At 41.5% G+C, this 90,380-nt stretch carries 70 protein-coding genes and 1 pseudogene (1 of these 71 cut by a window edge); 46 read left to right on the plus strand and 25 right to left on the minus strand.

The features are described from left to right. On the minus strand, nucleotides 1–195 hold the 5' portion of the coding sequence (locus RMY27_RS06935; protein ID WP_322661657.1) for a hypothetical protein. The gene continues 27 nt to the left of window position 1, outside the view; the window shows 195 of its 222 coding nt (coding positions 1–195); it begins with the start codon at nucleotides 193–195; the stop codon falls past the left edge of the window. Between RMY27_RS06935 and RMY27_RS06940 the strand changes: the two genes are divergently transcribed. The 21 genes from RMY27_RS06940 (at nucleotide 186) to RMY27_RS07040 (ending at nucleotide 14,404) form a co-directional block, all read left to right on the plus strand. After that, nucleotides 186–983: a hypothetical protein gene (locus RMY27_RS06940; RefSeq protein ID WP_322661659.1), complete on the plus strand. Its 798-nt coding sequence runs from the start codon at nucleotides 186–188 to the stop codon at nucleotides 981–983. The genes RMY27_RS06935 and RMY27_RS06940 overlap by 10 nt on opposite strands. 78 nt (nucleotides 984–1,061) lie before the next feature. Continuing rightward, complete coding sequence (locus tag RMY27_RS06945) at nucleotides 1,062–1,970, plus strand: hypothetical protein (protein ID WP_322661661.1); 909 nt, start codon at nucleotides 1,062–1,064, stop codon at nucleotides 1,968–1,970. A gap of 135 nt (nucleotides 1,971–2,105) precedes the next feature. After that, on the plus strand, nucleotides 2,106–2,660 hold the full coding sequence (locus RMY27_RS06950; protein WP_322661664.1) for a hypothetical protein: 555 nt from the start codon (nucleotides 2,106–2,108) through the stop codon (nucleotides 2,658–2,660). Between the two features lie 97 nt (nucleotides 2,661–2,757). Continuing rightward, entirely contained in the window at nucleotides 2,758–3,039 is a 282-nt protein-coding gene (locus RMY27_RS06955) for a hypothetical protein (protein WP_322661666.1), read from the plus strand. Nucleotides 3,040–3,108: 69 nt separating this feature from the next. Continuing rightward, the gene (locus RMY27_RS06960; RefSeq protein ID WP_322661668.1) at nucleotides 3,109–3,378 is read left to right on the plus strand and encodes a hypothetical protein; all 270 of its coding nucleotides are present in this window, start codon (nucleotides 3,109–3,111) and stop codon (nucleotides 3,376–3,378) included. A 168-nt stretch (nucleotides 3,379–3,546) separates the two neighbouring features. Beyond that, nucleotides 3,547–4,620 carry a hypothetical protein gene (locus RMY27_RS06965; RefSeq protein ID WP_322661670.1) on the plus strand — a complete coding sequence of 358 codons (1,074 nt, stop codon included), beginning with the start codon at nucleotides 3,547–3,549 and terminating at the stop codon, nucleotides 4,618–4,620. A 143-nt stretch (nucleotides 4,621–4,763) separates the two neighbouring features. Next, nucleotides 4,764–5,213, plus strand: coding sequence for a DUF1257 domain-containing protein (locus RMY27_RS06970; RefSeq protein ID WP_322661672.1), 450 nt, complete (start codon nucleotides 4,764–4,766; stop codon nucleotides 5,211–5,213). A gap of 2 nt (nucleotides 5,214–5,215) precedes the next feature. After that, the gene (locus RMY27_RS06975; RefSeq protein WP_322661674.1) at nucleotides 5,216–5,425 is read left to right on the plus strand and encodes a DUF2997 domain-containing protein; all 210 of its coding nucleotides are present in this window, start codon (nucleotides 5,216–5,218) and stop codon (nucleotides 5,423–5,425) included. 33 nt (nucleotides 5,426–5,458) lie between these two features. Further along, nucleotides 5,459–5,710: a hypothetical protein gene (locus RMY27_RS06980; RefSeq protein ID WP_322661676.1), complete on the plus strand. Its 252-nt coding sequence runs from the start codon at nucleotides 5,459–5,461 to the stop codon at nucleotides 5,708–5,710. Beyond that, a complete protein-coding gene (locus RMY27_RS06985) occupies nucleotides 5,707–7,329 on the plus strand; it encodes an AAA family ATPase (RefSeq protein WP_322661678.1) in 1,623 nt (540 codons plus the stop codon). Before RMY27_RS06980 ends, RMY27_RS06985 begins: the two co-directional genes overlap by 4 nt. Nucleotides 7,330–7,456: 127 nt before the next feature. Continuing rightward, nucleotides 7,457–8,017: a WGR domain-containing protein gene (locus RMY27_RS06990; RefSeq protein ID WP_322661680.1), complete on the plus strand. Its 561-nt coding sequence runs from the start codon at nucleotides 7,457–7,459 to the stop codon at nucleotides 8,015–8,017. A gap of 197 nt (nucleotides 8,018–8,214) precedes the next feature. Next, the gene (locus RMY27_RS06995; RefSeq protein WP_322661682.1) at nucleotides 8,215–8,412 is read left to right on the plus strand and encodes a hypothetical protein; all 198 of its coding nucleotides are present in this window, start codon (nucleotides 8,215–8,217) and stop codon (nucleotides 8,410–8,412) included. Beyond that, a complete protein-coding gene (locus tag RMY27_RS07000; RefSeq protein WP_322661684.1) occupies nucleotides 8,409–8,753 on the plus strand; it encodes a hypothetical protein in 345 nt (114 codons plus the stop codon). Before RMY27_RS06995 ends, RMY27_RS07000 begins: the two co-directional genes overlap by 4 nt. A gap of 14 nt (nucleotides 8,754–8,767) precedes the next feature. After that, the gene (locus RMY27_RS07005) at nucleotides 8,768–8,995 is read left to right on the plus strand and encodes a hypothetical protein (RefSeq protein WP_322661686.1); all 228 of its coding nucleotides are present in this window, start codon (nucleotides 8,768–8,770) and stop codon (nucleotides 8,993–8,995) included. A gap of 86 nt (nucleotides 8,996–9,081) precedes the next feature. After that, nucleotides 9,082–9,294, plus strand: a complete 213-nt coding sequence (locus RMY27_RS07010; RefSeq protein WP_190733799.1) for a hypothetical protein — start codon at nucleotides 9,082–9,084, stop codon at nucleotides 9,292–9,294. 177 nt (nucleotides 9,295–9,471) lie between these two features. Next, a complete protein-coding gene (locus RMY27_RS07015; RefSeq protein WP_322661691.1) occupies nucleotides 9,472–9,774 on the plus strand; it encodes a hypothetical protein in 303 nt (100 codons plus the stop codon). Between the two features lie 3 nt (nucleotides 9,775–9,777). After that, complete coding sequence (locus tag RMY27_RS07020) at nucleotides 9,778–10,353, plus strand: hypothetical protein (protein WP_322661693.1); 576 nt, start codon at nucleotides 9,778–9,780, stop codon at nucleotides 10,351–10,353. 14 nt (nucleotides 10,354–10,367) lie between these two features. Next, nucleotides 10,368–10,640, plus strand: a complete 273-nt coding sequence (locus tag RMY27_RS07025; protein WP_322661695.1) for a hypothetical protein — start codon at nucleotides 10,368–10,370, stop codon at nucleotides 10,638–10,640. 652 nt (nucleotides 10,641–11,292) lie between these two features. After that, entirely contained in the window at nucleotides 11,293–11,703 is a 411-nt protein-coding gene (locus RMY27_RS07030; RefSeq protein WP_322661697.1) for a hypothetical protein, read from the plus strand. Then, nucleotides 11,703–12,419, plus strand: coding sequence for a hypothetical protein (locus tag RMY27_RS07035; protein WP_322661699.1), 717 nt, complete (start codon nucleotides 11,703–11,705; stop codon nucleotides 12,417–12,419). The genes RMY27_RS07030 and RMY27_RS07035 overlap by 1 nt, the downstream gene beginning before the upstream one ends. Then, nucleotides 12,398–14,404: a hypothetical protein gene (locus RMY27_RS07040; protein WP_322661701.1), complete on the plus strand. Its 2,007-nt coding sequence runs from the start codon at nucleotides 12,398–12,400 to the stop codon at nucleotides 14,402–14,404. The genes RMY27_RS07035 and RMY27_RS07040 overlap by 22 nt, the downstream gene beginning before the upstream one ends. Before the next feature lie 267 nt (nucleotides 14,405–14,671). On the opposite strand, the gene RMY27_RS07045 is transcribed toward RMY27_RS07040, so the two are convergent. From RMY27_RS07045 to RMY27_RS07060, 4 genes are all read right to left on the minus strand, one after another. Then, nucleotides 14,672–15,994 carry an MFS transporter gene (locus tag RMY27_RS07045; RefSeq protein WP_322661703.1) on the minus strand — a complete coding sequence of 441 codons (1,323 nt, stop codon included), beginning with the start codon at nucleotides 15,992–15,994 and terminating at the stop codon, nucleotides 14,672–14,674. Between the two features lie 85 nt (nucleotides 15,995–16,079). Beyond that, entirely contained in the window at nucleotides 16,080–20,738 is a 4,659-nt protein-coding gene (locus tag RMY27_RS07050; RefSeq protein WP_322661705.1) for a non-ribosomal peptide synthetase, read from the minus strand. Further along, nucleotides 20,738–25,414, minus strand: coding sequence for a type I polyketide synthase (locus RMY27_RS07055; RefSeq protein WP_322661707.1), 4,677 nt, complete (start codon nucleotides 25,412–25,414; stop codon nucleotides 20,738–20,740). Before RMY27_RS07055 ends, RMY27_RS07050 begins: the two co-directional genes overlap by 1 nt. Before the next feature lie 164 nt (nucleotides 25,415–25,578). Next, nucleotides 25,579–32,109, minus strand: a complete 6,531-nt coding sequence (locus RMY27_RS07060; RefSeq protein WP_322661708.1) for a non-ribosomal peptide synthetase — start codon at nucleotides 32,107–32,109, stop codon at nucleotides 25,579–25,581. Nucleotides 32,110–33,527: 1,418 nt separating this feature from the next. Here RMY27_RS07060 and RMY27_RS07065 point away from each other — a divergent pair. The 7 genes from RMY27_RS07065 to RMY27_RS07095 all read left to right on the plus strand — a co-directional run bounded on the left by RMY27_RS07065 (nucleotide 33,528) and on the right by RMY27_RS07095 (nucleotide 42,479). Beyond that, complete coding sequence (locus RMY27_RS07065) at nucleotides 33,528–33,968, plus strand: class I SAM-dependent methyltransferase (protein WP_322661710.1); 441 nt, start codon at nucleotides 33,528–33,530, stop codon at nucleotides 33,966–33,968. Nucleotides 33,969–34,648: 680 nt separating this feature from the next. Continuing rightward, on the plus strand, nucleotides 34,649–37,312 hold the full coding sequence (locus RMY27_RS07070) for a TonB-dependent siderophore receptor (RefSeq protein ID WP_322661711.1): 2,664 nt from the start codon (nucleotides 34,649–34,651) through the stop codon (nucleotides 37,310–37,312). A gap of 234 nt (nucleotides 37,313–37,546) precedes the next feature. Further along, a complete protein-coding gene (locus RMY27_RS07075) occupies nucleotides 37,547–39,049 on the plus strand; it encodes an ABC transporter substrate-binding protein (protein WP_322661713.1) in 1,503 nt (500 codons plus the stop codon). A 34-nt stretch (nucleotides 39,050–39,083) separates the two neighbouring features. Then, entirely contained in the window at nucleotides 39,084–40,073 is a 990-nt protein-coding gene (locus RMY27_RS07080; protein WP_322661715.1) for an ABC transporter permease, read from the plus strand. Beyond that, a complete protein-coding gene (locus RMY27_RS07085; RefSeq protein WP_322661717.1) occupies nucleotides 40,070–40,948 on the plus strand; it encodes an ABC transporter permease in 879 nt (292 codons plus the stop codon). The genes RMY27_RS07080 and RMY27_RS07085 overlap by 4 nt, the downstream gene beginning before the upstream one ends. A 9-nt stretch (nucleotides 40,949–40,957) precedes the next feature. Further along, the gene (locus RMY27_RS07090; RefSeq protein WP_322661719.1) at nucleotides 40,958–41,887 is read left to right on the plus strand and encodes an ABC transporter ATP-binding protein; all 930 of its coding nucleotides are present in this window, start codon (nucleotides 40,958–40,960) and stop codon (nucleotides 41,885–41,887) included. Then, the gene (locus RMY27_RS07095; protein WP_322661721.1) at nucleotides 41,874–42,479 is read left to right on the plus strand and encodes an ABC transporter ATP-binding protein; all 606 of its coding nucleotides are present in this window, start codon (nucleotides 41,874–41,876) and stop codon (nucleotides 42,477–42,479) included. The genes RMY27_RS07090 and RMY27_RS07095 overlap by 14 nt, the downstream gene beginning before the upstream one ends. A gap of 221 nt (nucleotides 42,480–42,700) precedes the next feature. Here the strand turns inward: RMY27_RS07095 and RMY27_RS07100 are convergent, their stop codons facing one another. The 3 genes from RMY27_RS07100 to RMY27_RS07110 all read right to left on the minus strand — a co-directional run bounded on the left by RMY27_RS07100 (nucleotide 42,701) and on the right by RMY27_RS07110 (nucleotide 49,993). After that, entirely contained in the window at nucleotides 42,701–43,936 is a 1,236-nt protein-coding gene (locus RMY27_RS07100; protein WP_322661723.1) for an AIPR family protein, read from the minus strand. A 77-nt stretch (nucleotides 43,937–44,013) separates the two neighbouring features. Further along, entirely contained in the window at nucleotides 44,014–48,225 is a 4,212-nt protein-coding gene (locus tag RMY27_RS07105) for a DEAD/DEAH box helicase (protein WP_322661725.1), read from the minus strand. 1 nt (nucleotide 48,226) lies between these two features. Continuing rightward, entirely contained in the window at nucleotides 48,227–49,993 is a 1,767-nt protein-coding gene (locus tag RMY27_RS07110; protein WP_322661727.1) for an SWIM zinc finger family protein, read from the minus strand. Between the two features lie 158 nt (nucleotides 49,994–50,151). On the opposite strand from RMY27_RS07110, the gene RMY27_RS07115 reads away from it, so the two are divergent. Then, entirely contained in the window at nucleotides 50,152–50,400 is a 249-nt protein-coding gene (locus RMY27_RS07115; RefSeq protein WP_322661785.1) for a GFA family protein, read from the plus strand. Between the two features lie 85 nt (nucleotides 50,401–50,485). Here RMY27_RS07115 and RMY27_RS07120 read toward each other — a convergent pair whose 3' ends face one another. From RMY27_RS07120 to RMY27_RS07130, 3 genes are all read right to left on the minus strand, one after another. Then, nucleotides 50,486–50,737 (minus strand): hypothetical protein, encoded by a 252-nt coding sequence (locus RMY27_RS07120; protein ID WP_181927312.1) that lies wholly within the window; start codon nucleotides 50,735–50,737, stop codon nucleotides 50,486–50,488. A 106-nt stretch (nucleotides 50,738–50,843) separates the two neighbouring features. Beyond that, nucleotides 50,844–50,969: a hypothetical protein gene (locus tag RMY27_RS07125; RefSeq protein WP_322661729.1), complete on the minus strand. Its 126-nt coding sequence runs from the start codon at nucleotides 50,967–50,969 to the stop codon at nucleotides 50,844–50,846. A 13-nt stretch (nucleotides 50,970–50,982) separates the two neighbouring features. After that, on the minus strand, nucleotides 50,983–51,933 hold the full coding sequence (locus RMY27_RS07130; RefSeq protein ID WP_322661731.1) for an RpoD/SigA family RNA polymerase sigma factor: 951 nt from the start codon (nucleotides 51,931–51,933) through the stop codon (nucleotides 50,983–50,985). Nucleotides 51,934–52,297: 364 nt separating this feature from the next. Between RMY27_RS07130 and RMY27_RS07135 the strand changes: the two genes are divergently transcribed. Both RMY27_RS07135 and RMY27_RS07140 read left to right on the plus strand, forming a co-directional pair. Next, nucleotides 52,298–52,738, plus strand: a complete 441-nt coding sequence (locus RMY27_RS07135) for a hypothetical protein (protein WP_322661732.1) — start codon at nucleotides 52,298–52,300, stop codon at nucleotides 52,736–52,738. Nucleotides 52,739–53,099: 361 nt separating this feature from the next. Further along, nucleotides 53,100–57,395 carry a strawberry notch-like NTP hydrolase domain-containing protein gene (locus tag RMY27_RS07140; protein WP_322661733.1) on the plus strand — a complete coding sequence of 1,432 codons (4,296 nt, stop codon included), beginning with the start codon at nucleotides 53,100–53,102 and terminating at the stop codon, nucleotides 57,393–57,395. A 275-nt stretch (nucleotides 57,396–57,670) separates the two neighbouring features. Here RMY27_RS07140 and RMY27_RS07145 read toward each other — a convergent pair whose 3' ends face one another. Together RMY27_RS07145 and RMY27_RS07150 are read right to left on the minus strand one after the other, a co-directional pair. Next, on the minus strand, nucleotides 57,671–58,111 hold the full coding sequence (locus RMY27_RS07145) for an HNH endonuclease signature motif containing protein (protein ID WP_322661735.1): 441 nt from the start codon (nucleotides 58,109–58,111) through the stop codon (nucleotides 57,671–57,673). Further along, entirely contained in the window at nucleotides 58,111–58,512 is a 402-nt protein-coding gene (locus RMY27_RS07150) for a hypothetical protein (protein ID WP_322661787.1), read from the minus strand. The genes RMY27_RS07145 and RMY27_RS07150 overlap by 1 nt, the downstream gene beginning before the upstream one ends. Before the next feature lie 176 nt (nucleotides 58,513–58,688). On the opposite strand from RMY27_RS07150, the gene RMY27_RS07155 reads away from it, so the two are divergent. Next, a complete protein-coding gene (locus tag RMY27_RS07155) occupies nucleotides 58,689–59,210 on the plus strand; it encodes a GNAT family N-acetyltransferase (RefSeq protein WP_322661737.1) in 522 nt (173 codons plus the stop codon). A 44-nt stretch (nucleotides 59,211–59,254) separates the two neighbouring features. Here the strand turns inward: RMY27_RS07155 and RMY27_RS07160 are convergent, their stop codons facing one another. Further along, nucleotides 59,255–60,157, minus strand: a complete 903-nt coding sequence (locus tag RMY27_RS07160) for a hypothetical protein (protein ID WP_322661739.1) — start codon at nucleotides 60,155–60,157, stop codon at nucleotides 59,255–59,257. A gap of 767 nt (nucleotides 60,158–60,924) precedes the next feature. Between RMY27_RS07160 and RMY27_RS07165 the strand changes: the two genes are divergently transcribed. Continuing rightward, nucleotides 60,925–61,812, plus strand: coding sequence for a ParA family protein (locus RMY27_RS07165; RefSeq protein ID WP_322661740.1), 888 nt, complete (start codon nucleotides 60,925–60,927; stop codon nucleotides 61,810–61,812). Between the two features lie 6 nt (nucleotides 61,813–61,818). Then, on the plus strand, nucleotides 61,819–62,319 hold the full coding sequence (locus RMY27_RS07170; RefSeq protein ID WP_322661741.1) for a hypothetical protein: 501 nt from the start codon (nucleotides 61,819–61,821) through the stop codon (nucleotides 62,317–62,319). Nucleotides 62,320–62,336: 17 nt separating this feature from the next. On the opposite strand, the gene RMY27_RS07175 is transcribed toward RMY27_RS07170, so the two are convergent. Then, a complete protein-coding gene (locus RMY27_RS07175; protein ID WP_322661742.1) occupies nucleotides 62,337–62,534 on the minus strand; it encodes a hypothetical protein in 198 nt (65 codons plus the stop codon). 552 nt (nucleotides 62,535–63,086) lie between these two features. Between RMY27_RS07175 and RMY27_RS07180 the strand changes: the two genes are divergently transcribed. The 5 genes from RMY27_RS07180 to RMY27_RS07200 all read left to right on the plus strand — a co-directional run bounded on the left by RMY27_RS07180 (nucleotide 63,087) and on the right by RMY27_RS07200 (nucleotide 66,482). Further along, a complete protein-coding gene (locus RMY27_RS07180; protein ID WP_322661744.1) occupies nucleotides 63,087–63,767 on the plus strand; it encodes a hypothetical protein in 681 nt (226 codons plus the stop codon). Nucleotides 63,768–64,236: 469 nt separating this feature from the next. Continuing rightward, nucleotides 64,237–65,196 (plus strand): hypothetical protein, encoded by a 960-nt coding sequence (locus tag RMY27_RS07185; protein WP_322661745.1) that lies wholly within the window; start codon nucleotides 64,237–64,239, stop codon nucleotides 65,194–65,196. Between the two features lie 10 nt (nucleotides 65,197–65,206). Then, nucleotides 65,207–65,497 (plus strand): hypothetical protein, encoded by a 291-nt coding sequence (locus tag RMY27_RS07190; protein WP_322661747.1) that lies wholly within the window; start codon nucleotides 65,207–65,209, stop codon nucleotides 65,495–65,497. Between the two features lie 198 nt (nucleotides 65,498–65,695). Beyond that, nucleotides 65,696–65,941 (plus strand): hypothetical protein, encoded by a 246-nt coding sequence (locus tag RMY27_RS07195; protein WP_322661749.1) that lies wholly within the window; start codon nucleotides 65,696–65,698, stop codon nucleotides 65,939–65,941. Nucleotides 65,942–66,140: 199 nt separating this feature from the next. Next, nucleotides 66,141–66,482 carry a hypothetical protein gene (locus RMY27_RS07200; RefSeq protein WP_100903345.1) on the plus strand — a complete coding sequence of 114 codons (342 nt, stop codon included), beginning with the start codon at nucleotides 66,141–66,143 and terminating at the stop codon, nucleotides 66,480–66,482. A 266-nt stretch (nucleotides 66,483–66,748) separates the two neighbouring features. Here RMY27_RS07200 and RMY27_RS07205 read toward each other — a convergent pair whose 3' ends face one another. Next, on the minus strand, nucleotides 66,749–71,554 hold the full coding sequence (locus tag RMY27_RS07205; RefSeq protein ID WP_322661750.1) for a hypothetical protein: 4,806 nt from the start codon (nucleotides 71,552–71,554) through the stop codon (nucleotides 66,749–66,751). A gap of 37 nt (nucleotides 71,555–71,591) precedes the next feature. Between RMY27_RS07205 and RMY27_RS07210 the strand changes: the two genes are divergently transcribed. Further along, entirely contained in the window at nucleotides 71,592–72,122 is a 531-nt protein-coding gene (locus RMY27_RS07210) for a hypothetical protein (protein WP_322661751.1), read from the plus strand. A gap of 80 nt (nucleotides 72,123–72,202) precedes the next feature. Here the strand turns inward: RMY27_RS07210 and RMY27_RS07215 are convergent, their stop codons facing one another. The 4 genes from RMY27_RS07215 to RMY27_RS07230 form a co-directional block, all read right to left on the minus strand. Next, a complete protein-coding gene (locus tag RMY27_RS07215) occupies nucleotides 72,203–72,568 on the minus strand; it encodes a hypothetical protein (protein ID WP_322661754.1) in 366 nt (121 codons plus the stop codon). A 322-nt stretch (nucleotides 72,569–72,890) separates the two neighbouring features. Next, nucleotides 72,891–75,065: an ATP-binding cassette domain-containing protein gene (locus RMY27_RS07220; protein ID WP_322661756.1), complete on the minus strand. Its 2,175-nt coding sequence runs from the start codon at nucleotides 75,063–75,065 to the stop codon at nucleotides 72,891–72,893. Between the two features lie 537 nt (nucleotides 75,066–75,602). Then, nucleotides 75,603–76,823 carry a ParM/StbA family protein gene (locus tag RMY27_RS07225; RefSeq protein ID WP_069070610.1) on the minus strand — a complete coding sequence of 407 codons (1,221 nt, stop codon included), beginning with the start codon at nucleotides 76,821–76,823 and terminating at the stop codon, nucleotides 75,603–75,605. Nucleotides 76,824–76,839: 16 nt separating this feature from the next. Continuing rightward, nucleotides 76,840–77,286 (minus strand): hypothetical protein, encoded by a 447-nt coding sequence (locus RMY27_RS07230; protein WP_322661760.1) that lies wholly within the window; start codon nucleotides 77,284–77,286, stop codon nucleotides 76,840–76,842. Between the two features lie 515 nt (nucleotides 77,287–77,801). Here RMY27_RS07230 and mobV point away from each other — a divergent pair. From mobV to RMY27_RS07255, 5 genes are all read left to right on the plus strand, one after another. Next, nucleotides 77,802–79,595 (plus strand): MobV family relaxase, encoded by a 1,794-nt coding sequence (mobV, locus tag RMY27_RS07235; protein ID WP_322661761.1) that lies wholly within the window; start codon nucleotides 77,802–77,804, stop codon nucleotides 79,593–79,595. 237 nt (nucleotides 79,596–79,832) lie between these two features. Then, complete coding sequence (locus RMY27_RS07240) at nucleotides 79,833–80,657, plus strand: hypothetical protein (RefSeq protein ID WP_322661763.1); 825 nt, start codon at nucleotides 79,833–79,835, stop codon at nucleotides 80,655–80,657. 137 nt (nucleotides 80,658–80,794) lie between these two features. Beyond that, the gene (locus tag RMY27_RS07245) at nucleotides 80,795–81,649 is read left to right on the plus strand and encodes a hypothetical protein (protein ID WP_322661765.1); all 855 of its coding nucleotides are present in this window, start codon (nucleotides 80,795–80,797) and stop codon (nucleotides 81,647–81,649) included. Continuing rightward, a complete protein-coding gene (locus RMY27_RS07250; protein WP_322661767.1) occupies nucleotides 81,633–82,409 on the plus strand; it encodes a hypothetical protein in 777 nt (258 codons plus the stop codon). The genes RMY27_RS07245 and RMY27_RS07250 overlap by 17 nt, the downstream gene beginning before the upstream one ends. Next, on the plus strand, nucleotides 82,339–82,950 hold the full coding sequence (locus RMY27_RS07255) for a DUF6753 family protein (RefSeq protein ID WP_190901240.1): 612 nt from the start codon (nucleotides 82,339–82,341) through the stop codon (nucleotides 82,948–82,950). Before RMY27_RS07250 ends, RMY27_RS07255 begins: the two co-directional genes overlap by 71 nt. A gap of 1 nt (nucleotide 82,951) precedes the next feature. Here the strand turns inward: RMY27_RS07255 and RMY27_RS07260 are convergent, their stop codons facing one another. Further along, nucleotides 82,952–83,614 carry a response regulator gene (locus RMY27_RS07260; RefSeq protein ID WP_190901242.1) on the minus strand — a complete coding sequence of 221 codons (663 nt, stop codon included), beginning with the start codon at nucleotides 83,612–83,614 and terminating at the stop codon, nucleotides 82,952–82,954. Between the two features lie 181 nt (nucleotides 83,615–83,795). On the opposite strand from RMY27_RS07260, the gene RMY27_RS07265 reads away from it, so the two are divergent. Further along, nucleotides 83,796–84,035, plus strand: a complete 240-nt coding sequence (locus tag RMY27_RS07265) for a hypothetical protein (protein ID WP_322661770.1) — start codon at nucleotides 83,796–83,798, stop codon at nucleotides 84,033–84,035. Nucleotides 84,036–84,234: 199 nt separating this feature from the next. On the opposite strand, the gene RMY27_RS07270 is transcribed toward RMY27_RS07265, so the two are convergent. The 4 genes and pseudogenes from RMY27_RS07270 to RMY27_RS07285 form a co-directional block, all read right to left on the minus strand. After that, nucleotides 84,235–85,077: a hypothetical protein gene (locus tag RMY27_RS07270; RefSeq protein ID WP_322661772.1), complete on the minus strand. Its 843-nt coding sequence runs from the start codon at nucleotides 85,075–85,077 to the stop codon at nucleotides 84,235–84,237. Between the two features lie 12 nt (nucleotides 85,078–85,089). Continuing rightward, nucleotides 85,090–88,374, minus strand: coding sequence for a DUF3854 domain-containing protein (locus RMY27_RS07275; protein ID WP_322661773.1), 3,285 nt, complete (start codon nucleotides 88,372–88,374; stop codon nucleotides 85,090–85,092). 36 nt (nucleotides 88,375–88,410) lie between these two features. Further along, nucleotides 88,411–88,914: a relaxase/mobilization nuclease domain-containing protein gene (locus RMY27_RS07280; RefSeq protein ID WP_322661774.1), complete on the minus strand. Its 504-nt coding sequence runs from the start codon at nucleotides 88,912–88,914 to the stop codon at nucleotides 88,411–88,413. A gap of 108 nt (nucleotides 88,915–89,022) precedes the next feature. Then, nucleotides 89,023–90,324, minus strand: a pseudogene (locus tag RMY27_RS07285) (type IV secretory system conjugative DNA transfer family protein); the annotation flags it as partial. Nucleotides 90,325–90,380: the final 56 nt, after the last annotated feature.

Here is a 90,380-nt window from a genome sequence, read left to right on the forward strand (position 1 = left end):
CGCTGTGTATCCTGCTTGGTAGCTCCAGTCACTGGCTAGGAGCAAAAGAATATTAGGCTTCGCCAATTTTAGGTTGAGAGTGTTGTGGCAAGCCACAACATCAATTACTACACAAATACAAAAGGCGATCGCCGCTCTGGAAAAGTATGCGATCGCCTTTTTACCCCAAACAAGAGGTATTTCTAATGATGACACAAGTTTCAGCCCCTACGCCAACAAAAGATCCGTTAACCACACGCGATCGCCAAATCATCGCAACCATCGTCAATCAGTCGGACTACTCAAAAGAGTGCAAGCCCGAAGATGTAGTAACTATCTGGATCAACAGCGATGATATCGTCTGGGTAAAAATGACTCACGGCTATGCTCGATACCACAAAGAGCCATTCAAACATGCTGTTGCAGAGGTGAAAAAGAGTCTTTCTGCTCCAGTAGAGTGCAATCACGAGCAAGATGAGGAATTGAAACGAGCTTCTGAGAAAATTGGCTTATTGGGTGATTGTGACTGGCTATCGTTAAGCGTCCAATACTATTCTGATAAAGTAATCGGTCATGCTGGTTGTTATATCTCTCACAAGGCTCGAATATTAACACCACCGGCTGAATGGGACTTCACCCTGCCGAAGTGGAATATGCCTGCTGCCATCTGTCCCGATTGTGGTGGTCATGGGTGCGGTAACTGCTCGTATCGCGGGACTCGTGCAGAAGACTTGTGTACGCCAGTGGACGGCTATCGACTAACTTATGTAGGACGCACTGACCTTCAGACGGCTCACAACGTATATCTAGATGGGGAGTTTTTGGGCATACTCTTCAAGGTCAGGAATGCTGATGAGTTATGGGAAAACGATCCCAAGACTTATTACTGGCGCTGTAATGATGGAGTCCAGTATTGGAACGTAAAAGAGGCTGTAGAGGGACTGTCCAGAGCAACTGCTCCGATTGAACTGCCGCAAGTTTGTCGGGAGTTGGTAGCAGCGTAAGTGAAATGGTGGGTTTTAATGCCCACCATGCAACCATAACTAATCCTTGTAAAATAAAACACAGTTCGCTCTTACAAAATGACCCAACAACCTCACCAACCTCACGACAAATTTGCCAAAGAATTTCTAGAGGAATTATTAGCTCCTTTGGGTGAAGTAAAAATTAACAGGGAAGTAACGGATGTAACCAGATTTGTAGATGTATTATTTTTACCTTCCCCGCAAGCCCAAGCCGAAAGTCTAGGATTATTGGGAAGAATTGCCTTGTTAAATACAACGCTACTAGAACCGTTTCGTAATCAACCCAGTCGGACGGAAGTACGTAACTGTTTCATGAAGCTGTTTACTGTGATTGCGGATTCTCAACGCAAAGCCAAAAGAGAAGAAACTACCATTAGCGAAGATGATTTAGCTCGTTTGTGGATTTTGGCACCTAGTGTTTCAGCCTCTCTGTTAGCAGATTTAGAGGTTAAGCTAGACTTAGAAAAGTGGATGACTGGAGTTTACTTTTTTCAAGAATGTTTCAGAGGCGCGATAATAGCGATCAACGAGTTACCCGTCACAGAAGAAACTCTATGGTTCAGGCTTTTGGGAAGAGGTACAGTACAACAGCTTGCAGTAAGTGAACTGGTTGCCCTTCCACCAGAGAATCTTGTTCGCCGTAATGTTCTTGAAATGGTTTACAGGTGGCGTATCAGTGTAATGACACAAACAGATTTAACTGAAGATGATCAGGAGTTAATTATGAATTTAACAGAAGCTTATCAAGAAGCAAGAGCGCAAGCGGTACAGGAGGGAGTGGAGCAAGAACGCCGTCAGGTTGTAGAAAACTTGTTGAGATTCAGATTTGGTTCTGTGGATGAAGAACTCTCAAGAGTAGTTAATACTTTGTTGCAGTTATCACCAGATGACTTTGCAAGATTTTTACTGGAATTGTCTAGTTTATCCCGTGAAGAGTTGTTAGCAAGATTTAATTCACACGAATAACCTGTAACTACAAATAATTAGTAATAAAAAGCGCTTTTGTGAAATCAAGAGCGCTGTTTAATTGGCTCTACGCTTCATATATCACAATTAAGCGGCTTCGCCAATGCGAAAGTGAAATGCTTTTGGTAAAAACAAATGACCCCTCAAGAAAATGCTGAATTACTATCTGCACTGATGCGTCAGGAAGAGTTATTAAAGCAGTTAGTCGCAGCAATCAATAAACCAAAACTGGGATTGCACTCTGAAGCTGGCAATTGCAAAATCTACTGCAATCGTCAGCACGGAGGACTATGGTACACACTAAATGGTGAACCGAGTGATGTCCCTCAAACTGCGCTGACTGGATATCTTAAAGAACTGCGGTTTGAGAATACAGAACGCCGCAAAAAAGAAACCTGCAAGTTACTGATAACTATGCAAGCAGACCGCACATATATTTTAGAATCAGGCTACGACACGCATTTCTCAAAGTGCATACTTGCGGCGATCGCAACTTTGACCCCAGAACAACTATATTCTCCTATCACACTACAGCCTACTCCGGGTACGACAGATGAAAACGTGTTGTTCTGTCGGGTATGGGTTGGGTCGGAATTAGTTATGGCATCTTACAACGAGGAGACGAACTGGCGTGAGATCAGCAAGCAGGCAATTGCTGTAACAAAAGCTGCTCTTGAGATGGTGTTTTAACTCGTTGTAAACAGGGCTTGAGAGGCTGTAGTTATAAGTTACTCAAGCTTTGTCTACAGCTAATACGTGCTGTTCAACTATTCACAAATAATCACAGATGAATATTACAATCGTTCACCCCAGTATTGAAAACTTGCAACAGTTTTCTGACTCGTTCGACATTGAGAAACTATTGCAATCTGAAGGAGTTCTGCCGTGGCTTCTAGCAAATGATTGGAATTACGACGATGAATCTTGTTTGATTGCAAATATTATCGATGAGTCAACAAGTCTTGATGAAGTTTGGGACTCGAAAGAGTTTGATTTTAATGCTCTACCTGATGAATCAAAAGAAAAATTGAATCAGATTATGCGTGAAAAACTCTCCAGTCAGATTTAATCAGTTTGACTGGAGAGAAAAATCGATTCCACAAAAGATTATCACACACTCTACTTCAATACTAATCAGATGGAAACAAATTTGATCAAAGTGTATGACGCGACACTGTTAAGCTCATCAAAAGTTTACCAAATTAATGGTACACATTGTCGATACTTAGGCGATGCAGGTACTATCCAACATCCGCAGTATTTGTTTCTACCTCTGCCAAATCAAAGAAAAAAAGCCAGCTTTCGGCTAAACCGAAACAAACTCATGACTCGGTGTTATGAAGTCGAAGGCATGGTCTATGAGAAGCCTGCGGTACAGGATAATTCACAGCAACTTCAGCTATTTTAAGCCATGTCCATACATAAACCACCAGTCATTAAAAGACATATTCGGCTACAAAATGGCTCTACAAAAGTAATCTATAGAGCTACTACAGACATTCGCTCTCTTGAGAAATCACCACAAAGAAAGCTTCGCTTAATCGAAAGTGAAAAATAATGATTGAGGTCAATAATCATGGTACAAGCAATCGACAACCCTATCGCTACAAATTTCCTAACTGATGCAGTAGTCGAGCGCCACAATTTCTCACAGTTAAATAAAACTCGCATTCGCTTCCGTATTCAACTAAAGAAAAGTACAAAGTCTGCCGCTCCTAAATGGGCGGATGTGCTAAAAGCTGAGGTTTCTGAAATCGAATCAGACCTTGTGAAAGTTACTAATTCCGAAGTTGGATTACGCGGAATCAAAGTATTCAAAAAGCTAGATGAAGCTGCTGCCCAATTGCGTCAAGAGATTGCTTCAGTTCAAGAATGGATGTCTGCTGATACTGGTGATTGGGTTTGTCCTATTGATTTAGCTCCACTCGTTTGGAATCAGTTAATCAATATCAGGGATAATATCGCCCCTGGATTGCGTAATCAATTAAAAGCTGATTACGAAGCAGGACTTGTAGATTACCAGGAACGGATTGACCAGTTCCTCTCACTTAACACTTGGGAATTACCTCACGATAAGCAAGAATCAGTCAAAGCCAACTTAATAATGGCTTTTCCGACTCTGACTGACCTTGAAGACTATTTGCAAGTTGTTATTGGTCGTCCGGTGATTATCCCGGCATTGTCCGAGCAACTCAATCAGCAACAAGCTGAATGTCTTGACCAGATTACCAAGTTCATCCAACAGTATGACCAAAATCTGGAGCAACGACTAAGGGAATCAGCCCTGGCAGGTGGTGAACAACTCGCCGCGCAGTTGCTTGAAGAGTTGGCTGATTGGGAACCAGGGAGGAAACCCATACAGTTTAAAAGAAAAATGGAGCGTCATCTAATGAAGGTTCAAGTGCTACTGGCAAACGCTTCACCGGAGGCTGGCAGTAGCTTGGAAGCGATGATGGCGCACTTGGATTCTATCGTTAACGATCCAGCGATTGAGTCTAAGAATCTTGGTAATGAGGGGCGCAGTCAATTGCAGCAAAAGATACAAGAGATTCGCACCAAGTTGTTAGATGAACAACGCAATTTACAATCACTTGCGACTGACGACGTGGGCTTGTCGAAAGCTACGGTCATGTCTTTCAAGTTTAGGTAAAAAACAGTCTTGGGCGAAGGTGCATCGCTCAAGACTAACTAATGAATTGGAAATGTGGTGTTCACCTCTGGGGTGTTCACCTCAAAAAGGATATCTCACTTCTACTATTTCTCAAACCAGTTTTATAACTAAGGAGATAACTTGTGTCGCATTTCTCAACAGTCAAAACCAAATTAAGCAATCAAGAGTGTTTGGTGCAAGCTCTCACGGATTTAAACCTATCACCGCAAGTACACGAAACACTACAGCCACTAAAAGGATATTATGGCGGTTCACAAGGACAAAGTGCTGAAATCATCGTATCTGGTCGCACCATAAAAGCCCGTGCAGATATCGGTTTCAAATGGAATCAGTCAAGCGGCGTGTACGACGTAATACACGATAGTTATGAAACAGTTCCGAAGCTGGGCAAAGACTTTTTCAGCAATAAACTAATGCTGGCTTATGGACAACGAATGGTAAGAGCTAAAGCTGCCGAGTTACAAGAAAAATTTGGTGAATGTGCGATTAGTGAAGAAACCAAAGGAACTGTGCAAACTCTACGGCTGACTTTTGCTGGACATCAAGAAGTTCAACAATATGTAAGGAGATAAATATGGAACGCTCAATACTGATTCATTTTGACAATGCTACAGGTGAAGTTCGAGTGGAGGCTGAGGGATTTGAGGGTTTGAATTGTTTATCGGCTACGCAACCATTTGAATCCGCTTTGGGAGTTGTGAGCGAGAGCGATCGCATCTACAAAGAAGAGTCAGCACCACAACTTCGGACTACAAACAGCAGTCAAACACGTTTACGTCAGTAAAAGATGGGGGGCGTTAAGTCCCCCTAAAATATCATGAACGAATTAGCTAAAGAATACCCATTTGTTCACATTTACGCACAACAGAAAATACGCCAGCCCGTGATCATCAAAGCAAATACTGAAGGGCTGTGTGTGCTGTTGAATGCTTTAATTTCTGCCATTGCTCAATCAGAGCGCAATGGTATAGCTGAGGTTTTTGACGGCGATGCCGAAGTTTATGAAGTAATCGTGAGATTTGTTAATACTCACGATGAACTAGCTCCACTACCTTATCAAAAATCATGAACCTCTCAAATCTGCTCTCCACACTCGATTCACAAATCCCCATCGCTGCGGTTGATGTTCTGTCTCCTGATGAAGCGACGATTATTCAGTGGCTGACTGCTGAAGCTAACAATAAGCTTTCATGTCCAGTGTTCTTCTGGAACCTGGGAGTATCAACCTTAGAGCAATGTTTAATTGCAGCAGATGGGGGATTGGTGTTTAAGCCAGTTGCAGAGTACAAAAGACCACAACATGCTGATCCACTACTATTCGTATTCGACTACATTGTTAACTTTAGTGGTAATGGTGTATTTATCCTCGGAGATATTCACCCCTTTATTGCTAAGAACTCACCTCAATTATCATGGGAGATTTTAAGCAAGGTAAAAAACCTTTACCACAGGTTAAAACCCACAGATAAACGCATTGTCTTGTTGGGTCAGAACATACAATTACACGAATCCCTAGTCAGATTGATTCCTTATTGTGAAGTTCCTTTACCTAGTATTGACCAAATACTTGAACATATCAATTCTTATTTGCATGACTTACAACAGTCTGCTAGAGAGCAAGAATTAACCTTTACTATTACGCTTGAAAATGCTGAATTTGAAACTCTTTCTCGTGCAGCGTTGGGTTTAACCTTAGAAGAAATTAGTGATTTCCTTCGGTTAACAGTTAAAGAAAACTTAACTAATGATGGTGTCGTAGTTGACGCTGACTTTATCCCCAAAGCCGTCGAGTACAAAACTCGGCTACTCTCTCAAATGGGTATCGAGTTGGGTAAACCTGCAATAATCCCGTTCGGCGGTTTGGATCTTCTGCGCGAGTGGTTGATGAGGCGGCGGCGGCTGTTCACGCAAGAGGCGCGAAGTCTCTCGTTACCCCAACCAAAAGGTGTATTGCTGGCTGGCCCACCCGGAACAGGAAAATCTCACTGTGCTAAAAACATCGCTAGCATACTCAATCTACCACTTCTGCAACTCGACATTGCGTCCCTTCTAGGTTCACTCGTTGGCGAATCCGAAGGTAATGTTAAACGCGCACTGAAAACAGCATCCGCGATCGCACCCTGCGTCCTGTGGATTGACGAAATAGAAAAAGCACTTTCGGGGACTGGTGACACTAGTGGAGTCTCACAGAGGATTTTGGGCAATATCCTTACATTCATGTCCGAATCACAGTGTGGTGTGTTTGTCGTAGCAACTTGTAATGACCCATCTGCACTGCCAAGTGAACTAAAACGGAAAGGCCGCTTCGATGAAAATTTCTTTGTTGATCTTCCCACAGAGCCGGAGCGTGTACAGATTCTAAGCATTCATCTACAACGCTTTGGCATTCACCTGGAATCAGAGTATTTGGAGGCGATCGCTGCCAACACTGCAAAGTTTTTAGGCGCGGAACTGGAAACCCTTGCTTCGGAAGCTGCTCTGCTGGCATTCGATGAGGATAGACCGCAACAGGTAACACTTGCTGACCTTGAAACCTGCCGTCAAACCATTACCCCGCTTGCGATTCAGGACGCAGCGGCAGTTGAGCGAATGCAGGCTTGGGCATCCACCGCACGACGGGCTAGTAGTCCTGTACAAGCGGCGAAAACTCAATCTTTGCGTGCTGCTAAGTTTCGGAATATGAACTGATGAAAAAGCGATTGTCTCCTGATTCTACAGGGGCGATCGCTCTTTTAGGTTCGTAGCGATCGCGTTCAGTATATCTATCTCAGATGGGGCAATGCCCTGAAGTTAGGAAATTGACAGGGTAAGAAAGATGGAAATATATTTAGTCTTTGTTGACGCAATTCAAAACAGCAATAAATTCTGGGCGGCCATTGTCGAAGATAGTAATTTAACAGTGCAGTGGGGCAGAGTCGGTTATCAGGCGCAGACTAAAGTCCACACATTAGCCAATCATCAAAGAGCCGTTAGCAAATTCAACAATCTGGTAGCAGAAAAGAAATCCAAAGGTTACAGCGAAAGTCAGCCAGAGATTGATGCTAGCCGCAGTGTTGCAGACATTAGACGAGCTATTCAATTATTGAATATTATCCGTCCTTGTATTGCTAATAGAATTTTTCACGATGGCTATATTAACGCCCTAAATGAATATCTGAAAATAGTACCAACACCTTTAGGGATGCAAATTGACTACCACAGAGTTTATCGCACAGTAGAAGATATTGACTATCAGCGAGAGTTACTCAATTCTTTGTTAACGACACCCGCACCACAAGTCGCTGCGGTGGCTGTTGGTCATGCCCCTGAAGCAACAACAGAAACGGCAGTTGTCAGTCTTAAGACTATCAGTAAGAACTTCTGGCGACATTTGTAATTTGAGAAGCGTCACTTTGTAAGAAAAGCCAAAGCATACAAGCACTCTGCAACAAATCAATTTGACGAACTGGATATTTTCTAATAACTGAAATTCACCTTTTAAATTCAAAAACATTTTAGTCAAGCATTAATACTGCTTGGCTATTTTTTTCACCCAGCGCTTTGCTTCCTACAAACCACAACAGGAAAGACATTATGCCTAAAAAAGCTAACCCAGTCCCAAAAGACCATTCCCAGTTATGCCTTCAGTACCTCCGCCGTTGCGGTGGCAGCGCTCGATTATGCACTATAAATTTTAGTCTGGGGGTGATTCAAACGTTAGTTAATCGAAAGCTGGTGAAAGTGACAAATACTGGTGCAGGATTTTTTGTGGAGTTAGACGAAGTGAAATGAAAACCCATAAAGTAACTCATCAATCATCTTTGCCTTCAAACACTCGTAATAAATTAGTTCTTCGTCGGACTCGAAAAAGATTTAACCCCAGGATTTTTATCGACCGCACGATTGAAACAACTGCAATCGCCTCTCTGCTTTTAACTGGGTTTTTAGGAGTAGGAGCAATGGGGTGTTGGGGGCTGGAGATTATTGAGACAAATGCTAACCCCAACATAATTATCTCTGGCTGGCAGTACCAGAAAAACAGAAGTCTTGGAGCTATGCTGGTCAGTTTTTCCGCCTTCTTAGGAAGTTCTCTAGTCGGAGCAAGTTTCAGTATTCAACGAGATAAATTTTAGGGAGAGAAACAACAATGGAAATTAAGCTAACCACATCAGAGATCCGGACTATCTTACAGGGCTGCCAATATACGTTGCAAATGGTTGGGAGCAGTAAGGATTATCGCAGGCTTCAATCGTCCGAGTGCTTTTCTACATCAAATGGTGTGGTGTTAAATGATGCGTTCAATGTTTTGGGAGAAATAGTGAATGCAATTGATGACGTGGAGCAGATGATCGAACAGCAAACAGGAAAAGTCTAAAAAGTCTAAAAATCAAGCAGAGATTTTCCAACACCGGAGGGCTATTCCCCACCACAGATTAACCCGACACTAGGAGCGATCGCAGTATGGTACAAAACATTGGTATTAAACCAATGCATCCAAGAGAATTCAAAATAATTCACAATGCATCTATATACCTGATGCATAGGCTTAGTGATTATCCTGAACAAACAATAAGTCATTGGTTAGCTGACGAAAGTAGTACAAGGTATCAACAGCCAAAACCACAGGTACTTAATCATTTTGGAGCTATCCATAAATTATTATCAGGTACTTAGCGTCAGGCTGACGCTAAGTCATCAGAAAAACCCTACTCACCAGTCGGTAGGGTTTTTATTATTAGTATTAGCAGTACCGGAATTCAATCGGAACTCAACCGGAATTCAATCGGAATTCAATCGGAATTCAATCGGAATTCAATCGGAACTCAGTCGGAACTCTAGGAGCCGAAACCGTTGCTAATTCAAGGAAGCTGTGTAGTTGAACAATTGTTAACACGAGAGGAGGCAGCCAGACAATTGGAGCGATCAGTTGGAATTAGACAGTTCCAAAAGTATTTAGACTTAGCTTCTTTATACTTGCCAGAATTTGGGGATTTTCGAGACGAAGATAATGGGGGGCTAAACGGACGAGCGAAGTTGACAAACTGGCATTTACCTGTGCTTCAAAGAATTAGAAGTTACGTTTTAGCCAAAGGTTCTTTGAAGAAGGTGGCAATTGAATTAAAAAATCACCCCGAAAAGTTTTTAGGAGCATAAATCATGATTGTTAAAGAATTTGCACAAGCTCTCAATAAAGTACCAGGGAAGGTAGTTGATGAATTACGCCGTCAATATCCAGAGCAAAAATGGACGGTCGATTCACAAGTTCCAGAGGAGATTTTAGCTAGATTCCAAGATATTACCAATAGTGAGAGATTACAGCCTGAACAATCACCTATAGCAGATATACCCGAAGCTACAATCACCAAAGCTGATGAGGCAATTCAACAAGCCTCATACAAGTTGACTGCGGCTGATAAAGAGACTATTTCTGGTGCTATAGCTGTTCAAAATGAGCAATCTAAGATTTTGGGTGCATCAACTGGTGTCACAGGAGCTTTATTGTTCATGGAATCCTTGATTGGAGCCAAGGGGACGGTGTTGGATGCCTTTGCTGAACAATCCATGTTGGAAGTTGATAACCAGATTACCGAGATAGATCAGAGTTTGATTAATTTGGCAGAAGAAGCCTCAACTAGACTGGGGGAGTCGATCCGAAAAAAGGAACAACTCAAAGTACGACTCAATTCGTTACGGGAGAGAGTCAGTTCAATGGGGACACAGATCCGATTTTAGAAGCTTATAAAACAGTGGCGGCATTGTTACAAATCCAAAATGAAACTGTTGCCACTGTTGCCGAAATCCGACTGCTTCAAGAACTATTAACTCATCAAAGGAAAAATCAGGACGTGGATATTCTCAGTACCGGATTGTTTGCTACTTCAGTTGTTGGCGCTTTAGGTGGCAGTGCATATCTCGTTGGTAGCGTTGTCGCTACTGGATTAATTGGTAGCGGGATATTCATTCCCTTGGCATTACTTGTTGGTGCAGGATTGACATTTCTGGGACGGGCATCAAGATGATAAGGAAAAGGGTGTGGGGTGTAGGGTGTAGGGTGTAGAAAAGAAATAAAAATCTGTCAATTCTTGGTTGTTGCCCAGTTTCAAAAAACATTAGGTTTGAAATGTAGCTTCCTACACCCTATACCCTATCCTCTACACCCTCTGAAAGTGATGGGTGGGAGTGTTTCATAAAACTGTTTCACAGAACTGTTTCATGAAACTGTTTCAACGGTTTCATCAGTGTTTCAGGGTCGTGAAACACCGTGAAACAGCATTCCCCCGCGTGAAACGTGAAACGTGAAACATGAAACAACAGTCTATTCCTTGCTCGAAAGCCATTATGAGCAGGATTGTTTCATAAAACTGTTTCACAGCACTGTTTCATGAAACGTTTCAACGGTTTCATCAGTGTTTCAGGGTCGTGAAACGTGAAACATGAAAAACGAAACAACAGTCCATTCCTTGCTCGAAAGGCGTTATGAAGGGTAGTGTTTCATCCAACTGTTTCACAGCACTGTTTCACGAAACTGTTTCAACAGTTTCATCAATGTTTCAGACTCGTGAAACAGCATAAAACAGTATTTCCGGCATGAAACATGAAACGCCTCATTAAAGATATGTGTGAAATATGTGAAAAATTTGTACTAAGAACGCGCCATAGCACAGCAGTCTCATGTATAAGAAACAACTGTACTTAGCTTTGGCTGGTGTTGGCATCTGTATGTTGCCTGTAATCATCCCCTTAGTACCCAAGTTAGGGGCTTATGCAGAGCTTCAACGGCTAAAAGCCTCAGAAGAATTAGAACGTTCCCGCATAGAAGAACGGGCTAAAACCAGTGATGCCTTGTATGAGGCGGGAGTGATGCCCACAACTCGGAAACTGAGAATTACCAATTACTTTGATAGCGCTAAACGCAATCCCAGACCAGACACAACCTTTTATCAAGATGATGAGATTGTTGATGTCTTTGACGCAACGGGTAGGTGTATTGGGCGGATTGAAGAAGGAATTTGGAAGTGGAAGCACAAAGCCAAAGGAATCTGTAAAAGCGTTCAAAATATCAAACAAAGTAGGAAAAAGTAATGGCTAATGGTTCATCAAGTGCAGAAAGTAATAGTACTAGTAACAGCGATGGTAAGCCCAAGAATAACAAGCGATCGCTTGGTGAAATCATCGATTTTTGTGCCAAGGCTGTTGTGATGATTGTCGGCTTACCCATTAGGGCAGCCGCCGCGATTGTCAATCAGTTTGTTGCTAATGGAGGTGCGGGTCGTGCGTTAGTTGGCGGGATTTTATTTATCGGCGGTTCCATGATTAGTGCTGATTCAACTTGGCAATTAATCTTTCAAGGCCCGCCTGTATGCCCGTGGTTTGAGCCGGCTTGGAATTGGCTAAATGTGCCGTTTGCACTGTTCAACCCGTTTTTTTACCTTGCATTTATAATTTCTATCGGTGTTCAGGTAATTGAAGCCCACGCCCTACGCGGTAAGAACCCAGACTCAGCGAGGCGGGAACTTCAAGACCACATGGTTTATGAGCTTGAAACCAAGCCTAGTGGCAAGATTGACTTGGTAGGCCAGCTGTGGCAAGACTACAAAACCGCAGGTACACGCGATCGCTCTAGTGCAGGGCTGGTTGTGATTGCGGTTTGGGTGTTCGATATTGTCACCACTTTTGCAGCTCGTAACCCATTTGAATTTACAGCCCCCTTCATAATTCTGGGCTGCATATTGTTTAACATCGGCACAATGATGGCGGGTGAAATTGGGTTCGCTATTTGGCGGTTGACAAAGGATTAGAACGGAAACCGCCCAAGAAACCAATCGCTGGAAAAGAGGGCGGCAACGTTTCACCAAGGGAGGCATTTATGCAAAGTAACAATATCCCAAAAATTACAACTAAAGAAACTGAACATTTGCGATCGCAATATCCTAATTTGTCTCATTTGGAAGCCGGAAATATTGCCCAGTGGCTGCGAGAGAGAAAAGATGGATTATTTGAAATGGCACGGGCATCTGAGAACGAAGCAGACATGACCCGTGTACTTGGTTTGTTGGCTTCTGGGATCGGAGCGGTTTGTTATGCGGTCAATCCACTGGCGCTAGTTGGTGGTTTAATTGGCGGCGCTGCATGGCTATGGTTTGTTGTCGAACACTCCAACTGCACTAAAGAAATTGCCCCCTTGCCTTTTGTACGTGGTAATTTTGTAGACGCTCTAGCTCGTGCCGGGGATTATGATGCTAGAAGCAATTATCAAGCGGATCATCTTGCTAATACCGTTAAATTCCTAGAACGACAATCAGCACAAGAGTACGCCTTTCTTCATGCTGAGTTTGAAAATATTGTCCAGTATTTAACCCAAGTTGAACCAGGAAAACGTTTTTATGCTTATCGCTGGATGTTTGGCTGGTTTGGCAAGCTTTTGGGTCGTCAGCTACCGACTTATGAAAGCATGGCTCTCCATTTACAGGATGTGACAATTGACAGCCGAGTGAATCGGTCGGAGATAAGTGCCATTGCACAGGCAAACGTCCAGTTACCACCGACCGTAGATATCAAGCAATTTCAATCACCGACTGTAGATATTGGCAAGATGAACCAAGCTGCGGAGCTTTCTAGACCGACAGAGTTACAGTCATCTTCCTCTGATGAGCTTGTACCAGACACTATAATTAATCTCCCTCTAGTTAATAGGGCAAACGCACTCATCGCTGCTTTAACGAAAAGTGGTTTTCAAGTAGAAGATATGATGAGTTCCCAAGTCATTGCGATCGCTGGTACTCAGCGAGGTGGCAAGGGAACCTTAGCAGCAATTTTGGCAACATTATCTTTATCATTAGATGCAGGATTAAACACCCAATACTTTACAGCAGGCGTGGACGTTTACCCCTTTAGTTGCAATCTGATTTCTGCTCTTAAATACCCTGAAAAAGATGCAGACGATGCAGATAAACTAGTCGCCCGTGACTTGCTTAGATTTCTTAAAGGCTTAGATGCAAGTGAACCTTACTCACACAAAAACTTACTGTTAGTGATTGATGAGGCGATGCGCTTGCTGTCCCTACTTGATGAGAGCGATCGCACTTGGGCTATTCAATATTTACTTTCTCGCTTCGCTAAATCTGGTGGTACATTAATTATCGTGCTGCATGGCTCCAACCTGACAAGCGTGGTCGGTAAAGCTACGGCTGGGCTGGCAGATACCTTTAAGCAATCAGTTAACTTTATTGGTTGTGTAGCTCAAGCAGTTAGCGCTGGTGGTCTACGCAAAATGAATGTTGCTAGTGGAGAATATTTTAAAGCCAACCCTAACAACTTTGGAGAACCTGTTAGCGGTGGCAATCTGGGCATGATTCCCGAATGGCTAAAGACTTACAAACACCCAGGTAATGGGCAACCAGATCCAGCCAGAACATTACTTCAATTCTTCCCAGAATTAGTTCAACAGCATGAAAAGGCAGTCATACCTAGAGGGGAGAAAATTGCGCCATCAGACGCAGTTAATCATTTGGAGTCCATTTTTTCAAAGCCTTATCAAGAACTGGAATTTCTGGAAGTAGAAGAGAGTAGTATTTCTGAGGCTGATTTAGACCAAATTGTGGCGATCGTTGCAGCTACTGTTAGCCCTCCAACTTCTTTTGCTGCTATCAGAAACAGCCGTAAGTGGGGCGACGAGAAAAAGAGTGTTCTTTACTTGAGGAATGCCTTGTCACAATTAATTGACAGTAACCGATTGTGCGGAAATGAGAAAGATGGTTTCAGCGTAACTAATATTAACCAGTAACATTCGTCACAGTTCCCGTTGAGTTCCTGTCGAGTTTCTGTCGAGTTCCGGTATTCTTACATATCAAAATTCCCTCTTACCTCAAAGCAGACGCGGCTCTTTTCTACCGTCGAGACAACTATAGATTCGGGTTAAATTTCAAAAATCTCTTTAGCACAAGGTATTACGACGTTGATAATGGCTTTGCCTTAATTCCTGGAGCACCTTTTACAGTTTTAGGAACGCTGTCAATCAATTTCTAAATAAGCTGGGGGGCAGTATTGAATGTCACATAATGTTGTGATCGGGCAATATGTCCTCTGCATTTTTGATGATTTTGAAGAGATAACCACTTAGTCCAATTAATATACCTAATAAACCAAGAATAAAAAGGACTAAACCCATTCCAGCACCAGGGCCAATACCTATGATTCCGCCGAATATAAGTACAATGCTACCTCCTGGCTGCATTGCTGGCTCAAAAATGTAGTCAGTTAGTGGCCCTGCAATAATTATGGCTAAAGGCATAGTAATTTCTCCTATCTGCCGTTGCACGCCAAAAACACGCCCTTGCAAATCGGGTGATACCTTGGCTTGCCAGATAGCTTGATTACAGCCATATATAATCGGGGGAAAGAACTTAGTAAAAAAAGCGGCTGTAGCCCAAACAGGAAGGTTTTGTCCCAGTCCCATCAGCATTGTACCCAGTAAACTAGTAAATGCTATCCCAAGCAAAACCCCGTGTATTTTACGCCTCGGGCCACCCCAATAGCCCATCAACAAACCGCCAGCTATTCCCCCAATACCAAAAGCTGAACATACACTTCCAAAAATGAGTTGATTGTTGTTTGTACGAGCCAAAATCATGGGTGCAAACAGAGCCATATAAAAGCCGAAAGTAACATTGATAGTGAAGAAAATAAGTACAAGTCCGCTAAAGCTGGGACGCTTAAAAATGTAGCGAAATCCGTAAATAGAATCTTGCCATAAACTAACGCTGCTCACTTTTTCAACACCTGTTTTTTCTGGCTGCGGAATATGGATGAAAAGCAATGCACTTATTGCTATTAGAAAAGTAAATATATCAATGGTCATAATACCTTTAATGCCAATTACTGCAAACAAAAAGCCTGCCAACAAAGGAGCAAAAACACCCGAAATAGACTCCCAAAGTGAGAGCATACCGCTAGCTCGACTGTATTGCGCTTTTGATAGCATTAAGCTGACAGCAGCATAATAGGCAGGAAATTGAAAAGATTCAAATATTGAAGTAATAGCTGTGGTTAGATATAAATGTTTAACTTCTAAAGTGTTAGTAGCATAAAGTATCAATAAACAAATTGTTCCCAAACCTGCGCCTAAGTCGCTGATAAATAAAATTAGTTTTCGATGGCAGCGATCCACGAGCGCGCCAGCAATAGGGCTGAGTAGTATAGATGGCATAAATGAACAGAACAACACTAAAGCTGTAGCTGTGACTTGTTGGGTGATTGTGTATGTCCAGATGGTAAGAGTAAAGCGGGTCATAGCAGTACCCAACTGTGAAATCACCTGACCAAACCAGATAAGTGTAAATCCCTTCATACCAGTTAGTAGCTTCGCTTTACTCATCAAATTTCTCTCTTGCGATGTGTGGCAACTATCCGTAAAGATGGCTCTAAGACTGCTAATACTTTGAAATGGGCGTCACCAAATGCTACAACCGAACGATTGATGAAATGAGCAATCGCACTGTCTCCATGAAGTATTCGGCTAGGCTCTCAATAGTGGACTGTCGATGAATATTCTCGCTATAGATGAAATTCATTTCCAGTCTGTCCTCAGATATTACCCCGATGACATCTAGTAAATGCGGCCGATTTCCTTGTTTCTGCTTAATTGTTCCGGGAGATTCTGGGGCAAATTGAAATAAAGAAGCTTGAGAAAAATCTACTTGACCAAAGTAGTTGAAAGCAACTTCGGGTTGAGGTAAAGACCTTAATTTTTGGGCAACTTGAATATCTGAAGTAAGATAACGAACAATACCATAGCCAATACCTCGGTTGGGAATGCATTGAATTTGGTGTTTGACCATTCGCAATATATCTTCTAAAGTATCTTCATTGCCCATATCTAAAAACACAGGATAGATGCTGGTAAACCATCCCACAGTGCGAGATACATCTACATATTCTAAAATTTCCTCGCGCCCGTGACCTAAGAAGTTGAGCAACAGAGAACTTTCGCCTGTCCACCTGGACATGGCACATAATAAGCTAGCCAACAACACCTCTTGAGCTTGAGTGTCATAAATAGGAAACTCCCGCAGCAACACATGAGTTTCTTTTTCATTGAGAAACCTGGAAACAGTGTGCCTAGAATACTCAGTGTTAATGCCTTGAGGATAGTCCACTGGCAAAGGGTTTGCTTGTTCGGGAAGAGTTTCTAGCCAGTAGGACAACTCTTGCTGAATCTTATCTGACTGGGCATATTCGGTCAGTTGTTTAGACCATTGCTGGAAAGAAGTACTTTTAGGGGGAAGCTGAATAGGTTTACCGCAACTAAGCTGTTGATAGACCGTTTGGAGATCCTCTACCAAAAATCGCATCGAAACCGCGTCAATTACTAGGTGATGGGCAACTATTAATAAAAGGTCTGACTTTTGGGAATCGAGTTCAAAGAGAACAACCCCTATCAGTGGTTCTTGGGACAAGTCGAAGCTAGCCAGTAACTCTGCTGCCGTTGCATCGATTGCTTGTTGGCGATTGATCGTTGATATGTGCGATAAATTAATTCGCTCAAAAGCGATCGCTCTCCCAGGACTGGCGTTATACTGCTCCCAGCCAGAAATATTTCGTTCAAAGCGCAAGCGGAGAGCATCGTGGTACAGCAGTAAATGTTGGAAAGCAGCTTCCAGCAGAGAGACATCTACTTTTTGCCGCACCTCCAGCAGCCATGTCAAGTTCCAAGGATAAGAGTTTGGTAAATCCAGCTCCAATAAAAAGTGCTGGATGGGAGTGAGGGGAACCAAACCCGTTACAGGTTCCTGTTCGGTGCAGATTGCCGTCGCCGTGCTAGCTACTGCTGCTACCTCAACAATGGTTGGATGCCCAAACATCTGTCTGGGTGTTAGTTGAATACCTGCTTGCTTGGCAAGAGCGATCGCCTGCATAATTAAAATTGAATTTCCACCCAAAGCAAAGAAGTTGTCGTAAATGCCTATAGGTTTGACAGCAAGCACCTCAGCCCAAATTTCCGTTAGTATCTTCTCTATGGGAGTGCGAGGTGCCGCATATTCAGTGCGGCTACGCCCTAATGTGATAGGAATTTCTAACTCAAATTCGCCCTTAACTTGCTCAGGTGCTGGTAATGCCCGCCGATCCACCTTGCCGTTAGATGTTAGTGGCAGGGCATCCAATACCATGAATGTAAAAGGAATCATGTACTCAGGCAACTTCTCGCTCAAGAAGTCGCGCAGTTCGTCAACGTTAGGGGCTGGCTTTTCCACGGGGACTACATACGCCACCAAACCCTTATTGCTTTGCTGTTGAAATACCGTAACGACAGCTTGATGCACAGCCGGATGCTGCACCAAAGCCGCCTCAATTTCTCCTAACTCAATACGGTAGCCGCCGACTTTAACCTGGTAATCTTCCCGTCCTAAAAACTCAATCTGACCATTTGGTAAATAGCAACCTAAATCCCCTGTACGGTACAAGCGACTACCAGTAACGGGATGAGTGATAAAGCTACTAGCAGTCTTTTGTTCATCCCGCCAGTAACCTTTTGCTAAACCAATTCCCCCGATATATAGCTGTCCGGGAACCCATACAGGACAAGGTTCTAGTGCTTCATTAAGGATGTAAAATTGCTGGTTAGTCATCGGACAACCGTAGGGGATGCTTTTCCAGGTTGAGTCAATAGTTTCAATCGGGTAAAGAATTGACCAAACCGAGGCTTCGGTAGCACCTCCTAGACTAATAACTTGAGCGTTTTTAGCCATAGCTTTAATTCGAGAAGGTAAAGTAAGTGGCAGCCAGTCTCCACTCAGAAGTACCAGACGTAAAGAGGCCAACGAAAATTCTGAGCGCCCATAGGCATATTCTACTAACATCTGCATTTGGGCTGGTACTGAGTTCCAAACAGTAATTTGCTGATGTGCGATCGCATCCAACCAATAAGATGGATCTTTAGCGGCATTTGCTTGGGGAATGACAATTGTTGCCCCAGCAGCTAAAGTGCCGAAAATGTCGTAAACTGACAAGTCAAAACTGAGAGAAGAAAGCGCGAATACTCGGTCAGATGAGTTAACATCAAAACGTTTATTGATATCGAGGATGGTGTTAACTGCTCCGCGATGGTCTATCATTACTCCTTTAGGCATCCCGGTAGAACCAGAAGTGTAGATAACATAGGCTAAATCTTCGCTTTGCTGCACTGGATGCAAAGCTAGATCGTTCTTTTGCAATACCAATTCTTCTGTATCCACACAAATGCAGCAGACTCCCGCAGGCCACTCTAAGGTTTGATTGAGTTTTGATTGGGTAAGAATTAGTTGTACTTCTGCCTGTTCTAGCAGATGCGATCGCCGTTGAATCGGCAGTCCGGGATCGATTGGTATGTAAGCCGCACCAGCAACTAAGATGCCCAAAACAGCTACCACCTGCTCCCATCCTTTCTCCATAACTACAGCCACCAAAGTGTTTGGCTTTGCACCCAAATGCCGCAGTCGATGTCCTAATGCTTGTGAAAGGCTATGCAACTCTTGGTAAGTTAAGGTGCGGTTTAGTGCAATAATGGCGGCATGATGGGGATGCTGTTTTACCTGAGACTCAAATAAAGTGTGCAGCAGCGAATTTGGTGCTGGTGCTGTTGTAGCGTTGATGGCAGCGAAAAGCTCTAGTTGACTATTTGGCAACAGTTGCCGTCTAGTTTCCAACCAAGCTGATTCATCATTAGCCAAACGAAACAGAAAACCATAGTAAGCTTCAAACATATCATCTAGAAGCCCACCAGGAAAAAGTTCCTCGACAGCATCCCAGTTACAAACTAAAGTCTCTTCTTCCTCATAAACTTGATGATCTAGCCAAACTTGAGGTGTTTGGGTGATGCTGTAAACTACCGAGCCAAATGGGGCAAATGGGTCAGTATTCTGTCCAGCTTCTGTTAAGGTAAGGGTGCTGGTAAATACGACTGGCATCAAAGCTTTTGATTCCTTATCTTGAATGCAAGCCAATTCTCGCAACACCTGCACTCCGTCAAAATAGCGATGATCTAAATCTGACCAAAGTTGCTCTTGTATGTTTCGAGCATGGGTTACAAAGGAGTCTAAAGTTGAGTTGTCTACAGCAAGTAAGCTTAATGTCGTGAAATCACCAACAATTTTGTTGACTTCAGGATGCAGGGGTAGGCGATTAAATAGCGTTAGGTTGATGGTAAACTGAGGAAATTTGCTCCAGACATTCAGAACTTCGGCAAAGGCAGCTAATAGAACTCCTGATGGCGTTAAACCGACCTGATTGGCTCGTGTTTTCAGTTGTTGCCAGATTTCTGGTTGTAGGGTTGCACTCCGACGCACGAACCGAGGGGAATGTACCAAGCTGGGATGTTTAGCCAAAGGTAATTCGGGTGCGGGTGGAAGGGTAGGAATTCGCCTCAGCCAATAATTCCGCGATCGCTCATACTCACAAGAACCTTGCAGTGCGACACAAGCGACAACATAATCTCGGAACGATACCGCGATCGCACCTAGAGGAGCATCGGCATCTTGGTAGAATTCCCAAAGTTCTTGTAATAAAACTTGCAGACTCCAGTCATCGCCAATTAACAAGTCGAAGCTGATATGTTGACGAATACACCGCTCATTTAATATAGAAACACGAATGTCAAATAAAGGCCAGCAATCAGTTGGCAGTATTTGATGAGACATTTCCTGACGAGCCGCTGACAATCGCGAAGCTGCTACCTCTGGACTTTCTTTGCACAGATCCAACACTTGAATTTGATAAGGTGGTACAAAGTCCAGAATTTGCTGTTCTCCAGAAGATAAGACAATCGTTCGCAGCATTTCGTGACGTTCGATTAACCGCTGCCAAGCTTTTTCATATCTTTCTAAATCTAAATCAGCGCTTTCAACTTCCCAGTAAGCATGAGCTGCTACATTGCCCAATTCCAGCGTTTCGCTGCGACCGATCCAATAAGCTTGTTGAATGTTAGTAAGTGGGAAAGGTTGATGCCGTTTTTCTGGAGCAGATATTATGGGAGTAAGTGATTGGGTTTGCGAAAGTTCTATTCCTTCTTCTGCAAGTAAATATGCGAGAAGCTCACGCTCTTCAGTAGAAAGTTCATTTCCGTCTGCAAAGCTTTTGATATTCATTAAACTCTAGCTCCCCTTTTCTTTTCCTGAAGCGTCTGTTTGATGTCTTGAGCAGACATATTCTTGAGCCTTTTTAAAGCTTTAGCAACCTTTTCGGTTTGTCCTGGCTTTGGTTCGTTAGTAATAATGACCTGTGACAAATCTGCAATATTAGTTGCTTTAAAAAGAGTACGAAGAGGTAGTTCTACCTGGAAGGTATCACGCAACCTAGAAACTAACGGCAAGGCAAGCAAAGAGTCTCCCCCTAGTTCAAAAAAGTTGTCGTATATGCCTATTTTTCTTATACCGAGCAATTTTTCCCAAATCTCAGTAACAGTTTCTTCAACCTCATTTCTCGGAGCAATGTAGGAATTTGATAAACTCGGTCTGGGGTGACTCGACGATGAATTTAATTCTTGGGAATCTTTGACTTCTTGTAAAGGTTTAAAGTTAATCCATTGGTCAATTCTAGCTTTTAAATCTCCTGTAGAAATGACAATTTGAGCCGGTGCATTTATGGCTAAAATACGTTGTAAAACTTCCACCCCTTCTGCAAGTGTCATGGTTAATTCAACCATACCTGCCCCTAAACCTATAGTTGTTGGTTTTTCTTCTTTAAATCGCCAGTTGTCCCAATTTACATTCAACCAAGGGAAAGAGTGGGTTTGATTACACTTATAAGCAAAAGCATCAACGAATATGTTGGCGGCAGAGTAGGCTATACAACCTAATCCTCCTAAAACAGATGATACGGAAGATACCAACAGACAAAAATCAAGTTCTCTTCCTTGCAATTCTTGTTCTAATACTATTAATCCGCGTCCCTTCGCTTGAAACTGTTGTTCACACTCGGTTTTATCTGTTTCTTGGATAGAGCGAAATGACTTTTCTCTGACAATGCCTGCGGCATGGATGACTCCATGAAGCAAACCAAATTGTTCGTATGTCTGGGTAATGACTGCTTGCATTTGGCTGCGATCGCCCACATCTGCGTTCTTCACCAAAACTTCGGCACCTAATTTTTCAAGTGCTTGCAATTTCTGAATCTTGCGGCTGATTTCATCCTGAGAATGGTGAGTTTCCAGCCATTTTTTCCACTCGTCTTTTTTGGGAAAAGGCGATCGCCCAACTAATATTAGTTTGGCTTGCACGGTTTTTGCTAGATGTTCAGCAAGTACCAAACCAAGACCTCCTAGCCCACCTGTGATGAGATATACTCCATCTTGGCGCAGCCTTGTTTTGCTCCCAGTATCATCCAGTCGGATTGGTTCAAAAATTTGCACCCATCGATGATTTCCCCGGTAAGCAACAACTAAGTCAGACTGCGCTGCTGTAAATTCGGCTATAAGTTGCTTGACTAGCTTATTTTCCTGGGAAGTTTTGATTTCAGGAAGCACAATATCAATGCTGCGGCAAGTTATATTGGTATATTCTTGAGGAATAACTTTACACGGGCCTAATAAAGTCGCCTTTTCTGGAGAAAGTACTTCTTCTTCTGTCACTCCTTGCATATTCGCCGATACGACTTGGATTTGCAAAGAATCGGTAAGATTTCTATCTTTAAATGCTTGTACAAAATAAAGTAGGCTGTAAAAACCAAGTTCCTGAGAGCTTTCAAAAAATTCAATTTTAGATTGTTTCTGCTGATGTGGTTGAATACTCCATAGGTGGGTAACTATTTGGGGAATTTTTTTTAAGGTACAAAGTTCTTTTAGTAAGCTATCGTAGTCTTGGCGCGATCGCGGATTGATAATATACACACCATCGTCAACTTTGCGAAACTCCTCCCCAATCATCACTTTAATGACAGTCTGCTTTTCTTGCGCCAAAAGTTGGGCGATTTGCTCTCCCAAACCGCATTCATCCACAAACATTAACCAACAACGTTTTACGCTTTCTAATTCTCCCGGTTGAAATAGAGGTGCAATGGAACGTTTCCACGATGGAATGTAAAACCAGTCGGCGATGTCAGGCTTTTTGCTTAATGATACTGAGCGATTAGTTTCAGCTTCAGATAATTTTTTCGGTTCAATCCAATAACGCTGACGTTCAAATGGGTAAGTTGGTAAGGGTAGGCGATGACGTTTTTCGTTAGCATAAAATTTCGACCAATCTATTAGCTTACCCTCAAGCCAGAGTCTGCCTAATGTATTTAATATAAATTCTATATCTGACTGTTCTTCTTGAGGATGTCGCAACGAAGAAAGCACAATTTGGCTGGGTTCTTGTTTGAAATGCTGTTTTGTTAAACTGCTTAATGTTCGCCCAGGGCCAAGTTCTAATAAAATTTGTTTCGGGTCTTTTAACAACTCTTGTATTCCAGAAGAAAACTGGACTGTGCAGCGCAAATGTTTCGCCCAATAGCTGGGGCTTGCTGCTTCTGTTGCTAATATCCAAGTGCCTGTAAGATTGGATAAAAAGGGAATTTGAGGAGGGTTCAGCTTAACTTTTTTTACCAGTTCGGTGAATGGATCTAAAATAAAATCCATCATAGAAGAATGAAAAGCATGGGAAGTATGCAAGCGGCTGAATTCCAAACTTCTCGTTGCCAACTCATCTTCTAATTGGGCGATCGCTTCTACTGCACCAGAAACAACACATCGAGATGGTGCGTTTATTGCTGCTAAGGAAATTCCTTCTTTTAAGAAAGGTTGCACTTCTGCTGCTGACAAGGAAACAGAAAGCATCAAACCAGGAGGCAATTGCTGCATCATTTTTCCTCTAGCTGCTACCAATGCCAAGGCATCTTCTAAACAAAAGACACCAGCGAGACAAGCAGCTACATATTCTCCAATGCTGTGACCGATCGCAGCTTGAGGTTGCACTCCCCACGACATCCACAATTTAGCTAAAGCGTATTCAATGACAAATAATGCTGGTTGTGCAATTGCCGTCTGTTTTAGTTGCTGCGTTGCCTTATCCATATTTGATTCATTTGGATACAGCACTTGTCGCAAATCTAAATTCAGATGAGGTTGTAGCAGTTGACAGCAGCGATCGATTTCCTCTCGAAAAATTGGCTCAGTTTCGTAGAGTTCCCGCGCCATATTTACATATTGTGTTCCTTGACCAGGAAGCATAAATACAATTGGTCTTTCGCTTGGCTTTTGCAAGTGATGGGATTGCTGCAAATTTAAATTTTCCAATGCATTTACGGCATATTCAACGTTTTGGCACACCAACATCCGGCGATAATTGAAAACGCTGCGCCCCACTTGTAATGTGTAAGCTACATCGGCAAGATTGATATCAGGATGCTGTCTAAGATGTTGAGCCAAATTCTTAGTAGCAGTTTCTAAAGCCGAATCAGTTTTAGCTGAAAGTAGCAACAACTGAGATTTTCTCCCCTGCTCTCCTGCTCCCCTGCTCCCCTGCTCTCTTAAAGAGGGCGCTTCCTCTAAAACTATATGCGTGTTAGTTCCCCCAAAGCCAAAAGAACTAATACCTGCACGACGGGGAGTACCGTTTGCCTTCCATTCAGATAGAGAAGTGTTGACGTAAAATGGGCTATTTGCGAAATCTATTTGAGGATTTGGCTTCTGGAAATGCAGGCTAGGTGGTAGTAATTTGTGTTTGAGAGATAAAACAGTTTTAATTAAACCAGCGATACCAGCAGCTGCATCTAAATGTCCGATATTAGTTTTGACAGAACCGATAGCACAGTATGGTTTCTGATTAGCATTAGTAGGAAAAACTTTAGAAAGAGCAGCAATTTCAATTGGATCTCCTAAAGGAGTTCCGGTTCCATGAGCTTCAACATAGCTAATAGTTTCGGGTTCTATTCCTGCTACAGACAAAGCTTCTGCGATCGCTTTTGCCTGTCCGTCAACGCTGGGTGCTGTGTATCCAACTTTAGAAGAACCGTCATTATTGATAGCAGAACCTTTGATTACTGCATGAATGCAATCACCATCTGCAAGAGCATCTTCCAATCGCTTCAAAACGACAATTCCCAATCCATTACCGCCAACAGTTCCTTGTGCTTTAGCATCAAATGCGCGGCAATGTCCGTCTGGGGAAACAGCTCCTCCTTCTTGATAAAGATAACCGAGTTTTTGCGGAACTTTAATCGAAACTCCACCAGCCAAAGCCATATCGCATTGATAATCTAATAAGCTTTGACAAGCCAAGTTTACAGCAACTAATGAAGTAGAACAGGCAGTTTGAACGCAAATACTAGGCCCGTTAAGGTTTAATTTGTAAGAAACACGGGTAGCTAGATAATCTTTATCGTTACCAATCAAAACTTCAACAAATTCTGAAGGTTTTCCTAGTTTCCATTGCGATCCCAAGTTTAATAGTGAATAAGTGTTAATTCCTGAACCAGCATAAACACCGATTGCTCTTTGATAATTTTCAGGAGTATAGCCAGCATTTTCCAAAGCCTCCCAAGCACACTCCAAAAATATTCGCTGTTGGGGATCTATAATTTCAGCTTCTTTAGGAGTCATCCTAAAGAATTGAGCATCGAATAAATCTACATCTTCTAAGACATATCCTGCTTTAACAAATTGAGGATTTTTTACAATGGCGGGGTCTATATTTTCCTCCATTTCCTCAGAAGAAAAAACCGAAATTGATTCAATGCCATTTTTTAGATTATGCCAAAATGTTTCAATATCTTTAGCTTTAGGAAAACGGCCTGCCATCCCAATAATAGCTATTCCGGTCAAATCCATTTCTTCTTGATTCATCATGGCTTTCCTCCAATAAACACAAAGCTTTCCTTAAACCTCCGCGTTCCTCTGCGTGAACCTCTACGATCCTTTGCGTTTAAAACTCTTTGTGAAGCTGCACTTGTTTAACGTACAGGTATGCAAAGATTAGCGCACAGGTACGCAGAGTTTTTCTAAAGGTTACGCTAAATACTATTCAACTTCTTATTGCCACTTCGTTGTTTTTGTAAAGCGGCTTCTTTTCGCTTTTGCCCTCGGTCATAACCTTCATTAAAAACAATATTTTTTGTTTCTTTTTGGCTTAAAGCTTGTGCTAAAGCACTGATTGTCGGATGTTCAAACATTGTGACTACTGGAAATTGCGTTCCCAGTTTTTCTTGCAATTTGGTATAAACTTGAATTGCCTTTAAAGAATTTCCGCCCAACTCGAAAAAGTTAAAGTGAATATCTACAGCACCTTCTAAGTTAAGTATTTGAGTCCAAATACTAGCAATTATTTGCTCTAGTGTATTTTTGGGGGCTACCAAAGGTTTGTTTGGATTTAATTTGATTGGACTGAGTTTATTAAGAGCTTGCCTATCTATCTTTCCGTTAGAGTTTAGGGGTAAAGTTTCAAGAGATATATAGGCAGAAGGAACCATATACTCAGGTAGCTTTTTCTTAAGAAAATTCCGCAATTCATCTTGCTTAAATTGCTTTTTAGTAAAAGGTTGTTTAGCAATTATTAAATGTTGTCCAAACAAATCATAAGGGGAACCGGATTGTGGGAAAGCAACAAAGTCTTCAAAGGCGTTCAATTGTAAAATACTTTGCCATTGCTTTACTGATAAAGTAGGTAAGTTTTCTTGGGTTCTTTCATCTTCATAACTGTTAAAGCCTTTGACAAAACCCATAGTAGTCATGGCTGAACAACTATACTCTGTTAACTCAATCAATAAAAGGAAACCTTGAGGAGCTAAAAGAGAGCGAACATAGGATAAAGTTGTTTTTAAGTTGCGAGCAACGTGCAAAACATTGGCAGCTACAATTACATCAAAACTTTGCAATTGATAGCCTTGTTCTTGGGGATTTTGATCAATATCTAATCGCTTGTATTCAACAAAGGAATATTCTCTGAATTTTTCCTTAGCTAAATTACTGAAAAATGCAGAAATATCAGTATAAGTGTAAACGGTGCGATCGCCTGGTAAAACTGACAACAACGATGCGGTTGTGCCACCTATACCTGCTCCAATTTCCAAAATTCTTAATGGCTTTTTTAAAGGCCATGTTTTTACCAAAGATTTCATTACTTCCCTGGCAAGGCTATTGAAATAAGCAGCAGTAGGAAAGGATTGATACAAACTTTCTACTGTATCTAAACCACCTTCAGGAAATAATAAATCTAGCGGGTCTATTTGTCCTTTTAGTAGCCCCAAATTATTATCAAGATAGCGCTTGAGATAATTCACAAAATTTTGCCCTTGAGGGATCGAATCAGCATATTGTTTGACCTGATTCCAAATAATATTTAAAGAATCTGTTTCTAAAGAAATATGGTTGACGAAAGTATCTCGTTCTTCTCTCTGCAATAGCCCTTCTTTTTCCAGGACGCATAACCACTGCCCTAATAGTTTTCGGTAGTGAGGTTGAATCTGGAATTGATTTATTAAACTATCTAGGGAATGCTTTTCTTGGGGATGGATATAAACGCCCAAACTGGTTAAGGTAAAACGCATATAGGCAGTACTCAAACGCTCTATAGCTTGCAAAAGAACTGATAATTTTTGGATATTTACTCCTTCTGGCTCTTTTTCCGCTTGTTGATAACCTGAATTTACCAGAGATTTCCAGACTTGTTGTATCTGTGAAAAATTTGTATCTTCCATTTCAAAAAGTGTGGATTCTTGTTCTCGATCTGGAAGCACATAAGCCACTAGTTGCTTATTTTGTTGTTCGCCAACTGCCGCGACAACAACTTGATGTATCGCCGGATGTTGCATCAAAGCAGCTTCAATTTCTTTTAATTCAATGCGATATCCACCAATTTTTACCTGATAATCTTCTCGCCCAATGAATGAAATATCGCCATTTGGTAAGTAGTAACCGAGGTCTCCAGTACGGTAAAGCTTTCTTTTAGTTACTGGATGAGTGATGAAGCTAGTAGCAGTCTTTTCTTCATCCCGCCAATAGCCTTTAGCTAAACCAATTCCTCCGATGTATAATTGTCCTGGTATCCACACAGGGCAAAGTTCTAAAGATTCGTTAAGTACGTAGAATTGTTGGTTAAGCATTGGCCGCCCGTAAGGGATATTTTTCCAAGACGGATCTACATTTTCTATGGGGTAGAGAATTGACCAAATTGATGCTTCGGTAGCACCTCCTAAACTAATAACTTGAACGTTTTTAGCTATAGCTTTAATTTGAGCGGGTAAAGTTAATGGCACCCAATCCCCACTGAGTAAAACTAAGCGCAAACAATCTAAAACTGAGACACGTCTTGAAGCATATTCCACCAACATCTGCATTAAGGCGGGTACTGAATTCCAAATTGTCACTCGTTCTTTTTCAATCAAATTCCACCAGATTGAGGGATCTTTAGAAGCATCTGTTTTAGGAATGACAATTGTTGCCCCAGCAGCTAAAGTGCCGAAAATGTCGTAAACTGACAAGTCAAAACTGAGAGAAGAAAGCGCCAAGATGCGATCGCATGGATTAACACCAAAGCGTTGATTAATATCCAGGATAGTATTAACTGCACCGCGATGGTCTATCATTACCCCTTTGGGCAAACCCGTAGAGCCAGAAGTGTAAATAACATAGGCTAAGTCTTCGCTTTGCTGTACCGGATGCAAAGGCTGGTGATTTTCAGATAGTGGTTCTTCAATGTCTACACAAATTCTTTGTACAAAGGCAGGCCATTCTAAAGTTTGATTCAGTTTAAATTGGGTTAAAACTAAGCTTACTTCTGCTTGTTCTAATAAATGCGTCAACCGCTCATTCGGTAATGCTGGCTCGATGGGTACGTAGGCAGCACCAGAAGCTAAAATGCTTAAAACAGCTACTACTTGCTCCCATCCTTTTTCCATGACAATGGCTACCAAAGTATTAGGTTGTACGCCTAATTGTCGTAAACGATGACCTAGTGCATTCGAGTATGCAAATAACTCTTGATAGGTGAAAGTGAGATTGGGTGCAACAATAGCTAAATGATGGGGACGCTGTTTAACCTGAGTTTCAAATAAGCTGTGTAGCAGTTGATTTGATATGGATGTTGTTGTAGCGTTGATAGATTCAAAAAGCTCAATTTGGGCATTTGGTAACAGTTGCTTTCTGGTTTCTACCCACGCTAACTCATCAGTTGCCAAACGCTGCAAAAGATTGCAGTAAGCTGCAAACATATCATCGAGAAGGCCATCTGGGAAGATTTTTTCAACAGCATCCCAATTAAACATTAAAGTTCCAGCTTCCTCATAAACTTGATGATCTAGCCAAACTTGGGGTGTCTGGGTGATGCTGTGAACTACCTTTCCAAATATTGCTAATGGATCAACATCTGTACTGGTTGTTGGTAGAGACAGTGTACTGGTAAATACAACTGGCATTAACGCTTTTGATTCCCATCTTTGGGTGCGTGTTAATTCCCGCAATACTTGAACTCCATCAAAGTAGCGATGGTCTAAATCTGACCAAAGTTGCTGTTGTATTCGCTGGGCGCGAATTTCAAACGAATTAGGGTTAGAGTTGTCTACAGTCAGTAAGCTTAATGTAGTGAAGTCGCCAACAATTTCGTTGATTTGCAGATGCAGTGGTAGACGATTAAATAAAGTAAGATTAATTGTAAACCGAGGATTTTTACTCCAAATAGTTAAAATTTCAGCAAAGGCTGCTAAAAGCACTCCTGAAGGAGTTAAGCCCATTTGAGAAGCGCGGGTTTTAAGTTGTTGCCAAATTTTTGGTTCTAACTTTGCACTCTGGCGTACAAACCGAGGATGAGTGATCGCACTGGAATGTTTCTGTAGAGGTAATTCGGGTGCGGGTGGTAAAGATGGTAATCTGTTGAGCCAATACTCTTTGGAACGTTGATACTGCAAGGAATTTTGCAGCGCCAGACAAGTATAAACGTAATCTCGAAATGATACAGATAGTGGAGGCAAGGAAGTATCGAGATTTTGATAAAGTTCAGAAAGTTCTTTGCCAAGAATTTGAAAACTCCAGTAATCGCCAATCAACAAATCAAAGCTGATGTGCAGTCGAATGCGCCGATTGTCTAAAACAGAAGCGCGAATTTCAAACAAGGGCCAAGTGTCAGTTGCAAATAGTTGATGCGACATCTTTTGGCGAATAGTTTCTAAATTAGAAGCAACTACCTCTGGAAGTTCCCTACGCAGATCCAACACTTGAATTTGATAAGATGGCACAGAAGCCAATATCTTCTGTTCTCCAGAAGCTAGGACGATCGCTCGCAGCATTTCATGACGTTCGATTAATTGCTGCCAAGCTTTGTTGTAGCGTTCCAAGTCTAAATCAATGCATTCTGTCTCTAAATAAAAGTGAGCTGCTACGTTGCCCAATTCAAACATCTGACTGCGACCTAGCCAGTAAGCTTGTTGAACATCAGTGAGTGGGAAAGGTTGATATCGTTGGTTTTCATGAGAAGCGATCGCAAATACTGTACTGACAATTTTCTGCTGAACTGCATTTTGCTCAATCCAAGCTGCCAAACTACTAACGGTGGATAATTCCAATAGGCGTTGCAAAGTTAGTTCCACACTGAAGGCATCATATACCCGGATTAGCAATTCTGTCGCTAGTAGCGAGTGTCCTCCTAACTCAAAGAAATTATCGTGAATACCAACCCGTTCAATACCGAGAACTTTTGCCCAAATTTCAGCTAATACTTTCTCTGGCTCAGAACGAGGTGCTATGAAAGCTTTCGCCAAATGCGATCGCGTAAAATCGGGAACAGGCAATGCAAGGCGATCAACCTTACCGTTGGGAGTTAAAGGCAGTGTCTCAAGGAATACAAAAGCTGAAGGCATCATGTGTTCAGGTAATTTTTGGCTCAAAAAGTGACGCAATTCACTGATACTAAGCTCAGATGATACTAAATAAGCCACCAAACGTTGTTCGCCAAAGACATCCTTTTGAGCTAAAACTACCACTTCTTGCACGTAGGGATGTTGTGCGAGTATAGCTTCAATCTCCCCTACTTCAATCCGAAAACCGCGTATCTTTACTTGCTGGTCGATGCGGCCTAAAAACTCAATATTGCCATCTGGAAGATATTGCGCTAAATCTCCAGTTTTATAGAGGCAATTAAATTTAGAATTCTCAAAGGGGTCAGATATGAACTTCTGGGCGGTTAAGTCTGGTCTTTTCAGGTAGCCTCTAGCTACACCTGCTCCACCTATGTATAGTTCACCCGGTACTCCAACAGGCACAGGATTTAACTGCTCATCTAGTAGATAAATTTGAGTATTGGCGATCGCACGACCGATAGGAATTGAATTCCTCAACTCATCGCTTTGACAATGATATACACTACTCCAAACAGTTGCCTCTGTCGGCCCATATTCGTTAAATAAAGTTGTCCGTGGAAGTATTTGATAATGGCGATCGGCTAACTCTCTCGAACAAGACTCTCCGGCAACAATGACAGTACGCAGCGAAACAAGCTGCTGTGACGACCCATGAGTTAGTAAGGCTTTGTAGAGAGAAGGAACGCTTAACCAATGGGTTATTTGGTATTGAGATATTAGCTTTTTTAACTGTAAGATGTCTTTGTGTAAACCCTCTTGAGGAAGTATAAGAGTTCCTCCACAGCAGAGCGTCCAGAAGATAACTGCAACTGAACTATCAAAAGCAAAAGATGAAACCAACAAAAAGTTTTTAACGGGTTCTTGGTAATAGGAAGTACGAGCAACAGTTGAATAAACTAAGTTGTTATGCGTTACCATTACTCCCTTGGGTTTACCTGTGGAGCCTGAAGTATAGATCGTATAAGCTAAGTTTTCTGAACTAACTGCACTGACAGGGTTTTCGTGGCTCTCATGTGCCATAACGCCGCGATTTAAGTCCAGACACACTACCTGAGCTTTATGTGTAGGGATTTTTGCCACTAGCTGCGCTTGAGTCAGCAATATTGGTACACAGGCATCTTCCAACATCAAAGTCAAACGTTCCTTTGGATATGTTGGATCTAGAGGTATGTAAACTCCACCCGCTTTGAGAATACCCAACAGTCCGACAATCATCTCTAGAGATCGCTCTACGCAGATGCCAACAAGTGTTTCTGGCCCTACTCCCTGCCCTTGCAAATAGTGTGCTAGTTGATTAGCGTATTGATTCAACTCTCGATAGGACAAGAACGCGATATCTTTTGTCTCTACGTTTTCAAAGATGACCGCAACAGCTTCCGGTGTCCGCTCTACCTGAGCCTCAAATAGGTGATGAATACACAATTTTGGGTAATTAACTTCAATGTTATTCTGCTGTTTAAGTAGGTGCATTGCTAGCTGGGCGAGGTTAGAATCTGGTGAAAAGTCAGCGAGACAGACAATGATTGCAAGGTCAGCCTCAATGCAACTTTTTAGCTCAATGATGCTCAAGGAGCCTAGTTCTAAACACTTTAAAGGTCGCTGAAGATCCACTTGAGATGGAGAAATTTTTAGCATTTTAGCCACCTGCGTTTGCAGATAAGACTCCAGCAAAATTTGCCGCTCTTCTAGTTCCATTATGAGAAAAGTTTCAAGTTAAATTGATTTTTGTCTGAACAGAGTATATAAGCGCTGTATTATGTAAATTTGGATTATTATAAAAAAGTAATCCAGTCAGGCATTACTCTTATTTAGCCACTAGGTATTGATTACTCAAAAGTCGAACTTTTTAGATTTATGGTATTGAAAACGTCTTTATAGCAGTAATGTAAACATTACCTGAAAACTTAATATTGAGATATTACTTGACGTTTTTTAACTAAAAAAACTTAAAAAATCCAAAAACTTATTTGGGCGATCCCTCGCGTCGATTTTTTGCAGCAAGTTGGAAATTGCTTCATTCTTAATTGGAATCGGCATATTTATTTCCTGATTATGAGGTTTGGCTTGCTGTTAGCTAAAGTCATAATAACACCATATCACTTGTCTTGGAATTTACAAGTCCTAAACTAAATAATATTAATGTATTTTTTTACTTCCCAGCCAAAGCATTCCTTCCCAACATCTTTCTCTATGGCTTTTTCACTAAATATTTTCGGGTTAAAATTAATTTTTTAATTAATTTTTACTATGAATTATTAAACTATTAATAACATTTTTTAATTATATTTAGGCGAGATTTGATTAAATCTAAATTACTGTAAATGTTTTTGTATTACTTTATATAATTGATTGCATTTCTCAAATGTGAAATGGTATTATTTATGGTTTTACTACTCTAAACTACCAAATTTATAGCGATTTATAGTAGATTTATATGCCCTATAGGGGGATATAAATTTTAAAAAATGTTGGTATTATAATCCAAATTATTTTAAAGAGGTCAAGCTTATATCACTTAAAAGTTCGTAGAAAAAGCCAAACTTTTAACTATAGATAAGTTAAGTAGACATAATTCAATGTAAAATGCTTATGCCCAGAAACTATATAGGATAAACCTTCTGCCTTCAGCATAGCTGCCTTCTACTTAAATTTTTTATAGGAATAAGCGAAAATTTAAGTTTTTTCTACATATCAAACAAAGTGAAATAATTTACTACTTCAGGTAGATGGAAACGTTCCAAACTGTGCATATAAAAGCTTATAAAGAATAATAAATAAATTATAAAGAATTTTGCTTTGTCTTTAATAGCAAGGTATTTGTATAATGGGTTAAAATTTTATGATGAAAAGAGAAAGTTTACTTTCAGTAGGCATAAGTTATAGGCTTCAAGTTATATATTATGCCTGAATACTTATTCATTTTAAGAAAAAGTCACCTATGGAAACACTAAATGGAGTTTCACAAACGCTTTTAATACCACTTTACGCTAGCTTTTTGGAAACTCAAAGAGATGACGCGATTATTAGAGACGAAAAATCTAAATAAATTATCGATCAGTTAAATCCCGATTTTTCCCAATTTTCAAAAACTATTTGATCAACTCAAGTTGGAATTGCTAACTATTAGAACAGAAATTTTAGACCGAGAGACTAGCAATTTTTTAAAACAAAATCCTACTGGAGTAGTTGTAAATCTTGGTGCAGGTTTATGTACAAGATTCTTCCGCGTAGATAATGGTTTTGTAAAGTGGTTTGAGTTAGATTTAGAACCAGTTAAGCAACTTTGGGGAAAAGTCTTTACTGAAACAGAATGCCATCGATATTTGGTTTATTCTCTTCTGGACTTTTCCTGGATAGATGAAATTAAGCCGTTCGCGGCTTCACCGATTTTATTTATTGCCGAAGGGTTGCTGTTTTATTTTGAAGAGTCTGAAGTAAAAGAAATTATTACAACAATTAAAAATAACTTTCCTGGTTCGGAGATGCTGATAGAAGCTATCGGCCCATCACAAGCTAAAAATACTCAAAAACACCCAGTTGTTTCTAAGACATAGGTGCGATGGCAGAGGATTGTACTAGCGATGTTGGGTGTGGTTGTTTATACGTTCCTCTGGCTTTTTTCGCTAAGTCGTGAAACAACGAAATAGCAAGGGTTTCACACTATATATTCTTTTCAAAAAATTAGCTTTAATGACAATAAATTACAAGATGAAATAGGACTTTTGAATAGAGGTATAGTAAGCGACACCGAGTAGCCCATCGTAAACATCTACGTAGGCATCACTTCGCCAAGGAGATAACGGATGGGGAGAGGGAAAAACTACACTGTGCCCCGATATTTTATTTATCTCGATAGATACATTCTACGTATTTATTTGCCTTCACACAGGTTGTTTTTTCTTGGCTACTTACTCAAAAAAGTACTTTTATTCACTATCATCAAGTTTGACAACTTGTCATTTGACATCTTTGCTACAAAAGGCAAACATTTTAATAAGGAGATATTTAAGAAAAAATTAAGAGCCACGCTTTGAATTTAGTCCTATTTCTACTTGTCTACAGCCAATTTTCTATTTATCCATTTTTTATTAAAAAGTATTACTGTTAGCACAAAGTATGATATTTAATTAATAGCAAAAAAAGTATTACAGCTACTAAGATTTGCCAACTATCTTTGGTAGTTGGAAGTTCGTCGCTGTTCAAACTACTTTAGTGTGAGGACGTTGAGAAATTCATGAACCAACTGTATCTACTAAGGAATTTAGGGCTAGCTACAGTCATAGTAGCGATTTTGAATCAGCAAGTATTAGCAGAAGCTAACACTACAAAAACAAGTCATACAGCAGAACTAGTCACTATTAAAGATATTCCCCAAGCTAAAAACATCCAACATCCTTACACCAATATTAAGGAGTGGGTAGCGCAGCAAGAGCAATCGAGTCCGATTATTCAAGTAACAGGAGTCAAGCTAAATCAAACACAAAGTGGTTTAGAAATCATTTTAGAAACATCTGTTACATCTGACAAGCTGCAAACTTCATTTAAAAGTGAAGGTAATACCCTGATTGCTCTGATCAGCAATGCTCAATTAAAACTGAGTAGTGGTAATTTTTTGCGCTCTGAAAAACCTATTGCGGGAATTAAGCTCTTACAAGTCACAAATCAGAATCCTGGTACTGTCCAAGTAACACTGACAGGTGAAGACGGATTACCAAAAGTCGAGCTGTTTGACAGCGATGAAGGTTTGGTTTTCGCGGTGACACCAGCTGTAACCTCAGCAGAGAAGCCCACCCCTAGCCCTTCCCCTCCTACGGCACCCCTACCCACAGACGAGGAAAGCTTACCATTACCTGGTAGTGAAACACAGCCTGCAAAACCATCATCTGCTAGTGAAGAACCGATTGAGCTAGTAGTGACGGGAGAGCAAGAGGAAGGGTATCGGGTTCAAGAGTCAACTACCGGAACTAAGCTACCTGTGCCGCAACGCGACCTACCCTTATCTGTACAAGTAGTACCACAAGCCGTGATTCGCGATCGCGGGCTGACACGTGTGGAAGAGTTCACTGAAAATATCAGCGGTGTGACTCGCTTTCCTGGCTTTCCGTTTGCGCCCGGATACCGGGTGCGGGGCTTCGGGGAAAGCTACCAGCAACTCCGCAATGGTTTTCCAGACTCGGCTTTTATCAATCCACACGGATTTGCGAATGTCGAACGGGTAGAAGTTCTTAAAGGGCCAGCTTCGGCAATCTATGGGGGGAATTTTGCCTTCGGTGGTGTTGTAAACACAGTCACAAAGAAGCCTTTAGATCAACCATTTTACCAACTGAATTTCACGGCCGGGAACTATAATTTTTTTCGTCCAGCATTCGATATAGGAGGTCCTCTCACCGCAAATGGTTCTCTCACCTACCGTTTGAATGCTTCCTACGAATCCGCAAACAGCTTTCGAGATTTTGTCTTTAACGAGGACTACTTCATTGCGCCAGCTTTTACCTGGCGCGTTAGTCCGCGAACAACGTTAACAGTAGAGTACGAGTATTTCAAAATTTCTAATAACATTTTTGGTGCTAACTTTCCACCAGAGCGAGAGTTTTTGCAAGTGCCTATTAGCAGGTACCTTAGCGAACCAGACTTAGGACCCACTACGGGAACAACACACTGGGGATATTACGACTTTGAACATCGCTTTAGTGATAATTGGAGATTTCGGCAGGGGTTTAGCGTACTCGTTGCCGCTCTCAATATTGGCTCGGAACGATTGGCTAGCACTGCGCTAGAACCGGATCGGCGAAGGCTCAAGCGTGAATCCGTTAAGGGACCGCAGAATAATCAACTCTACACGCTGCAAAACGAAGTCATTGGCAAGTTCAATACAGGCTCCGTGCGACACAATCTTTTGTTTGGTGTGGAATTAAGTCGATTTGCCTATCCCTATACTCGGAGCAGTGCGCCTTTGGCTTCCATCGATATCTTTAATCCTGTTTATGGTGCTAGACCTGGAACTTACACTCTGTTGGACTCTGCGGAATTTGGCAATGATAGTCTCGGAATTTACATACAAGACTTGGTTGAGCTTGCCTCAAATCTCAAGGTGCTAGGTGGCATTCGCTTTGACTCCGTTTATTCCTTCAATGAAAATAGACTAACAAATGAGTTGACAGACCGATCAGATACAAAAATCTCTCCCCGCGTGGGCATTGTCTACCAACCAACGAATTCTACTTCTGTTTATTTCAACTATGCACAAGCCTTCGCTCCCAACACTGGTTACATCACCCGGACGGAAGAATTATTACAACCGCAGACCGGAGACCAGTTTGAGTTTGGACTTAAACAAGATTTCTTCGAGAACCGAGTTTCAGCAACCTTGGCGTTTTACCAGATTACCAGACAGAATGTGCCAACAGCTGACCCTGACCCGGAATTTCGAGACTTTTTCAGTGTTGCAACGGGCGAACAACGCAGTCGTGGGATTGAATTGGATATTGCCGGAGAAATTTTGCCAGGATGGAATATCATCGCTAGCTATGCTTACACGGACACAGAAGTAACAAAGGATACTAATCCAGAGATAGTTAGCGATCGCTTGCCTGGTGTTCCATATCATAGCGCCAGTTTATGGACGACTTATGAGTTGCAAAGTGGAAATTTGCAAGGATTGGGATTTGGCTTGGGGCTAACGTATGCAGAAGATGCTGAGGTGATACTACCCAATACTTTCAAAATTCCCTCTTACCTCAAAGCAGACGCGGCTCTTTTCTACCGTCGAGACAACTATAGATTCGGGCTAAATTTCAAAAATCTCTTTAGCACAAGATATTACGACGTTGATAACGGCTTTGCGTTGATTCCTGGAGCACCTTTGACAGTGTTGGGAACGGTGTCTATCAATTTCTAAATTGAGTGTGTCCTATGAATCGCAAGACAGTATCGAATTTAGTAACACTCTTAGTGGGCAATGTACAAAAATTATTCCAGTAGTAGGCAATGTCTATCCGGAAAAACTTATCAGCGCACGTCCCATCTCCTTCGCTTACTAGTGGTGCTGCTGTTAGTAGGAGCGGCTGCTTGTAGTCGGGTTTCCCAAAACCGCTCACTGCTTAACGCCACCTCTGGGTCCAAGGAGCAGATTATGGTGGACTTGGGGTGGGACGAATATCATATATATGAGAAAGGGTTCGACCCAACAATGGGTTGGCATTACGCCGGTCCTCCTCTGTTTCAAAGTACACTCCTTAGCCGCGACGAAAATTTTGAACTGGTCAATGACCTAGCCCAGAGCTACACCATCAGCAGCGATCGCTTGGTCTGGACAGTGAAAATCCGCCAAGATGTTCGGTTCACAGATGGTCAGCCCCTCTTGGCAGAAGATGTCGCTTACACGTTCAATACAACGAAAGACAGTTTTGGGCGACTGGATATGGAGATTTTGGATCGCGCTGTTGCTACAGGTAAGTATCAAGTAGAACTACACCTCAAACGACCCGATATTACCTTTGTCAATCAACTTGCTAGTTTGGGTATTGTACCCAAGTATGCCCATAACAAAGACTACGCCCGCAACCCAATCGGTTCCGGTCCTTACAAACTAGTGCAATGGAACCAGGGCGAGCAGGTGATCATCGAAGCTAATCCTGACTACTACGGGCACAAACCAGTTATTAAGCGTATTATCCTCCTCTTCACTCAGGGGGATGCTGCTTTTGCCGCCGCTAGAGCAGGTCAAGTTCAGGTGGCTGCAATTCCCAATCATCTAGCCTCACAGCCAGTGGAGGGCATGAAGACCTATGTCATTAAAAGCCTTGGTCACGCTGGGCTGATGTTTCCCTATCCTCCCCGTACAGGGAGGAAGACACCTGATGGCTACCCAATTGGCAACGATGTCACCTCAAACCGAGCGATTCGTCAGGCAGTCAATTATGCGATTGACCGCCAAACTTTGGTTCAAACCTTGTTTAATGGTTACGGTTCCCCAGCGATGAGTCCTGCTAGTGGTCTTCCCTGGGACGAGCCAACAGCAGACATTCAAGACGGGGATATCAACAAAGCCAAGCAAATCCTGAGTGAGGATGGTTGGCGGGATACGAATGGTGACGGCATTTTAGAAAAACAGGGGATCAAGGCAGAATTCACTCTCCTTTACAATGCCCAAGACGCTTTCCGGCAGGGACTGGCTTTAGCAGTTGCCCAAATGCTCAAACCTGTTGGGATTAAGGTAAATGTTGAGGGTAGGAGCTGGACTGAGATTGAACGTCGGATGCAAAGCAATGTTGTCCTTTACGCGCTGGAAACCCACGACTCGCAGCAGTTATCCTTTCTCTTCAAAAGCTCTTTGGCTCAAGGAAAATACCAAAATCCCGGTTACTATAGCAACTCAGTGGTTGATAGAGCGCTTGACCGAGCAGCAGCATCCGCTACAGAGACAGAAGCAATCCAATTTTGGAAGCAGGTGCAATGGGATGGTCAAACCGGAGTAACCACAAAAGGCGATGCAGCCTCTGCCTGGCTAGTTAATATTGATAAAACTTACCTTGTCAGCACCTGTCTCGACGTTAGTAAAACTACCGAACAATCCCGCCACTACACGCTAACGCTTCTACATAACTTGCCTAACTGGAAATGGATTTGTCAATAACAGCCCATCCTTTACTCTTCTGGGTAACTTTATCATGCACTTTTTGATTCGATTTATTCTGCAAAAATTCTTGTATTTGTTGTTGCTCTTACTAACTGTCGCTGTCCTTACTTTCGTGCTAGTTAGCTTATCTCCGGTTGACACTATCAATGCTTATGTTGGTTCTGACGTAATTCGCCTCGGTTCAGAACAAAGAGAATTAATTATCCAGCGTTGGGGGCTTGACAAACCTTTGATTATGCGATTTTTTCTCTGGCTAGGGCAACTGCTTCAAGGCAACCTTGGAACTTCCATGACTTACAATCAGCCAGTTTCTGATGTCATTGCCGAGCGCTTTCAAGCCTCACTCTGGTTAATGGCACTGGCGTGGTTGGGTTCAGGTATTTTAGGAGCCACTTTAGGTGCCTTAGCAGGAGCGAAAGAAACTTCACTGCTGGATCAAGCAATTCGGCTGTATGCTTACACTTTGTCCTCTGCTCCCACCTTTTGGATTGCATTGCTGCTGCTTATTACCTTCTCCGCCACTTTAAAAGTCACTCCTATGTGTTGTGCGACTCCACCAGGAGTGTTGCTTAAAGATGTCACTTTTTGGCAACGTCTATACCATTTGTTACTACCTGCTCTGGCTCTGAGCGTTATTGGGGTTGCAAATATTGCTTTGCAAACCCGCGAAAAACTGATCCAAGTCCTCAATAGTAACTATGCCTTGTTTGCTTACGCTCAGGGAGAAACAACGACTGGAGTCATTTTGCACCACGGTTTACGCAACATTGCTTTACCAGCCCTGACTTTGCAATTTGCATCTCTTAGCGAATTGTTCGGTGGTACTGTCTTAATTGAGAAGGTCTTTGGCTATCCTGGGTTAGGTAGTGCGACCTTACAGGCAGGTTTGCGTAATGATGTCCCGCTACTGGTGGGTATTGTTTTGTTCAGCGTCATCTTTGTGTTTATCGGCAATACCTTGGCAGACCTCAGCTACCAAGTGATTGATCCCCGCATCCGCATAGGAGGTACCAGAGCATGAAACTTCCCACTGCGATTTCAACACATCAAACTTTAGGGCGCAAACTACCACTCATCTTCAGTAATCGTCGTAGTCGAACATTTATGCTTATTGCTCTGTGCGTGATCGTTCTGAGCGTCCTGCTGCTTGGCACCCAACTGATTGGTAAAGCTGGTTTGGAAATTTCCTTACAAGAACGCAACCAACCTCCAACACTTGCTCACCCGTTTGGCACTGACTGGTTGGGACGAGATATGTTCACCCGTACGCTCCACGGTTTGAGCTTGAGCCTATGGGTGGGGCTGCTAACCGCTAGCTTTAGCGCCGTGATCGCCTTGGTACTGGGAACGCTCTCAGCTACACTGGGTGGTAAAGTTGATGCCTTTATCATCTGGATAATTGATGTATTCTTCAGCCTGCCTCACTTAGTATTAGTTATCCTAATTGCCTTTGCTGTTGGGGGCGGAGTCAAGGGGTTAATCATCGCCATCACTATCACCCATTGGATGAACTTGGCTCGTCTGCTACGGGCTGAAGTGCTTCAGATTAAAAGTTCTGATTACGTGCAACTCTCTTCTAAACTAGGACACTCGCCCCTGTGGATTGCCCGCAATCACATATTGCCCCACCTAGTGCCCCAGTTCCTCGTTGGGTTGATTTTGTTGTTTCCCCACGCAATTTTGCACGAGGCTGGGCTTACCTTTTTGGGTTTGGGTCTACCGCCAGAGATTCCGGCAATCGGGATTATCCTGTCGGAGTCAATGCGATACCTATCCACTGGCTACTGGTGGCTGGCGGTAATGCCAGGAATAGCGTTGCTGCTCGCGGTGAAAAGCTTCGACATCTTGGGTCAGAGCCTGCTTGCTTTGTTCGACCCAAAAACAAGTCAGGGGTAACATTATACTATGCTATCAGTTCAAAACCTCAGTGTCACTTTCACCATGTACGATGTGGGTCTGACCCAAAAACGGCTGACCGTCATTATGGATTTGGATTTAGAGGTTGGTGCGGGTGAAGTGGTGGCAGTGGTTGGTTCTAGTGGCTCTGGTAAAAGTCTGCTAGCTCACGCCATTTTGGGTATTTTGCCTTATAATTCCTTGGTTACAGGCAAGATAATTTTTAAAGGAGAACTCCTGACCCCAGAGCGTCAGACCAAGTTGCGGGGCAAGGAAATTGCCTTGATTCCCCAGTCAGTCAGTTATCTTGACCCCCTAATGAGAGTGGGTTCGCAAGTACATCGGGCAGCCCGTTTGAGTGGATTGCCTGCTACCGAAGCAAGAGGAGTTGTTAATCAAACCTTTGAACGCTATGCTCTTCCCCTGCCAGTTAAACAGCTTTACCCCTTTCAACTTTCAGGTGGCATGGCTCGGCGAGTACTAGTTGCTACAGCAGCCGTCGGACGCGCTGAACTGTTGATTGCTGATGAACCGACTCCTGGTTTACATATAGATGTAGTTGTTGAGACACTTAACCATCTACGCGAACTGGCAAATGAGGGCAAAGCGATAATTCTTATCACCCATGACCTGGAAGCGGCTGTGCGAGTTGCAGACAAAGTAGCTGTGTTTTACGCAGGCACGACATTGGAAGTGGCGGCGGCAGAGGATTTTACTGATGGTAATCTGCGTCATCCCTACACACAAGCGCTGTGGCGATCGCTGCCCCAAAATGGTTTCATACCGGTTAAAGGCACCCAACCCAGTCCAGAGGCGCTTCCTGATGGTTGTCTGTTTGCTGACCGCTGTCCCTTGGTGACTGACGCTTGCCAAAAAGCCCGGCCCCAGTTTCATATCGTGCGAGGCGCTCCTGTGAGGTGTATTCATGCTGAAGGGTGAACAGTTGTCTTTTCGCTATCGAGTCAATCAACCTTGGATTTTGCGTGATTTCAGTATTGAAATCAACAAAAGTGAAATTGTAGGCTTGCAAGGTCCAAGCGGTCAGGGCAAAACGACTATAGGTAAGCTACTAGCCGGGTATCTTCAACCAACGGAGGGTAGAGTCACAATCGACGGTAAGCCTCTGCCAAAACAAGGCTATTGCCCGGTACAGCTCATCTTTCAGCACCCAGAACTAGCAATGAACCCCCGCTGGCTGATTAGCCAAATCCTAGCAGAGGGAAAAGGAACATCTAAAGAACTCCTGCAAGGTTTGGGAATTCATTCTAGTTGGCTAAGTCGCTTTCCCCATGAACTCAGCGGAGGAGAGTTGCAACGCATCGCAGTCGCACGCTCGCTCAATAGAGCGACCCGCTACTTAATTGCTGACGAGATGACTGCTATGTTGGATACCAACACTCAAGCACTCATCTGGCGTGCAGTCATTGACTATGCCTGCCAGGTTGAAATAGGTATTTTGGTTATAAGTCATGACATTGCGCTACTCAAGTACCTGTGCCATCGTAGGATTGATTTAAAAGCAGCGCATTGAATTATATCTTCAGATTCAGCCATTTCCTAACGACTGACTGCTCTTAAATTTTTGAATTTGGAATTGCTGATCAACTCACCCTCGTAAATTGGCGAAGGTATTGCACTTAAAACAGTTATCAGTTTAAACCCAAGGACTTTACGAGTTATTGATAACTGTTTACTGTTAAAAGCCATCGCCCGCCCAGCCAAAACGAATCTTTCAATAGAAACCTTGTACTATTATTTCTTACCTGCTTGCACACGCCCTTTTGTACCTTGTGTCACCTTCGATTCTTCTTGCTTACTAGAGTTGACCATTTGCATCAAGTGCTGATTTAGATAACTTTGCGCTGATATGTAGAGACTTTCCCAAATCTCTTGATTACGGCTGATTTTTGTGCCCACTGTATTTCCTGCTGTTTTCTCTGACACCAAATATTTGCGGAAGTAGTTATTCCACAAGTGTTGCAGAAAATCTTCAGCGAATTCGTTAAACGGCAGAATCCATTTATAGTCCTTGTCCAAAAATACCCGATATGATGCGATTATCGGTAGTGCCAGGTCAGTTGGCGCACCAAACCCGAATGAATACTTGCTGTCAGGCAACAATGTAGTTTTACGTATATCAATTGATGCTAAATCGTTGGAACCTTTTCTTCTGGGGCTGCTGATATGGTCTTGAATAATTTCATAGAGTCTTTGCTCTATCCACAGAGCATGAGTCAAGAGAGGCAGTAAGGCGGTTAATCTTTCCCTTTCTGCATCTGTGATGTTACTTGGAAGACTCATCCCTGCTGGGTGTTTGGTTCGTTTATTGCCGTCGGGGTTGTATTTATTTCTGTCGAGGCAGTAAAGGAGCTTCAGCAAATGGGTGACATTACACTGGGCATTTCTGGGAGCGCCGCTTTGGTTTTGGTAATAAGCGATGCGGAATTTTCTATCTTCTTTCTGTTCTAAGGAAGCTAAGTACTGCTTGATGAATTTGTAATCACCCCTGGCGTTGACTTTGGAACGAGAATCTACTGGCGTTGTAGTATTTGAAGCTAGAGCTATATCTTTGGCTAATTCTTCAGTCAGTCCGATGTGAATCGTAACTTTTACCCTCGCTTGGGTTAAGTCGTATTTGTAATTTTTCGCTTGCTCAAATGCTAAAACTGTATGGCCACCGTTGATAATCCCATCGCTACCGCCCTCGTTAGCTTCTAAAATCTCTAGTTCTAGCTCGGTTTTATTTCTGTTGGGCTTAACTTTATTGGCTGACAGAACAATTCCACTGTGGCGAGAGAAGAATTTTACGGGTTCGGTCGTCAGCGAGTCGAAGATTTGTCTGTAGGTCGCGCTTTTGCGGTTTGGTTCGCGGATGTTCGGTTCTAGCGGCAGGTCTATAGGGAACGAGTCTACATGGGCGGTGGCGATAATGCAATTGGGGTTGGCTTGAAAATAGCTATCTACCTTTAAGTTCCAAGTTTTGGGCATAGTTGATTAGAGTTGAGTTAATCTTGAACTTGTGCAATCAGGAAATCAAAAATCTAAAATTATATAAGCAGGACAGCTTATCCTTCACTAATCAACTGTAACAAGGCTTCCGTCGAAATCTTGCCACTGATATCAGCACCTTCCAAGAGGCTGTCTGCCAAATCTCGCTTGTGTTGATGCAATTGCACAATCTTTTCTTCAATAGTATCCTTTGCGACTAAACGATAAATAGTAACAGGGCGTTGTTGCCCAATGCGATGGGCGCGGTCTGAGGCTTGATCTTCCACTGCGGGATTCCACCAAGGGTCTGTATGAATCACATAATCAGCCGCAGTTAGATTCAGTCCTGTCCCCCCTGCTTTGAGACTAATCAGAAAGATATCTCCTGAACCTGCTTGGAACGCATCCACCCGTTTTTTCCGCTCTGCCACTGAAGTACTGCCATCTAAATATTGATAATTAATACCTTGCTGTTCGAGGTAATCGCGGATGATGTGCAAATGGTCAACAAACTGACTAAACACTAACGCTTTATGACGATTTTCCAGAAGTTCACCCAGCACCTCACCAAAAAGCTGTAACTTGGAACTGGGTAATTCAGTATCAGGCATAACCAAACTAGGATTACAGCAAGCACGACGCAGTTTCATAATCTCAGCCAAAACCTGCAAATGTTTCTTTCCTGCTTCTGCATCACTTTCGGTAAGTTTAGATATGGCCTGGCGGCGCAACGCTTCATAGAACGCCTTTTCCTCTCGACTTAACTCTACATGAAGGAGAATTTCGGTACGAGATGGCAACTCTTCTAATACCTGATTTTTTGTCCGCCGCAACAGAAATGGTTGAATCAGTTTTTTGAGTTTATTACGTGCAAGTTTATCTTGATATTTTTCAATGGGGGTAGCAAATCGTTGATTGAAACTTTCAAAAGAACCTAATAACCCAGGATTAATAAAGCGGAATAAATTCCACAACTCACCCAGGTGATTCTCAATCGGAGTCCCAGTAGTCAGCAACTTAAAATTAGATTTTAGGTTCATGGCTGCCTGTGAACGTTTAGTGGTCATATTTTTAATCGCCTGGGCTTCATCCAAGACAATCGTTTGCCACTGTACACCAGAAAGCATTTGCGCTACTTCTTCCTGCTGTAATAAGCCATAGCTGCATACCAACATATCCAATGGTTGTAAACCATCTAATAATTTTTGGCGGTTAGCACCAGAAAATTGAATAATATTCAGAGTTGGGGCAAACTTCTGCGCTTCACTCACCCAATTCATACACACAGAGGTGGGGGCAATAATTAAAGTTGGCCCTTCATGGGCGTTTCTGAGAATGACCGCCAATGCCTGCAAGGTCTTACCGAGTCCCATTTGGTCTGCCAAACAAGCTCCTACACCCCAATGTGCCAGACGCGCCAGCCAACAAAAACCCTCCATCTGGTAGTCACGTAGTTCTGCAATAAGCGTAGATGGCAGTTCTGGTTGGAGGTTCTGTACTTCCTTGAGACGCTCTCTATGTGCCTTCCAGTGTTTATCTGCTTTTACCTTACCTACCTCATCAACAAAATCCTCTAACCCTAATGTCGCTAAGGGGTGAAAACGAATACCTTTATTATGCTTTTCCGAAAACATCCGCAATTCGTCGAGGCGTTTGCGAAAAGCTTGAGTTAAAGCCAGAAATTGACCATCACCAAGGGGGATAAAACGGCTGGGGGTTTTCTCCAGTAGTTCTAGTAGTTGCTGCATATCCAGCACTAGGTCGTTATTCAATTTCAACTCCCCTATGGCTGCAAACCAGTCTTGCTGACGTTGAATTGATAAATTAAAGTCTTTCAAGTCGGCATTGTGACTAACACGCAGTTTTTCTCCTTGTGGCCATTCTATGACTACGTTATTTCCCAGCGTTTGCAGTTCTAGCAGCAGTTCTAAACAGTCTTCTGGATCGTCTATAATCCATTCACCATCTTGTTCTTCAATTTGAGTCAAAGTGGCGCAGGCGGCTATAGCATAGGCGGCAAGTTGCTTTTCTTCAGACAGATTTCGTCGGGTTTGGAGACGTTTACCATCAATCTCGGCAATTACAGTTTCACCACCTGTACCAGGACGGTAGTAGGGGCCACCTTGGGCAAAGGGACGCGACAAAAGGCTAATTTTCAAGCCGGAATTGGCAGGTAAAAGGTGAATATGGGGTAGAGTCTGGGCGGGTACTTCTTCTGCACCTTCTGAACCGCCACCAATGTCAGAATGTACGGTAACGATGCCAGAGACGGCATTTATGGCTGCTAAAACTTGCTTTTCTGCGATCGCAGGCACATTTAATTTATTATTTATACCAATAATCTCTGCAATGCGTCTGTGTTCGGCAGTAATTTCAATGACTTTGATGCGGGTTGGGGTTTCTTTGATATGCAGAATATTCTGTGATTCTGGTAATTTGGGAGAAAATTCCAAGGTGAGACGGCCAAGTTTTTCTTTTTTAACTAGTAGTTCCGGTTCTCCCTTGACAATTTCTACACGGATATTAGGTGTATCTTCCCAAAAAACCAACGGGTGTCCAATTAAAGCAGAGATGGCTTTTTCACCGAAGGTATAATCAACTTTGCCGTAATAGCCTTCACTATATACCTCAATACAACTACATACCCGCATATCTTGGGGTGTGATGTAATCAAACTCAGATAATGCACTATTCAGACGCTTGAGGGCAATGGGGCGACCTTTACTCCATTCTCCTTTGGCATTAACTTTTTGTTCTCGTGGTTGTAAGACACATCTGCTGGGATAGAAGGTAATGAACCATGCTAAACGCAGTTCGGATTCTGGTTTTCCTGGTGTTTGTGGTTCTTTTTGGAGATTTGCCAGGGCATTGAGGCACATTTCCCAAGCTTCTTGGGGTCGAATTAAGTCTACGATGGTTTGGATATTGCTATCTTCTCGCAGTGCCTCTGCAAGTTGTTTATAGTTACTGCTGGGTTTGAGTCGGGATAGGAGTTCTGCGGTTTCCATTGCCAACCAGTGATAACTAGAGGCAAGCGATCGCCTATATAATGGCTCTAATAAATTAGGTAAGCGTTTTTTGGCACTATCAGCATCCATCCAGTAAAGGCATAGCGAACAAAACAAGGTTTGTAAGCTATTTTCTTCTTCTACGGAAGAAATATGACCACTGACTACAAATTGTTTTTGAGTAATATCACCTTGGTGGACTTGCAGTACCATTTTTAGTCTGCCATAAGTGAACCTGAGCCAATGATCCCCTTGACGGGACATCAAACTGCTATACTCTTCTGCTTCTTTGAGGTGTTGCGCTGAACCATCTTTTAAAAGTGCGAGGATAAAAAATAAACCCCCAATTGTATTGAAATATATTTGGCGTTTGCCTGTAGCCTTTTTGATCGCTTTCAGGGCATCTGTATAATATTTTATGGCTTGTTCATTATCACCCCGCAGAAAACTTAACCAACCCCAAAAGATAGCAGCATTATTTTGATATTCATTCGATATACGTTCTAGACTTTCTTGTGCTTCTTGGGTACAACCCTGTAACAACAGTTGTTCTGTCAAAATCAGATGCAGATAATCTGAGCAATGTTTTCCAGGTGTAGAGCATTCTTCTTCCAGCAGCATCAACGCATCTTCAGAAGCAGATAATTTTAAGGCTGAATTGAAGAGGATACTGGATATACCACTTTCATATAATCCTTGTGGTAAGGAGTTAAACCAATCTGCATCAAATGGATTATTGTATATTTGCTCAAAGATATTCTCTATTACTATTTTTTCTTCGCTATCACTGTACTTCTGATAAGCTTCAATTTGCTGATTAATAAAACTAAGGTCTTGGCGATAAATACCAATGCGGATTTCTCTGATACACTGGCGTAAGTTGTAGAATATCCGAGAATCTCTGTTCCAGTGAGTACGTATTGGTAGCTTCTCCTCTACTGCTGTAACCAGTATTTCAAACTGTCCGGTTTGTACAGCATGACGAGTAGCAATTTCTGTAAGTAACGGATGACATTCAGCACCTTGCCTGTTTTCCTGTATTAATAAGCCTGCTTTTAACAATTTATCAATTTGGGAACTGAGGGTTTTAGTAACCCAAGGTTTATTGTTTTCATCTAAAGCGTTAATTTTACTAAGACAACTTACAAATGAATTTTTGTCTATCGGTGCATAAACTACCGAAAACAACTGGATAATCTTTTGTAAGGAAGGGTGTAACTCGAAATATTTCTTCGCGAGTAGTGCTTGTTGTATTGTGGAATTAGGCTCAAAAATAGTCATATTATTTATTCAGTTCTTTAAATAATTCCATTAATTTGCGTTTACGTCCATGAGCCGCTTCTAATTTGGAGCGATAAGCGGACCATTCAGATTTTTGCCCTAGTTGGAGATACGCAGCTTTGACTTTTTTTAGCCAATTAACCGCAGCGTCATAACGGTCAGCTTTTCCTTGTTCCATTATTGGTTCTGCGCGTCTCTTAGCGTTATCAATTACCCAATCTGGACGATGGGAAACTGCTGCATCCATGACTCGATGTACCAATTCTGAAGCATAGTAACTATCTCTTTCTACTGTTTTAATTGCATCATCAATTAATCCTTCATGGAGGAAAATATCAACTTGAGCTTCTTTTATTCCCCAGTCTGGCTGATCTCGTAGTGTTTGCAGTAAATCTTGTTTGAGCGTCAACCAAGTTTCTCCTGCATAGTCTTGAATTTTACCATAGTCTCGAAACGATGGTCTGATTTTAAAAGCAATGATGCTGGCAGTTAAGGCAATGGCATTATCTTCTAATCCTTGGGCTAAATCACTTGTCCAAGTAGCAAATTCATATAAACAGTTACCTGTTAAATTGATACCAGCAAGGCATATTTCCAATGCTTCAACCAAATACCCATCTTCTCGCAATATTTTTGCCAAGGCAAAACCTTCTTCTGCTCTTTCCATCAGGATTTTAGCCGCAGACATGGCCGATTCTACTCTTCCCAAAGCTGCTAATTGGGTTAGGTATTGCAGAGTCATTTCTTCTGATAAAGCTAGATTTAAATACTCTGTGTAACGATTTTGACGTTCAAGAATTTGCAAGCGAATCAATGCTAAATCATCAGCAAAGCTTGGTCGTTCATTTTCCCAAAGTTCTGCGGTATCATCTCCTTGCATAATTTGTTGCAGTGGTTCGTAATCCCAACCTTGACGTAATGCTTCTAAACTCATACTAAAGTCTGCACTGATTTCGTCTTGCCATGATTCCAACATCAACTGCAAATCTACTATTTCTCCTGTAGACATTTCTGCACACAAAATTGCTTCTGTCCACGCGCTATCAAGAGGTTCTGCGATGGAATAACTGTCTCCACCGTAATCTAATAACTCGTCCCATTCTTGGGCATAAGTTTCGGTAATAGTTTCGAGAATTGCGATCGCATTATTACCATCTCCATTTTCTGCCAACTCCCGCGCTTTCTCAATTACAGCCAGTAAATCATCTGTAAATGGGTCTTCTTCTGAACCATACTCTAATTCTTTCAATCCATCCCGCAAAATCCGTTTGACATGAGAGCGAAAAGGTGATGTGTCAATTTTGCTTTGACGGGTAGAAGACTGTTTGGTTTTTGGTTTTGGCAAGTCTATCAAACTTACAAACTCATCAATATCATCAATTATTTCTGGTCTATTTTCCACCAGTTCTTGCAGTAATCGCTGAGTTTGAAGAAGATCGAGGCGATTTAATAATTGTTCTAGCGTTGGACGTTCTTCAATAATCTTTGATTGGCGCGAACAGCTTAATAAAGTGGCAACGATATGTTTACACCAACCATCATAATCATAAGGACAAGTACAACTTGCTGAGGTAATTCCACCTGCATCAAAACGAATACTGACTTGATATGGTGTAATTTCGCCACCTTCTACCTCTGCCTGAATCATATTACCGCGTTTTTTGAGATCAGCGATCGCACCCCTGCGGTAATATTCTTCACCACGACTGTAGGATGAAGCGTTGGAGTTATGACGGATTATTGCTTCAGAAATTTCTGGAATCGACATAGCACCCAAGTCTTTTATTTTTAGCTTACGCTTAAACTGCCTTTATTTCTCCTTGAGCCGATATCCCACTTAAATCCAATATCCATGAATGAAATTGATTCAAGTCGGAAAACTGGACAAGGGATAAAAGTGATGTTAGCTTCTCTGGTGAAGAAAATATTGGGCTTTATCAATCGTCACAGTGGGCAGAACGTGGATTCTGTAAGCAGTGTGGTAGCCATCTCTTTTATAGATTAAAACAAAATAACCAGTATTTCATGCCTGTTGGACTATTCGATAGTTCTGAAGGTCTTGTTTTCGATCATCAGGTATTCATTGATGAAAAGCCCCAATATTACTGTTTTGCCAATGAAACTAAAAACCTGACAGGGGCCGAGGTCTTTGCACAGTTTGCATCTCCTGAATGACCCTAAACATTAGAGTTACTTTTTACCAGTTTGAATTAGGTTGGGCGAATGAGCGCACTGCTTCACTCACCCAACAGACAACAAATCACCCAGCGATATCCTTCCCGCTTTTATAGTTCATAGCTCTGGGTTTCCTCTTGCCTATAGGAACTAATTTCGATTGCTTAGGTGCTTGTGGCGGACGGCATTGCTCACAGTAGAGTGGTCGCACACCAAAGGTTTCTCGTTGTGTGGGTTGCTCACACTGCTTACATACGAAGTTAAAAACGCGAGTATGAATTTCCCGCTTGTGCGCTCTAACGGTGTACTCTCGGACTTCAATAGTTTTGCTGGGCATCGGTTCTTTCTTTGGTGTTTTATTTATAAGGATAGTTTCTAGATAGCAATATATTCATACACCATTTGATTCAAACAGGGGCAATCTGATGGTTTTTGGCCGGGGATTAAGCAGAGGCGATGCCGCCGGAAAGTGCGAATATGCGATCGCACTCGTAAGTGCCGCAATTGGAGGCATCTAAAAAGGCAGTGGCGACTTGTTTGCAGTCTTTGGAGTAGCGGATTTTGCTCATATAAATGAAACACTTAATTAAGAAGATAGTCTTTAATCTTGTTTTGATGAGAGCGCAAAATTTTTAAAGCAAGATGTTCAGTTTTACGAATTGTTTCTCGACTAAGATTTAGGCGTTTTGCAACTTGACTCAAAGTTAATTCTTGATTATCTTCTAATCCAAAACGTAGAGTCAATACTTCTCGTTGCCTTGGCTTAAGCAATGCCAGCAACTCGCTCAAGTCCTGGTGTAAAAACTCTTGAGTTATTTGCTCATCTAAAGAAATGCTATCCATCGGTAAAATATCGACTAGTTCACTTTCACCCTCATCTCCCACTCTCATTTCTAATGAAACTGGAGACTTGGAAACCTGAAGGTAATCTCTTATTTGGCTTGGCAATAGATTCAACGATTCGGCAATTTCTGCTACAACCGGAGGACGACCCAAAGATTGAGACAGTTGCTGCTGTACTCTCCTGATTTTGTTTAACTTTTCGTTGATATGAATTGGTAAACGAATAGTGCGAGACTTATCTGCTATAGCACGTGTTATTGACTGGGTAATCCACCAATAAGTATAGGTTGATAGTTTGTAGCCTTTGTTAGGGTCAAACTTTTCGATTCCTCGTTGCAGTCCCAGTGCCCCTTCTTGGAGCAAGTCGAGAAAATCTAAATTGTGGTTCTGGTATTTTTTGGCAACAGAAACCACCAACCGTAGGTTAGCTGTCACCATTTTCTGTTTAGCTTTTTGACCTTGTTGAACGATTGACTGTACTTCAGCTTCGGTTTGCCCAAGCAAGGTAGCTAATTCTCTTGCAGTTGGTTGTCGATTTAGTTGAAGTGCGAGGCTTGAGCGCTGTTCTTCAATCGCCATCATCTGCTGTACAAGCCTAGCATTTGTAATTTCTTGCTCAGGAGTTAGCAGAGGGTAGCGTCCGATTTCTTTTAAGTAGGAACGAACTAAGTCGGTAGTTGGACTGGGCATACTTTCAATTAATTGTGACGACTACTTTTGTTTTTCTTTTGAATATAATTTTTTATTTCAAGGATTAGCTAGCAAATTAAATCTTAACCCCAATGTTTATCTTTGGAAAACAAGTTTATAACTATAATACTTGAAGTCTTCAAATAGGTAAATACTAAAATCTGCTTTATTTTATAACCAAGCTTTAAAAATACAGAGAAATTTGTCTAAATTAAATCAAAGAGACGCTACGCTAAATTTTGAGTGAAGTCCTCTCTTCAAGAGAGGAGATGTTCAAATTCGCTTCACATTTGAACAAGGCTTAAGAACGCTTTGCGTAAATCAATTGAAAATTACAAATACTTAGTTGAGAAAAATGATGGATATGCAATCTTTACTCACTTTGACAATCGAAGTCATCTTTTGGGCATTCTTTACTCTCGTTATATTCCAGTTCATTAGCGGACTATTTGTATCGGCTGCTTACGCTAGTAATGTGGTTTCGGTTAGCAATGGAAATATAGCCACTTCTACAATCCCATCAGTATCAGAAGTAATCACAACACAAGCGATGACTTTTGAAAAATTGCCAGATCCTTGGACGTTAGAGGACAAAGTTGTTCATCGCACAAGCAATGAAGCAGTTGTTCTCTCATTCCCTACATTGAGATTGCTGCCTCCAGTGAAAGAAATTTCACCACAACCAAAACGTACTACTCGTTCAAGCAAAGCTAACAATGCTGCCAACAAGTCACCTAAAACTAAACAGGCTGATGTAAAGTCTTCAGGCAAGCGCAAGCCAGGTAGACCGCGTAAAACTGCTTAATTCGCTTTTTAATTCTCGTTCGATCACCGAAGAATAAATATCTGAAGGTTTAAAAGTTTAAATGAGGCTAATGAAGAAGGTTAAAGGGGAAAGGGGAAGGGGAAAGGGAACCAATAACTTAAAAGCTCTTGTTCCAAATAAAGACGCTGCTAAGTTCTCGCACTACGTGTCTCAAAAATCTTCTTTTTTGTTCTCCACAATTAGGACAGGGGCTTTCTACCTTGTGGGGAAAAGTTCTAGATTCTGTGCCCTTTCCCCCTTCCCACTTTCCCTTTTCCCTTTCTTGGTAATTGCCTCATTTATTAATAAGAGAAAGGCTTCGCCATAGCAAAAGTGAAAAAATAATATTGTGAGTGATGCAATGGTACAACAACTTTTCACTCAGGGTTCTCTATTCGATTTGCAAACAGTAATCGATTATGGGCAGTCAGTTATTAATGTTGCCCAAGAGCTTGCAAAAGTTTTAATAGATAATCGCTTTCTCTCTACAAAAACTGTTTCTTCCCAAATGAATCGATACTTTCTAGGCACTGCTGCGTCCGGTGCGTGGCAGTGGAAAGACGCTTACGAAGCTATTGAAGTGGCGCAAATCTTATATCTGCGTCATCTGGGAATTAAGATTTTATCACAACAACCTCAAGTGGTTGTGCAACAATTAGAAGAATTAACAGCCCTCTGTCCGACGCATACTCGCCGCAGTGAAGAGTCAGTACAGCTTCAGCAATTCTCCACCCCTTTGCCGCTTGCTTATCTGGTAGCCAAAGCAGGATTTGTACAAGCTACTGATTTGGTGCTGGAGCCATCTGCCGGAACTGGTCTATTGGCACAAATGGCTAAACTGCACAGTGCAAGTCTGATGCTCAACGAGCTTGCACCCGATAGAAGTAAGATTCTGCGTCGGTTGTTTCCAGGTACACCACTATTCTCAGTAAACGCGGAACAGATCAACGACTATCTGCTTGGCAAGACTCAGCCCTCAGTTGTGCTGATGAATCCACCTTTCTCTGCATCTCCCAAAATCAACAGTCGCAACCCCGACGCAACTAAGAGCCACATAAACTCGGCATTGCAAAGACTGGCTGACGGTGGACGGCTGGTAACAATCACAGCCAACTGGTTCTCTCCGGCTAACCCAAGCTGGCGTGAGACTTTTGTTAAGTGGCAGGATTTTGCGCGAGTTCTACTATCTGTTGGGATTAACGGCAAGGTGTACTCAAAACATGGTACGCAAATTGACACCAGAATCACAGTAATTGACAAGGTTCCGGCTGACTCCAGCGAAATTCCTTGCATTACCGAAACTTTAAATCTGCCTGAAATACTGGCACTGATTCAGCAATTGCCTGGGCGTTCGTCTTTGACGTTGCCGCAGGCATCGCAATGCAATGCTGCAACTATTAAAGCTGCTGTCGTTGCAGCGAAGGTTGTTAAACTGCCAACGAAGCGTACAGCGATCACTTTACCAGAACCCTCCGCAGAAATTCCAGATGTGGTTATTCTGGAATACGAAGTCGTCGAATGGTTTGCTACAGATGGACTCAAAGATACTTTATATGAAACCTATCGCCCACAAAGAATCCGGATCAAGGGCGCTTTACCTCATCCCTCGCTACTCTGTGAGAGTGCAGCCCTAGCGCTTGTCTCGCCACCACCACCCACTTACAAACCGCATCTCCCGCGAAACATTGTCTCACAAGGATTGTTATCTGAAGCACAACTTGAAAGCGTTATTTACGCAGGTCAGGCGCACGGTGAATTTCTTTCTGGGTCTTATATTGTCGATGATTCATGGGATAATGTGACTGTAGCGGCTCAAGGCGAAGAAAATGCCGTAAAATTTCGTCGTGGCTGGTTCTTAGGCGATGGGACAGGCGCGGGGAAAGGAAGACAATGTGCAGGAATCATCCTCGACAACTGGTGTCAGGGACGAAGAAAAGCCATTTGGGTATCCAAAAGTTCTGCCTTAGTTGAAGATGCCCGTAGAGACTGGTGTGCGCTCGGAGGTAGTGAGAAAGATATTATCGACCTCTCAAATATCAAACTTGGCGACCCCATCCCTTTCACCCAAGGTATTCTCTTCTGCACGTACTCAACTCTACGCTCTCAAAAGAACGGTAAAAGTCGGCTCAAGCAAATTGTTGAATGGGCAGATAAGGACTTTGAGGGTGTCATTTCATTTGACGAATGCCACAGTATGGGAAATGCTATGGCGCAAGAGGGAACGCTGGGTATGGTTGCAGCTTCTCAGCAGGGTATTGTTGGGCTTCGACTGCAAAATGCACTTGCCAAAGCCAGGGTTATATACGTGTCCGCAACTGGCGCGACAAAGGTTTCTAATCTCTCCTACGCGAACAGGTTAGGATTGTGGCAAACTGGCGACTTCCCATTCACAAACCGTGAGGATTTTGTGGAGTCTATCTCTGTTGGTGGCATTGCGGCGATGGAGGTGGTGGCTAGGGATTTGAAGGCACTCGGTTTGTATTTGGCGCGATCGCTCTCTTTTGATGGTGTTGAATACGATACTCAAGAAATCGAGTTAACTAAAACTCAAGAAAGGATTTACAACAGCTACGCCGACGCTTTTCAAATTATCCACAATAACCTTTATAAAGCATTAGAAGCGTGTAACATTACTGGCGCGAAAACATATAACCGTGCTGCAAAGATGTCCGCCATGTCTCAGTTCGAGAGCCACAAACAAAGGTTCTTTAACCATCTTCTCACAGGAATGAAATGTCCCATGTTGATCAAAGCGATTGAACAGGATATTGCTCTGGGGCTAGCTGTTGTCATTCAAATCGTTTCAACTAACGAAGAGTTATTGAAACGACGACTTAATGAAGTTCCGGCTTCCGAATGGAAGGATCTCAATCTTGACTTGACCCCACGAGAATATGTGATGGACTACTTGATGAGTGCTTTCCCTGTTCATCTGCATTCCATTCATTCAGGTGCTGATGGTGAAGAACGCTCAGAACCAGTCTTTGATGCCGATGGTTCTCCAGTTATCTCTATTGAAGCTGTAGCCTTGAGAGATACTCTAGTTGATCGACTAGCAAGCCTTGACCCAATCCCCGGCGCATTAGAACAATTGCTGTGGCATTTTGGTCACAAACAGGTGGCTGAGGTTACTGGTCGCAGTAAGCGAGTTCTCAAAGATGAATCTGGACGTTTGTTTGTTGATTCACGCGGTGCTGGTGCGAATATTGCTGAAACTGCTGCGTTTATGCAGGGAAACAAACAAATCCTCATTTTCAGTGACGCTGGTGGTACGGGTCGCAGCTATCACGCTGACCTCAACGCTGTGAATAGGAGACGGCGATCGCACTATCTGCTTGAAGCCGGCTGGAGAGCAGACAATGCAATCCAGGGGTTGGGACGATCTCACAGAACCAACCAAGCATCTGCGCCCGTGTTCAGACCAGTCACGACGAACGTTATCGGTGAACGCCGATTCATCTCAACCATTGCCCGACGGCTGGATAGCTTGGGCGCTCTTACTCGTGGTCAACGCCAAACAGGTGGCAATGGGATATTTGAAGCTAAGGATAATCTGGAGTCGAACTATGCAGAACACGCCCTGTATGAGTTATTCAGGCAAATATACCAAGGTCGATTTTATGAAGTGCCTTTAGGAAAGTTCGAGCAAATGACTGGACTGTGCTTAACCTCTCACGAAGGCGGGATGAAAATCGACTTGCCCTCATTACGGCAATTCCTTAATCGGCTGCTGGCTTTACGCATCGATATGCAAAACATCATTTTCGAGCGTTTTGAGTTGTTGCTAAGTCAACAGATTGAAGCAGCGATCGCGGCAGGGGTCTATGAGATGGGTGTAGAGACACTCCGGGCTGAACGCTTTGCTGTTGAGAGCCAGGAAGCTGTGTACACTCATGCTCAAACTGGTAGCGTCACCAATTACTTGAAAGTGGAACGCACTCAGAAGAACAACATCAGAACTGCTGACGAGATGTTAGAGTTCGCCACTCAATATCAAGGAAAACTCATGATCAACACCAAGTCAGGCAATGCTGCTGTATCAATTCCGACACATAGTATCTACGACGCTGATGGTGGTGTTGTCCCAAGAGTTTTGCTGATTCGTCCACAGAAAGAAACTCGCGTACCAGTCCAAGACTTGGAATCTTCCACATGGGGGCAAGTTTCTATTGATGCGTTTACTGCTGCTTGGTCTACTGAAGTAGACGCACTGCCCAAGTTCACTACCGATTACCTGCATTTGGTAACTGGTATTCTCCTACCCATCTGGAAAATACTACCACAGCACAATAGCCGAGTCTTCCGGTTGCAAACCAGCGATGGACAAAAGATTCTCGGTCGGGTGGTGAATGCTCACGACATTCAAACCGTGCGCGAACAACTCGGACTAAGAAATCAGGTGCTTTCTCCAGAAGAACTTGTGAAGCTGGTACTAAACGAGAGATATACACAGCAGTTGCCGGGTGGCGTAACTTTACGGCGTTCTTACATTGCCGCAGAACCTCGCATAGAACTGGTTAATGCTATCTCACTGGTAGAGCGACTCTTAGCTGTGGGTTGCTTCACCGAGATCATCAATTGGCAAAAGCGCCTATTCATTCCGGTTTCAGACAAAGCCCCAGCTATTCTCGCGGCTGTGATTGAAATCTTGGGATAATTCCTAACCTAAAAGACCCAGGCATTTAATCTGGGTCTTTTTTACTTTCAAAAAAATTGCCCCTTACTGGTATTGGCTATCTTAACTAAATACTGATTCAAATAACTTTGGGCAGCGATGATAGCACCAAGGAAGGTGTTCCGCCATCGCACACCAACCGCATCTGCTTACACTCGGTAGGCAAATAATTAAAAGACTTCAGATGCTGTAGAGATTGAAGATACTTTACTGTTCCCATTGATGAAACCAAAAAACGCAAACCTCAAAGGTGAAAGCTAGTCAGCACCTTCTATTAACTCTTGTGGATGCAGATTTGCACTCCTCAACAAACGGCGTAGATTGACAACACCAGAGCGGTTCAAACGTAGAGCTTTAACTGTTGCTCGACCACAAGGCGTTTTACCAATCACCTCTGTAAAATCATCACTCCAGTTAAAATGCTCTTTCCAAACTTGCAGCCGAGGATTATACAGTGCTATTTTCTCTCCCGTTTCTGAATCGATTGCTTGTGTTTTAGTATGTTTATAACTATTACAGCCAAAGCAACTCCAAGCAAGATTTTCTAAAATCGTTTCACCACCTGCAATTCGAGGTTTTATATGTTCAATTGTAAAGCTCTGTGTCGCAAACTGCTCCCAACAATAACAATACTCGCAGTAACCACGCGCACGAGCAGCAACAATACGCCTAATTGATTCTGGAACTCGCTCCGACATCAAATTACATTAGTATGTGTAGGTAAAAACTCATTAATTAGCACTTTCAAATCACATGAGCGAAGTTGAGCCAGCTGAATCAATGCCTCTGCGCGTTCCGCATCTTCTTGTTCAACACGTTCAACGTACATCAGTAACTCCTGATGCTCTGTCTGTGTAATTTCTCCAGTCTCATTTTGCTGACGTAAATAAGTCAATCTATCTTGTTGTTCAGGAGACAGACGATGTTGAATAACTTCAATTAAAGCTGCTTCCCCAGCTTGAGGCATCGTTGTTTGTGACCCCTGTAAAGCCTCATCAAAAAGGGATTCCAAAAATTCAACTGCTTTTACTAAAGATTCTCCAGGTAATTGCTCCACTAGAGCGATCGCTCTTTTGCGAATTTCTATAGGTACAGTCATCAAAAACCTGACCTCCTTGGCATATAGCTTAAATTATAACTAGTAGTTTGTTTTCCCCAGCAGAAGTTGTGTGAGGGGTGGCAAAAGAGGAAAAGTATTTGAACAAAAAAATTCTGTATATTATGCTTTGTTGAACAGTATTTAGAAAAATTCTAGATATCTTTCTGGCTTTGGAAATGAAAATCCGATTTCTCACCTCCCAAGATATCGTCGTTTACCGTGATCTGCGTCTGTTTGCATTGAGAGAGTCGCCAACGGCTTTTGGTTCGAGTTATGAGCAGGAATCCTGTTTTTCTTTGAGCGACTTTGCTGCTAGACTTTGCCTTGATGATGATTCTGTCAATGGCATTTTCGGTGCTTTCAGCGATGGAGACAAACTTATTGGTATGCTTGGCTTCTCACGCGAAAACCGTTTGAAGCGTGTTCACATTGGTTCTCTCTGGAGTATGTATGTTTTACCTGAGAATCGAGGGCGAGGTGTTGGAGCCGCGCTTCTTGATGAGGCATTATCCCATGCTCGGCGGCTTGATGGTCTGCGACAGATCGTTCTCACAGTCACTACAAACAATTTAGCTGCTTCCTCTCTTTATCGCTCACGGGGTTTTGAGCGTTTCGGTTTAGAGCGTGATGCTTTATTTATTGATGGTAGATATTTCGATGAGGAGCATCTGGCATTACACTTCAACCATGATGCCTAACGAGAAGCTGTTGCACACTTACTATATAAAAACGACCATAATTCTTAAAACTTTATCTCGTTCCCATATTCCAACTCCACAACACTCAGCAATTTCTCTTCGACCGCAGTAAAATAAGGACGATTCACCTTCCCTAACGACTGCAACAGATTTTTAACTGTCTCCTCCAGCGAATCAGAATACACTCGACCGATGCGATCGCTCAAGGATTGCATCTGCTGACACTCTTGCGGCAGGTAATTGAAGGACTTCAGGTGCTTTAGCCCAATCGTGTACTCGCCATCCCACATTGTGACTGTGCAACTAAACTCGTTTACTGCGTTGACAATACCCCAGCAGCCACCTTTGCCTCTAAGTTCTGGATTGTCTTTGACTACGATTTGGCACACTTCGCCGATTTGGTAGGTATTGGGTACTTGGGTTCGCTCCATGATGCGCTGCACAACATCTTTAACGATTCTACCAGTCGGCACTTTCCCCCCAGCAAGCTCTACTGCCGTTAGCCACACTTCCTGCTGTTCCTGGGGTTGAAGCTTTGTCATGGGTCGAATTTGCCCCTCTGCTGTCGGCAAAATGTCCACAATTTGTGGACATTTTTGCAAGTTGTCCACAACAACTGCCGCATCAACTAGCTGGTAAGAACGGGAACGATTGTAGCCAAACCTGTCTAAACAGTACTCATCAAAGGTTTTGTGCGTGGAGCGGTACAATCTGCGATCGCGTAATTCTATTAAAGCTTTGCCTGCTTCAAAAAACGCTCGCTCCACTTTCCTCTCCAAGTGCAGGCGATCGCGCTGTTCTTCTTCTGTCAACTCTGTTACTTCAACAGCACTAACTGTAATTGTTGCTGTAGCTGGGTTTTCTTCTTGGGTAAGGTTATCTGGTGGCGTATCATCACTAAATGAAGCAGAGATGGCTTTTTTGCGCTTAGAAGGTGGTTTAGCCATTTATTCCATCTCTAGCTGAACAGTACTTGAACGAATATCGAGTTGTGCCATGATGGAGGTGTGATTAAATTGATATAAATTCCCCAAACCTTTTGCTGAGGTTGGGGTTTTTCATTGGCTGGTTTGTATATTTCATACTGGCATCTGCGGTAATCATCGAATGGCATTAAGAAAAGCGCAAATGTATTATTTACAAGGGTTTCATCACTTTGGAAAAACGGAGGCTAATAAAGCAGCGATCATAAACTGAGAGTTGCAGATTATTCTGATTCCCGACGTTAAAACTATTAGTTTTCTAAACCCCTTGCCAGGCAAGTATTCCAGCTTTTCTTAGTGCCATTCGAGTAAGCACCTTTTCTCTTTCCTCTTTGCCCTTCACCCCACCAAGTTTCCTTGGCAAACTACTAGCCTCCTAACCTCTAAAGAATTTTTCTGCATATATAATTCAAACTTTTGAATTTATTTATACCATCTACGGTACTGTATTCAAAATGAGAAGCTAGCACTAATTCTTTTTTTATTTAATCGCGATAACGCGAGTATCCTATAACGCTAGTTTCGGATAACGCGACATTGTTATAATACAGACTCATTATCAAAACTAAAAAAATTTTTGTCTGGTAAGGATCTTACTTACTAAACACCACCATTAGCTTAATTACTAAATCGCGATAACGCGAGTATCCTATAACGCTAGTTTTGGATAACGCGACATTACTATAATGCGAAGTCGCTATAAAAATTTGCTGGTTATTGAGGACACTTACATGAGCCATGAAGTAACAGCACGAAAAACTAGAGTGATTGCAGTGGGCAATCAAAAGGGAGGAGTTGCAAAAACTAGTAACCTGATTCATATTGCAACTGCTTTAGGTGAAATGGGAAGGCGATGCCTAATATTCGATTTAGATATGAACCAGGGAGCTACCCGGCATTTAGGAATTCCTAGCGAAAGCTTCCTTGGTACTTTTGAAGTTTTGACTGGGGAAGAAGAACCAACAGATGTAATCATTACCCCTGATGATGAAGTAGAGTTACCTAAAAATATTCATTTGATTGCAGCTCGTCGAAATCTAGAAAAGATAGATCAAGCGCTCGCAGCTAGAGATAAGTTTTTGGTTACTCAAGATGTTTTGATTAATCCTTTACGCAAGCTTGCTGGAATGTATGATTATATCTTTCTTGATACAGCGCCTAATGCAACTACACCAACAATTGCAGCCTATAAGTCGGCTGACTGGTTTATTCTTTCAGCCACTCCTGACCCATTTGCGATCGCAGGACTTAATGATGCTTTAACTGATATTCAAGGCGCTCAACGTTACGGCAACCCGAATTTACGTTTGTTAGGAGTAATTCTTTGTTGTGTAGATAGCAGAACTATATTAGCTAGTTCTCTAACTGAATATGTCGAGAAACTTTTTTCTGATGGCAGTAAGTCTTTAAAATTTGATACACTCATCAGCCGTTCTACGGTTGTACCTCAGTCCCAAAAGTTAGGGAAGACAATTTTCCAAACTGCACCAAACCACAAAGTCACAAACCAATATCGTAAGCTGGCTAAGGAAATAGAAGCTCGTATTGCTGAGTTTGAAGAACCAGTTACAACATCTACTATAAAATCTGCTGTTTCAACAAAGCGAGGCAAAAAGTAGTTACCAATGGCTAAACGTGTTTCAGGAAATGAAAAACCCTACCGCCCAGTAGACGAAGCATTGGTACGGTCTGTTCTCAGGGGTTCAGATTCAGAGGAAACAACTTCAGTTTTAGATAATACTGCTGCTGCATCTGTGAGAGATTCAACTTTATCGGAGCCAATAACTCCTGACCCTCAACAATCTCCACCTATACAACCTGCACCAGTAATCGAAAAATTAAGTCGAGAGAAGCGGGTACTTTTGACTAAATCTGAGGAAAGAGAAATTGAACGATTCGTCTCTCGCCTTGCCGAGGAACTAGAAACTCCTCTCAAACTTAGTCATGTATTAAGGTCTTGCATGACAATTCTTCGACACGCGCAGAAAGAGATTATTGCACAAGCTAGTCACTCAGAAAAGTTAGAGCGTCCACCAAATGGTGATCCAATAGCTCTGGCTGAGTTTGAGTACAAGCTTGCACAAATCATCTCAGATGCTCTTTCTAAAACACCACCACTCGATTGATACTCACCGTTAACTAATCATCGCGATAACGCGATATACAAAGAAACTAACATAGTCTTTGCAGCATCGATGTCAGCGTGTTCGTGATATCCGCATTCTGTACAAATGAACTTCTCACCATCACGATTCGATATGTCCACAATTTCTGCATTCTTAACTAGCGGTGGGAGGATGTCAATATGTTTCTCCTGTGCGCGATCACCAGGGGTAGACATCACCTTTGGTGGTTACTAGTGAATGATGTTCAACCCAGCACGGAAGTTTTACAATATGAAACCCTTGTTACTTCGATAGTTTCAGGCTTAAGAAAAAATTAGAATAGTGCCATACTTAATCATCGCGATAACGCGATATAGGAAAAAAGCCGGATCACTCCCTATTCCCAGTATTATGCTCAAAAGGGTTAACCTTGCGTTACTCAATCATCGCGATAACGCGATATAAAGTGAAAGCTAGATCACTCGCTATTTTCAGTATTACGCTCAAAAGGCTTAACCTTGCGTTACTCAATCATCGCGATAACACGATATAAAGTGAAAGCTAGATCACTCGCTATTTTCAGTATTACGCTCAAAAGGCTTAACCTTGCGTTACTTAATCATCGCGATAACGCGATATAGGAAAAAAGCCGGATCACTCCCTATTCCCAGTATTATGCTCAAAAGGGTTAACCTCTCGTTACTTAATTATCGCGATAACGCGATATAGGATGAAAGCTAGCTAGTATTGTAAAGGAAATTACTGTCAATTGATATTTTAAAGGCAGAATGGAATCTACTAAGCGACCACCCAAGCCAACACAACAAAAACTGATTAAGCACATCCCTGCGGCTAATCAACCAATAGCACAGGAATTGGTCAATAGTGATGCTCAGGTAGAATTATCCCAAGATGTAGTGGAAACGATTGCTGTTCATGCAGTCCCAAAAACAATAGTTCAGTCAACCGAGAGTGCATCTAAACCAACAGAGAAACAAGAGCTATTTAGCCCTACCCCAGCTGATGACAAGTTGCCGGAAGAACTCACAACTGGCCAACAGCCCAGCCATGTTCCTGTCAATGAAAAACCCCTAAAGCCGCCAAAAGTTGAGCCGCAGGTGACTGGCAAGCGCAACAAGAAAAAAATAGATTCACCACCAGCAACCAAACCTTATATACCCTTTCAAGACCGCCCCGAAGAACCAGAATTACCGCCAGAACCCTGTCAGCACATGCAATTCCTGGATTGCAACTCGGAGATAGGGCGTGTGATATTCGAGTGCTACCACTGCAAGCAGGGGATAATTAGCGAGTACACCGGAGAACCCGTAATGGGCGAGTACAAAGGACGACCTTCAGTGATTTTCACAAAGGTAAAATGCCCCAACTGTGAGCAAACAGCGATTAGACTGCAAGCAAGGCAAGTACTTTCGACTACGGCGATACCTTCACCTTGGGCAGAAAAGTAAAATATGCATCGACTGCTTTTTTTTATTCGTTATATGGAAAGATTTTAAAAAGTACTCATGGGGTATATATGGGGGCTATATATACCCCAACAATAGTTCAAGACTTTAGGGACATTTTAACCCCTATATAGGGTATATATAGGTGCTAAGTAGGGTATATTTGACTGGTTGATATTTTGTACCCCACTTAGCCCCCAAGGGGTTATGATAAACTCTTGAGTCTGGGGAAAAAAAGGCTCTTGAACAGGGGAGCAAGAGAAAATTGTTTGCATTAACAATTATAGTTATCGGTGTAAGAAAAACTAATTATTCTGCTGAAGGTCCGAGTTCTCCATTTTGAACAGTAAATAGTAAACACTAAGAACTGTTTTAATTCTCTCCTCTGCTGCCCTGCCTCTCTGCCCCTCTGCTCCCCCAAATTACCTGAACAGATAATTTTCACAAATCAAAGTGTATTACCTTTGTATTTATGTCCAACATTCACACCTTACAAAAAATTTTTCCTGCGGGTTTCGATAACGGTTACGGAAGTCTCAAACTTTTAGTCGAAGGATTTGAAGTAGTTCGTGTCCCCAGCTATATTTCCACAGTAGAAATGGAAGATGTTCCAGGACGTGTAGTTTTTAACGGTACTGCTTACACAGTTGGGGAGTCCGCTTACCGTACAGGAAATTATTTTGACCGCAACACAGACAATAATGAAAATAAAGTCAACAACGCATTATTGACTTTATTGGGCGCATTGGCACATCTGCCACACCGTAAGGCTTGGCACTTAAAGTTAGTTGTCAGTTTACATGATGTTGGTCTGGCTAACGAATTACAAAAAGTACTCAATGGAGAATATCAGCCAATACTTGCTGGCAAGCAATCAGACGTGAAAGTAGAAGTGCTGAAAGTTGTACTAGAGGGTATGGGTGCATTATTTGGGCATCCACTACCAAAAAAATTAACCATTTTAGACTTTGGCAATGGTACGACCTTGTATTCTCGTTACAACCAAGGGAAACGAGAAGTTCACACTGCCTACCCCATCGGTGTAGAAGTTCTCATCGATGATATCTCTCAAAAAATGAAACATTTGAATGGCGGAAAAATCGGGGATGCCTCCAAAATCCGATTTTGTCTGGAAATGGGGCATACCCGATACAGCCGTGACATCGATATTAAAGATATATACAGTGCTTGTTTGAAAGATTGGTATGAAAAATACTTGAAGAAAGTGGTGAATCTGACACTGGATGCCAAGCACCAGGGGGATGAAATCTGGGCGATTGGTGGAGGCTGCCTCTTACCTGGATTTAAGAAGCTGTTGGAGAAAAACGGCTTCAAAATCCTGGACAATCCGGTAGAAGCCAATGTCTCTGGGCTTTTAGAGATGGCAAAAACCATCACCAGCAAGAATCCAACTACTACATCTTTTAAGTAAAGTTATAACAATGGCAGATAAAAAAGACTTAGCACCGGAAAAAGTTCGCCTCAAAGATAATTACCGAGAGCGCATACTTGCAGAATCGCAAAAACTAGATAAAAGCTACCTAGACACGATTTACTTTATAGTTGATTGCTATTTTGTTTTCATTAAAGCTGGATTACCTGTACAACAAATAGCAAACACTCCGATTAATACTGAGTCAAACCAACTCACGTCTTGGACTCCAACTCCATTTGCACAGGAGAAAGAAGAAGATTCTTCAAGCGAAACATTCAGCCTTGATTTTGATTTATAACCATCAAAGGAAGTTGGCAACGTAATGGTAACGGTATTAAATTGATACATTTTAAGCGATATCCGTTCCTCATCTCCCTCTGAAAAATCACCACTCAACGCTGGCGATCGCTGCCCTTGACATATCTACCTTGCCTTTATCTCTAGGAATTTATCATAAAGCTAGCTATTTGACAAGATAGTTGTTATACTTATTTACATGAACAACGATTTATACTTCAAATCTCCTGAGCTATTTGGTTCTGTTGTTTTCAGACCTGATTTTAATAGCTTTAAGACTATCAATGCTTCCCAAGCTTGGTCTTTATTCTTTACAGGTGGTAGAGAAGACAAAAAACTAGATTCTAACCCTCGAATAGGTCTTTTATTTACTAGTGTTTTGCTAGGTCTTAGTTTTTCTGGGTTCGCCAGCGCACTGATTACCCGGACAATATTTCCTGCTTAAGTGCTTGACTAGTAACTAATACGAAGTATAACTCTGAACCACCAAGTTCTTGGTGGTTCAAATTTTTAGTGTGTCTTTACTAATATCTGAGTAACGTCATAGTTTCGGCTAACCTACAAATCTTTTAAAGTCTGACTAGCCTTGAGGATATCAGGACAAATATTCATCTAAAATTTGACAATTTAATTTAGGAGAATTAATGTTAGACTTTAACACCTTGACGGTATTCTCAAGCACTTACTGCATTGGTATTTGTGCCTTTCTCATCCCAGTCAACCTAATTGCTACCTCCTTAACAATAGGTTTGACATTATTGTGTCGTCCAGCTATTGAGATTTGGCGAAGTGCTGCAATTGCCAGTACCTTTGCTTTATTAATCATACTGCACGTATTTGCTTGGTTCATGATTGGAGTTGTCATGGCTCCCACATACATTTTATTGGGACTAGGAAGCATCTGTCTGGGAGCAAATTTAGGAGCAATTCTTCTATACAAACGCTTTGCAAATGCATATGTAGCAATGAAAGTTGAATTTTCTTAAGTACACTCAGAAGTAACCCTTTATAGAGCAACCTTCTAGCCAACTTAGTTTTTCAAACATCAAATCAATACTTAACGGCAAAAGTCAGGATTCAGAACGATTCCGAGCTAAAAAATCAACTTGAACAATGGCTAAATAATTCGTAAGAATTCAGGAGTAATAATTCAGCTATTCTGAATTGTTAAATAATTAAAGAAAGCTTGGAGAAATAAGTATCGTAGTTTTAATAAACTCCTTATATATTCTGGGTCCTGAATTCTTACAATTTATCTTTGTATGTCTATTTGTTGTGTTTGAGATTTAGCTAATATTTGATCAATTTGAGTATTGACATACTCAAAAGTTTGTAATATTTGTGGAGTTAGTTTATTAGTCTGTACCTGACCAGATTGCAAGTTTAAAATTATCTCTCCATTTTTCTGCAAAATAGTTAAATCTCTTTGTTGGGTATTAAAGGTTATATCATAAATTTTTCCTTTAACTTGAGTAATATTTTCATCAGACTTACCCCAGACCATACCAATCCTTTGAGCAATTTGACTTAGCCGACTGATGGCTTCAAGTTCAAATGTATCTTGATTCATTACTGTCAACGCTTGGGCTGATAATTGCTCACCAGCTTTAAACCCATTAGCCACTTCTACAATGCGTTTTTTGTAATTCTCCGACTTCCCCAACTTATCTGCGGCATTGTACCAATTTCTCAAGTCATCAATAGTGATTGTCGGGGACTTCTCTACACCTAGAGGTTCGGTTTTTGTACTATTAATAATGTCTGTTGTAGAAGGATTAGTGGAGAGTAATGGAGTTATAGATTGGTTAGGTGGGGATTGTGCTGTTTGTTCTGGTGGTTTCAAAAACTGCGGTCGTGTAGCGAGGGAATTAACTCTTTGTTGATACTCACTATCCGTTTCAATCACAGCCCCAAATTTCTTGGTCATGCTTTCTAAAGTTTTGGCAGGGATGGAGCTATCAACCAAGTTAAATACGGCTAGACCTTTTTTAGTTTCCTTGATCACATCTTCTGTTGGTACTTGCTGCCATTCAACTTTTTGAGCAGTTAACCATTTAGTCACAGTCTCAGCTTTCTGGTTGTCAACAGCCAAGCCCATAACTTCAAGCTTTTTGTTTGATTCTGTCGAAAATAAGAAAGTAGGACGCTCTTTAATCTGATGTAGAATTTTCCCACTACTCTCAATCATGTCTTGTTGTTCAGAATTAACCGATTGAGTCCCAAAAACCTGAAATTCCTTCGTCCACTTCTGGGGATATTCAACGGTATTAGGGTCAATTTGAGCGCAAATCACAGAGAAATTACTTTCAATGATCGCGGGAGCGGGTGTAAGTTGTCCAGTTTTGAGTAGTCCAAGCTGTCTGAGCGCGTCTTTGTCTTTTTTAAAATGCAATACTCCCAAGGGTTCACCATTCAAAAATACAGCATCTTTAGTTTTTAAAGGTGGGGTTTCGATAGTCAGTTTTCGGTAATCTTGATCGTTGAATGTCTGACCAGAAAAATCATAAAAGTTAATTTTATTAATTTTGAGGAGATTCCCATTAGGAGACTCACCCAGCACAAAAGCTTGATCTCCAGTTTCGGAGATTGACGTGAGCTTTAATTTTAGGGGATTACCATTTTTGAGATAATTAATTTGTTTTAACTGTTCGACAGAATCACTGTCTAACTCTCCCAAAGTTTTACTATCAATTTTGATCTTGACAGTTTTATCAGGAATCAGGACAGTACCAAACTCTAAATTTACGGGTTGGTCATTAAAAACGAGTCCTGCGTAGGAGAAATTTTTAAGTTCGCGGATGGTAATCTCAATGGGTTCATTTCCAGGTAAACCAATAGTGGCCTTAGCAGTCGCAGGTTCCACGCCAATGAAATTAGCTTGCGCCTTTGTGCCAATGGGCAGCATTCCGGTTCTGGGTTCGAGCATGGCGAATTCCTTATGTTCGCCGTCAGTATCTTGTACAAACAATAGTCTGGAAACATGGCGTTCATGTCCCGGTGGGTGGTGAGAAGCTCTGATTTCTATCGGATGCAAATCATCCTTGTTCCAGTCTCGACCTAAAAATTGATTCGCTTCATTATTCAGTGTGACTAACTTCGGCTCAGTAAATTGCAATTTATCTAAGCGAGAGATAATCTCATTGGCGAAAGCAGCGAAAGCAAAATTAGAGACTTTTTTCGCGATCGCCTGGGGATTTGAGTTTTCTTTTCTTGCAACTTCGAGTTCATCCTGGCGGGATGCACAGATGTTCCAAGCGGCGGCGGATAGAGCAAGTTTTTCTGACTCTGGGATTTTCGCATAAAATGCTTCTGCCGTCTCCTGCGCCAAAGCAAAGAGTAGTTTAGTTTGGCTTCTGGTAAGTTCTGGTTTTAGTTCTAATAGTTTAGCCCCCTGCGTGGTCATCCCCGCCTTGAGGTTATGGTCAGTCACAGATTGTTGGCTAACTGTTCCCAGTTTATGATAAGCGGGTTTTCCATCTTTATCGATTTCTCCATTAATCTGGGCGACTGCTAGTAATTTGTGGGGGCGTTCACTGTTTGTAAATTTAATTTCATCTAAGCGAATATTCAACGTCTGGGCTTTCCAGATTAGGGGATGCCCGTAACGAGTTAGATTGGTAATTTCCAGTTTCGCCCCTTGTGGAGTTTGCACTATTGCAGATGGCCCTTTCTCAGTTTCACGCCGTTGGGACATCCGAACCGCAGCGTTGAATTTCAGATCGAACTCATACTTGGCGGCGATCGCTGCAAATTTTTGCTGTGGTGTAAATTCCACTCCTTTGAACAAATCTTTAAACTGGACGATGGGACGCGATTCTAACTGTGATTCTTGGAAATATTTATTGGTTTGGCTAATTAATAATTCTACTGGTGAGTAGCCCTTTGGTGTTATCCCCGTATTTAAATAAACTGACGAAGATTTCTTATCTTTAATATAATTAACATCACGATATAAGTAGCGGCTGTTTTCCCGGATTTTATCCATCTCAGGTTTTTTAGCACTTTTGAATAAATCAACCGCTATCTGGTTTTGATAACACCCCTCACCTATCATTTCTCGGTACATCAGGCGGTTAACATCCATTGCCTGCTGAATAATCTCTCTTCTTCTGTTAGGATTCTCTGCTAAAGCTACAACAGATTGCATGAAAGGTTTGTACTCTGCTCTAATTGGTTTGGGCTTTTCGTCATGTTCCTGTTCAAATAAACTTTGATAATGGCTAGATACTTGGTCTAAATAAGTTGATTGTTGCTCTAAGTTACCGTAAGTTTTAAGTACCTCAATTTCTGATTCTAATGCCTCCAGTGCTGTCACTTGATTGTTGATTATGCCCACGCTGATGCTATCGCTCATGTGGATAGCTATTTCTTCAAATGGAGGCTGGCTTCCATTTTCCGAATAAAATGATTGTTTCTTTTCTTTAACAGTAGGACGATAAGCATTTTCAGGTTGGTTTCTGTACTCGGCTTCGGCTGTGAAGTTTGGATATTGAAGTGCAAGTGCTACGCCAATACAGTCACCGTCGAAATCGCGCGCTTGACGTTGTGATTCGGTTTCGAGGGGATTAACTTCGTTGTGTTGAATACCTTGGGCTTCTAGCGCTTCAATTCGAGCAAGTATGCGTCTGTGATCTTCATCATTGACTACAATAATTCCTTGTAAGTCTGTACCATCTGGAGCTAGGCGAACTTCAACATATTTGTTATTAGAAACACATAGACCGTTAGAATTAAGAAAGGGAGAACGAAAATTTAATACTTTTTCATTTTCATCTATCCAAGTCACGCAAATTTCACCATTCTTGAGTTCTTTGGAAGGGATAATCATTCCTCGGTCAAAAGTTAGTGTCTTGCCAACCGCAATATCACGCCACTGACTTTGTACAAACCGACTCAACTCTTGTTTTACCTTTTCCGTTTCTAGTAGTTGTTGATGACCAAGTAAATCAGCTTTGATGAGTTTGTACATGAACATATCATCTTTCTGAGATTCATCTAATTCATTGTTTAGTTCTAAGTCTTCATCGGAATTATTCTCTACTTGTTTACCTAAAGTATCAGCTTTAACTGATTCAATAATTTCTTGTTCTAAAGATTTTTTTTGCTCTTCTGAAAATTCTTTTCGCTTTTCGTAGTTCTCACAGTACAGTTGTGAAACAATTCTAGGGTCATCTTGAGCTTCTGCTAGCTTTTGGGCTTGTACCTCTAGTTCTTCAGCAAAATCCTTAATACCTTGAGGGAATGATGCTAACAATTGGGATATGGCAGTTTTACCTTTTTGAGATTGTGCCTTTTCACCCAACCAAATAGTTTGCTGATATAAGCCTGGCTCAATTTGAGGTTTAGATGGGCTTCCGGGCTTATCCTTGTCTGTACCCTTAAAGCTACTAATGGGGATAATCAGGTCTATTTTAGGCGTGTTATTGGCGTTAGCATACTTTATTTCTTTTAAGTCGTATGGTCTTAATGTTCCCTTGCCAAAACGATATTCAGTATCTTCTCCATCCCCTTCTTTCCAGCCGAAGCGATGCTGAATTACGCGATAATTTTTGTCTAATTGTTCTTCTCTTTTGGTTAACTTATCATATAATTCAGTTGAAATTTGCCCATAACAATCTCCTACTAGTTTCCAAGCAACCTCGTTCTCAATGATTCCTCCATTTTTTCCCTTTGCATCGCTCGAATCATCTACTACTAGAATATTTAATTTCTCACTAATAGCATCCCTACACGAACCTAGAAAAATAGAGCCATAAGCACCACGGTCTTTACGGTCTGGACAAAGTTTTTCAATTATTTCTAAACATTCTGGTGGGCCATATAATAAACGTGTCTTTGAAGATAACAGAAGAACATGACCATCTGGATGATTTTTTAAGTCCTCTGATTTACTGTACTCATCAATATGTCCAAATGAGAATTTTTTTTCAGGGAAGTAAGATTCAAGTAGTGTATTGTCTAACTCCTCAGCTAAAATTGATTCAGGATTTTTATTATTGGTATCTGGATAAATCCACTGATTTAGTCTAGTATCGAAGTGTTTGAATTGTAGTGTCATAAAATTTTAATAATTCGTACTTTTCAGGAGGTTTTATATGTCGAGAATTAAACGTTGGATAAATATGCATAAGAGGGAGTTCAACCCAGATGGGACTTTAAAAAATGAAGCAAGAATTGAAATGTTGTCTAGTGGAATGATTCCAGAAGCCATTGATGACTATGCCCGTAGGTTAAAAATCAAATATGATGAGTGGAAGCATTTAGATGAAACCGACCCAGAGTCGTGGACTGTTTACACTGCCTACGATTTCTTTACAGCAGAAGAAAAGCGGCAGTTTAACGCAGACGGTTCTCTTAACCCTGAGTACGTTCAAGAAGCTTTAGACAAGGGCATCAGCGAGGGATGGCTTGAAGAGATGGAGCGACGCAAGAAAATTGAAGTTGATAATTACAATAAAGTTTCTGCAAAAAAGGCAGAACAAGGCATCAACTTCGGTCAACAAGAAATGAATAGCAGAATGTATGCCAGCAGAACATACGTTCAACGTCGGCAGCAGATGGAGCAAGACCTGCGTAACTTTGAGGATGTTGACAGTTTGCCTTTTGACAAGGACACAGCATTTTAGGCGGGAGCTATGCAGAGCGAGTGATAATATAAGCTGAAAGGTTTATCAAACAAACCTTTCAGCTTTTTCGTGAAATCCTTTTAATGAGGTTGAACAGCAGGTGGATTGACAACAGCCGCCGATGGTTTGACAGAGCGAAATGCCCCATTAAAAAAGGCAATCATTCCTAAAATGGCCAAGGCTGTAATGATTACTCTTTGCAGTGAATTGAATGCCGAGCGTTCTTTGATTACTTCAGCCCACATCACTTGCAGTTGGTCTTGTGTTGTTTGCTTTGAAGCTAAATAATAGAGAGCTTCAATACAAGAAGATATGTCTTCCCCTTGTTGAACCTTCTGATACAACAGATTTTCTAGTCGCTCTTTCTGTTGAGGGATAGTGAATGAGTCTGTTGACTTTTGAGGGTATGTACCGTTGTTGTGGCTTGGTAATTTTAGTTGTTGCATGATTTCTTTAAGAGATATTTGAGATGAAAGTAAGTAGGGAAAGGTGCAGAAGAATATTCCTCCACACCAGATTCTGCAAGTAAAAATGGAAATTATAATTACTTCCACCGCAGAGTTTATATTTTCTGCTCTCAAAAAATCAATCGACAAGAGTACGGAAAAAAACCGTACTCTTGTCTGTAGAAAAATAAGTCTATTTATGCTAAAGCTCTAATTCAGTATTTTACTTTTAGAATTAATCAAATACTTTCTTCTGGGTGTTAGACATGGCGTACAGCCTACTTGGAGTCAGCGAACTTTCAGCTATAAGTATTTTTACTTGCTAAACTTTGAGAAATTGGGCTAGTAGAATTAACATCATTAATAAAACAATTAATCTCGACATAGAAAATAGATTTTCTGTCAAATCAATTTTAAAAGTTTTTCCATAGCTATCGAAAATCCCCTGAATCAGCAAACGTACCTTTAATAAATCAGCATTTAAAAACGATGACTTTTTTACTTTACCAATCCCTGGAAATTTGCACTTGTTAAACACACTTGCCCCATAACATCTACAGCCGAGGGATTGTTTTTCTGATAACGCTTTCCGTTGCTGCTCAGTTTTCTGCCAGCACAAGTCTTTGGCCACATCTGCGCCAAGTCCACTCAGGAATACTAGAGATTCAAAGGGATATTTAGTCAACATCATCTGGTTAAATGTTTTGCCCACAGAGTTGAATTCGTTCGCTGGGAGAATGCCACCTCCAAACACGACTTGAGGAACCAACACAAGAATTGTTAGCAGAGGTGCAACACTTTGACTTGGTGCAATCGCAGAAACTAACAGCCCTAAAATCATGCTCCCAAAAGAAGCGAGGAAGAGGCTGAGGTACATGAGAGTAAAAGTACTGTTATCAACATTTAATTTCACCGCCGTGGTCATGCAAACTAAAAGTATTGCTGATTGATAAAGCGCTAGCAAAAATGCTAATTGAAACTTGGATGCTACATAAGGAACTATCCCTAGTCCGGCACTGCGCTCACGGCGATAAATAGCAGTTTCCTTAGCAATCTCCGACATCGTAGCTAGCGCTCCAGACATTACAGCCATGATGACTGTGACAAACAGCATTGTAATTGCCTGTCCTGCATTGCCAATCTTAGTGTTAAATAAGTCAGGCTTCCACAGTGCAAAATTCAATGAACCTAAAATCGGCGCTCCTAGAAGCATTAACGCTAAACTGATTTTGTTCTTGAGCAGAATAGCCAAGTTACGGCGGCATAACACCCCCCATTGTTGGAGAAAATCCGGCTTAACTAGTACGGGCTTAATTGAGTTTTGGGGAATGGTCTTTTGGCGTTCACTAACAAACTTTTTGTAGAAAGCGTAAGACTTAAATCCCTGCTCCCATTCTGATGGTGACAACTGGTGTTCAACTCTGGCATAAATTGAATCAAAATCTTTGACTTTGAAATAGCTAAAGGCTAACTTCGGAGGGCCAACATAAGCAAGTCTGCCCCCCTTAGCCAGGAAAACTACCATGTCAGCGATCGCCACATTTTTGGTAGCATGAGTAATCAATATTACTAGACTTCCAGCATCTGCTAAATTCCGCAGAAGGTGCATGATTTGTAATTCTGTGCCAGGGTCAAGTCCTGAAGTTGCCTCATCCAGAAAAAATATGCTGGGATTGCTGATTAGTTCTACCCCAATACTTACACGTTTGCGCTGCCCACCACTAAGTCGCCCAATAGAGACATTCTTGCGCCCAGTAAGTTGCAGTTGTTCAAGTACTTCTTGTATGCGTTGCTGCCTGTAAAATGGCGATGCTGAAGGCAGACGGAGATGAGCAGCATAGTTAAGTGCTTCCCCCACAGTCAGTTCTGAATGAACGATATCGTCTTGTGGCACATAGCCAATTTTATTTTTAAAAGCGTTGAAATTCTTGTAGAGGTCGCAGCCGTTAACAAATACTTTACCTCTAGCGCGGCGTTGTCCGTTGAGTGCGTTCATGAGAGTTGACTTCCCGCCACCACTAACCCCAGCAATAACGACAAACTCTTGCGGAAAGAAAGATACAGAAATATCGTTGAGCAGAGTTGTACCTAATATTGGGCTGTTAGATTTTTTTAAATTGATTGCATCTAATCTCATGCGTTCAATTGAGAGAGTTTGACGTTCTCTTGCCTGAAATATTGGAATTTTGGCTGGTGCAGAGGAGCTAATTTTGATTTCTACGATCACCGAACCAAGCTCTATGAGATTTCCGTCTGCTAAAGCTCGGAATCGATATGCTTCTAGCCGAATCCCTGCGACCCGTGTGCCATTGGTACTACCTTCATCTAGCAAATAATACTGACCTTCTTTAAACGCAATCTTAGCGTGTCCTTTATCTACGCTCTTATCAGGAATTACCAAGTCATTGTATTTATCGCTACCAATACTGAAAGGAGTTTTTTCAACAGTGCATTGCTGAATCGGAATCGTGTGAATAGTCAGATGTAGAGTCTGCATTTGTGCATTGTCAAGAAAATAGTTTCTATTTTTGTCGCACTCCAGCAGATAATACAACAGTTAGCAAGAAGATAAAAGTAACTAGCTAAAAATACAAAAGTTTTTTTTTAAAGTCAACAAGAAATTTTTGATAGCAATGGATTCATTCATTACCGTAATCATGCTTTAAAATGGAATCCTTGCCAGCAAATATTTGCTGACTATGAATTATTACTCCAATGTGTTAAAAAATATGTAATTAGTACATTTAAAGTCAATCCTCAAGTTTTAGTTAATTATATTCAGTCGTCTGAAGGGACTATTGGTACTTCAACTTATAGCCAGTAGGCAGAAGAACTCAAACAAATAATCAAATCAGCTTCTTTTTACTCACTTGAATTATATCAAGTTGAGCGTCTACAGGAACTTACAAGAATGTATAACAATATAGCTAATAACCGCGCACCAGCATTTGTATAGTGTGCAAATTTGAAAGCGATCGCCTGGGAGCAAGCCGCAGAGAATCTACGTATAGGCAATCACTTTCAAATTAGGGCTTTAAACACCAGGGTGCATGGTCAAAAACCCGTTTTTCTCCCAAACTTCTTTGGGTGGGGTGGAATTTTTTACAGGTGGGGATTGATGATAGTCTGGAACCAAATCAGTTTTACGTTGGTAGCCAAAATTGTAGTCTAACATCTTGATATAGGTAATGTGTGCAGTCCAGACATCAGTAACTCGGCTACCTAGAGAGAGGGTATCGAGATACTTAGGCATCTCGACGTTGCCATTCCAAACAATAGGTATGCCCTCTTTTTCAAAATGTTGAGTTAATTCCTTATGCACAAACTCAGCAGTCCCGCCGCAAATGATAACTTCATCCAATACGGCAATATTTCTAATCCAGCGAATTAAAGCTCGACAGTAATCACCACGGACATCTAGTAAAACTGAGTTAAACAACTTTAAATCAGATTCAACTCCAGCAGATGTCGCTTTGCGTGATAACGACTGTAATGCATTCACGTTGCCCAAGCTTGCTGACACTAAAGCTTTTGGTATACGTAAATCATCTTTTGCTAGCCCAACAGCAGTACGCTCCACAAATTGCTGCACTAACCAATTCATCCCCAACTCTGTAGATTCAGCCTTTGCTTGATTACCTTTAGCCGAAACAAAAAAACTAGCATTCCGGTAGCCCAACATCAACAAACCAATACTTTTTTGCCCAAACAATGCCCCCAAAGTCCGACTACGGTAAGCCATAATCCCACTCCCCTCTGGAGCCACGTAAAAATTATGTAGCTTAAGTTTTAACTTGCCTGTAGGTGTGGCAATTCCTTTTCTTAGCGCTGCCGACAGCTTCTTGCCCAAATCCTTGCCGTCCGACATTTCTCCTGGTGGTAGCAATAATTGCACGGAAGCATCAACACCATTACTCAAGCCCAATTGAAGACAAATTTTCCATAATAATCCCGCTATTTTTGGTAAAGCATAGTGATATTTCAGATCCCTGAGCGCTGGTGTGCCAGCAAAAGTATTTTTAGCTAGAGCGCCCAAGACATAATACTCATCATCTATTCCTACCCAAGTACAGTCTCCTGACAGCTGAGTAATTGAGTTTTTTCCCACATCTGCAATTTCTGGCTCCATTGCTATTACTATCGGCACACCCGAAGGATATATCTGAACAATTACCTTGCTCTGACTCCCACCTAAATCAATGGACACAGCTACCCTTGTGTAAACGGGTGCAATCTCTCTTTTCGACGTATTCATGAATTTTTCTCAACTATTACTCGACATTAAACAAGCTGTTAATCTGCTTTAGTTCTTCTGGCAGAACTAGTTCTGCCAAATCATCAGCGTCCTCATCCAAGATTTGGTCATCCTCATGATTAATGGTGGACACCAGCCTTTGATCCGAGGCACTGTCGCCAACTTCAGCGTTGTTCGCAGTCACAGCAGTTTGGACATGAGATGACAAAAAAATTTCACGAATCAAAGCCGCTTGTGCTTCTAATTTTTTAATTGACCAAATTGCCCTCTGCCTGAGTTCGTCACCATCCACTCCATCAGCAGATATGGCAAAGGGCGACCAATATTCAAGCAGGGTCAACATTACTATTTCAGGTAGGTTCCCTAAATCGAAGGGTCTAGAGTGGAGATAATTAATTATCTGTCCATCAATAGTGCCTAACCTTCGCCTAATGGAAAAAAAGACTTGTTGGTTCTGTTCCATTTTTTTTCATGCAAAAGTTTCTGTAGATTTACAGCCGCGTTGCTTCGGTTTTTTACTTGCAGAAAATCAAAATGCAGAATCACTTATTAAAGTCTAATCGATTTTTTCTGTTTTAAAAACTGAGTTACAATCTCCCCTAAATCTATGCAATTAGTGGATTTTAAATAACAAAATTGTATACCAAACTACATTTTTTCTAGACTATGCCTAGACTAAGTTTGAACTATCCCTAGACTATGCCTAGACTAAGCACTCTTAATCAGTTTTTTCAAGAAAGTAAGTTCTTTAGACTATGCCTGAACTATCCTTAGACTATGCCACAACTTAGCGCAGGAAATTGCTATTTTTTGCCCTCAACAATTCTTCGCTTAGAGAATAACATAACCGTACTTACTATGGTTTCATACCCTGCGGGTGGCTGCGCCATCTTTCGCTGCGCTCATGACATGAAACCGCCGTTCGCTTGGAGGGTTTTTGAGTACTACAACGCACTGCATTTGTAGTATAAAACTTTTATGTCGCCACTAACAATTCTCAGAATAGAGAAACTAAAAACATTTGGTAACGTTGCCGGAAGTGATGACCATGTTACCAGAAACAGAGAAACACCCAACGCAGATCCAACTAAAGAGAATGTCCCCTTGATTGGGGGAGAAGACTCACGCTCTTTAGAGGAGATAGTTAAGCAGAAAATCTCTACGCTCAAGCATCGCCCTCGGCATGATGCAGTGTTATGCACCGAGATGTTTCTCTCGGCATCACCTGAATATTTCCGCCCTGGTGATCCATCTCTTTCTGGGCAATGGTCTGATTCACTGATGCAGCAATGGGCGATCGCATCTCGTGACTGGCTAGATCAAAACTATGGATCAAAATGCGTCAGGGCAGAGCTTCACCTAGATGAAGGTACCCCACACATTCACGCCTACATCGTGCCATTGAACGATAAAACTGGGAGAGTCAGTCATGACGCGATGTTTGGGGGCAGAGGTGGACAGGGAAGAATTAAGTTATCCAAACTCCAAGATAGTTATGCTGCTGCACTCGCTCCTTTGGGCATTGAACGGGGGGTCAAGGGCAGTAAGGCAACCCACACCAAAGTAAAGGAGTATTACCAAGCCGTTAACAGTGAACCACTAAACAACGTCTGGTCGAATAAAAAACTTGAACCCGAACCTTTTGAATCAGCTACAAATTACGTTGCCCGGATTCAGAATGATCACCAATTCCATGTCCTCAACCACCAACTGGCTGACCGCGCTTTCATGCAGGAGCGATTGGAGAGGGCAGAGCAACGGGCAAGAGCCAGCGAGAAGGAACGACAACGGCTAGAAGAAATTGTACGATCGTTGGAGTTGAAAACCCAACAACTGCGCGACTTGGCCTTAGAGGATGTCGCCTGGGAGTTGGGGCTACACCACGAGGAAGGAAAATGGAAGGGTCACGGACACATCATTAATATAGATGGGCCCAAATTCTACGACTTTGCACCCGATCAACAAAAGGGATCAGGTGGTGCAATTGACTTGGTGATGCACGTTAACCAGTGCAATCTGCGGCAGGCGGTTGTCTGGTTGCACGAGCGCTTTGGTGAGTCGGGGGCAGAACGAGCAGCGATCGCTAAAGCAACTAAAGTGGCTGCTGAGATTATCCAGTTAGAACCACGCGACAAATTCACGCTACCCGTTGAGGATAAAAGCAAGTGGTCTTCTGTCTGCAACTACCTGACCCAGAAACGGGGGATACCTGAAAACTTTGTGGAAGTTCTGCATAACCGGGGGCTGGTTTACGCTGATGACCAGCAAAACGCTGTGTTCGTCATGCGGAATCTATTAGAAGAACCCCAGGCAATAGGAGCATTCCTGCGGGGGACACGGGGCGAGAACAACACGTTTAAGGGCTACGAGAAAGGGACTAAGCGGCGTGAGGGCTGGTTTTACTTTCACTTAGGTGGACAGCCAACAGATCCAGCAGAAAGGTTAGTGCTGTGTAAATCCCCCATTGATACCATCTCTTTTGCCATGCTGGAATATCTTGTCAAGGGCGACGTACCGCTTAAAAGAACGCTTTTCCTGGCAATAGATCGCCCTAATACTTTGCCTGTTGAGCAATTGCAGCATATTTTTAATGTACAGGTAGCATTGGACTCTTCGGAACTTGGAAATGCAGATGCACGGGCTATTAAACAATTGCTGCCACAGGCTAAAAGAAATAAATGTTTTGCGAGAGATTGGAACCAAGAACTGGTCAATCTCTCGCAGAAATTACAACAACAACAACGGCATCAAAATCAGGAAATGGAGCTTTAAATAATTCGTAATCCGTAATTATGTTTTGTGATTGTAAAGCGTCAGCATAAGCGTTGCGGCAGTGATAGCGCAGTGCCATTCACCCTACCCTTTAAATTAAAAAAAGTAAGACTAGAAATATATAACAAAGAGAAGTAAAAAATCAAGATACGAAAGTACTGATTATTTCCGTACCTTTATCGATTCCTTTGTGATTGGCAGATATGGGATAGTAATATCGTTCTGAGCCATAAAACGATGGTAGAAGTTTGGCAGTTTTGGGAATTTGAGCATTTCTCGAACAATATAGTACGAGTGATAGATGCTCCGAGTGGATTAGAGTTGTTTGCTGTTGATGTATTCCAAATAATTGCTCCAGCCCTGAACGATGGAAAAGTAATATTAATAGATGCGAAAACAAATCAGCGACAAGTGATGATGAATCAAAAAATAGTCGTCGTTAATACTTTGAATGCCTTGGGGATTCATTCATTGACAGGTATAGTAAAAGCTGATGTGGTTAGGCAATTTATGCAATGGGTAAGGAGCCAAATAGTACCAATTTTTAGAAAACAGACAAATTTGAATATAGAAACTAACATTAAGCATATAACTTCAGGAATTATTTTTCTGAAGAGAGATTCTTTAATAAACTACCTGTATTCAAAGGGACAGAAGATATGGGAAGTAGAAATAGAAGTTATTGAATTATATTTAAAATTGATTTATAAGAAAATTCCTCTGGCTGCTAATTGTCCGGGAACTAGTAATTATCAAGAATTATCCTTCAGGCAGCAATATTTAGAATTGGTAAAACTAGTTTTATCGGAAATTATAAATTACGAAGAACTGTATAGTAGCTTAGTAGCGTTAGCTCCGAATTTATTAATAGCTCAAGAATTAGATTTTTATATATATAAGTCTTTAAAGTTAAATAGCAACTATGAGCTAATGAAGATTATAGAGCAGGGTTTAATTCTCCAAACCTTCAAATCAATTACGGATAATTTAGCAGAATTTAGCAAACAAAGATATTTAGAAATATTTTACTTTCAAATATTGGAATGTTTCTCAGGGGACTAATTTGGGGAGTATGGAGAATATAGATTCTTTCCCTCCCACACCTGCTAACGGCAAGGTTTCACGTTATCAAGCGTGCCATTCACCTACACCCCTAAACCTATAGTTTTTGACCACTAATAATTATGAGGAGAAAGAAAGTGACTGATAGTATCGAACCTATGAATAATGCTTCAGAAGACAAGGCGAACGAAAAATCAATTGAGCAAATAACCAAAAAGAGATTAGTGATAGTAACTGGAGATAAGGGTGGTGTAGGTAAGTCTACTTTTGCAAGGGGATTAGTGCAAACATATTTGGATAAAGGACAAAGATTTATCGGCTTTGATGCTGATAGCTCCAATTCTCAATTATTAAGGTTTTATGGTCAGCATTGCCATATAGAACCACTTGATATTTTTAAAACAGGCAATATAGATCAGTTCTTTGATGAAATGAAAACAAAAGCAAATCCCAAGCCAGGAAGAGATGGTGAAATAATCCAGCCAGAATCTTTATTTTTACTAGAATTACCACCACAGTCCAGAAGAATATTGCGGAAATTTGTAGAAGAAATGACTTTCCTGGAAACAGCCGAAAAACATTACAATATCCGCGTGACTATGGTAGTAGTTATTAGCCGCGTTATCGATTCTATAAATCAACTAATAGATTTGCATAGCTTTTGTGGAAATCAAGTAGATTACATAGTAGTAAAGAACTTATTTTTTGGCGAGCCTGATGAATTTACAAGATACGAAAACTCTCCCCAAGTTGAGAAAATTAAGGAGCAACTCAAGTCGCAAAAAAGCCCATTTTCTGACATTAAAATGCCAGAACTAATAGAACGTAGTTATGATTATCTAGATGAAAATAGCATGACTTTTAGGCAAGGGATGGAGCAAACAGATTTACCTTCGGTTAAAGGTAGAGTCACAAGTTGGTTAAGAACTTTCAAAGAAGAGATTGAAGCAGTAAAAGAGTCGTTAGGTTTAAATAATGTTGAACTCTCCTAAGCGAATGATTATGACTGTAGGAGACTCTCGTGTAGGGAAGTCTACAGTTACGAAACTATTAATTGATTGGTTTCAAGTTCAAGGAAGAAAAATTCAGGTCTACGATCATGACAATCGTGAGAGATTAAAAGCTTATGAAAATTTAATGGCAATTGAAAGCTTAGACTTTTTTAATGGAGGTACGGATAAAATTTTAGATAATTTTATCAAAAATGAATTAGATATAATTATTGTTGATATGCCAGGGCAATATGTAGATAAGCTCTGTCAGTATATTGTGGGTTCGGATCTGTTCGAGCTCTTAATTACATATCAATGGAAACTAACTTTTTTGCAACCAATTTCGCACAGAAGAGATTGTGTAGCTTACCTGAAAACTTTGGGAGAGTTTGCTACTGATAATGCTAACTATGTAGTAGTAAAAAATCAGCATTTTGATACGAGATTTGGAGAGTATCAGCAATCAATGCAGGATAAGGTACAAAGAATGGGTGGGACTGAGATATTCTTGCCAGCGTTACATCGTGACCATTACGAAAGATTGGAGAGAACGGGAAAACCTTACTCACTAGCTTGTAGAGATAAGTCAATTTATGTGGTTTACCGGACTTACATTTACCACTGGATTAAAAACTTTTACGATTCGATTTTAAATAATGATAAAGCAATTGAATATTTAGGGTTAAAAAATGAGAACAGAACAAATTTTACAAGGATATTCGGAAGCAGAACAACAACGCATAGCTCAAATATCCCATGAATTAGGAATAGCCGAAGATGACCCGATGTTTAAGTTGATGGCAACATTAGGCAGAAACGAAGAAACAATGATTGACCTGCAAGCGCGGATGGAGGCAATGGTAGAAGCTTGGGCAGTAATGATTGACCAGAAACTAGAATCGACTAGCAAAGTCGCTCAGTCGATGCACTATACAGTAGTATCGAAAGCTGTGCGTGATGAAATGAAGCATGTAACACCATCAACTTTAAATAGCTCATTCAAAGGTTGGGGTTGGTGGAAACTTTGGTCTATATCAGGGATATGCACCGGAGTAATGGCAGTAGGAGCGCTTTTAGGTTCGCTGACAACTTGGAATGTTGTCTCAAATTTGGGTGGAACTCAGTCAGTTGTAGTGTCAGCCAATGAGATGAAGATTTTGCAGTGGGCAAAATCAAGCGAAGGAAAACAAATGTACCAGTTATTGTTGTCCAACCAATCAGCCGTAGCAGCCTGTCAACAAGAAAACCGATTACAAGGATATTGCTTGATTCAGCTTAAGAAAACCAAACCCAAAAAGTAGCTCAACTAACTCTAGAGGTTTCTGTTTCTAAATAGCCAAGTTCTCTAGCCATAATGATCGCGTTAACACGACCCCTAACTCCTAACTTGGAAAAAAGATGGCTGGTGTGTCCCTTAACTGTACTGACTGTAATAAAGAGTTTTTCAGCGATCTCTTTATTAGAAAAACCACGGGCAATTAAGTTGAGAATTTGGGCTTCTGTAGCTGTAAGGGTTTCTCTGTATCTTTTACCCTTAATTTTTGTGTTCCCAGAAGCGAAGTTTCTAAAAAATCTTTTAGCAATCTCTGGGTCAATGAAAGAACTATTTTGATAAGTAGTATTGATAGCGTGTTTAATTAATTGCAGATCCATCTTCTTAAGAATGTAGGAATCAGCGCCATTTTGGAAGGCACAATTAACTACATCTTGACTAGAGTGATAAGTGAGAACAATGACTTTACTATCCGTCCTCGTCTTAATGTTATAGATGAGATCCAAACCACTAATATCTGGCAAAGCAATATCGAGCAAAACAATATCAGGCTTAAGTTCTTCAACAAGCCTCATCCCTTCAGTTCCGTTATCAGCTTCCCCACACATTTCAAAGTCTTGCTCTTGATTAACAACTGATTTAATTCCGAGCCGACTTAGAGCTTCATTTTCAATAATTACTAATCGAATCATCTTGATTACTTCGATTACAGGAACATAAAACATTTATAGCATATTTACTTAAGTAAATCTTGATGGTGGTACGATATTAAAAAAAGTTTAGAATTTAGGTAAAATCAAAGTAAAAGCTAAAAACTTTTTGGAAATGATGAAATTAGATTAAGTAGATTGTCTAAAATTAGAGAATTATCAGATGTACTATTTATACGACCAAAAACTCTGGGATAAAATTGAATTGATGGTGGAATGGCTGATATTTATAGGTTTGATGATTGCGGCAACGCTCAGATTTAGTAGCAATTTAATGGAGGCGAGCTTTTACATAATGTTGGGAACAATAATTGCCCCCTTCTCAAAAATAGAGCGGCGGACAAAGCGTTATTTATTGATTGGTGGTTTTTTCTTGGGTAGATTGGCTGGTTATTTTAGCTAGTCAAAAATGGGTGTGGAAGGTGTGGGGGGTGAAGTTTGGTTAAAGTTTGTGCTGAAATGCAGTACCTTACATCTAAACAAGCAAGAGAACTCTGCGCTCGTTATAATCAAGCTCTTAGTGAATTAGTCAAAATGATTACCCATCCAGATGATTGGTTACTCGACTAACTCCCGACACCTCCCACAATCCCCAAAGGGGCTTAGTCACCAAGCTCAGTGCTGTTATCTTTATCAATATGATTAGGCTGAGATGTAAGCTGTTGTGCTGTTTGCTGTTTATCAAAGGCAATGAGTCGATTAGTCTCTGAGTATGAAAGGTTGTTTTGTGTAATTTGAAACTCGTTAGAGTCATCTTTATAGGCTGTAAAAGCTGTTTCGGGATTACCAGTTTTTCTGTGAACGCTGAGAAGTTGCATTCCTTCTTTAATAAATAGTTGCAATCTGTAGGCTATCCCTTCATAAATGCGTCCTTGTTCAGTATCCTTGCCCATTGTCATGACAGTTCTCATAACTGCTTTAATAAGAGATTTTTCAGCAATATCAATAGCTGGTGAGACATTGTTTTCTCTAGATTTATTTATGTTGTCTTCCTCCTTGCTAAGAGCTTCTTGCTCCCTTTCATCTTTGCTGACCCTCTGACCTAAAGGTAATTTTTGCACTCCCAATTCAAATATCTGTTGGAGGAATGTATTCTTCTTCTGAGCAATTAAGTTTTCAACTCTTGCTGAATTATCTGGTTGAGATGCAACAGATGACTGTTGATTTACAGCAAATTTATTTAAATACTCTGTGTAATATTTCTGTTTGAGGTTTTGCCTATAATCTTCAATATTTTGAGAGTTTTGGGATAAGGTTGTTCTCAGTTCTGACTGGAGATTTTCTCGCTCAGATGCATCCAATGTGGTGGTTGATTGTAACGATGGTGGATGTTTCTCCAGAAAGAGTGCTAGTCTGTAAGCCATCATGTTGTTAGAAATGCCACTGTCACGATTGATATTGCTGACTGTTTCTTGAAGTGAATTAGATGATTGGTTAGAATACATAGCTAATGTAGTTTACAGTTCATTTTCGGCAGAATTAGATTGAGCCTTCTGATGTGATTTTTGAGATTTTGGGGAATATACTTCAACTTTTGGGCTGTAGGTATTATGGATGACTTTGCTACGGGCAGATATCAAATCTTGGATAATTTCATTTAGTGGGGGAAGGGAAATATCACTTAATCCTTTGCGGTATTGCTCAACAAAACTATGGATTAAAAGTTTATTATAAAGTTCACGTTGTTCGCCAATGGAGAGTTTGCCATTGGATTGAATCTTTAAACGAAATTCAGCATTCTCCTGTTTTGCGATATCAGCCCATCGATGATTATCTTCTAGCTCTTGCCAGTATTGACCAAGCAGAGGATGAAGGGGTAAAGGAATGCTCTCGATGTCAGATTTGCTTAATTGATGTTGAAAAGTAGATATTTTTTTGATTGGTTTAGCTACTGCTGTATTGGCTGGCTCCAGATTGATATCTTGAGAGTTGCTAGCTAGGTCAAACGTAGAGTCCGGGGAAAGAAAATTTTGTTCAACCTGTGCTGCTGTGTAAGGAACAGAATTACTTTTTTGTTGCCTATTTTCTAAGTCTTGCCAAAGTTTAGCAATTTTCGGGTGAATAGGCACTTCCATATCACAGGTAGCATGAGGATTGGCAGTTGCTTCCTTGGCAGGTTGTTGAATATCCAACTTTTGAGCAAGTAATCTGAGTTTAGCTAAGTCTTGTTCAGTAATAGCAAGAGTCTTAAGTTGATGTGTCATACCTGAATCTGTTCTGCTGAATTCAAAGCTGGCAGCAACTCTTGTAGCACCCGTATGTTCAGTTTTCAGAAGTTGCAGAGTAGATGTAGTATCAAGTTGACTTTTATGGTAGAGAATACGGTAATTGCCCAACTCCAAATCATCACAACCAGTCCTTTTTAGAGTTTGAGTGAGGATTTGCAAGATTTCAGAAGTTTTAAAGCTCTCTAAAATTGTGTGCGTACCATTAAGGGAGAGTGAACCAAGGGTATTAGCAATCTTCCTGGGGTCTTCATCGACTGAAGGTAGTTGTTTGCCACTTTTGAGATAATCAGCAACTAACAAAAACTCCTGCCTTTCGATTGGAAACATATCTTTAGGTTGCTCAGACAGAGTGATAGCTCCCCATTTATCGGCATAAAATTGCATTAATGCCAAGGTTTCGTCAGCGCGGCGATGAATACTGTAATTATTGCCGGATTTTATGATAGTAAAAGCATCAGCCTGATAAACTAAATTACCATCTTTTTCAACACCATAATTCTTCACAAGGGCATAAGCTACAGAAGCAATTTCCTTATTTTCTCTAGCTTCTAAACGCTTTATGAAAAAATTCTGCTGGTATTGTTTAACCTGTTCTCTTCTTGCCCAAGAATCAAAGGAGTGAACCGATACCTCCTTTAAAGGTAGAGAAGCGTTTTGAGCAGGAGCAACTTCTTCTTTATTTTCATCGGCAAGTACTTCAGCATCTATTACTTGCCCTCCTATATTTTGGGATGAACTTTCTGGGGTTGTAATTAGGTCTGTTGGTTGTATGATTGACAACTTGGAACGAGTTTTTCCAAAAAGAGCAATTGTCTGTTCTTCTTCCACACTTTCTCTTGACGGATTTAGATTAACAGTGCCATCACCAAGTTGTTCATAAAGATGGATTTGTTCACCATTTTTCAGAAAGACTGTCAGGCGTAAATCGGGTGGCTGATTTTTCTCCCACCAATTATTCAGGGGGACAGATGCAATAAACACTTGCCTAAAAGCTGACGCACCCTGTGCAACAATCAAATCATCTACACCTTTTTCTGGGCCTGGTAATTCAACGATACTGACCTGAGCGCCAGCATCAGATAAAAGTTGACCAGTACGGTATGTAGCGATATTAATGTTGCGCTTAGTTTTATACCGAGTTTCATAGTCAAAGCAAATTTTGATGTCCCTGTTTGGGGTAGCAAAAACTGCCAATTCATCATGTAATATGGGCACAATTTGATTCCCCAGCCCATCCTTACTACGATAGCCAGCATAAATCCCTGGTAATCCAATTGCTGCTTCACCTTGGCTCAATAGGCTAGCGGCCTTCTTAGCTCCTTCAGTGAGTGTGACTGGAACATTGTGCTTCCACACACAGTACCAAAACCCCGATTTGCGATCGCTAATACTTGGTTCAACTCCAGCTTTAGAATAAATTTGTTGAGCGATATCTTGGGGAACATCCAACAGGAAGATGCTTAATTCAACTTTCGGGGGATGTTCGTATTTGATAAGCTTGCCTCTGTTATCGGCTTTTTCTCTCGGATTATTAGGTTTGTAGCATCCCCATATTTTTTGATCGGGTTTATCTCCCGGCTCGTTTGCTGAAAAAGAACGAGGATCTACACCAGCATTACACCACCAGCCCCCATCCTCAAGGTGAGAATATTTGTTGAGCATTCCAGTAGATAGTCGTCCGGTATTAATACGTTCTAAATTCTTGCTGTACATGAGATATTCCCATGCTTCATGCTCAAGTTCTATTGGGTCTAAGTGTAAGCTCTTAAAATTAAGCTCGACAATTTCTGGAGCGATCGCACTTTCCTCGACTAATTCTTGCCAGTGGTTTGGATCTATGCGTGAAGAAGAGGTAGGGGGCAGGGAGCTTTTTGCTGGCGTTGCACTTAGAGAATGCCCTAAGTGCAGATTTGGGGATGAAACAAGGTTATTGTCCAGAAATTGTTCTGTTGAACCGTTCTCTTTCTCTAAGTGCAACTCTACTCCTCCTACCGCCTCCTCTGCAACGCCAGCCCAAATTGTTGAGTCAGCCTCTTGAACGATTGGTATAACTACTAGTTCAACGGGTGTAGCAGAATTGGGCAAAAATGGAGGTGTACCAGACGGCGGTAAAATCGGAGGTGAATCACTGGGGGATAATTTAGGAGGTGTATTAGAGCCAGGCAAAAGTGGATCTGTATTATCCGGTGGTAAAAGTGGAAATTCATCATCAGATGGTAAAAGCGGAGTTAATAATTCTGTTAATAATTTTTCAAATTCTTCAAACTCTGCTTGAATAGATTCCTCGGTTTGCGGGTCAAATTTCTGCCATTTCCAACCACCATTTTCATCAGGAGTCATGACATAAGTCTCTTGACCAATTGACAATTTCAATCTCTTATTTATTTCATCATCTATTGCTAACCCTATCGAGTCCAATACAAATTTTAGATAAGGAGCTATCACTGCTCTGGCAAAGTATTCACTGCTTTTGGCATAAGCAGAACTCAATTGTAAATGTCGTTCATCAAACATAAGACTATTAACTGTTAATTTTGGAGTTTGCAAACGTTATACCGATATTTGTATGCCAACTCTTGGCGATGAATTCAGTTTTCCTTGATCCCATTGAGATAAAGATTTTTGCACAGCTTGAGAACAGCATTTTTGGAGGACTTCATATTGTTTCCAATTCGCTCCTAAACAGGCTAAATCAATAAGTTTACCTGACGGAGTAACGCGATTAAAGATAATATGCAGATGAAGAGAATCAGGTGTAATTTCCCAAAAGCTAATAGACTGTAAATCATCCCAAACAATACCATGAACATATTGATTTAAAATTTGTTGGCAAGATTCTTCTGTCAGAGGCTGATGAAGATTTTTTAAAGTAATTATGGTATAAATGCCAACTTTTTTAAGTTTTGGCCTTCGATAAGAGAGAGCTTGAAAACTGGCAATGATTTCGGAAGTCTCAGCATGAATATCTAGAAAGCTGACTGAGCAAGTCTTTCGATTCCATGCTATTTCTTCAAGGATACTAAAACTCTCAATAGCAGATTCTTCAATAATCATTCGCATAAGGAAAAGTTCTCAATGAAAGGGAAATAGGGAATAAGGAACTTTTACCAGGGGTAATAGAAACGAGAATTTATACCCATCTACAATTCACTACTGGCTCTTTTAAATAAAAATATTTGATTCAACATCAATCAATGAACTAACCTCAGACATATCCAAAGGCAAAGAGTTATTAGAAACTTCTGGAGTATTTTGAGATAAAGGGAAACGATTGTTAATATTAGCAATTCGGATATCTAAGTCTTGCTGAGTTGGAAATTTTTGGGTACTTTTCCGAGCTAAAAGACTGACAATGTTAGCCCATCGCTGCTGGTTATATTCTTCAATATCTCGAATAGCTTGAGGTATTTTGAGAGATTTTAGCAAAGGAACCGACCCCTCATTTTTATTAGAATAAGCAGGGTTAATGAAGACACATTTACCTGGAGGCAACTTCAAAAACTGGGCTGACTCAAAGAGTTTTTTAGTTTTTTCCTGCTCACTAGTAGTAGTGTTTGCTTTTCCCCCGCCTGTAGAACGGCTTTTATGCTTGTACTTGATTTCCTCATCGCCCAAGAAACTGGAGAATAATTGTGCAGACTCATTTTCACCAGGATTGAAAACAAACTTAGTCCCGCAAGCCCCAAGAATAGTCTTAGCAACTTCCTTTCCATAATTTTTCTCAAGCTGCCCCATATTCTGCCAGCCCAGGATACCGCAGAACCCCTCAGAGCGTGATTCGTTCAGCCATTTGAATAAGTCTGGTAAGTACAGAGAAGGCAGTTCATCAAGTGCAACTATAAGAGGGTCAAGACGCTTTTTAGCAATGTTCCGAGCAATTGTCATGTGTAAAATGCTGGTGAGCAAAGGGCTAACTGCGTCCCGACGTTCTCTGTCTAGCCCGAAGATAATCATCTGTTTACCTTTGATTGATAAGGGAAGAGTAGTCTTACCAATGAAACAACCAATAGTATTTTTGGCCATGAAGCGAGTGAACATTATGCTAGCGGTAGATACAATGCCAGCAACAGTTTTTTCACTTGCGGCGGAACTGAACAACTGACCAAAGGCAATTTTAATCCAAGGATTGAGATTAGCTGCCATCAATCTTTGCACCATTTGTTCAGAAGAAAGGATGGCGGCACTAGTCATAACATCAGCGCATTCGCCAAACTCTTTAGTCAGCATCAAGATAGCTTGTGTCAATTGATCCCCTGCTGGAGCAAAGAAACCATCTTCATTACTATTACTAAGAATGCGGAAGTTTTTATTAATTACAGTAGCGATTTGCCTAGCTGTTTCAGCATCACTACTGTCTCGTAAAAAGTCCAATGGATTACAAACTTCCGATTCTGGAAATCCTGGGGCGAAAATGTGAACATCATAGCCCTGACCCTTAGCGTAAGCAGCTATTTTGGCTTGAGAGGGTTGAACTAAGCAACAATGTCGCCATTGCTACTCGTCTTCAGAACCGGACATGA

The sequence above is a fragment of the Nostoc sp. DedQUE09 genome, assembly GCF_034530915.1.
Lineage (GTDB): Bacteria > Cyanobacteriota > Cyanobacteriia > Cyanobacteriales > Nostocaceae > Nostoc.

Excerpts from the sequence above, each read along its gene's own strand:
- RMY27_RS06940 (WP_322661659.1), top strand. The coding sequence starts at position 186 with ATGATGACACAAGTTTCAGCCCCTACGCCAACAAAAGATCCGTTAACC.
- RMY27_RS06945 (WP_322661661.1), top strand. The coding sequence starts at position 1,062 with ATGACCCAACAACCTCACCAACCTCACGACAAATTTGCCAAAGAATTT.
- RMY27_RS06950 (WP_322661664.1), top strand. The coding sequence starts at position 2,106 with ATGACCCCTCAAGAAAATGCTGAATTACTATCTGCACTGATGCGTCAG.
- RMY27_RS06955 (WP_322661666.1), top strand. The coding sequence starts at position 2,758 with ATGAATATTACAATCGTTCACCCCAGTATTGAAAACTTGCAACAGTTT.
- RMY27_RS06960 (WP_322661668.1), top strand. The coding sequence starts at position 3,109 with ATGGAAACAAATTTGATCAAAGTGTATGACGCGACACTGTTAAGCTCA.
- RMY27_RS06965 (WP_322661670.1), top strand. The coding sequence starts at position 3,547 with ATGGTACAAGCAATCGACAACCCTATCGCTACAAATTTCCTAACTGAT.
- RMY27_RS06975 (WP_322661674.1), top strand. The coding sequence starts at position 5,216 with ATGGAACGCTCAATACTGATTCATTTTGACAATGCTACAGGTGAAGTT.
- RMY27_RS06980 (WP_322661676.1), top strand. The coding sequence starts at position 5,459 with ATGAACGAATTAGCTAAAGAATACCCATTTGTTCACATTTACGCACAA.
- RMY27_RS06985 (WP_322661678.1), top strand. The coding sequence starts at position 5,707 with ATGAACCTCTCAAATCTGCTCTCCACACTCGATTCACAAATCCCCATC.
- RMY27_RS06990 (WP_322661680.1), top strand. The coding sequence starts at position 7,457 with ATGGAAATATATTTAGTCTTTGTTGACGCAATTCAAAACAGCAATAAA.
- RMY27_RS06995 (WP_322661682.1), top strand. The coding sequence starts at position 8,215 with ATGCCTAAAAAAGCTAACCCAGTCCCAAAAGACCATTCCCAGTTATGC.
- RMY27_RS07000 (WP_322661684.1), top strand. The coding sequence starts at position 8,409 with ATGAAAACCCATAAAGTAACTCATCAATCATCTTTGCCTTCAAACACT.
- RMY27_RS07005 (WP_322661686.1), top strand. The coding sequence starts at position 8,768 with ATGGAAATTAAGCTAACCACATCAGAGATCCGGACTATCTTACAGGGC.
- RMY27_RS07010 (WP_190733799.1), top strand. The coding sequence starts at position 9,082 with ATGGTACAAAACATTGGTATTAAACCAATGCATCCAAGAGAATTCAAA.
- RMY27_RS07020 (WP_322661693.1), top strand. The coding sequence starts at position 9,778 with ATGATTGTTAAAGAATTTGCACAAGCTCTCAATAAAGTACCAGGGAAG.
- RMY27_RS07030 (WP_322661697.1), top strand. The coding sequence starts at position 11,293 with ATGTATAAGAAACAACTGTACTTAGCTTTGGCTGGTGTTGGCATCTGT.
- RMY27_RS07035 (WP_322661699.1), top strand. The coding sequence starts at position 11,703 with ATGGCTAATGGTTCATCAAGTGCAGAAAGTAATAGTACTAGTAACAGC.
- RMY27_RS07045 (WP_322661703.1), bottom strand. The coding sequence starts at position 15,994 with ATGAGTAAAGCGAAGCTACTAACTGGTATGAAGGGATTTACACTTATC.
- RMY27_RS07050 (WP_322661705.1), bottom strand. The coding sequence starts at position 20,738 with ATGAATATCAAAAGCTTTGCAGACGGAAATGAACTTTCTACTGAAGAG.
- RMY27_RS07055 (WP_322661707.1), bottom strand. The coding sequence starts at position 25,414 with ATGATGAATCAAGAAGAAATGGATTTGACCGGAATAGCTATTATTGGG.
- RMY27_RS07060 (WP_322661708.1), bottom strand. The coding sequence starts at position 32,109 with ATGGAACTAGAAGAGCGGCAAATTTTGCTGGAGTCTTATCTGCAAACG.
- RMY27_RS07070 (WP_322661711.1), top strand. The coding sequence starts at position 34,649 with ATGAACCAACTGTATCTACTAAGGAATTTAGGGCTAGCTACAGTCATA.
- RMY27_RS07075 (WP_322661713.1), top strand. The coding sequence starts at position 37,547 with ATGGTGGACTTGGGGTGGGACGAATATCATATATATGAGAAAGGGTTC.
- RMY27_RS07080 (WP_322661715.1), top strand. The coding sequence starts at position 39,084 with ATGCACTTTTTGATTCGATTTATTCTGCAAAAATTCTTGTATTTGTTG.
- RMY27_RS07085 (WP_322661717.1), top strand. The coding sequence starts at position 40,070 with ATGAAACTTCCCACTGCGATTTCAACACATCAAACTTTAGGGCGCAAA.
- RMY27_RS07090 (WP_322661719.1), top strand. The coding sequence starts at position 40,958 with ATGCTATCAGTTCAAAACCTCAGTGTCACTTTCACCATGTACGATGTG.
- RMY27_RS07095 (WP_322661721.1), top strand. The coding sequence starts at position 41,874 with ATGCTGAAGGGTGAACAGTTGTCTTTTCGCTATCGAGTCAATCAACCT.
- RMY27_RS07100 (WP_322661723.1), bottom strand. The coding sequence starts at position 43,936 with ATGCCCAAAACTTGGAACTTAAAGGTAGATAGCTATTTTCAAGCCAAC.
- RMY27_RS07105 (WP_322661725.1), bottom strand. The coding sequence starts at position 48,225 with ATGACTATTTTTGAGCCTAATTCCACAATACAACAAGCACTACTCGCG.
- RMY27_RS07110 (WP_322661727.1), bottom strand. The coding sequence starts at position 49,993 with ATGTCGATTCCAGAAATTTCTGAAGCAATAATCCGTCATAACTCCAAC.
- RMY27_RS07120 (WP_181927312.1), bottom strand. The coding sequence starts at position 50,737 with ATGCCCAGCAAAACTATTGAAGTCCGAGAGTACACCGTTAGAGCGCAC.
- RMY27_RS07125 (WP_322661729.1), bottom strand. The coding sequence starts at position 50,969 with ATGAGCAAAATCCGCTACTCCAAAGACTGCAAACAAGTCGCCACTGCC.
- RMY27_RS07130 (WP_322661731.1), bottom strand. The coding sequence starts at position 51,933 with ATGCCCAGTCCAACTACCGACTTAGTTCGTTCCTACTTAAAAGAAATC.
- RMY27_RS07135 (WP_322661732.1), top strand. The coding sequence starts at position 52,298 with ATGCAATCTTTACTCACTTTGACAATCGAAGTCATCTTTTGGGCATTC.
- RMY27_RS07140 (WP_322661733.1), top strand. The coding sequence starts at position 53,100 with ATGGTACAACAACTTTTCACTCAGGGTTCTCTATTCGATTTGCAAACA.
- RMY27_RS07145 (WP_322661735.1), bottom strand. The coding sequence starts at position 58,111 with ATGTCGGAGCGAGTTCCAGAATCAATTAGGCGTATTGTTGCTGCTCGT.
- RMY27_RS07150 (WP_322661787.1), bottom strand. The coding sequence starts at position 58,512 with ATGACTGTACCTATAGAAATTCGCAAAAGAGCGATCGCTCTAGTGGAG.
- RMY27_RS07155 (WP_322661737.1), top strand. The coding sequence starts at position 58,689 with ATGAAAATCCGATTTCTCACCTCCCAAGATATCGTCGTTTACCGTGAT.
- RMY27_RS07160 (WP_322661739.1), bottom strand. The coding sequence starts at position 60,157 with ATGGCTAAACCACCTTCTAAGCGCAAAAAAGCCATCTCTGCTTCATTT.
- RMY27_RS07165 (WP_322661740.1), top strand. The coding sequence starts at position 60,925 with ATGAGCCATGAAGTAACAGCACGAAAAACTAGAGTGATTGCAGTGGGC.
- RMY27_RS07170 (WP_322661741.1), top strand. The coding sequence starts at position 61,819 with ATGGCTAAACGTGTTTCAGGAAATGAAAAACCCTACCGCCCAGTAGAC.
- RMY27_RS07175 (WP_322661742.1), bottom strand. The coding sequence starts at position 62,534 with ATGTCTACCCCTGGTGATCGCGCACAGGAGAAACATATTGACATCCTC.
- RMY27_RS07180 (WP_322661744.1), top strand. The coding sequence starts at position 63,087 with ATGGAATCTACTAAGCGACCACCCAAGCCAACACAACAAAAACTGATT.
- RMY27_RS07185 (WP_322661745.1), top strand. The coding sequence starts at position 64,237 with ATGTCCAACATTCACACCTTACAAAAAATTTTTCCTGCGGGTTTCGAT.
- RMY27_RS07190 (WP_322661747.1), top strand. The coding sequence starts at position 65,207 with ATGGCAGATAAAAAAGACTTAGCACCGGAAAAAGTTCGCCTCAAAGAT.
- RMY27_RS07195 (WP_322661749.1), top strand. The coding sequence starts at position 65,696 with ATGAACAACGATTTATACTTCAAATCTCCTGAGCTATTTGGTTCTGTT.
- RMY27_RS07200 (WP_100903345.1), top strand. The coding sequence starts at position 66,141 with ATGTTAGACTTTAACACCTTGACGGTATTCTCAAGCACTTACTGCATT.
- RMY27_RS07205 (WP_322661750.1), bottom strand. The coding sequence starts at position 71,554 with ATGACACTACAATTCAAACACTTCGATACTAGACTAAATCAGTGGATT.
- RMY27_RS07210 (WP_322661751.1), top strand. The coding sequence starts at position 71,592 with ATGTCGAGAATTAAACGTTGGATAAATATGCATAAGAGGGAGTTCAAC.
- RMY27_RS07215 (WP_322661754.1), bottom strand. The coding sequence starts at position 72,568 with ATGCAACAACTAAAATTACCAAGCCACAACAACGGTACATACCCTCAA.
- RMY27_RS07220 (WP_322661756.1), bottom strand. The coding sequence starts at position 75,065 with ATGCAGACTCTACATCTGACTATTCACACGATTCCGATTCAGCAATGC.
- RMY27_RS07225 (WP_069070610.1), bottom strand. The coding sequence starts at position 76,823 with ATGAATACGTCGAAAAGAGAGATTGCACCCGTTTACACAAGGGTAGCT.
- RMY27_RS07230 (WP_322661760.1), bottom strand. The coding sequence starts at position 77,286 with ATGGAACAGAACCAACAAGTCTTTTTTTCCATTAGGCGAAGGTTAGGC.
- mobV (WP_322661761.1), top strand. The coding sequence starts at position 77,802 with ATGTCGCCACTAACAATTCTCAGAATAGAGAAACTAAAAACATTTGGT.
- RMY27_RS07240 (WP_322661763.1), top strand. The coding sequence starts at position 79,833 with ATGGTAGAAGTTTGGCAGTTTTGGGAATTTGAGCATTTCTCGAACAAT.
- RMY27_RS07250 (WP_322661767.1), top strand. The coding sequence starts at position 81,633 with ATGTTGAACTCTCCTAAGCGAATGATTATGACTGTAGGAGACTCTCGT.
- RMY27_RS07255 (WP_190901240.1), top strand. The coding sequence starts at position 82,339 with ATGAGAACAGAACAAATTTTACAAGGATATTCGGAAGCAGAACAACAA.
- RMY27_RS07260 (WP_190901242.1), bottom strand. The coding sequence starts at position 83,614 with ATGATTCGATTAGTAATTATTGAAAATGAAGCTCTAAGTCGGCTCGGA.
- RMY27_RS07265 (WP_322661770.1), top strand. The coding sequence starts at position 83,796 with ATGTACTATTTATACGACCAAAAACTCTGGGATAAAATTGAATTGATG.
- RMY27_RS07270 (WP_322661772.1), bottom strand. The coding sequence starts at position 85,077 with ATGTATTCTAACCAATCATCTAATTCACTTCAAGAAACAGTCAGCAAT.
- RMY27_RS07275 (WP_322661773.1), bottom strand. The coding sequence starts at position 88,374 with ATGTTTGATGAACGACATTTACAATTGAGTTCTGCTTATGCCAAAAGC.
- RMY27_RS07280 (WP_322661774.1), bottom strand. The coding sequence starts at position 88,914 with ATGATTATTGAAGAATCTGCTATTGAGAGTTTTAGTATCCTTGAAGAA.